The sequence below is a fragment of the Bifidobacterium sp. W8103 genome (genome assembly GCF_016100775.1).
GTDB lineage: Bacteria > Actinomycetota > Actinomycetes > Actinomycetales > Bifidobacteriaceae > Bombiscardovia > Bombiscardovia choladohabitans.
Map to the genome: position 1 here is coordinate 390,663 of NZ_JACFRV010000001.1, position 115,343 is coordinate 506,005.

Sequence of the window (115,343 nt, forward strand, 5' to 3'; positions counted from 1 at the left end):
TGGGGAAACAACAGCAATGGCCGGCTCGGCGACGGGACGACCACCGAACGGCATACGCCTGTCAGGGTGAACAAGCCTGACCGCAACACGTACCCGGACCTGCCAGAGGATTTCACCTACGTACAAATCAGCGCCGGAAACGATTATTCCCTGGCCGTGGGCAGCGACGGCAACGCCTACGCCTGGGGTGTCAACGGCTCCGGCCGGCTCGGCGACGGGACGACCACCGAACGGCATACGCCTGTCAGGGTGAACAAGCCTGACCGCAAGGCGTACCCGGACCTGCCAGAGGATTTCACCTACGTACAAATCAGCGCCGGATGGGAGCATTCGCTGGCCGTGGGCAGCGATGGCAACGCCTACGCCTGGGGAAACAACAGCAATGGCCGGCTCGGCGACGGGACGACCACCGAACGGCATACGCCTGTCAGGGTGAACAAGCCTGACCGCAAGGCGTACCCGGACCTACCCAAGGATTTCACCTACGTGCAGGCCAGCGCCGGAGGCGCTCATTCCCTGGCCCTGGGCAGCGACGGCAACGCCTACGCCTGGGGATGGAACGGCAGTGGCCAGATCGGCGACGGGACGACCACCGAACGGCATACGCCTGTCAGGGTGAACAAGCCTGACCGCAACACGTACCCGGACCTACCCAAGGATTTCACCTACGTACAAATCAGCGGCGGAGCCGATCATTCGCTGGCTGTGGGCAGCGACGACAAAGTCTGGGCATGGGGATGCAACTGGTAGTATGGCCAGCTCGGCAACAACACCATCAGCGGGTACAGTGACGTGAATCCTGTTCCTGTGCGCGTGCGCGACCCCGCCAACCCCACCGACAAGAGCAAAGGACTAAAAGCCACACAGGTCAGCGGCGGGTGGCATCTTTCGCTGGCCCTGGGCAGCGACGGAAACACCTGGGCATGGGGTGCTAACGACAGTGGCCAGCTCGGCGACGGCACAGGAAACACCAAGTCGGCTCCCGTGCCGGTGGTGTTCAACCTGCAGCTGGTGATCACCGGCGTCAGATTCGACCAGACTGCCGTATCAGGCTTGACGCGCGGCGATGGCAACAGTGTCAGCGTGCTCACGCCTGCACACCAGCCGGGCACGGTCACGGTCAGCGTCGACTACACGATGGGTGGCACAGGAATCACCCTGACCGACACTTCCCTCAGATACACGTACCTGCCCGCAGGCGTGCTCCCCAAGGCCGGAGGGGAAGGCATCCTGCTCGCCCTGGGCACCGGCATGACCGGCATGGGCGGAGTCCTCGCATCCCGCCGCCACCGGAGGGAAACGCACCGACTGCTTTACGCTTCGCACGAGTAAGAAAAGGCCTGGGGCGCGTATCAATCCCCCCGCCCCCGGCCCATATAGGGGGCAGAGAGGAAAAGTGTCACTTAAGGCCCAACCCCAAGAGAGCCGACACCCCCTCCCGCGCCCCCACCACACAATCGGTCGACCGCCCGAACGCAACAGAGGAATCGACTCCTCTTATCCAGCTCGGACGGTCGACTACAACTGTTCTACTGCTGGTCGGCAGTCGTGGCGTAGATGGTCTTCTTGCAGGCCAAGTACACGACCAGGCCCAGCAGGGACACGGCAGCTCCGATCAGCAGCAGGTTGCTGTAGTTGGCGGCCGGGCCGGTGGCGCCCATGATGCTGAAACCCTCCAGGCTGGGCTTGCCCATCAGACCGCCGATGATGGCGATGCCGATGGAGCCGGTCACGTTCATGACCAGATCGTTCATGCCCACGCCGCGGCCCGACTGGTCCTGGGGCAGGGTGTCAAGCACGGTGGAGACGATGGGCGAATACATCAGTCCGACCCCGGCATAGTAGACGCAGGCAGTCAGCGTCAGGGCCAGCAGGCCGGAATTGACCACCAGAGCCGTCCCGGCGAAGCCCAGAATCATCAGACAGGCGGCGATGATGATGGCGGTCTTTCGGCCGATCTTATCTACAATGGCGCCCGAGGTGGTGCCCAGCACGGCGGCCACCAGGAAGGCCCAGACCACATGCAGGGAGACCGTGGTAGTCGACACCTTGTAGACGTCACGTCCGATGGCGTTGAAGATGGGCGACATGCAGTAGTTCATGAAGTAGAAGATCAGAATCAGCCCGATGCCCATCAGCCAGCGCTTGTTGCGGAAGAAGTCCGGGGTGATGAAGGGGCTCCGGGCCCGGCTGATGTATACGGCAAAGATCAGGTAGCAGACAGCGGAGGCCGCCAGCAGCCACCAGGCCGTGTACGAGAAGAAGAGGGTCAGCAGGGCCGTGGCCAGTCCGAAGATGACGAAGCCCAGCCAGTCCACCTTCTCGCCGTTGCCGCCGCCGGTGGGCAGGCTCTTGAGCAGGATGGGCAGGAAGATGATGGTGACCGCGGGAATCAGGAAGAGGTACTGCCAGGCTATGGAGCTGAGCAGGCCGGCGGCGAAGATGCCGATGGCTGCAGACACCTGGTAGCCTGCCGTGAAGATGCCGAAGAAGATCACCTTCAGGGAGGGCTTGAGGTACTTGGTGGCCACGACCAGGTAGGCCGAGCCAGCCACCTGTTCGCCGGCGGTCTGCAGCAGCCGGGCCGCGATCACATTCCAGATGTTGGGGGGCATGATCGTGTTGGCCACGTATCCGTACACGGACCCGATGAACAGTATGCACAGGCCGAAGGTGACCAGCTTGCGCAGGGATACGAAGTCACCCAGGGACCCGTAGATGAAGCAGACGATGCCCAGGACGATGCTGGGTAGGGCCGTGATCAGCGAGGCCTGGTCGGGGGCGCCGGCATCCTTGCCGACCTGCTGGAAGACCAGGTTGAAGCCCTGCAGGCACAGGGTGCCCAGGACGAAGGTGATCAGCAGCAGGATCAGCGATCGTACGGCTGTCGAATCCTCGGTGGATTGCTTTTCGGACATAATGTCTTCAATTCTCTTTCTTTTGCGTGAACTTGCCGGGGATGGAGGACCTCAGTCGGCCTGGGAGGCCAGCCTGGTGATCCGGGTCATGAACTCGTCCAGGAAGCGGGGCACGTCCACGCCGACGGCCACGCGCATGGTCTTGTTCGGGTCGTTGAGCCGCTGCTCGTCCCCGATGGTACGCCCGCGAGTGGCGCCTTCGGTCTCCACCTTCATATTGATGGGCAGGGTGGTGACCAGGGTCGGATCCACGGCCACGCCCACGGCCAGCGGATCGTGCAGGCCGCAACCACCCAGATGGGGCGAGGTGGTCTCGTAGGCCTTGATGTAGAAGTCGGTCATGTCCGCCAGGAAGTTGCCTGCCGCAGTGCCCAGCTGCCGCCAGCGGGCGGTCTCCTTGTAGGTCAGCAGGGTCTGCAGGGTCACGTCCAGGCCGACCATGGTCACGGGAGCGCCGGAGCGGAAGAGCACATCGGCCGCGTCCGGGTCCTGGGAGATGTTGGCCTCCTGCCAGGCGTCCACATTGCCCGGCACGGTCAGGGCCCCGCCCATGAGCACAATGGAGCCTATTCGCTGGGCGATGTCAGGCTCCTTGGCCAGGGCGGCGGCGATGTTGGTCATGGGGCCAGTGGGCACGTAGACCAGATCCTTGCCGTAGGTGTTGACCGCATCGATGATGAAGTCCACGGCCGACTGTGTCTCAGCCTTGCGGTCCGAGTCGGGGATGGCCACGTCGCCGATGCCGTTCTCGCCGTGGATGAAGGCGGAGACGGGCAGCACCTCGAAGGAGTCCGCCTTACAGGCGTGGGACAGGCCCGGGTAGACCTTGACCTCAGGATGACCCAGCAGGTCGGTGATGGCCAGATCGTTGCGGATGCCCTGCTCCAGGAGCACGTTGCCATAGGTGCCGGTTATGCCGATCAGCTCAACTTCGGGGCTGCCCAAGGCATAGGAGATAGCCAGAGTGTCGTCGACACCAGTGTCCAGATCGAGAATCAGCTTACGCATACAATGTTTCCTTTCATCGCCATGGCTGTATGGAACCATGGCCGTATGCATCCACGATGTCCTTGTGGTGGATGCTTGTTTATCATATGCGAAATCGAGCGGTTTCGCTCCCCTATGACATGCGCAAGTCGTGGACAATATCCGCAAATGTTCATATAGCCCGCAACCAGGGTCCGGATAGCGAATCCAGATAGCGAATCCAGCAGCTGGTTCTCCGGCTGATTCCCCCTGTCCACAATGGCGAGCCTGGTCGACGGACCGCTCCCCCAGATGCCTATGATTACCCTGATTAAGCCCGGATGATCTGGCGAAAGGGGAGCCCATGGCTGCGATTCAAGGACGGCGGCGCAATCTGCAACTGATGACCGCCCTGGGTGTGCTGGCCGGCGGCCTCTATGGCTATACCCTGACCGTCATCTCCGGCGCGCTGATCGGCATGAATCTAGGCTCCGGCCCGGGCGGGCATCTGACTGCCGGCGAACAGGGCATAGTCACCTCAGCCCTGCTGATAGGAGCTGCATTGGGATCCTACCTGGCTGGCAAGTTCAACGACCGTTTCGGCCCCAAGCACATCATCCTGGCCGGCGCCCTGCTGGCCATCCCCGGAGCCCTGCTGAGCGCCCTGGCCCCCAGCCTGACCCTGCTTGGTCTGGGAAGATTGATCATCGGGGCTGGCATCGGCATGACCTCGACCATCGTGCCCATCTACCTGGCCGATATGGTCGGCACGGAGGAACGCGGACGGGTGGTTTCGGTCAACTCGGTCATGATCGTGGTCTGGCAGCTGCTGGCCGTCAGTGTCAACGCCATCCTGGACCGGATGGGTGCCGACTGGCGGACCATGCTCTGGGCCCTGGTGCCTCCGGCCATCCTGCTGGCCCTGCTGGCCTGCTTCCTGCATGACAGCCCGGCCCACCTGATCCGCCGTGGCCAATCGGACCAGGCAGCAGTCTTCCTGGAATCCACCCGCGACAAGGCAGAGGCCCGGGTGACCATGCGGGAGCTGTCACATCCGGCGAGCGCGAAGACCGCCGGCTTCAAGGCGCCCTGGCTCCGGCGGGTGCTGATCGTGGGCATCGGCGTGGCCATGATCAACCAGCTGACCGGGCTGAACATCGTCAACTATTACGCGCCGACCATCTTCACCGACACCCTGGGCTTCGACCCCTCCCTGTCCATGGTGGCCACCGTGCCCGTCATCCTGGTCTCCGCCATAGCAGCAACCATCGGAGGGCTGGGACTGATCGACCGCTTCGACCGCCGCGCCATTCTGGCTGTGGGACTTGCAGGCACCATCATCTTTCTGGCAGCCATCGGGGTCTGCTACCGGTTCGTCGGCGCCCCGGGCAGCGGGTCACGGACTGCCGCCTGGATCATGATCGGCATGATGATGATCTACGTGGTCTTCGTCCAAGGGCTGGTGGCCCCGGTCACCTGGCTTCTCCTGTCCGAGATCTTCCCCCAGCAGGTCAAGAGCCGTGGCATGGGCTACGCCAACGTGGCCATGAACCTGACCAACTTCGGGCTCTCCCTGGTCTTCCCCACCCTGCTGGCCCGGCTGGGCGGCACCGGCACCTACCTGCTCTTCGCCCTGATCAATGTGTGCGCCCTGGTGTTCGCCTGGGTCATGGTGCCCGAGACCCGTGGCAAGAGCCTGGCCCAGATCGAGCAGGAGGCCCGCACCCGGGCATGAAACCGGGCATAAGAAGAGGGCGAAACCGGATACAGGCCCGCCCTCATGGAATCCGATACCTCAGATTCTGATGCCTCAGATGTTGAAGACCTGCTTGGCCAGCTTGGCGATGGTGTCGCCGCCCAGCTGTGCGACATCATTCTTGCACTGGTTGATCCTGCCGAAAAGCTGGTCCGCGTCGTTGTATGACAGGGGCTGGCCGATCTCCTTGGACAGGTCAACCAGCTGGTCGATGGTCTCCAGGTTGCTCAGCTTCTCTACCAAGGTCTTCTCGTCCATGAATCACTCCTCTGTAAGCGGCGGTGCAGACACCGGGGGCCTTGCGCCATCGATGCCCACCTTTCCCTTCCCATCATAGCCAGCTAGCGGATGAACCAGGCGCGTAGAGAGGCTCAAATCAGGTCGTAGGAGAAATCGTGGATCTGGTCCAGGGCCTGCCGGCTCTCCTCCAGCCAGGTCATGGCCACCGGATAGACGTGTCCCAGAGTCTGCAGGCGGTTGGGCCTCAGGTCATGCAGCTCGAAGTCGCGGCCCTTCCCGCACAGAATCTCGGCCAGCTTGAGCGCGTCACCCTGCAGAAAGTCGTCGGCACTGGTGTTCAGGAATACCGGCGGCAGGTGGACCATGTCGACCATGGTCGTCAGGTCGGCCACCTGGTCGCCCCCAGCCTGCACGAAGCTTCTGAAGAAGGATGGGGCAACCATGGCCAGGGCATTGGTGGCGGATCCAGTTGAATCGGAGTCTTCCGGATCCACCGATAAGTAAGGAGTCAGATCGAACAGGCCTGAGACGAAGGCAGCGCCCCGGGGCCGCAGCCCGGCAGGCTTCAGCCCCAGCCTCTGCGCGAATTGGTCATCGGACTCCACAGCCAGCATATAGAGCGCCAGGGTGCCTCCGGCCGAGTCACCCGTCAGAAAGATCCTGTCGGGCGAGACCGGATACTCGTCCAGGTGGTTCTTGATCCAGGTCAGAGCGGTCAGCACGTCAGACAGCTGGCCCATGAAGTCCGTGCTGGGGATCAGCCGGTAGTTGACCGAGAAGACCGCAAAGCCACGCTGGGCCAGGTGGGTACAGAAGTTCCGGTTGAGCTCCTTGTAGCCGTACATGAACCCGCCGCCGTGGATGTCGATGTAGACCGGGGTAACCCTGCCGTTGCGCAGCAGTACATCATGAGGCAGGTAGAGATCCAGCTTGTGGGCTCGCAAACCATCGTCCACATAGGCGATGTCGTTGAAGCAGTCCACCCCCTCGGGCACCTGCCAGTGACGGGAACGGGGAGCGTCCATGCGCCCGAAGGTCAGCCGGGATCCCAGAACGGCCCGAACCATATCGGGTCTGCAACCATCCAGGTCCCCGTCGACCTCGGTCCATCCCTCTAACAGTTCACGTTCCTCGTCGGTTACGCTCATCTGTGCATCCTTGCTCATCATTCAGCCCTCATAACTCCAACCCGCACAGCTTTTCGCATCCGGTCTTGCGAGTTTACAGCCAATATACCTTGCCGGCAAACGGACACTCCTGGCCCTGGTCGCGCTCCTGCCGGTAGAATGACGGGAACAGCGACAGAAAGGCCAAGGATGACAATCGCAAGCTACGAAGGCGTATCCGCGCTTTCCCTGGGCCTGCCGCCCACCACCGCCATTCCAGCAGCCAAGGGCGAACTGCCCATACGAGCTTTCACCACACGACCGCCCGTCTCCTCACGGCTGCGCCAGCACTTCTCCACCAGCGTCGACAAGATCGTCATGCTGGCCCTGCTGCGGCCCGGTACCATCCCTATGACGGATGGCACGCACTGCCATGAGGTGCTGGTCATGGCCGTCGGGCTGAAGACCCCCGATGTGCCGGAGGACGTGCTGGAACATATCGCCGCCATGCGCTCCTCAGGCATGGTTTTCATCACCATTCACCAGGGCGAAGAGGGTCTGGCCTGCACCCCGGCCGTCCGCCGGGCCCTGCCCACCAAGGCCGGTCATGAGACCAGACATACGCTCCACCTGGGCAGGCCACGCCCTGCCGATAAGACCAAGTTGACCCTGGTCGGCGACGATATGGACCAGGTTTGGGACAGCCTGTGTGCCCAGGTGACCCTGGACCAGGCTGACGGCACGGATCTGGACAGCCGCCTCGCCGTCCGCGAGCGCATCGACCTGCTCAAGGCCCAGGAGGCCAAGCTGACCGGGGACCACGGCCGGGCCAAAACCACCCAGGACCGCAACACGGCCTTCGCCAAGCTCCAGAAGGTCCGTGCAGAGCTGAAGCAGCTTTCCGCCGATAATTAGACGGCAGAGAATCAGGACGCAGAGTCCGGCCAGGCCTGATTCGTCACTTTGGGCCGGTCAGCGGTCCCAGTATGCTCACCCAACTCGGCGCTCTCGTCGGGAATATCCCTGTAGGCCAGATATCTGCGCAGTTCGAAGGCCGTGGCCAGGATGGGATAATCGCTCAGGCGTCGGGGGTTGTACCCTGTCTCTCTGGCCAGGGCATCCAATCGGTTCTGCATAGTGTTCTTGTGGATGAACAGCTCCTGGGCGGCGTGGGTGATGCTGCCGTTGTGCCGGGTGTAGGCACTGAAAACCCTCTCGAACCGATCCACCCGATCCGGCTCCAGACCAGCAAAGACCTGATCCACAAAGGCCCGGCACTGCTCGATGGGCAGTGAGGTGATCAGCCGCCCCGCGCCCATCTGCTCGTACCGATACCGCTGGTCGTCGGCAGTGAACCCGGCCCAGCGCGCAGCAACGCAGGCCTGCCGGTAGCTGTGCCAATACTGGCCCGGGTCCGCCTGGATCATCCCCGCGCCCAGCACCACCTTGGAGCCGACCACCCTACCCAGGGCCTGGCGCAGAGCAGTCACGAACTCATCCAACTCGGCATCCTCCATCTGCGGAGCATAGATGCGAAAGTCTCTGGGGCTCACGGCAAAGAGGGGAACCCCGAAGGACAAGCACGTCTGGCAGAGCCTCTCGTAGAGCCGATCCTGGTTGAGTCTTTCCAGCCGGATACCTGGCGCCCGACCGACCAGAGCCCGCCGTGGACCCGGCAGATCCAGGTCCAGAGCCAGGGCCAGGGCGTTCATCAATTCGTCGTCCTTGTGCTCCAGGGTCAACAGGTTGACCAGGTTGCTGGTCATGATCCGCCGGTTGAATCGGGCGATCTGCTCCATGTTGGCGAAGAGCATGAGTTCGGTCATGCGCTCGATGATCCCTCCCAGAGCGCCAACCTTGTTCACCGGTCCCGTGATCCCGATGACCGCCACCACCGCATCGTTGAGTACCACCGGCACGTTGACCCCGTCACGGGCCCCCTGATAAGGATGCCGACGATCCACGGCAACGGTTCGACAGTCAACGGCCGCCTGACGGGCCGCGTCATGGAAGCTGCCGATGCGCGAAGGATCAGTGCTGGCCACCATGGTTCCCTCGGTGTCGAAAAAGTTGATGTTGTACTCGATTACATCCTTGAGATTGTCGACGATTGTCTGCGCCGTCGCGGGGTCTATGGTCATGGCTTGCCTCCCTACGAACATGGTACATGAACCATTTACGCCAGCGCCATCCATCGCTTTTCGGGTATGGGTGCCCTGGCAAAAAGTGCACAACAGAGCCACAATGAAAGTGAGAAAAATTATGGGATCGTTACTGGTCCGGCAGCTACGACGATGCCGACCCTGGTCCCTGGCACAAGTTACGGATCAAAGGAACTGACATGGACATTACCCTGTCATGGTGGGCCGCCCTGCTGGGTCTGGCCCTGGCCATCATCCTCATTCTCAAGAAGCTCAACACCACCTATGCGCTCATGCTGGGAGCCATCGTAGGCTGCCTAATCGGGGGCGCCTCCCTGGGCCAGACCGTCAACATCGTGGTGGCCGGCTCCCAGAGCGTCATGGGCACGGTCATCCGGGTCCTGGCTGCCGGCGTGCTGGCGGGGGTCATGATGGAGTCCGGCGCCGCCAACCGGATAGCCCGGGCCATTGTGGACGGCCTGGGCGAGCGCATGGCCATCCTCTCCCTGGCCCTGGCCACCATGATCATCTGCGCCGTCGGAGTCTTCATCCCCGTGGCCGTCCTGATCGTGGCACCCATCGCCATCGAGGTCGGCAGCCGGCTCAAGATCTCCAAGCTGGCCCTGCTGATCGCGCTGTCCGGCGGAGGCAAGGCCGGCAACATCATCTCCCCCAATCCCAACACCATCGCGGTGGCCTCGGGATTCCACATACAGCCCTCGGCGGTCATGATCGGCAGCTTCATACCGGCCTTATGCGGACTGGCTATGGCCGTCCTGCTGGCCACCATCATGCAGCATCGCGGACGGATCGTCACCATGGACGATCTGGGCGAGGACGCGGCTAAAGCCTCCAAGGACAAGGATCTGCCCTCCCTGGGACGCTCCCTGGTGGCCCCGATCACCGCTGTGGTCCTGCTCCTGCTCAACCCCGTGGGTTCCATTCTGCACATCGGCCTGCTGGAGCGGTTCCAGGTGGATGCCATGTACATCCTTCCTCTGGCATCCATCCTGGGTCTGCTGGCCATGGGACAGGGCGGCAAAATCCTCACGTACACCAGCGCCGGCCTGCAGCGCATGGTTGATGTGGTCCTCATCCTGATCGGAGCCGGAGCCCTGGGTGGACTGATCACCAGCTCCGACCTGCCCAAGCAGATCGTCAACCTCATCCACGCCATGGGCGTGCCCGGATCCATGCTGGCCCCCATCGCCGGCATCCTCATGGCCGCAGCCACAGCCTCCACCTCCACGGGCGTCATCCTGGGCAGCAGCTCCTTCGGCAAGTCCATCCTGGCCTTCGGCACCTCGGGGGTGGCTGCAGCCGTCACCATGCAGGCGGGCGCCACGGTCATCGACCAGCTGCCCCACGGCAACTACTTCCACGTCACCGCCAAGTCCATCAACATGACCCTGGGCGAGCGGATGAAGGTGGTCCCCTTTGAGTTCCTGGTGGGCCTGACCATGACCCTGGTGGCCATGCTGGTCTATCTGGTCTTCTGAAACGACGGATCAGGAAAGGTAACAACCATGAAAATCATCATTGCACCCGACTCCTTCAAGGGCAGCCTGACCGCCAAGGAGGCTGCAAATGCCATCGAACGCGGATTGCGTCGCAGCCCCCTCAAGGCCGAAATGGTCCTGGTGCCCATGGCAGACGGCGGCGAGGGCACGGTCCAGTCTCTGGTCGATGCCACCTCAGGCCATATGATCCAGGCCCAGGTCACCGGACCCCTGGGTCAGACCGTGAACGCCAGCTACGGCATCCTGGGTGACGGACGGACAGCCGCCATCGAGATGGCTGCAGCCAGCGGCATCCAGTTCGTCAACGAACAGACCCGCGACCCGCTGGTCACCACCACCTACGGCACGGGCGAGCTGATCAGCAAGGCCCTGGACCAGGGCGCGCAGGAGATCATCGTCGGCCTGGGCGGCTCGGCCACCAACGACGGCGGTGCCGGCATGGCCCAGGCACTGGGTGCCCGGTTCCTGGACGCCGACGGGCATGAACTGACCCAGGGTGGAGCGGCGCTGGCCCGGCTGGACCGAATCGACGTCTCCGGGCTGGATCCCCGATTGGCCCACACCCGCATTCGTCTGGCCTCGGACGTGACCAACCCCCTGACAGGTCCCAAGGGAGCCTCGGCCGTCTTCGGACCGCAAAAGGGGGCGGACCCATCCATGGTGGCCACCCTGGATGCGGCCCTGGCCCACTATGCAGCCGTCATTCGCGAGGACCTGCATCGGGAGGTGGAGACCAAGCCGGGCGCAGGGGCCGCCGGCGGTCTGGGCGCGGGATTCCTGGCCTTCACTCCGGCTGTCATGGCCTCGGGCGTCAGCATCGTGGTGGAGACCACCCGTCTTAAGGAGCTGGCCCACGGCGCCGACCTCTGCTTCACAGGCGAGGGCGGCATCGACTTCCAGACCGGTTTCGGCAAGACCCCCATGGGCACAGCCCAGGCCGTCAAGGAGTCCTCCCCCGGCTGCAAGGTCATCGCCCTGGCTGGCAACGTGGGCGCCGGGACCGAAGAGCTCTACAAGGTGGGCATCGACGCCATCTTCAGCATCAGTCCCGGGGCCGTCAGCCTTGAGGATGCCATGGCCAAGGCCGCCGACAACCTCTCCGCTGTGGCCGAGAACATCGGCAGGCTCCTGGCCTGATCCAGCTCGCGGATCAGCAGGAAAACGAGGGGGCTCCGGATGCCTTGCGCACCCGGAGTCCCCTGTAATCAGAACCCCTGTCATAACCCCTGCTCGGTATAACCTTCAACAGTCATGCCGAACAGTGGAAGCCATCAGTCGAATTCTGTGATGACCGAACGGATGACCTCGCCGTTGACCAGCTGCTTGTATGCCTCGTCGATCTGGCTCAGCTTGATGTGCTGGCTGACGATGTCATGCATGTTCAGCCTGCCGTCCACAGCGAAGTCGGCATACATGGGAATGTCGTGCTTGATGTTGGTGGAGCCCATCCACACGCCCTTGAAGCCGCGCTGGTGGACCAGCAGATCGGCCGGGTTGATCTCCAGGGAGACCGTGGCATCCGGCTTGGTCAGACCGATCGGGTAGGCGGTGCCGCCCACGCCCAGCATGTCCCAGGCCTGCTTCATGGTGACGGGCAGACCGATGGCCTCGAAGGCCTGGTCCACGCCGCCGTCAGTCAGCTCGCGCACCTTGGCCACAGGGTCCTCGTTCTTGGAGTTGATGACGTCGGTGGCGCCGAACTTGCGGGCGAACTCCAGCTTGTTGTCCAGCAGGTCGATGGCGATGATCCGCTTGGCGCCGCAGATCCGTGCTCCCGAGATGATGTTCAGGCCGATGCCGCCGGTGCCGATGACGGCCACGGTGTCGCCGGGACGCACATGGGCGGTGTTGATGGCCGCTCCGGCTCCGGTGATGGTGGCGCAGCCGATGCAGGCGGCCTCATCCCACTTGACCTGGTTGTTGACAACGGCCAGCTGGTTCTCGTGAATCAGGGCCTTATCGGCGAAACCGCCGGTGCCGAAGGCCTGGGTGATGGGCCGGCCGTCGGGGAAGGACAGACGGGGCTTCTCGCCCGCGCCGCGCACGCACTCCTGCTGCTGAGTGCAGGACTGCGGCTGGCCCTTGAGGCAGTTGGCGCAGTGTCCACAGACCTGCTCCAGGGAGGCCACCACATGGTCGCCCACCTTGATGCCGGACACCTCGGGACCCACAGCCTCGACGATGCCCGAGATCTCATGGCCGATCACAGCCGGGAAGGGGAAGAACTTGTCGTCATCCTCGACCAGATGCAGATCCGAATGACACAGACCCGAGGCCTGTACATCCACCAGGACCTCCGCGCCAATGGGGTCGTCAATGATGATCTCCTCGGGCTGGGCAAAGCCCTTGCCGATGCCGTAGGCAATCGACGCCTTGATCTTCTGAGGCATAAACCATCTCCTAATCGCAATGCCGCCACCGGCCTCATGCCAGGCAGGGCAAAAAACAACGTTGAATATTCCGCTGTGGCAACGGCCATCCTCAATGTATGCACCGCTGCCGCAGACCACCTTCATGCTAGCAGGAAAGAGGGGCCAATCAGCATTTAGACTGGCCCGGGAAGAGGCCTCCGGCGTTTCCTCGACGGGGACTCCAGGCATCCATAGAATGGGCTTCATGTGTGGACGATTCGCGGCCGACCTGGACTACTCCAACCTGGCCCAGCATTACGGTGCCCGGCAGGCTCCCGGACTGCCCGAGCCCTCCTGGAACATCAGCCCCGGGTCGGTCATCACCCTGGTGGCCCAGGACCGACATGGGCAGCGGCATCTGCATCCGGCCCGCTGGAACCTGGTCCCATCCTGGTCCGGAAGCGATCAGATGGCCTACCCCACCCACAACGCCCGGGTGGAGAGCGCCCTGACCAAGCGGACCTACGCGGACTCGGCCAGGAGTCAGAGGGCCATCATTCCGGCCAGCGGCTACTACGAGTGGACACCTGACCACCAGCCCTACTACTTCCAGGCCCCCGACGGCCACACCCTGAACATCGCCGGCCTCTACTCCTGGTGGCGTGCCAGGCCTGGTCAACCCTGGCTGCTGACGGCCACCATCCTGACGACGCAGGCCACGCCGGGGGCCGCCCGGGTGCACGACCGGATGCCCCTGCTGATCACTGATGAGAACGTGGACCCCTGGCTGGACCCAGGCATAGAGGGCAGTACGATCCTGCCCCAGGCTGTGGAGCCTGGCCGTCATGCTTCTGAAGAACTGACCATGCACCCGGTGGCGCCCCTGAAGGGGGACGGTCCGGAGCTGACAGAGGCCATGGCCCTGGACCAGAGGGTCAAGAGAATTTAGAGGGTTCGAAGGATTCAGATGGTGAAGCCCAGCTCCCGCGCAGCCTCGGTGGGGACCGGGTCGTAGGCCCAGTACTCGCTCAGGTTGTCGTCGGAGGACAGACTGCGAATCTCGGCCTTGTCGATGTAGACCTCGCCCGACAGATGGTCGGTCTCATGCTGGAAGATGCGGGCCGGCCAGCCGTGCATGCGCTGGCGGTGTTTGCGCCCGGAACGGTCCTCCCAGCTGGCCGTGATGTCCAGCCAGCGCCGCCGGACCGCCTGGAATCCGTCCAGGGAAAGACATCCCTCATAGAAGGCCGCGGTCTCCTGCCCGATAGGCTCGTAGGCGGGGTTGATAATGACCCTGAAGGGCAGTTCATCGATCTGGCGCGGATCGTCCTCGTCGTCGCGGACATGGTCCTCGATGACGGCGATGGCCAGGCCCAGGCCCACCTGGGGCGCTGCCAGTCCCACGCCCGGGGCCTCAAGCATGGTGGTGCGCATGGCCTTGAGCAGCCTGTTCAGAGTCTTGGCTGCCAGCTGACCCTTGTAGGGCTGGGCCTGTTGGCGCAGGACGGGCTCGCCCATCTGCACGATAGGCAGGAGCTCCTCTTTGCCGGCCTCGGCCAGCATGGATTCCACCCGGTGGTTGAGATCGGCGTCGAAGGCCGCCTTTCTGCCGAACATGGATGATTCCGCCTTTCCTGGGTCGTCGGTTCAGATGGCCAGCTCGTCGGCCACGACCGAGGCCAGCCGCTGGCAGACCTGGTCGGCCTGCTCCTGGGTGGCCGCCTCGACCATGACCCTGACCAGGGGCTCGGTGCCCGAAGGCCGCAGCAGGACCCGGCCGGTGTTGCCCAGCATCCGCTCCTCCGCCTCGACCGCATCCTGGACCTTGGCATTGGTGCGGGCCGCGTTCTTGTCCACACCGGGGACGTTGATCAACTGCTGGGGCAGCTGGGGGAAGTCGGCGGCCAGCTCCTTGAGGCTCTTGCCCGAGCGCACGACCTCCTTGGCCAGGGTCAGGGCCGTCAGGGTACCGTCTCCGGTGGTGGCGAACTCCCGGTTGATGACGTGCCCGGATTGTTCCCCGCCCAGGGTGTAGCCCCCGCGCAGCATCTCCTCAAGGACGTAGCGGTCGCCCACAGCCGTCTGTACGGTGACGATGCCCATCTGCTTCAGGGCCAGCTTGAGTCCCAGGTTGCTCATGACGGTGACCACCAGGGTATCGTTGGCCAGCTTGCCCTCGCGCTGCTTGGCTCGGGCCAGGATGCCCATGATCTGATCGCCGTTGACCATGTTTCCCTCTTCGTCCACGGCCAGGCAGCGGTCGGCATCCCCGTCGAAGGCCACGCCCATGACCGCATCCGAGGCCTTGACCATGGCCTGCAGCTGTTCAGGGTGGGTGGACCCGGCGTGCTTGTTGATGTTGTATCCGTCGGGCGAGGCGTTGATGACCACCACGTCCGCTCCTGCCCGGCGCAGGGCCTCGGGGGCCACCACCGAGGTGGCTCCGTTGGCGCAGTCGGCCACGATCCGCAGACCGTCCAGGGGCTTGGGCTGGGTCTTGTCGGGGGCGACAGGGGCCACGGCCTCAACCAGATGGTCGATGTACATGTTGGTGGCGGTCACCGTGTCATGGGAGACACGGCCCACGCCCTCGCCCACCGGGCGCTCCCAGTCCTGGCCCAGGACCGCTTCGATGTCGTCCTCCTTGGAATCCTGGAGCTTGAAACCACCCCGGGCGAAGAACTTGATGCCGTTGTCGGGCATGGGGTTGTGGGAAGCGGAGATGACCGCCCCCATCTCCACGTTGAGCACGCTGGTCAGGTAGGCGATGCCCGGAGTGGGAATGATGCCCACGTCAATCACGTCGAAGCCACCCGAAGACATGCCAGCGGCCAGGGCCGAGGCCAGGAAGTCCCCGGAGACCCTGGTGTCACGGCCGATCAGGGCCCGTCGGCGGCCCGCGGACCGATCCGCGCCACGGCCCAGGACACGGACTGCCGCATCGCCCAGATCCAGGGCCAGTTGTGCAGTCAGGTCCCTATTGGCTAAACCGCGTACACCATCGGTACCGAATAATCTGGGCATTTGCTCTCCTCCGAACGTACCATCCTGCATGCAGGCAACAGATTCATTATGGCCCCGACCCTGACCCGTCGCCACCCGGGCCAGGGTCGGGCGGAATACTCAGCGCAGACGCTCGTTGTATTCGCGGACCTTGAGGATGCGCCTGGAGGACTCCGTGTTCTGGATGATCATCCCGCGCAGGGCCTTGGGGGCCTCGGCGTGCTCGGCCAGCCAGGCATCGCCCGCCTTGACCAGGGCGGCCGGGTCGGCCTTGGTCGGGTAGAGCCCGCCTGCAGACAGGGGGTTGAGCAGGGTCTCCGCAATGTGGAAGGTCTTATGGGTCCAGACCTCGTCCACGGCCGCGAAGAAGCGATCCACATAGGGCGCGAAGAGCTCCTGGTCACCCGAGCCGGAGAAGCCGTCGGCCAGGGCCTCGATCTGCGAGTTGGTCAGATCCTCGTTGTGCAGGGCCTGATCCCAGGCCCAGGCCTTGGCTTCGGCCGTCGGACGTGCAGCCCGGGCTCCCATGGCGAACTCGCGGTTCTCCGTGGTGTCTTTCGCGGCCAGCTCCCGGTCGATCTCCCCGTCAGCCAGCAGGTCGTGGGCGGACAGGGCGTGGATGATCAGCCAGCGGGTGTTGTTGTCGATGGTCAGCCCCTCCAGCTTCAGGTCGCCGCTCAGCAGACCACGGGCGTGATCCTCGAAGTCGGCGTCGTCCCCGTAGCCCAGGTAGGCGCGGACCAGCTGGAACTGCTCGTCCGAACCGGGCTGGGCCTTCATGGCCAGATCCCAGAGCGTGCCGGCCACCAGCTGCAGCATGGGCTGGCGGCGACGGGAGGCGGTGAAGTGGTGGGCTGCCGTGGAGATCTGAGACAGGGCGTAGCGGAAGGTGGTGGACTGATGCTCGGTGGCCAGGTCTTTCAGACTCAGGCTGATGAAGCGCTCGGCAGGGAACTGCGCATCCCGTGTCATGTCCCAAAGGCTGAGCCAGACCACGGCCCGGGCCAGACGGTCCTCGATACGGTACAGGTTCTGCGTGGCATACTCCAGTGAATCCTGGTCCAGACGCAGCTTGGCGTAGGTCAGGTCGTCGTCGTTGATCAGGATCAGGGCCGGACGCTTCTTGCCGACGACCTGGGGCACTTTGGCTCCCTGGCCGTCCAGATCCAGCTCGAACCGGTCCGTGCGCACCACCTTGCCGGACTCGTCCTCGTCGTAGAAGCCCACAGCCAGGCGGTGCGGGCGCAGGACCGGATGCTCCTCGGGGGCGGTCTGGTCGATCCGCATGGCGGTGATGGTCCCCTGCTCGTCGGTCTGCACCTGGCTGGTCAGCGTGGTGATGCCGGCCTCCTCAAGCCAGAGCCGGGACCAGTTGCCCAGGTCGCGGCCGCTAGTCTTCTCAAGCTCGGTCAGCAGATCCTTCAGGGTGGCGTTGCCATGGGCATGGGCCGTCAGATAGTTGTGGATGCCCTGGAAGAAGCGCTCACGGCCCACGTAGGCGACCAACTGCTTCAAGACGGAGCCGCCCTTGGCGTAGGTGATGCCATCGAAGTTGACCTCGGTATCGTGCAGGTCACGGATGGGGGCCACCACCGGGTGGGTGGTAGGCAGCTGGTCCTCGGTCAGGGCCCAGCTCTTCTCGCCGGAGCAGAAGGTGGCCCAGTCGTCGGTCCACTCGGTGGCCTCGGCGGTGGCTAGGGTCGACATGAACTCGGCGAAGGATTCGTTCAGCCACAGGTCGTTCCACCACTTCATGGTCACCAGGTCGCCGAACCACATGTGGGCCAACTCATGCAGGACGGTCTCCACACGGCGGTTGATCTGGGCCCCGGTGGCCTTGGACTCGAAGACGTAGGAGTCGCGGAAGGTGACCAGGCCGATGTTCTCCATGGCACCAGCATTGTATTCGGGCACGAAGATCTGGTCGTACTTGGCCCAGGGGAAGGGCAGGTCCCAGGTCTTGGCATAGAAGGCGAAGCCCTTCTTGGTGACGTCGAAGAGGTATTCGGCGTCCCCGTCCAGGGAGTCCTTCAGCGCCTGGCGGCAGTACAGACCCATGGGGATGGTCCGTCCGTCCTCGTTCTGATACTCGCTGGTCCATTGGGCGTAGGGGCCGGCGGCGAAGGCGGTCAGGTAGGAGCTCATGACAGGGGTGGTCTGGAAGATCCAGCGGGTCACGCCCTCGGTGCGGCCGCCCTCCAGGGTTCCCTCGGCGGTACGGCTGTCCAGGTCATGATGGGAGGCGGGAGGCATGTTGGACAGGACCGTCCAGGATGCCGGGGCATCCACGGTGAAGTCGAAGACCGCCTTGATATCGGGCTGGTCGAAGACGGCATAGACCCGGCGGGCGTCGGGCACCTCGAATTGGGAGTAGAGGTAGACGTTGCCGTCCGAGGGGTCCACACTGCGATGCAGTCCCTCGCCTGTGCGCGAATAGCGGCAGAGGGCCTCCACCCGCAGCTGGTTGTGCTGGCGCAGGTCGTTGAGCTCAATCCGGTCCTCCCGGAAGGCCAGGGCCGGGTCCAGGCGCTGGCCGTTGAGCTCGATCAGGCTGACCTGGTCGGCGATCAGATCCACAAAGGTGGACTCCCCCGGCCGGGCATCAAAGTCGATCAGGGCCGTGGAGGGGAAGGTGGCAGGCCCCTTGGTCAGGTCCAGATGGACCTTGTAGCTGACATTGGATACGACGACGGCTCGCTCTTCGGCTTCCACACGAGTCAGATTGGCTCCGGGCATGAATTTCCTTTCGCGCATGGATGTCGGTGCCCCCACAGGCATCGGCATAGGTCCTGTATGGATATGGCATGTCAAGTCTAATGCGGGCACCAGCCGACGGGCCAGCAGGACGGTTTCCCTCTTTTCTGACGGCGCAGTCCGGACGGGAATAGTCGGGCCTTAAGGCGGTTGTTCATGGTCCATGCCTCACGAGTCTGGCAGAAAGGGAGCGTCATGCAGGTCCGGACCGGGTTCACCACTCAGCAGCTCAACATGCTCTGCCAGTACTCCTACGGGATCGGTCGAGGGGATGTCAAGACCAGGCCTGGCCTGCACCGGTTCGAGGATCCGGCCCTGGGCAGTTACTGGGTACTGCGTTCCCGCTACTGCCCCGAAAACGGCTTCGAGGGGATGATCGCTGCCCAGGACATGGGGAACGGCCCGGACCATGCCCATTTGGTCGTGGTCTATGCAGGCACCAACCTGCGCGACGACCCCCGCCACGACATCCACGCCGCGTTGACCTGTTTCCTGCCGCCGCTGAACGGGGAGCCGGGGCAGACACAGCAGGCAGGCATCCTGGCCGAGCAGGCACTTGACTTGGCCCGGCGCAGGGCGGGAACCGACCGTGGGGTGCTCTTTACCGGACATAGTCTGGGCGGAGGCCTGGCCCTGATCCAGGCGGCGGAGCAGGACCTGCCCGCCCGGGTCTTCTGCGCCGCCGACCCCTGGCGGGTGCTGGATCAAAAGCAGCGTCAGCGGGTGGCCCGTCACTACGGGGACGGAAAATTCCTGGACTATCGTCTGGGCAACGACCGGGTGACCGGGACCGCCAATCGACTGCTGAGCGGACAGCCCGACCGCAGCGCCTGTGTGGTCTGGTGCGGCAAGGGACCCAGCAGGTTCGGACACTGGCTGGGCGACTTCGACTTCGACCAGGGCGGCGAGGTCCTGGTCGAAACTCCCCTTACGGTGACCGCATATCCACGGTAGTATGGAAACCGGGCGGTCTCCAATGAGGGAGCGTCACCCGCCCGCAGGGATGTCATGTTGGGTTATTCAACTTCGTCCGTGCAGGGCATACACGCATATCAGAGAGGATATACGATATGAAAGCATTGATGTACTACGGCAAGGAAGATGTACGTCTGGAGGACGTACCCGAGCCTGAGCTCAAACCGGGGACCATCAAGATCCACCCCGCCTTCACCGGCATCTGCGGTTCCGACCTTCACCTCTACTTTGACGGCGAGCAAAACGGCGGCAACTCCAAAGACACCCCGCACCCTCTTTCCGGGGAGACCCTGCCGGTGGTCTTCGGCCATGAGATCTCCGGAACCATCGAGGCCATCGCCGATGACGTGCATACCGATATGAAGGTGGGCGACTCCGTGGTGGTCGAGGCCGAGATGGCCTGCGGAGAATGCCCCGCCTGCAAGGCCGGCAACTACAATGACTGCCCCAAGCTGGGCTTCATCGGCATCAACGGCTGGGGCGGTGGCATGAGCGAGCACATGGTGGTGGCCGCCGAGCGCGTCTTCCCCGTGGGCGACCTGCCCCTGGATCAGGCAGCCCTGATCGAACCCTTCTCAGTGGCCTACCACGCCGTGCGTCTGATCCATACCGAACCCGGGCAGACCGCCCTTGTCGGCGGAGCAGGACCTGTCGGCCTGCTGCTGGGAACCGTGCTCAAGGCCAAGGGGCTCAAGGTCATCATGTCCGAGCTCTCCCATGCCCGCAAGGACAAGGCCCTGCAGTCCGGTGCCGCTGACCTGGTCATCGACCCCAGCAAGGAGGATCTGCTGGAGCGGGTCAGGACCGAGACCGATGGCCGTGGCGCCGATGTGGCCTTCGACGCGGCCGGCGCGGAACCAGTGGTCCACCAGCTTCTGTCGGCACTCAAGGCACAGGGCAGCCTGGTCGTCGTGGCCATCCACGTCAAGCCCGTCAACTTGAACCTGACCATGGAGATGGGCTTCGGCGAGAAGCTGATGTCAGGATCCATGGGATACGCCAACGATCACGCCGACGCCATCAAGCTCATTCATGACCGGAACATCGACCTGTCCACCTTCATCACCGACCGGATCAAGGTCGAGGACATCGTGGACAAGGGCTTCCGTCCGCTGCGTGAGGACGCGGAAAACCACGTCAAGATCATCGTGAGCATGTAAACGCTCCCTTCTGCTGATAACACTGAAGGCTCCGGCCGTCCATCTGGGCGACCGGAGCCTTCGGTATTCAGTATGCAGGAAGTGGCGATCAGTCCTGCGGCTGCACGTCGGTGGCGATGTCGGCCACCACGGGCACGATCATGGGCCGGCGGTGCAGCTTGCGGGAGATCCAGCCGCCCAGGGTGCGTCGCATCATCTGCTGAAGCTGGTAGGTGCCGGTGGTCCCCTTGGACATGGCATCCTCAAGCTGATCGACTATCTGAGAGTTGATGGACTTGAACTCGCTCTCATCCTCGGCCACGGCGTTCAGATAGAGCTTGGGGCCGGAAACGACCTTGCTGGTCTCGGTGTCGACCACGGCGAAGGCGGAGACGAAGCCCTCGGTGCCCAGAATCCGGCGCTGCTCCAGCTCCTCGTCGGTCAGCTGACCCACCGAGTCGCCGTCCACATAGACGTATCCGCAGGGTACGGATCCGACCACGGCGGCCTGGCCATGGTAGAGGTCCACCACGTCACCGTCCTCGGCCAGCACCACGTTCTGCGGATCCACGCCGGTCTTGACCGCGATCAGACCATTGGCCACCAGGTGCCGGTTCTCGCCGTGGATGGGCATGGCGCACTTGGGCTGCACGATGTTATAGAAATGCAGCAGCTCACCCTCATCGGAGTGGCCGGAGACGTGGATGGCCGCGTTGTCTCGATTGACCACCTTGGCGCCCAGACGCACCAGCTTGTTGATGACCTTGTAGACCTCGTGCTCGTTGCCGGGGATCAGTGAGCTGGCCAGGATGACCGTGTCGAACTCGTTGATGGTGATGTCACGGTGGGTCCCGTCGGCGATGCGGCCCAGAGCCGCCATGGGCTCGCCCTGGGATCCGGTGCACATGTAGACGATCTTCTCGTCCGGGATGCTGTGGGCATCCTTGAGGTCGACCACGGTATCCTCGGGCAGGTGCAGGTAGCCCAGGTCGGAGGCGATGGACATGTTGCGGACCATGGACCGGCCGGCGAAGACCACCTTGCGACCGAACTTGTGGGCGGCGTCGACCACCTGCTGCACCCGGTGGACGTGGCTGGAGAAGGAGGCCACGATGATCTTGCGCTGAGCCTCGGCGAAGGCCTTGTCCAAGGCGGGGGCGATGGAGATCTCGGGCTTGACGAAGCCGGGAACCTCGGCGTTGGTGGAATCGACCATGAGCAGGTCCACACCGGACTCACCCAGCTTGGCGAACTCCCGCAGGTCAGTCAGACGATGGTCCAAAGGCAAGGGGTCGATCTTCATGTCGCCGGTGTCGATGATATGACCCGCCGGGGTGCGCACAGAGACAGCCAGGGCGTCAGGAATGGAGTGGGTGACCGCCACGAACTCCAGGCTGAAGGGGCCCACCTTGAGCTTGTCGCGGCCCTTGACCTCAACCTCGGTGGGCTTGAGATGATGCTCCTCACACTTGGCATCCACGAACCCCAGGGTCAGCTTGGAGCCAATCAGGGGGATATCAGGACGCAGCTTGAGCAGATAGGGCACGCCGCCGATATGATCCTCATGCCCATGGGTCAGCACCAGGGCATCCACCTGATCCAGCTTGTCCTTGATGTAACTGAAGTCGGGCAGAATCAGGTCCACGCCCGGCTGCTCCTCCTCCGGGAAGAGCACACCGCAGTCAATCAGCAGAATGTGGCCGTTGTACTCGATCACATTCATGTTCCGGCCGATCTCCCCCAAGCCACCAAGGGGGACAATACGCATGGAGCCCTTACGGTACTTGGGGGGCGCCACCAGACGCTGCTCGGTCTGAGTGCCCTTGCCGCGGGCAATGGCGCCATTGCGGCGGCTGCGGGATTCGCCCCGGGACCTGCCAGACCCCTGCTTGCCGTTCTTGGAGGAGGACCGACGATTTCTGCTCTTGCCGGTCGTGTTTGATTCTTCTTGTTTTCTTGCCATTCTCACTTGTGTTTCTATCATCTGTGCCCCTGCCTGATACAGGGACGACGCTTGGTTGCTTGTCAGGAACGCATCAGCCCTGCGGCCTTCATGCCTTTCTCGGCTTGGATCAGCTGGTCCTTGCCAGGCCCAAGATTAGGGAGCCTCATCGTCGTGCTGTCCAAGACGCCGGCCACTTTCAAAGCGGCCTTGGCCATGACCGCCTGCTGCCCTTGGCCGTTCAGAGCCTGGACCAGCGGGTCCAGACGCAAGGCCAGATCCCTTGCGCCGTCCAGGTCGCCAGCATCGAAGTCGTCGGCCAGGCGCTTCATGGGTCCGGATGCCACATGGGCGATCACCGAGATGACGCCGACCGCGCCCAGGGCCAGGAAGGGAAGATAGAGCCCGTCATCGCCTGAGTACCAGGTCAGGCCGGTCTCCTGGCGTTTGCGGGGCATGGAGGCCAGGTCGCCAGTGGCATCCTTGACTGCCTCGACATGCGGCAATTCGGCAAGACGACGGTAGGTATCCACAGTCACGTGCAATCCGGTGCGGCCAGGCACATCGTAGAGCACGATGGGACGATCCGCAGACTGGCAGACGGAACTGAAATGCGCTACAACCCCGTCCTGGGAGGGTCTGGAATAGTAAGGCATGACCACCAGGAGCGCATCCGCCCCGGCTTCCTGGATCATCTCGACCATACGTACCGTGTGTGCCGTGTCGTTAGAGCCCGCACCCGAGATGACCGGCACGTCCACCGAATCCTTTACGGCTCGTACCAAATCGACTTTCTCTTCCATGTGGGTGGCCGGAGATTCGCCGGTGGTGCCGTTGACCAGTATGCCGTCGGCCCCATCGGCCACCAGGGTCCGGGCCAGATTGGCGGCAGCCTCGTAATCCACGGATCCGTCATGGTTCATGGGGGTGACCATGGCCGGCACGACCCGCCCGAATGGGGCCTTGTCCAACAGATGGGTTTGGAGCTCAGACATACTTCAACGCTACTTGCAGACGGGGACTCATCACCTTCGCGACACCCTTTCCCCACTGTCAGTCTTAGACAAGCAACGTGTGCCGAACCTCCTCAATCCCTGCCCAATCAACAAGAGGGGAAAGAGACGGTCCCCAGTAGCATAAGCCAGATGGCAGAGCCAGCCCGGTCACCCTTCCGCATCCCACGATGTGCGTTCGATTCGTGCCTATAAGCAGAGAGTAGCATCCCGGGGCAAGCTCATTGTTGATCCTGTGCGGCGGTGCTGCCGCGTGCCAGGGCGGCCACCAGGGTCATCAGGTCGAAGATCAGCGCCCAGGCCGCCAGCCACTCGAAGGAGGCGTCACGGTCGTCGCCCGCGCAATAGTCGATCGCCCACAGGTCCTGCAGAAACCACAGGGCTCCCGTCGCGCCCACCGCCACGCACCAGGGCAGGCACGACAGGGGGGAACCCCCGAACAGCAGGCACAGCATCCACGACGGCACCACGCACGACACGGCCGCAGCCGCCCACGCCGCCACACGGCCACGCACCCGATCCGACACGAACCGCAGCCAGGTCACCCCGGCCACCACCAGCACGGCCACCGACACGAACACCCAACGCATCACCCCCGGATTCGCGCCGGTCATCGCGCCGAACATCACCCCCCAGCAGGGCATCGTCGGCATCGTCAGCGCCAGGCACCAGAACCCCGGACGCCCCCCACGGCCCTCGAACCGGCCCAAAAACCACCACATCGTAAAAGCCGAGAACATGCCTGCCAGGCCGAACTGTATAAAACGGTCGCGCACCCACTGCTCCTCCTGGTCGTACAGGAATGCCCAGCCCGGCACAAACCCCGCCAGGAAAGCCGCCCCGTACACCGCCAGCTTGCGCACCACGCCGGCACGGGAAAAGGCACGCTCACCCGCGGGCGCATGACGCGCACACCCTGCCACCCGCGACATGACCGAAGACGCACTCTCCAGCCAGGACCTCCCCACAGGAAGCCGCAAGGAACCGGAAACACCACCAGCCATCACACACCACCCTCCCGCTCAAAGCCTCGAATCCGCCATTCGACCCGCCAGAGCGTTGATTCCGTTCTTATATCAGTGTCGTTCATGCAGGTCTCTTCCCATCCCGCATCGCCGGAGTTCGTCCTACTCCTGCGCAAGCACGGACCCCCAAGACCCGGCCAACGACGAGAAGGGCTTCGAATAACCAAGGCCCTCAGACACCAGCGTCTTCCGCTGACACCGCCTTTATCCTGATTATAGACTCGCCGCTTCAAGGTACGACATCGTCTTTGACCACGGAGGGGACGGACGGATCCAGCCCTCCCCGCGCAGCCGACATCATCGGCTGGCATCGTCGTCATCTTTGGATGCTCCCAGGAGGGAGGCGATCAGCACGATCAGGTCGAACACCAGCGCCCAGGCCGCCAGCCACTCGAAGGCCGCGTCACGATGCGTGCTCGCGCACTTCCCGATCGCCCACATGTCCAGCACGAACCACAAGGCGCCCACGACACCCACCACGCAGCACCAGAACAAGGACGCACCAGCCGACCCCGTCACCTTGGCCAGCATCCAGGACGGCACCACGCACAACACCACCATCGCCGCCCACGACAAGAACCCGTTGCGCACCAGCCGCATCACCACCGGAAACAGCGACACCCCAACAGCCACCAGCACAGCCACCGACACCAGGACCCACCGGAACACGCCACCCGAATTGCGACCGACAGACCCGAATACGACACCGAACCCCGGAGCGCACGGAAGCGACAACACCACAAACCAAGGCCCAGGACACCCCTTCCCATCCTCATACCGCCCCAACAGGACAACCACAGCAAAAATAGAGAACAGTACGGGAAACGTAGCTTGGCCTATCCGCATGCGCACCCAATCCTGGTCCTGGTCAAACAGGAGGAACCAGCCGCAGGCGAACCCGGCCACATAGGTCAACGCGTACAGCACCGTCTTCCACAGGACCCCGCCCAGGGAGAACTCACGGGCACCGGGCCGCGCATGCGGGACACACCCGACCACACGCGACATGATCGACGACAGGACAAACGCATCAACCCGATCCCCAGCGCAATCCGACACCCCGCCGACACCAACACGCCCACCACTCGACTCAGACATCACCACCACTCGTCTTTCACTCTTTCCGCTACTGCAGGGGGTCACTGTCCGTTTGGGTCCACTGGGTACTGTGCTGTGCCGGGCTGACTCGCACTGAGGCTTCCGTTATCGACAACTGGATGACGGCGACGTGAGGGGACGCACATGATGACCAGCCGGACGACCACGGCCAGAAGGAGGATGATGATCCCCAGGGGCGAAGGAGCGGACGGATCCAGCCCTTCCAAGGTATCCGACACCATCGAACCGACAACCAGACCAAAGCCCACCACAATCAACACGTAGAGGACGAGCGCCAGCCACCCCGACAGGGCCAGGTCATGCAGACGCCGCACCGTCAGGGCATACATAGGCACCAGCATCGCCAAGGAGAACAGCGCCGGTATGACGACCAAGGGACCAGAAGAGAACACGCGGGTCACGCAGGTGTCCATGAACGAGACGAACAGGGAGAAAACCCACATCTCCTTGCGGCAGGAACGCCCCTTCCCCCTAGCATACAGGTAGAAGGGCCGTTGCAGGCACTCCTGCAAGGTCGCATCGTACATGGGCTCGTACCCCTTCATCACATCCACGCGACGCGGCCTCTTCGAGAACAAGGCACTGGCCATAATCCTCACCTTTCCTTTCTTCATAAACCCGTCCCGACGCTCCGCCGGGACGGGACAACCGATATCGACATCGACGCAGGCACACCCATGGCGCAGCCCGCCGCCCGGCGTCACCGGCCGGTATCATCGTCATCTTTGTAGACTCCCATATAAGAATTGGAGCTTCCAATAATGGAGGCGATCGTCAGGGTCAGATCGAACGCCAGCGCCCAGGCCGCCAGCCACTCGAAGGCCGCATCACGATGCATGCTCGCGCACTTCTCGATCCCCAACATGTCCAGCACGAACCACAGGGCGCCGACGACGCCCACCAAGCAGCACCAGAACAAGGACGCACCAGCCGACCCCGTCGGCTTGACCAGCATCCAGGACGGCACCACACACAACACCACCATCACCGCCCACGACGCAAACCTGTTGCGCACCAGCCGCATCACCACCGGAAACACCGACACCCCAACAACCACCAGCACAGCCACCGACACCAGAACCCACCGGAACACGCCACCCGGGGTAGCACTGGCAGCCCCGAATATGACACCGATCAACGGAACGAACAAGAAAGACAACACCACAAACCAAGGCCCCGGACGCTCCTTTCCATACTCATACCGCCCCAACAGGTTCCGAACAGCAAATCCGGCTAAGAAAGCAAGCAAAAGAAGGCAAACTATCCAGGTACGCACCCAATCCTGGTCCTGGTCAAACAGGTAGTACCAGCCTTAGGCGAACCCGGCCACATAGGCCAACCCGTACAGCACCGTCTTCCACAGGACCCCTCCCAGGGAGAACTCAACGGCGCCAAGCCGCGCATGCGGAACTCTCTCGAGCATGCTCGACAAGAACCACGACAGGGCAAACTTATCAACCTTATCAATCCAATCGATAACGTCATCCGACACCTCACCGGCATCAGCACCCCCGCCGCTCGGCTCTGACATCACCACCACTCACCCTTCGCCCTGCACCTTCGCTAGCACGGGACCCAAAGACCCGGCTATAGGCGAGAAAGGCTTCAAATAACCACGGCCCTCAGACACCGACGTCTTCCGCCCGACACCGCCTTTATTTTGATTATAGTCCCGACACTTCAAGGCATTTACAGCGTCTTTGGCCACGGAACGGATTCCGCGGGTAACGGTCCCGTACAGAGGATTTTCCCAGATCGAAAGAAACGAATTTCAACACCTCGTTGTCGAACTTCGCATATGTATACAGACCGGCAGCTTTTGCAGATGACCACACTCAGCGCCCGAATCCCTCCATCCACAGCAGGGGCATGCCCATACGCTTGGGTGAAGCCGCCGTCAAGGATTTGGCTCCCTCCGCCCACTTCGAAACCGGCAGGACGCCGTTCGGTTTACCCAGCATCATCGAAAAGCGGCAAACCAAATAAACACCTTGAAACACCTTGTTGCGTCGGGTCACCCAAAAGCCCTTGCAGATGGGATGCTCTTGCGGACATCAGAACAGGTAGTGGTCCAGGCCCACGGTCAGTCCGGGAATGCTTCCAGCACGGCGGACTGCCAGGAGAACTCCAGGCATGAAGGAGACACGCTCGAAGCTGTCTGCACGGATGGTCAGCTGCTCGCCGGGATTGCCCATGAGGATCTCCTCGTGCGCGTTGAGTCCCCGCAGCCGGACGGCATGGACGTGGACACCGTCAACCACCCGGCCCCTGGAGGGATCAGGTTGTTGGGTCGCGTCGGGCATGGGACCCATGCCAGCCTGGCGACGGGCTTCGGCGATGGCGGAAGCGGTTCCCAGAGCAGTGCCGGAGGGGGCGTCGACCTTGTCGGGATGGTGCAGCTCAACCACCTCGGCCGACTCGAAGTAGCGGGCTGCCATGGCTGCGAACCGGTCAGCCAGCACCGCTGAGATGGCAAAGTTGGGAGCGATGAAGACGCTGAGTCCGGGATGCTCGTCCAAGGCCTGCCTGACCTGGTCCAGGCGCTCCTTGGTCCACCCGGTGGTACCGATTACGGAGTGGACCCCTTGCCCTATCAGGGTCAGGGTGTTGCCCAGGACGGCATCAGGGCTGGTGAAGTCGACCGCCACATCCGTATTGCTCGGATTGATGGCAGCCGGATCGTCATCCGGACCCAGCAGCAGGGCCGTCTGCATATCCTGCGCGCCCTTCAGAGCACGCACCACCTCGGTTCCCATGCGTCCGCCTGCGCCCAGCACCGATACGCGGATCATCGGCTGCCTCCTTCTTGCCTAATTCATTTCACTGTGCATTTTCGGTCTTTTCCACGACCATACCCCTCCTGCGGCTCCTGGCCCAGCCCAGCAGAGCCAGAGGAACAGCGCAGCAGGTGACCACAGCCGGAATGCTCATGCCACCGTGGGGCCCGAACTGATCCAGGGCGACACCGGCCAGGGTGGATCCCAGTGAGGTGCCGATGGATCCGCCGGTGGAGAGCCAGGAGAGCCCCTCGGTCAGGGCCCGGGCATCCACGTTCTCGCGCACGATCAGGTTGCCGGTGGCGAAGATGGGCGAGACGCACAGGCCGGTCAGCACCTCGGCCAGCCCCAGCAGGACCAGGTTGTCCATGACCAGGCGGAAGACCACGTAGCCCAGTGTCAGCAGCACAAGGAATGTCGCCAGATAGCGCCAGCGGGATCCTTTGAGCCTGACCGAGCCGAAGATCAGAGCCCCGCAGAGGGAGCCCAGGGCGAACAGGGCCAGCTGCAGGCCTACAGCACCCTCGCGGCCCATGGACTTGGTCAGGGCGGTCACCGAGACGTCCACCGCCGAAAAGCTCATGTTGAAGACGACGAAAATCACGACCAACAGGAGGATGCCCGGGTAGACCAGAGCCGAGCGGGAGCCCTGGTGGCCGTCAGTATCACTCGGCAGGACGTCCCCGTGGGCATCCACCGGGGAATGATCCGCCGCAGACTGGCTGACGGCCTCCATGCGAACGACGGCCGGAGGCTCGGTCGAACGCATGGCGAAGAAGGTCAGTCCGCCGATCAGCAGGGCCAGGGCAGGCAGGTAGAGCTGGGAGACCGGGCTGACCGAGGTGGCCAGGTAGGCGGAGAGGATGGGCCCCAGGATGAAAACGCACTCGTCCAGCCCCGACTCCAGGGCATAGGCGGTGTTGAGCAGGTTGGTCTTGTCGTCGCGCAGCACCCAGGCCCAGCGGGTGCGCACCAGGGCTCCGAAGGCGAACTGGGTCAGGCCCATCAGAGCCGCCAGTACAAAGAGCACACCCAGGGGAACCCGGCGCATGGCGCCCACGGCGAATCCCAGGATGGCCAGAGCCTGCACGATCAGGGCGGTCACCCCGACCCGACGCTGGCCGAACCGGTCGAACAGGCGGGCGTAGAAGGGGGTGACCAGGGCCGCGCAGAGCGTGTAGACGGCACTCATCAGACCGGCCGAGGTCCAGTTGTCATAGATGTGGTTCAAGGCCAGTACGATGCCCAGACCCATCATGCCCAGGGGCAGGCGGGCCAGAACGGCCGACAGGCAGAAGCCGGCGGCGCCCGGATAGGTGAACAGGCGCAGGAAGGGGGATTTAGCGGACGCCATGATCACCGTCCTTGCCCAGCTGGTCGCTCACACGGCCGCCGTAGATGAAGATGTCGTCGATTCCCTCGAAGAACTGCGGGTCGCCGGAAGGGTCGCGCCCGGCGAAGGCTGCATGGTCCCGCCCCTTGAGCTCGGCCAGCCGCTCCATGCCCTTGTGATCGTAGAAGCCCACATCGCAAGAGGAGTCCGTATGCAGGTAGAAGCGCTCGATGCCCGCCTGGTCCAGATGCTCCAAGGTGTCACGCCACAGTGCACCGCCCACGCCGCGGCCCCGGGCACGGCTGGAGACCAGGAAGAGCCTCAGCTCAGCCTGGGGCGGGACGGCCAGACCGCACTTCTCCTCGAGCTTGACCTCGGTCAGCTGCCACTGGCGGGCCCGGTCCAGGGTCTGAGCGCCCAGCGTCGTGGCGGACAGCTGCTGGTCCACCTGCTCCAGCTCCGCTTGGGCCTGGGGGAAGCAGGGTTCGCCGCGCCCCTCGGCCAGCAGGGTCACCCCCAGGAAGTCCTGCCTATCGACGGCTATCCGTGCCCTGGTGGCACCCACCAGATAGTGCAGGATGAAATGTGCGGCGCTCAGCCGGGACACGGTCCCCTCGGGATCCTCCTGCACCTTCCAGGTGGCGTCGAAGGTCCCCACCAGGTCGGGCATATCCGCCCAGACCATGGGTCTTATTGCCACGCTCCCCTTCCGCCGGGAGGCCTGGTCGTGATTACTGGACGTAGTCATCTGTCTCATTGCTCCATTCGGGCGTGCCCGGCCCCACGACGGCCCTTGGCCGTCCGCCGATCGCCTGCTGTTCATGATTGCTGATGCGCGGCACCCATCGCCCTTGTCTGGCGGGGTCTGCCGCAGACTCAGTCCTCGTCCGACTGCTCGGGTATGCCCTCGGCCAGGGTTGCGAGAATTTCTTCTTCGGTCCTGGCACGGGCCCTGATGAGTCGATCCTGGGGCCGGTCTTCGCTTACATAATAAAGGCAGGCGTCGATGGTCGACAGGCCGATACCCTCCAAGCGTGACAGGAGCAGCCGGTAGAAGTCCAACTGGACCAGACGGCGGTTGGTCGACTCCTCTCCGTGCGGTCGTGCTCCGGTCTTCCAGTCCACGATGGTGTAGCGCAGATCCGGGCGATCAGGGTCCAGTCCGCCGGCAAAGACCGCATCCAGCTTGCCCTTGACGATGGAGCCGGCCAGCACCGCCACGATGGGCCGTTCCACCCAGACGGGGGTGCGCTCTGCCCAGTCGGACTCGGCCAACCGCTGCTCCCAGGTCAGCAGATGGGCCTTAACGGGATCGGCCTTGGAATCCAGGGACTCCCGCTCCTGGTCAAGCCCGGCCAGCATGCGGGCCCGCTCAGCCATGGCCCCAGGACCCAGTGGGCCATCGAGCAGGTTGGGTGCTTCCGCCTGATCAGGCAGGTCCACCAGTCCTTGGGGGGCGGAGATTTCGGGCAGGATGAAGCGCCTGGCCCAGTCGTGGAAGCGGGTGCCTGCCTCGGCCTGCGGGGAGGCCACCTGGGGTATGGGCCTGACCAGCCCCTGCCAGTAGTCCCTCTCCATCTTGGGATCGCCCCCTGCCGAACCGGCCTGGATGGCGGTGACGCTGCTAGCCCCATGCCCCAGAATCCGACGGCCGGTGCGCCGCAGCAGATCCAGGTCCGTAAGCAGCTGGTCGTCGGCGACCCCCAGACGGCCGGTGCTGACCTGCAGGACGCGGACCGCATTGGCGTAAAGCCCGTCATCGCCCTCCTCAGGCATTGCGGGGTTGCCCGGTTTTCCGGCGCGCACCCAGGCGGCCGAGCGATTCAAAGCTGCGCGTGTGCGCGCATTCAGGACCGGGGGCCATAGCGCCTGATCCCGCTGGCCGTCGCGGGCGGCGACCTGGTCCACCTCTTCCAGGGCACGGTTGACAATGGCCTGGCGGTAGGACTGGGCATGCTCACCGACAAAGAGCCCCAAGGGCGGCGTTGGCTGGCCCTCCTGGGCATCCTCTGTCTGCTCCAGCTTGACCGCATCGGGCTCTTCCTGGAAGAGCTCCACCAGCTCGGTCCAGAAGTTGGAGGCCTTATCCGGGTCCGGAGCCGACGTGTTCAGGGCGGCAGCCTCCGCCTGGGAATCCTGGCTGAAGGTCAGCAGCAGGTCATGCCGGGCCCTTGTCGCCGCCACGTAGATCAGCCGTCGCTCGTCGTCCAGCAGCCGACGGCCGTACTGTTCGCGCTGAGAGGGGGCGATGGCATCGGCCCGGACCTGGCGGGCCTGGTCGTCCAGTCCGCTCTCCCGGGACAGGCCCGTGGCCTCCTCCTCCAGGCCCGCCAGGTCCAGTCGACCCAGCAGGTCCTCAGGGTCGGCTCCCAGGGGGGCGTCGTGGGGGAAGCGGGGCAGGATCATGGCATCAGCCCGGACCGGCACCGGCACGGCCTGGGGATCGACCAGCCAGGTACGGGCCGTGCAGTTGTACTGGTAGACCGGGCCGTCCGGGGATTGGACCACCGGCTGGTCCAAGGCGGGCTTGACCGTGAGCCGGTCGCCCTGGCTGCTTGGGAAGGCTCCACGCTTGAGCCCGACCACCGCCACGGCATCCCATTCCAGACCCTTGGCCTGGTGAACGGTCATCAGGGCCACGTCGGCCTGTCGGTCGTCCCCGTCAGTGGGCATTTCGGGGCTCTGGTCCAGGGAGGACAGCCAGGAGACGAACCCGCGCAGGCTGGGCCCCAGGCCCTGGGGCAGCTCGGACAGGTAGACATCCACCTGGTCCAGCAGGGCCTGAATGCCCGCCTTGGCCTGACTGGGCTCCAGAGGACGTTCAGGATTGGCCAGGGAGCGGGCCAGCACCAGGTCCACGTCCAGGTCCAGGGCACGGATGGCGGCGATGACCACCTGACGCAGGGGGGCCGAGGACTCGGCCTGGACCTGGCAGATGACCCGGGCGGCCTCGGCGGCCAGGACCCGTCCCCTGGGGGAAAGCCCGGAGTTCTCCAAGAGGTCTGGCAGATCGTCACGCAGCAGCAGGTCCACCAGGAAGACGTCGTTGGGGACCTGGTCACGGTAACGGTGCAGATCCTCACGACGACGGCGCGGATCGGAATCGGACTCGACCAGGCCGGCACGGACCAGGGCCCGATACTGGCTGTCCTCGTTGACCTTGGCGGCCAGGGAGGCCAGGGCGCTCAGGTCGGCCGCGTCCATGCCGAACCGGGCCGAGGCCAGCAGACGCATCAGGGAATCGCTGTCGGTATGGTCACAGATCAGGGAGAGCAGGGCTCTAAGGTCCATGACCTCGGGCCTGTCGAAGAGGGAGGAGTACCCGACGACCTGGCAGCTCAGCCCTGCGGCCTCCAGGGCCTGACGGTACCTGGGCAGGGCGGCCTTGGAGCGGAAGAGAACAGCCACGTGCGGTGCGTCGCCCTGATTGCCATAGAGCTCGCGGGCCCTGAGGGCGAACCTGACCACGCCATCGATCTCCTGGCCGCCGGTGCTGTAGCCCAGGAGGCCCACGGTACCCGGGTCGGCATCCTCACGGGGACGGAGCCTGGCCACGTCCACCTCGCGCAGTTCCGTCTCCGATCGGCTCTCCTGGCCCCGATGGCGCAGAGGGACGGTCAGCTGGTTGGCGGCCTTGAGCACCCAGCTGGAGTTGCGGAAGGTGCGCGACAGGGTCAGCGGGTCCTGGTCTTGCGATCGCCCAAAGGCTGCCACCCCCGACAAGGGGCCGCTGCCGGAGTCGGGTCGGTCGGCCAGCATGCCGAACTGGGCCTGGAAGGTGCGGAAGGCCCCGGGACTGGCCCCGCGCCAGGCATAGATGGACTGGAAGGGGTCGCCCACGGCGGTCACGGCCGACCTGCCGGGAGCCTGGTCAGCACTCCCCTGATCCTCCTTGAGACGCTGCGGATGGAAGATGGCCGCCAGAAGCAGGGCCTGGGTGGTGGAGGTGTCCTGGTATTCATCCAGAAAGACGTGGCTGTAGCGGCGTCGCAGCTGGGCGCTGATGGAGGGGAAACGCTCGACCAGCTGGAAGGCGGCCAGGGTGAAGTCGCCGAACTCGGCCATGTTGGCCTGACGCTTGGCCCGCTGGTAGTCCTGGACCAGGGTCAGCAGCTTCTCGCGTGTCAGGACGGCCCGTCGCATGGCATCCACCCGGTGGAGGCGAATGCTCTGCCGCTTGTCTTGGAAGTCCTTGATTTTACCCTGATAGTGCTCGTCGGTCTCCTTCTTGCTTCGCTTGGGCGGTGAGGTGCTGACTGTGGGCTCGGTGGCCGGCACGGGCTGGTCGCCGATGAGCCGGTCCGAACGATCCACAAAGGCGCGGTCCCAGGCGCGGATCCGCTCCACAGCCTGGTCGAAATCCGGGCAGTCGCTGCTGATCATGGAGGTGGTCACCGCCCCGGTCAGCCCCAGAACCCGGTTGACGGTCGTCGAGAAGGTGGCGGAGCCCAGGTCGTCGGAGTCGCCATCCTGCGCCGAGGCGCCGGCAGGAAAGATCAGATCCAGATGGTCGGCGACCACCTGGGAGGCCAACTGGTAGGCTCCCGCCGAACTCAGGGGACGGGTGTCCTGATCCATGCCCACCAGCAGGCCGTACTGGCGCACGATGGACTGGAAGAAGGCGTCATAGGTTGACACGGTCGGCTTGAGGAAGTTGCGTTCGGGATCTACGGCCGAGGCGCCTCTGCCCTGATCGCGTCGAATGACCGCCGCACCCACCCTGGACTGGAGCTCGGAGGCGGCCTTACGGGTGAAGGTCAACCCCAGAATCTGCTCGGAGGGCACTCCCCGGCGGATCAGGGCGATGATCCGGCTAGTCATGGTCATGGTCTTGCCCGAGCCGGCACCGGCCACCACCAGAAGATCCTCGTTCACATCCGCATCGACAATGGCGGACTGTTCGGCAGTCTGCTTCATTCCTGATCCTCCAGTAGATTGGGCGCCACCAGTTGCCATGCCTGACATTCCTGACCATTGCCGGCCCGATGGCAGCGGGCAGGGTCGAAGACCGCGTCATCCCGGCCAGCCGTCAGCTTGACCCCGGCAGCGAAGAAGACCCTGGCTATCATGGTCAGGCCCCATACAGCCTGGGAGGAGACCCGGGCGGCCCGGACCATGGCCCACAGGTCCGCATCCACCCCAGGCGGAACCTGATCAGGCAGGTCCGCAGGCTCTGCCTTGGACTTGAGCGGGGAGGGCATGCCGGTTCTGGGCTGAGCGATGGTGACCAGCCTGTCGCGCTCGAACAGTGGCGGCTGGTAAGCCATCTCCTCCCGGCGCAGCCCTGTTTGTGCATCCTTGGGTGGCGTCTGCAGCTGCAGGAGCAGGGACTGGCTCAGCTTCATCCCCTCGGTCCTTTCCAGATCGGGGGTCTGGGGCAGACTCCAGGCCGCCCCCACCTCCGGGCTGCTGCCGGGCGTGGGCGGGAAGGCCAGGCCCAGTTGATAACAGACCAGCTGCAGATCGTTGAAGAGCTGTCCCTGGGTATAGGGGACTCTGCCGGTCTTGTAATCCACCAGCCGCAAACGGATGCCCTCGGGCAGGGACCTGACCTCAAGACGGTCGATACGGCCGGTCAGCCTGACCGTCGTCCTGGCATCCAGGGCTGTGGGGAAGCCGTCGACCAGGCCGGACATCAGTGCGAAGAGCCCATCGGCATCCAAGGGCCTATCGGGGAAGGTGGCCTTCCAAAGAGGGACCAGTTCCTCCACGGACAGGCTGACATCGAAGGAGCGCTCGCTCTGCACCCCCAGCAGGTCGCCGACCGGGACCGGGCTCTTGCCCTCCAGGCCGTATTCGGAATCCGAGGAGCGGACGAAATAAGAGGCCAGGTTGTCCAGTATGGACTCCACCCGGCTGCTGCGGCCGCGCTGGTCATAGAGCTCGTCCGGGTCCCGCAGCCGCTGTTCCTGGGGAGCCAGATCCTGGTAGATGCCCAGGAGTGCATTCCGCACCTGCTGCTGGCGGGCGTCCGGATCGCCCTGGCCTGGACGGTCCAGGCCCTGGGCTGTGCCCTCGCTGGCCACCTTGTGGATCAGGGAGCCGAACTCCGTAGGCACCCTGGATGGGGATGGGCCGGAGAACTGATCGCCCAGGGCCCACTCCAGCGGACAGTTCCAGATGGCATCGACCGCCGAGGGCGAGAGAAGGACCACCTGGCGGTCTGATCGGTGTTCATGGCGCTGCTCATGGCCCCGGTCACGGTCTTGTATTAGATCTGCCTGACCGGCTTGATTGATGGAAGCAGGCGCGGGCCGGGAGGCATGGTCTCTTTCAGTAACCGATGCGACGCCCGCGGCAGCGGCCACAGTCCTTGACCCGGCGGCCTGTTCAACCGAAACCTCTTTATCCGGGACTTGGCCAACTGCGGACTGTTTATCTGGGGCATGCCGATCCGAGGCCGGCCCAACCGTGGACTGCTCGTCTGGGACATGCTGATCCAATGTGGGCTCGGCGGCACCCTCCTCACCATTGTTGTAGAGGAAAGGCCAATGCCGTGGATCGGCCGAATCCTGACCCTGATAGGCCAGCAACCGCAAGGTTTGTACGGCATCGTCCACCCGGTCACGGTCAATCTGGTCATGCGGAAGCAACGCCTGGACAGCCAGGATGGATCGGGCGGCCGCCGTCAGACCCCTGGCAGACACCTCCAGCCCCCCGTAGCGCTCTCTGCCGCCTGAGCCAGCGCCGACCATGCTGAACTCGGCCTGACTCATATCGGCGGTGCGTGGATAGCGTTCGGGCAGGTAGCCGTAGAGGAAGTCCGAAGGAACCAGGTCATCGTTCCAGACCGCACTGATGCGCACCTGGGTTCGGGCCCGGGTCAGTGCCTCCAGAAAGCCCTTCTTCTCGGCGTAGAGGATGGAGCGCAGGGCCGGATCGTGGCTGAGCGTGTCCGCCAGGGGGTCGCCGATGCGATTGTGCAGGACCAGGTCGGCCAGCTCCTCGGCTCCGAACATGGTGTCGCGGGGAATCAGATTGGGCCAGACCCCGTCCTGGACGGCGGGTAGCCAGACCAGGGGCCAGTCGGTGGCCAGGGCGGCAGCGCCGGCGGGTGTGGTCAGGGTGACGGCGTGCTCGATGGGCCCGATCCGCGCCAGGGAGTCGGCCTCGATCTGCATGGTGCGCACCTGGTCCATGAAGGCCTCGACCGTGGGGAAACGACGGGAGCCGGCCGCGTACTGGAAGAGCCGCATGAGCGCGTCCAGACGGTCGTTGGCCTCCTCCCCCTCCTGGGTGGCCATCAGGGCTCTTCGCTGCCAGTCGTCGGCCAGGTTCAGACTTCGCCAGGCCTCCCAGAGCACGTATTGGGGCTGACGGTCCTCCAGGGCGCTGATGCGGGTGGCCGTCAGACGCAGAACCTGCAGGGCCTTGTCCAGGACCTGTACGTCGGGATCCTCCCGGCGACCTCCTGCGATGGCGGTCATGGCCTCCAGGATGATTCCCGAGGATCGGCCATCCGGGTCCAGAACCAGCAGGGTCTCCAGGGCCTGAACAGAAAGAATGGCCGGCCGTTGAGCATCCCGGTCGCCCAGGTCCACCGGCTGGTCGGGGGCCGAGGCAGTGGAGAAGGGACCAGACCCGACCCCTGGCTGGGAAGAATCGTGCTTGGTCAACAGGGAGTCGTCGACGCTGATGCCGGATGAACGGTCCCGCTGAGCCCGCCGCTCGGCCAGGTCCTCCACCCAGGTCTGCCAGGCCTGTCCAAGGAGCGGCAGGTCGTCCAAGGAGCCCGGCGATTCCGCTTTGCTCCCCTGCTGGCCGGACAAGGGGGCCAATGCGGCCATGGTCTCCAGGATGGACTCCAGGCGCTCCATTCTGACGGGACGCTCTGCACGAGCGGCGGTGGCGGGAACCCGGAAGAGGGGGCCGGCCATCAGGGTGCGAAGGCGCGAACGGATCCAGGCGGCCACCTGGGCAGGATCGTGAGGGTCGCTTCCGACGGTAGTGGGATCCAGTACCGACTGGGCTAGCTCGACCAGGGCAAAGAGACCCTGGATGGCAGGCTCCTGGCTGAGCGGACGGGTCACCGAGGAGAAGCGCACCGGCACACCCTGAACGCGCAGCTTGCGGCCCAGGGTGCGCAGGGTCATGTTGTCGTGGGCGACGACGGCCATGTCGTTCCAGTCACGCTTCTCGGCCAGAAACTCGTGCTTGATCTGCCAGACCAGGTCGTCGTCCTCCTGGTCGGGGGTGTGGAAGAGCCTGGTCTGCACGCTGCCGTCGCGGACAAGACTGTCGCCGTCGGTCAGAGGCGCCACCGGTCCGGCGCCGGGCCAGGCGGGCAGCTTGCCGGGTCTGGCAGGCAGGGGGGTATCGTCCTCCTCAACCCCGGCGATGCCCAGGCTGACCCTGGCAGCCACCAGGTCGGCGTAGGAACCCGGAGCCGCCGAATCTGAACCCTGGCGGCCTTCGGTATGTTCTTCGACTGCTTTCGGAACCACCATCCTCCGGGGTTTCAGGGTCAGGGTGGCGGCGCCCAGGCAGGCGAAGTCCTGGGCCAGAAGGGGGGCGGCGTCACCTGGCACAGGCTTGGCCAGGGTCGTCAGACGAGTGGCCAGAAATTCCGGATAGGAGCCACGGAAGGACTGGACCGACTGGTCGGGATTGCCCACCAGAAGAAGTCGGCAACCGGCCCGGTTCAACCCCTGCAGCAGGCCCATCCCGGCCAGGGTGACGTCCTGCCAATCGTCCACGACCAACAGGTCGGGCAGGTCGTCATCAGCCAGTCCATCCAGGCTGCGGGAGGCTTCGACCATGAGCATGGAGGGGTCCAGACGGAATTCATCCGGGTAGCTCTCGGTGATGCTCTGGCGGTATTCGTCATCCAGGGCGAAGGCCAGCCGCCACTGCAGGCCCAGCCGATCGCGGCGGTCGGGGTCCATGGGTTGGACGGCCAGGGCATCCAGAAGCTGATCCCGGTCCCCCCTGTCCAGGCCCAATTCCGTCATGCGGGCGAACATGTCCCGCAACTGGGCGATGAACCTGTCGGCGACCCCTACGACCCGGCCCTGTCCGTCGCCGACCAGGACGGAGGACCAGCCCGCCCCGTTGCGAAAGTAGCGTTCCAGGAGTCGGCAGACCGCGCAGTCGTCCCCGGCCTGGACATGCTCCAGGTGGACGGTCATGACCTGCCTGAGCAGGGCATCCTCCTCGGCGCCGTTGAGCAGCCTGGGCAGAAGCGGATCGCGCCCTCCCTGGGCCAGCCGGGACCGTGTCAGCAGACGGAAGGCCAGGGCCTGCAGGGTGCCCACAGGTCGGGTACGGTCGGACCTGCCCCGCTCAAGAATGACCTGGCGGCTGACCTGGTCGGCTGCGGTCCTACCTGATACGGCCATGCTGGCACCGTCGCCGAACCGTTCCATGCCGGCCAGCAGGGCCCGGGTGGCCAGCCTGGTCTTGCCGCTGCGGGGAGGACCAGCCACCACCAGGGCACGGGTGGGCCGACCCTCCCCATTCCGGAGCCGATCGCCGATAAGGGCGCGGACCGGTTCCATGGCCTCTTGCGGATCCACCGGTGGCTGCTTGCTCATAGCTACAAGAATAGGGTCCGGCATGGTCCATCCGCAGGCCCCGGAAGCCGCTGGTCCGGGACCATTCTTGGGAGGTTGAAAGGATGACCGATCGGGAGCGGCGTGCTGTTATCGTGGATAGCAGTTCCCAGGCATTCCTTAGGAGGTGATGTCCCTTGCAGCAGAATGGTTCCCAGGCCCGGCGCCCGGGTGCGGTCCCATCCATGGACCAGGCGCCAACGCTGCCCGGGCTGCGGCTTATGCGCCCCTTGGACCTGGGAGGCACCGCCGCCGTCTACTTGTACGAGCAGGAGGGGCTCAACCGACCCGTTGCGGTCAAGGTGGCCCTCCAAGGCAGCATGGACCAGCAGACCCATCAGCTCTTTCTGCGGGAGGCCAAGACCCTGGCCAAGCTCTCCACCCACCCCTGCATCCTGAGCATCCACCAGGCGCTGGTCAGCGATGACGGACGGGATTGCCTGGTGCTCGAATACGCTCCGGGCGGCAGCTGCAAGACCATCATGCTTCACGGGGGCATGGACCAGGAAGGCGTGCTGGACCTGGGGGTGCGCATGGCCTCGGCACTCTGCTGCGCCCATGAACGCGGAATCCTGCACCGGGACGTCAAACCCAGCAACTTCCTGATCACCGACCAGGGTCTGCCCGTCCTGGCCGACTTCGGCATTTCCGCAGGCATCTATGGAGACGAACGAGCCGGCGGGCTTTCCATACCCTGGGCGGCCCCGGAGGTCCTGGCGAACCGCTCGGGGGGATCAGAGGCCAGCGACATCTACTCCCTGGGGGCCTCGCTCTTCGGCATGCTGGCCGGCCGCTCCCCCTACGAATATGCCTACCGGGCCCGGGATGAGGATCACCTGGCCCAGCTGATCCTGACAGCGGAAACCCCGGTTCTGCACATGGGCGAGGCCTCCCCTATGCTGGCCGCCGTCCTGGAGAAGGCCATGGCCCATGACCGGGACGACCGCTACTACTCGGCGCTGGAGTTCGGGCGGGCCCTCCAGGAGGTCCAACAAGAGCTTTACGGCCATGCAACGCCCTTCATCGGCGAGGGAATCGGCCCCTACCCCACGGAGGATGTACGTTCACACTCCCGGACCGGAGACATTGCTGGCCGACCCATTGCAGGCCGAGGGGGAAAGCGACCAGAGAATAAGGAATCCGGCCACCCCTGGACTGGTGCACGGGCCAGCTCCCAACCGCGTCTGCGCCCAGACAGGGATGCGTTCGCCGACCATGAAGGCAGCCAGGCCAAGCGGTTTTTTGGCGGCCGCCGCCGTGTGGTCCTTTTGGGACTGATCCTCGCTGTCATCCTGGCCCTGGTACTGGTCTGGGCCCTGGTTGTCGGCCTGCCAAACAGATCCGAGCGTGGTTCACAGCCGACTACTACAGGTTCTTCCCAGGCCCAATCCCGACAGGCGCAGTCCCCGGACCCGACGGATTCGAGCGACCCCCAGGATCTGCAGGAGGGCCCGGTTCCCTCACCCACCCAGGGCCAAGGCCGCTACCAAGGCACCACGGCAGTTTTCACCTGGGCCAATCCCGACCCCAAACCGGGAGACACCTATGTCTGGCATCCCCTGGATCAGGGCGGCACCGGAGACCGTGGCCGCAGCGTGCAGACCCGACAGCCGGCCGCCCGTATCGACAGCCCACAGGGGGGTCAGACCTGCATCAGCGTCACCCTGGTGCGGGCCGACAGGAGCATGTCCCAGGAACCCACGATCATCTGCGCCGTCCAATGAGCCTTCGGTGGATGAATTTCCACATTCGACCACCCCGACTCTCACAGACCGCCAAGACCTGGCAAACCAGCTAAAATCAGTCGTCAGAGAGGGCATCGACGGCGGTCCGGGATCAATTAACCAACAAGGGCACAAGGTAAAGGTATAGGAAAGGTATAGGTCAGGCATCCTGGCCTGTGCGGCAGAACAGGAAAGGAACCCAGGGGATTATGGACTTGCAGGGACGCTTCCTGCGGATGCGCCGGGCCGGGCTGCGTCTGCGGCATGCCCTGGCCGTCCGCGCCAAGAACCCTGCCACCATCCTGGCCGTCACGCTGACGGCTCTGGTCCTGCTCATACTGGGCGCCTTGTTCATGCATGGAGTGGACCGCCGTGCCGTTCAGGTGGATGACGGCAGCATCTGGATCACCTCCGAAAACGAGCGCAAGGTCGCCCGGTTCAAGCCCGACATCGGCGAGGCGGACGTGGCCCTGTCGACAGGCACGGACCACTTCGACCTGGCCCAGAGCGGATACGCGGTCATCCTGGGCCGTGAAGGAGGCATGGCCCCAATAGCGGCCTCCACCGCCACACTGGGAGACACCACCCGATCGGATGCCAGGGTCCAGCGGATGGTCAACGGGCCCACTCTGGTCCTCTTCCAGGCGCGGACCGGCAAGGTCTGGGTTGGTCAGGCCACTTCTCCGGGAGATATGGACCAGCAGCGCCGCGACCCCGTGCTGACCCTGGGCTCCGGGGCCGCCGCTACCGTGGATGCCTCCGGAACCGTCTACGCCTACCGGCCCTCGGACGGGGTCGTGCTGAAAATCGACGGACCCGACTCCAGGGCCCATCGTGAGTTGGACTCCCTGACGGACCACACCCCCGTCCGGGCCAATGCATTCAGCGTCATTGGTGGAAGACCCGTCCTCCTGGCCGGCGATCGGCTTTACTGGCCCCAGGGATCCGTCCGGATACCGCACCGGGGAGACCTGCAGCTCCAGTCCACTCCTGTGGATATGGACCGCCAGGGACCCTGGGTGGGGCTGACCGATCAGGAAAGCGTCCACCTGGTTGATCTGGACCACCCCCGGAATCAGGTCGAGACCGTACGCACCGGGGGCAGCGGCCAACCCGCCCAGCCGGTCTCCTCGGGCGGATGCCTTTGGACGGCCTGGGCCTCCTCGGGAAGCAATTTCCTGCGCCTGTGCTCGACAGGGACAGCCGTGCCCCAGGTTCGGTCACCCCAGCCGCGCCCCACCACCCTGGAGGCCATCAGCCCAACCTCGGATCTGGTCTTTCGGGCCAACCACCGGAGGGTCATCCTCAACGACGTGCTGACCGGTGATGTTTGGAACCCGCAATCCTCCACCAAGGTGATCCGGCCACAGTGGCAGACCATGGAGGTCAAACACACAGACAAAACCGATCAGCGCCAGGACTCGGCCGACAATCGCCAGCGGTTCGCGGCCACCTGTCGATCAGGCTCCCAACCCATCCAGGCCGAGGACGACAGCCTGGGCATTCGTGCCGGTTCCAGAGCCCTGCTGGATCCCTTGCGCAACGATCGGCAGACCGACTGCTCGGTTCTGCGAATCGAGGATGCGCGCAGCTCGCAGGGCAATCTGCGCCTGACTCCGGTCATGAACGGCCGCTACCTGCAGGTGGATGCCAGCGACGCACCTGCCGGCCGGGCTCGAATCAACTACTCCATCACCGACGGCCGCGGCCAGGTCTCCTCGGCTGGCATCGACCTGAACATCGCCCCGGCCAAGATGGATCGAGGCGACCAAGCACCGGTCCAGAACGATACCCCACCCGAGTATGAGGTGGAGCAGGGCGCCACGACAACCGTCAACGCTCTGGCCGGCTTCGAGGATCCCGACGGAGACCCGCTGACACTGGTCGGTGCCGAATCCGTGAACTCCGATCGAATATCCCTTTCCACCAGGGCTGATGGGCAGCTGACCATGAGCGCTGGGTCGGCCACTTCCGCTCGGCTGGCTGTCAAAGTCACCGTTTCGGACGGACTCATGAGTGGCCAGGGACTCATCTATTTCACCGTCCGACCCGTCAACACCCTGGCCCCACTGGTCGATCCGGTCATCCGCCAGGCCACTCCCGGCCGAGAGGTAACCGTGGACCTGAGCAGGAGCGTGCATGCCAATGCCGCTCAGCCCCTCCGCCTGGTCCGGGTCGACAAGCCCGATGGGATCCAGGTGGAGGTCAACGCCGAGAGCCTTTCCTTCACCGCCACCGCCGCCAACCCGGGCACCTATTATGTGCCCTACCGGGTGGCCCAAGGCGACCAGGAGGCCCAGGGGCTGGTCAGGCTGGAGGTGGAACACGACCAGGGCGGATCCGCGCCGCCGGTTCCTGTCAACGACGTGGCCCTGCTTGGGGCCGACCAGACCGCCATCGTCGATCCGCTCGACAACGACCTGGATCCCATGGGTGGAGTGCTGGCCCTGACCGATGTGCGCGTGGACCCGGACTCCGGCATCAAGGTCGGCATCGTGGACCACCGTCGGGTCTATCTGTCAGCCAGAAAAATTCCCACACGCCCACTGAGCATCGCCTACACTGTCGCCAACGCAGAGGGCAGCGCTCAGGGGACCATCGTCCTGCAGCCCCCTTCCCTGAGCAGGGCAGCCTCGGCTCCCAAAGCCCCGAATCTGACGGTTGGGGTCCGATCATCGGGCCTGGTCACGGTTCCGGTCATGGACAAGGTCGCCCACGCTGACGGGACCAGCGTCACCCTGGACCAGCAGCTGACAACGGACCAACGGACCTTTGCAGGCCTGACCTTCGTGTCCGGGGATACGGTCAGGTATCAGGCCAGCGAGCGCACCGGGGACTTCCCGGTCACCTATACGGTCAGGGATGATCTGGGCAACGCAGCCTCTGGCACCATCACCTTCCGGGTGCATGCCTCCGACCCCGCCAGCAAGCCCGCACCCACCCCCAAGGACCTGCGGGCCCAGGTGGCTGCCGGGACCAAGGTACGCATCCCCGTCCCGCTGACCGGCATCGATCCGGATGGAGACTGTGACACCCTGTCCGGCTTGGGCAACCAGGCGCCCAGGCTGGGAAGGATTGTCAAAGCCGGGGCCGACTACCTGATCTATGAGGCCTATCCCGACTCGCACGGCACCGACGAGTTCACCTACGCCGTGGAGGACTGGGTGGGGCAGCGTGCCCAGGCGCGCGTCCGTATCGGTGTCTTCCCCGACTCGTCAGTGACCGGAGTCTTCGCCCGGGACGACAAGGTCAGGCTGCGGCCTGGGACCGTCGCCGACGTACCGGTCCTGCTCAACGACATCTCCGGGGACGACGACCCCCTGAGCCTGGACCCCCACCTGGAGCGCCAGGGGCTGGACCAGGCCAGTACAGAGGACGACATGATCCGGCTGACTGCTCCTTCGCAGCCAGGCACCTCCTATCTGGTCTACGGGGCACGAAACCGGGCAGGGCTGAGCGACCAGGCCACCCTGACCGTGGTCTCGGATCCCCAGGCCCCCATCCAGCCGCCCATAGCCCAGGATTACCAGGTGGCTCCCGAGGACACGGTGGATAAGCGCAGTGTGGAAGTCAATCTGGCCGACTCCATCAGTAACCCGTCCGGCACCCTCGATGACCTGCGCCTTGGGATTCATCCCAGCGCCCGTGCCCATGCCAGGATCGTGGGCGAAGCCGGCTCCACCAAGCTGGTCATCGACCTGACCGACCAGGCCAGGGCGGTGCCCTACACCGTGACCAACACCCGGTACAAGATCACTTCAATGGCCTTTGTGAAGGTCCCCGCCTACGGGGTATTCCCCCCGATGCTAAGACCCCGGGCTCCGGCTCTGAAAGTGCGGGCCGGGCAGAGCATCACCATCGACATCGCCGACCAAGTCAGGGTGGGCGCAGGCAAGACCGCACGGATCGCCTCCCGCCAGTCCGTCTCGGCCACCAAGTCCGACGGATCCGACCCCTACGTAGACGAGCACACCCTGAAGTTCACCGCCGCCAGGAACTATGCCGGCCCAGCCTCACTGACCTTTGCCGTCCGTGACGGGGATCCAGGGGGCCAGGCCATCGTCAACGAGTCGGTACTGACCCTGCCCATCACCGTGGTAGGCGGCAGAGCCTCCCCGCCGGTCCTTTCTGCACCGGTCATCGATCTGGAGGCCGGGGAGCCGGCACAGACCATCTCCCTGACCGCCATGATCCGCTGGCCCCAGGGAAGCGACCCGGCCGACAGCACCTTCTCCTCCGGGGACCCACAGGGGCCGATCCATGCCAAGCTGAGTCCTCGGGGCCAACTGAACGTAGCCGCCGACAAGACCGCGACGCCCGGCACCAAGGCCACACTGCCGGTGACCATCACCAGTTCCTCCGGCGATGTGCATACGGTCCTGGTCTTCCGCATCGTCGCCACCACCCGACCCCTGGCTTCGGTCCCCTCGCGTCAGCTAGGGCTCAAGGCCGGGCAGAGTCTGGAACTGGACCTGTTCGACGGCGCCCTCAACCCCTTCCCTGACACTCCGCTACGCTTGGTCGGCCTGGTCAGCGACGACACCTCACGACTGACAGCCACCAGCCTGGGCGACGGAAGAATCGCCATCAAAGCCGATCGCGACATCGGCGCCTCCACCAACACCATTCTGGCCACGATCGAGGATGGCAGCCGGGATCCGGGACGCCGGGTCAGCGCCACCATCACCGTGGGCATCATCGACCGCCCGCAGGCCCCCAGAATGCTGGCAGGCGCCGCCCAGGCAGGCGACGGAACGGTTCTCCTGTCCTGGGAGCCGGGCGCAGTCAACGGCAGTCCGGTGGACGAGTACCGGGTCACCTACACCTCATCGGCAGGCTCCGGACAACGCTCCTGCGGCAATGCAGTCACCTGTCGAATCGACGGACTGGCCAACGGCCATGACTACTCATTCACAGTCCAAGCCCACAACCAGGTCGGCTGGTCCCCCGCCTCCTCGCCGGCGGCAGCCAGACCTGATGCGCTTCCCGGAGGCGTGCAGGCACTGACCGTGGACGGCGGCAGCAAGGAAACCCTGACCGTCACCTGGCGTCCGCCGGAGAATCATGGCTCACCCATCCAGGGCTATACGGTCCACGGCGAGGGTTCCGGATGCGGTTCGCAGCGATGGCGGTCGGCCACCGCCACCAAGGCGGTCTTCGACGTGGACCATGACGAGGCAGGAGGCACCTGCACAGTGAGTGTGACCCCCGCCAATATGGCCGGATCAGGACCTGTGGCCTCAGCCTCTGGAGCCACCTGGTCGCATCCAGATCCGCCTGCATTCCAGACTTTGGAGTACCAGGGCAAGGACCAGGTCAAGCTGGTCCTGAACCCCGGTTCCGAACACGGCCGACCCTGCGCAGATATCCAGGTGAGCATCGATGGCCTCGACACCGACAAGGCTTCCTGGACCCTGCCCTGCAACCAGCCGGAGGTCAGTGAAGTCATCACCCTGCCCGCCGGGTCAACCAAAGCGGGCGCCACGCTGAACTTCCGGGCGGTCGCCCGCATCCGTGGGGTGGGATCCGAAGGCCATTCGCCCGCCGCCACCAAGGAGCTGACCCTGCCCAAGGATGCCGACAAGCCAAGCGACAAGACCCTTAACCCGTCAGTGGTCCCCTCAGCAGACAAGGATGAATGACCATGGATGAACGAAACGCACAGGAACCCATCCAGCAGGACGGCACCATCCCCGATGACGCGACCAGGAGGAGTACCCCCAAGGCCGCCCGCGAAGCAGGCAGCAAAGGCCGACGGATCCCTGCCGACCGACTGGATGTACTGAAGCGACAGCGCCAGGCCCTCATGGCCGGTCTGGGCCAGCAGGAATCCTCCCAGGCGATGAGCGACGACCGGACCCGCCCCGGCCGCATCCCTGTGGCTGCCAGGCAGGAAAGGACTCAGGAGTCCGAGGCGGAATCCGTCCCATCGGATCGCACCATGGTGGAAGACGGGACCATCCCCGTCCACCAGCCGGTCCGTGACCTGTTCACCCGGTCCTCATCAACCCCTGCCAGGCCCGACCTCGTCGATGTCACCGATCAGTCCCGACACCCCCAACTGGAGCGGATCTCGGCTCCCAGATACGAAGTCAGGACCGACGAACCCAGGGGAGCAGAAAAGACCGGTCAGAACCAACGGTCTTTCACCGAAGCAGGAGATCAGGCAGAAGAGGCCAGGCGGAAGAGACGATCAGACCAAGCAGGAGGCAGCAGCCAGGCAGTAGACCGCAGCCAAGCCGCCGTGGATGTGTCGACCTTCGCCAGCCTCTTCCGCTCCATAGTCGACAACGTCGGCCAGGCGGTGCTGGGCAAGGAGGAGACCATCGCCCTGTGCGTCACCGCCCTGATCGCAGGAGGCCATGTGCTCCTGGAGGACAATCCGGGCACCGGCAAGACCCAGCTGTCACGGGCACTGGCCGCCTCAATCGCCGTGGACTGCAAGCGGATCCAGTTCACCCCCGACCTGCTGCCCTCCGATCTGCTGGGCGTGACCTTCTACGACCAGTCTCAAGGACGATTCTCCTTCCGGCCCGGGCCGGTCTTCGCCTCCCTGGTTCTGGCTGACGAGATCAACCGAGCCTCCCCCAAGACCCAGTCGGCCCTGCTGGAGGTCATGGAGGAGGGCCAGGTGACCGTGGATGGCCGTACCTACCGCCTCCCCCGGCCATTCATGGTTATGGCCACCCAGAATCCTATCGAGCAGCTGGGCACCTATGCCCTGCCCGAAGCTCAGATGGACCGCTTTCTGATTCGCACCTCGCTTGGGGCACCGGGGCACGATGCCAGCATGCGCATTCTTCAAGAGGCCGACATCCGCGACCGGGCTGGCCTGGTCGAACCGGTGGTCGATGCCGGTCAGGTGGAGGCCATGGCCGCCTGCGCCTCCAAGGTCTTCTGCGATTCCTCCATCATGGAATACGTCATCCGCATCATCGAAGCCACACGACACAGCTCCGCCATCCGGGTCGGCTCCTCCATCAGAGGCGGACTGGCTCTGGTCCGTTGCGCCAGGATCCGGGCCTGCGCTCAGGGCCGCGACTACGTGATCCCCGACGATGTCAAGGACCTGGTCGATCCCGTTCTGGCCCACCGGCTGATTCTGACCGCCCAGAGCAGGCTGGCGGACATGGATGAACACCAGGCGCTGGCCGAAGCCCTGGCCAAGGTCCCCGTCCCCACAGGAGAGCAGTGAGCCATGACCGCCTTCGCCCGCCGACCTGCCCCGGAGGCAAGACCGGCATCCTCGACAGAATCCAGACAGGTCTTGCGAACCCTGGCCGCTGACCTGTGGCAGTCGATCACTGCCCTGGGCCGGGCCATGGCTCTGGCCGCACTCCTGTGCGCTTTGGCCTTCGTCCCTACAGGCTGGCGTGAACTGCTGGCGGGCACTTTGCTGGGCGCGGGCATGCTTTTGCTGGGATTGCTGATGAGCCTGGGCAACCTGTCCTGTAGCGCTGTGACGAGTCTGGACCAGGGCCGTCTGGAGGTGGGCGGCCAGGCCGAGCTGGTCCTGGTTCTGACCAATCCGGGCAGCCGTTCCACCCGCCGTGGCCGAATCGGTCTGGCTCTAGGCCAAGGAACCATCATGGCCTCGTTGCCGGCCCTGGCTCCCGGCCAGAGTCACCAGATCCGCTTGAAGCTGGAAGCCAGGTCCCGTGGGGTGATCGACCTGGGTCCGGTGACCATGGAGGCGGGGGATCCGCTGGGGCTCATCCGACGCCGTCGGATCCTGACCGGCGCCCGAAAACTCTACATCCATCCCCGCACGGTGGCCCTGCCGCCCCTTCAAGCCGGACTGGAACGCGATCTGGAGGGGGATCCTGGTCCCGGCATTGTCGATGACGACCTGGAATTCCATGCCCTCCGCCCCTATGCGCCGGGCGACGATGTGAAACGGGTCCACTGGCTGTCCACTGCCCGGGCCGGCACCCTGATGATCCGCCAGTACGAGCCCACCCTGCGCACCAGAACCGAACTGATCCTGGACGGCCAGGCTGCCTCCTACCGGAATGCGGATGAGTTCGAGCTGGCAGTTGAACTCTTCGCCTCCCTGGGCTGCCGATGCCTGCTTGATGGCCGTCGTCTGCAAGCGCTGGCCCCGGAACCTGACGATTCCGATGCCCATGGAACCATCCTGCCCACGGAGAATCCCCGGAGCTTTCTGGATGCCTGCAGTGCCATCCGCCCCAGCCAGAACAGTTATGGCAAGCCTGACCTGGCTGACGCTCCCGAGCGCAACAGCCTGACCATTCTGGTGACCGGTTCGCTGGGCGACCGTCAGCCCTCTACCTTGATGGGCGATTCGGCCCAGAGCACCTCCCATGCCATGTTGCTGGCTGCCGACCTGGATGCCCGTCCAAGTCTGCAGACGCAGCCGGGCCTGGTCAACGCCGTTCTGGGCAACATGAGGGACCTTCCCATCCTCTTGGAGACCCAGCCATGAGCACATCTGCATCATGGACGGAGCAAGCCCAGAGGGAGCCGATTCGCCTGATTGACAGGGCAGGTCTGCAATCCACTGTCGACCCGACCATGCGCCGCTCCCCAATCATTCTGGTCGCCGCATTGGCGCCCCTCGATCTGCTGGCCGGACTGCAGCTGCTGCCGGTCTACGGCAGTCTGCCTTTCTGGCTGACAGTGGGAGCCGCAGCCTGCCTGACCGGACTGCTGATCGCCCTGCTCCCCCGCCGCGGCATTGCCACAGCCCTCCTGCAACCTCTGCTGCTGATTGCGGCCCAATTCCTGCTGGGCCCCATCCTCGCTCTGAACGGAACCACCCTGGCCCATGTCCTGCCCACCTGGACGACCCTGACACAAGGGTGGTCAGCCACCTTCGGCGCTTTCAAGACCCTGGCAGCCATCGATCCACCACTTGGTCAGGAAGCCGGCGGGCTGATGGCCCTATGGACGTTGATGCTCTGGACCTGTTATCTGGCCGTGCTGCTGGCCCGTCAGGGCCTGGGCCGCAATCCGGGACGGCCGGAGCATCCCGTGGCCGTCCTGACAGCCACCCTACCCATCCTGGCCACCATGGCCGTCTCAGCCGCCCTAGGAACCAGCAGCGGTCTCCACCCGGCGTTGACGGGCGGCATCCTCTGGCTGCTCCTGCTGATCTGGTGCGCCAGCGGACTGGGTCTGCTGCGTCTGCAAGGACTCGCATCCACTCTTGTGACCCTGACATTGGCAGCCGGACTGATTTTCTCCGCTGGACTCCTGCCCGCCCCGCCGCGGCTGGTCATTCGTGACCATTATCAGCCCCCTATGGACCCCTACCAGTTCACCAGCCCCTTGAGCGATTACCGCGCCTATATCAAACGCCACCGGGACGAAACCCTGGTCACAGTTCGCAACCTGCCCGCCGGCACGACGGTCCGAATGGCCGTCATGGACCGTTATGACGGCAAGGTCTGGAACCTGTCCGATTCCTCAGGCGCAGGAGCCGCCGACTACCGGCGCATCGGCGCCCAGATCCGCACAGAAACCCAGCAGGGGAAGACCAAAGACGGCGAACAGACCGGACGCTCTTTTACCGCGACCTTTCTGATTCGGAAGGGATTCGACCACGCCTGGCTGCCCTCCGCCGGACAGGTCGACGGCATCGATACGGATCAGGGCCTGCAACGGAAGAACATCTACTTCAACAAGGCCACAGACACCGCACTGGCCGATCAGGCCCTGCAGGCCGGTGCCGAGTATGTAGTGCACGGCGTGGCCGAAGACCGACCCGCAACCCGCCGCATAGCCGACAGCGATCCGGGGGATGCACAGGTGCCTCCCCTGGCGGATGCCCCTGAGAGTCTGCCCAAGGCGGCGGCCTCCATGACCTCCATGCAGGCGCGCGGCGGTGCCAGAGCGCTGGCCATCGAGGAGCGGCTGCACCGGGAGGGATGGTTCTCCCATGGTCTGGCCGGCGACTATCCCTCGCCCTCCGGGCATGGCGACTATCGGATCAATCAGCTCCTGCAGGGCCAGGCAATGGTTGGTGACAGCGAACAATACGCCTCGGCCATGGCCCTCCTGGCCCGGCAGATGGGTCTGCCATCCCGGGTGGTCCTGGGATTCGTGCCCAAGAACCGCGATGGCTCCATCAGCCGGGCAAGGACCAGGACCCAGGCGGACGGGAGCACCCGAATCGACTTCACAGGACGCGATGCCCAGGCCTGGGTGGAGGTCAATCTGAAGGGACTCGGGTGGATCCCCTTCTACCCCACGCCACCGGAGACCAAGACCCCGGACAAGTCACTGGATTCCACCCCGCCCGATCCGCGCACCCTGGTCCGCCAGCCGCCTCCCCCGCTGGTCGATCCTCCCCGTGACGACCGGACCACCCAGGGTCGAACCACCGTTGGCGGGCAGGACGCATCCCGGCAGTCTTCGCCCTCCTTCTGGAAGCGGTACGGACCCCTGATAGCCAAAGTGACGCTCTGGACCATGCCGCTCTGGTTGCCTGCTCTGCTGGTTTTGCTCCTGCTGGCGGTCAAGTCCTGGCTGCGCCGACGGGCCCGGTCGACCGGCGACCCGAAGACACGTATCCGTGCCGGCTGGCGACAAATCAGCAACCTAGGCAGGCAGACCGGTCTTTCCCTGGACGGCACCCGTAGCGAGCAGGAGGCTCTGATCACCCGGAACCTGCTGACCGACCCCACAGGGTCTTCGTCGGCCGGACTGTGCGGCGATCTGGATCGACTGCGCAGCATGGCCGATCAGGCCTCCTTCGACCGGCACCCTTCGGATGAGCAGGAGGCCGAGGACTGCTGGCAGCTGGTGGACAAGCTTCGATCCGCCATCCTGACATCCCTGCCACGAACGCGACGCTGGCGCACCCTGCTTTCCCCCAGGCACCTGCGCTGACCTGCTGCCAATAACCTGGACCCCGAGAAAAACAAAACGAGGGCCCGTGCAATCGTTGAGATCACACGGGCCCTCATCTGGTATCACGTAACCTGCAGTAACCTGCAGCCGAATCCGCCAGGCCGGGTCATCCGGCCCAAGCGGATCTGCGGCTACTGGCCGTGCTCGCGCTCACTGGTTGGAGTGCTGGTCCTCCGAGGAGGAGAAGGTGGCTGAACCAGGCTGCTGGGACGGCTTCTGATCGGAGTCACTGCCATCGGCGGCATCCGGGAATCCCGTGCCTGTGGCAGCCGTCTGATCGCCGGCCTCAGCTGACGGATCCTGTACGTTGGGGGTGTCCAGATGGCTCTGGCCACCCTGGTCGTTGAGGAAGTCGTCCGGGTTGAAGTCGTCGCCCAGCTTCAGGTCCCCGAAGTCGATGTTGGAGAAGTCCACATCGTTCAGGTCGGCGTCGCTCAGATCCACGTCGCCGCCACCCAGGCCAAAGTTGGGATAGATGGTGTCGCGGATTGCCTTGTCGGGCTCCACGGTGGCGTTGCGGTACCTGGCTAGGCCGGTGCCGGCAGGGATCAGCTTGCCGATGATCACGTTCTCCTTGAGGCCCTTCAGGTCGTCGACCTTCTGGTTCAGAGCGGCCTCGGTGAGCACGCGGGTCGTCTCCTGGAAGGAGGCGGCCGACAGCCAGGAGTCGGTGGCCAGGGAGGCCTTGGTGATGCCCATGAGCTCGGGGCGTCCTGCGGCCGGCTTGCCTCCGGCCTTGACGGCCTTCATATTGGCGGCCTTGAACTTGGCCTGGTCGACCAGCTCGCCGGGCAGCAGGTCGGTGTCGCCCGAGTCGATGACCGTCACACGGCGGAGCATCTGGTGGACGATGACCTCGATGTGCTTGTCGTGGATGTCCACGCCCTGGGAGCGGTAGACCGTGTGCACCTCGTTGACGATGTTCACCTGGGCGGCGCGCGGGCCGAGGATGCGCAGGATCTTCTTGGGATCCACGGAGCCCTCGATCAGCTGGGTGCCTGCCTCGACGTGCTGTCCATCCTTGACCATCATGGGCGCACGGCGGGTGACCGGGTAGGTCAGCGCCTCCACGGAGGTGTCGTCGGGGGTCAGGGTCACCTGACGGCCGCGGTCGGTGTCCTCCACCTTGACGGTGCCGGGGAACTCCGCGATGGGAGCCTCGCCCTTGGGGGTACGGGCCTCGAAGAGCTCGGTGACACGGGGAAGACCCTGGGTGATGTCGGAGGCCGAAGCCACACCGCCGGAGTGGAAGGAACGCAGCGTCAGCTGGGTGCCGGGCTCGCCGATGGACTGGGCGGCCACAATACCCACGGCCTCGCCGACGTCCACCAGCTTGTTGGTGGCCAGGGACCAGCCGTAGCATTTGGCGCACACCCCGCGGGTGGACTCGCAGGTCAGGACCGAACGGGCCTTGACCTCCTCCACGCCGTGGGCGACCATGTCGCGCAGCACATCCATGGACAGGGCGTCGCCGCGCTTGTAGAGCACGGTCTTGCCATCCTTGGGGTCGATGACGTCGGCGGCCAGGAGCCTGGAGTAGGGTCCGCCGTCGGCGGCCTTGACCAGGACCAGGTTGCCCTGCTCGTCGCGCTCGGCCACCTTCATGGTCAGACCGCGCATGGTGCCGCAGTCCTCCTCGCGCACGATCACGTCCTGGGAGACGTCGACCAGACGACGGGTCAGGTAGCCCGACTCGGCGGTACGCAGTGCGGTGTCGGCCAGACCCTTGCGGGCACCGTGCTGGGAGATGAAGTACTCCAGCACCGACAGACCGTCGTGGTAGTTGGACTTGACCGGTCGAGGAATGATCTCGCCCTTGGGGTTGGCCACCAGGCCTCGCATACCGGCGATTTGGCGGATCTGCATCCAGTTGCCTCGTGCCCCGGACTGGACCATGATGTTCACGTTGTTGTCCGGAGTGAAGTGCTTCTGCATGGCGTCAGCCACCTTGTCGGTGCACTCGGTCCACAGGTTGATCAGCTCCTGACGGCGCTCATCGTCGGTCAGCAGACCCATGTCGTACTGGGAGTTGACCTTGGCGGCCTGCCCCTGGTACTCGTTGACGATCTCGCCGCGCTCGGGCGGCACCACGATGTCGGAGAAGGCCATGGTCACGCCGGACCACTGGGCCCTGGTGAAGCCCAGATCCTTCAGGGCATCCAGGGTGGCCGCCACCTGGGCGGTCGAGTACCGGGTGGCGATGTCGTCCACGATGCCTGACAGCTTGCCCTTGGGCACCTGCTCGTTGATGAAGGGGTAGTCCACAGGCAGCGTCCGGTTGAACAGGACCCGCCCATAGTTGGTGGCGAAGAGCCTGGAACCGTCCTTGAAGACCTCTTCCTTGACCACGTCAGGGCTGCCGGGCTCGGGGTCGACAACCTTGAGGTCGCCGGGCTCCCAGTTCTTGGGCATGACGAAGTCGGCAGGGACCCGCAGCAGGATCTTGGCCTGCATGTCGATCTCTCCCAGATCCAGGGCCATCCGGGCCTCGGCCAGGCTGGAGAAGATCCGGCCCTGGCCCTTGGCACCGTCAACCACGGTGGTCAGGTAGTACAGACCCAGAATCATGTCCTGGGAGGGCATGGTGACCGTGTGGCCGTCGGCGGGCTTGAGGATGTTGTCGGAGGCCAGCATGAGCGAACGGGCCTCAGCCTGGGCCTCTGCCGATAGGGGCAGGTGGACTGCCATCTGGTCGCCGTCGAAGTCGGCGTTGAAGGCCGCGCAAGCCAGCGGGGGCAGGTGGATGGCCTTGCCCTCGACCAGGATGGGCTCGAAGGCCTGGATGCCCAGACGGTGCAGCGTAGGCGCACGGTTGAGCAGGACGGGGTGCTCGGAGATGACCTCCTCCAGCACGCCCCAGACCTCGGGGTCGCCGCGGTCGACCAGACGCTTGGCGCTCTTCATGTTCTGCGCGTAGTTGAGGTCCACCAGCCGCTTGATGACGAAGGGCTTGAAGAGCTCCAGGGCCATGGGCTTGGGCAGGCCGCACTGGTGCATGCGCAGGGAGGGCCCGACCACGATCACGGAACGGCCGGAGTAGTCCACACGCTTGCCCAGCAGGTTCTGACGGAAGCGGCCCTGCTTGCCCTTGAGCATATCTGCCAGGGACTTGAGCGGACGGTTGGAGGCTCCGGTGACGGGGCGGCCACGACGGCCGTTGTCGAAGAGGGAGTCCACAGCCTCCTGGAGCATGCGCTTCTCGTTGTTGAGCATGATCTCGGGGGCGCCCAGCTCGATCAGACGCTTGAGCCTGTTGTTGCGGTTGATGACGCGCCGGTAGAGGTCGTTCAGGTCGGAGGTGGCGAAACGGCCGCCGTCCAGCTGCACCATGGGGCGCAGGTCGGGCGGAATGACCGGGACGACATCCAGGACCATGGCCTCGGGCTTGTTGCCGGTGTTCAGGAAGGCGGAGACCACCTTGAGCCGCTTCAGGGCACGGGCCTTGCGCTGGCCCGAGCCGGTGTCGATCTCGTGGCGGAGCTCCTTGGCGGCAGCCTCCAGGTCGAAGTCCTGCAGGCGCTTCTTGATGGCCTCGGCACCCATGCAGCCCTCGAAGTAGTCACCATAGCGGTCCTGCATCTCCCGCCACAGATCCACATCGCCTTCCATGTCGCCGGGCTTCAGGGTCTTGAAGCGGTCGAAGACGGCGGTGATCCGCTGGATCTGGTCGTCGTAGCGCTTGCGGATGGCGGTCATGTCCCGCTCGGCCCCGTTGCGCAGACGTGCCTTCATGGAGCCCTTGACCTCGTCGGTCTTCTCCAGCTCGGCCAGGTCCTCCTCCAGCTTCTTGGCGCGCTTGTCGATCTCCAGGTCGCGCTTCTTCTCCAGCTGGTTGATTTCGTTGTCGAACTCGTCCTGCAGGTCAGGCAGATCCTTGTGGCGCTGCTCCTCATCCACCTTGGTGACCATGTAGGCCGCGAAGTAGATGACCTTCTCCAGGTCCTTGGGCGCGATGTCCAGCAGGTATCCCAGCCGGGAGGGCACGCCCTTGAAGAACCAGATGTGGGTGACGGGGGCGGCCAGCTCGATGTGGCCCATACGTTCGCGGCGGACGCGGGAGCGGGTGACCTCAACGCCGCAGCGTTCGCAGACGATCCCCTTGAAGCGCACGCGCTTGTATTTGCCGCAGGCGCATTCCCAGTCGCGGGTGGGTCCGAAGATCTGCTCGCCGAACAGGCCGTCCTTCTCGGGCTTCAAGGTACGGTAGTTGATGGTTTCGGGTTTCTTGACCTCGCCATAGCTCCAGCCGCGGATGTCGTCGGCCGTGGCCAGTCCGATTCTCAGTTTGTCAAATGCATTGACGTCCAGCACTCTGTGTCCTGTCTCTGATCTTGTAACTGCTCTGAAGTTTGCCTCTTGGCGGGATGCCCTTCAGGCGGGCATCCCTGTGACTGGTGGTTCAGCGGTACTCCGGCTCGGGAGCGGACTGGTCGGCCTTGGCGGCGGCGTCCGGACGGGCACCGATGTTGAAGCCCAGGTCGTCGGAGGCGGCACTGGGGTCGTCGTCCTCGTCCTTCATCTCGATGACGTTGCCTTCCGCGTTGAGCACCTCCACGTTCAAGGAGAGCGACTGCATCTCCTTGAGCAGCACCTTGAAGGATTCGGGGATGCCGGCCGCCGGCAGGTTCTCCCCGCGCACGATGGCTCCATAGGCCCGGACGCGGCCGTCCACGTCGTCGGACTTGGTGGTCATCATCTCGTGCAGGGTGTAGGCGGCGCCGTAGGCCTCCAGGGCCCAGACCTCCATCTCGCCGAAGCGCTGGCCGCCGAACTGGGCCTTGCCGCCCAGGGGCTGCTGGGTGATCATGGAGTAGGGACCGGTGGACCGGGCGTGAATCTTGTCGTCGACCAGGTGGTGGAGCTTGAGCATGTACATGTAGCCCACGGAGATGGGCTTGGTGAAGGGCTCGCCGGTGCGGCCGTCGTAGAGTACGGCCTTGCCGTCGTCGCCCACCAGGCGCTCGCCGTCACGGTTGGGCAGGGTGGTCTTGAGCAGACCGTTCAGGGCGTCCTCACGCACGCCGTCGAAGACCGGGGTGGCCACGGCGGTGCCGGGCTCGGCCTTCTCGGCACCTGCCGGGATGTGCTTCTTCCACTCGGCCTCCAGGTCGGGATCCAGACTGATGTCCCAGCCGGAGTGGGCGATCCACCCCAGGTGGAGTTCCAGGACCTGTCCCAGGTTCATACGGGAGGGCACGCCCAGCGGGTTGAGCATGATGTCGATGGGGGTGCCATCGGCCATGAAGGGCATATCCTCCTCGGGCAGGATCCTCGAGATGACGCCCTTGTTGCCGTGGCGGCCCGAGAGCTTGTCGCCCTGGGTGATCTTGCGGTGCTGGGCTATGTAGACCCGGATCATCCGGTTGACGCCGTTGGGTAGCTCGTCGCCGTCCTCCTCGGCATCCTCGCGGGTGACCTCCTTGACCTCGATGACCGTACCGGTCTCACCGTGGGGCACCCGCAGGCTGGTGTCGCGCACCTCGCGGCTCTTCTCGCCAAAGATGGCCCGCAGGAGCCGCTCCTCGGGAGTCAGCTCGGTCTCGCCCTTGGGGGTGACCTTGCCGACCAGGATGTCCCCGGCCTCGACCTCGGCGCCGATGCGGATGATGCCACGTTCGTCCAGGTTGGCCACAGCGTCCTCGCCCACGTTGGGCAGGTCGCGGGTGATCTCCTCGGCGCCCAGCTTGGTCTCGCGGGCGTCGGTCTCGTACTCCTCGATGTGGATGGAGCTCAGGGTGTCGTCCTGGACCAGCCGCTGGGAGATGATGACGGCGTCCTCGTAGTTGTAGCCGTTCCAAGGCATGAAGGCCACCAGGACGTTCTTGCCCAGGGCCATCTCGCCCTTCTCGGTGGCGGGTCCGTCAGCCAGGACCGTGCCGGCCTCGACCCGCTCCCCGTCCTTGATCAGGGGGACCTGGTTGTAGCAGGTGGTCTGGTTGGACCGCTGGAACTTGGCCAGCTTGTAGGAGGACTGGGTGCCGTCGTCGTTCATGACGCGGATGATGTCGGCGGAGACGTAGGTGACCACGCCCGGCTTCTCGGCCAGGATGACATCGCCCGAGTCGATGGCGGAGCGCCACTCGGAACCGGTGCCCACCAGGGGACGCTCGGACTTGACCAGGGGGACGGCCTGACGCTGCATGTTGGTGCCCATCAGTGCTCGGTGGCCCTCGTCGTGCTCCAGGAAGGGGATCAGGGAGGCACCCACCGAAACCATCTGCCGGGGGGAGACATCCATCAGATCCACCTGGGAGACGGGCACATCCTTGGCCTCGGCCTCGGCATCACGCACCAGGGCCTCGTCCTCGACGAAGTGTCCGGTCTCGTCTATCTCCTGGTTGGCCTGGGCGATGGTGTGCTCGGACTCCTGGTCGGCGGTCATGTAGACCACGTCGTCGGTCACCTGGCCATCGATGACCTTGCGGTAGGGGGTCTCGATGAAGCCGAAGGGGTTGACCCGGGCGAAGGTGGCCAGGGAGCCGATCAGACCGATGTTGGGGCCTTCAGGGGACTCGATGGGGCACATGCGTCCGTAGTGGGAGGGGTGCACATCGCGCACCTCCATGGAGGCGCGGTCGCGGGACAGGCCGCCGGGGCCCAGGGCCGAGAGACGACGCTTGTTGGTCACACCGGCTAGCGGGTTGTTCTGATCCATGAACTGGCTCAGCTGGGAGGTTCCGAAGAACTCCTTGATGGTGGCATTGACCGGGCGGATGTTGATCAGGGACTGCGGGGTGATGGCCTCCGCGTCCTGGGTGGTCATCCTCTCGCGGACCACACGCTCCATACGGCTCAGGCCGGTGCGCAGCTGGTTCTGGATCAGCTCGCCCACCTGACGGATGCGGCGGTTGCCGAAGTGGTCGATGTCGTCCACGTCCACCCGCAGCTCGATGTCCTTGCCGTCGCGGCGGCCGGGGAAGGTCTGCCCGCCGGCATGCAGGGTCACCAGATACTTCAGGGTGGCGATGATGTCCTCGGGATGCAGGCTGCGGTCGTTGAAGTCGGCCTCAAGCCCAAGCTTGCGGTTGATCTTGTAACGGCCGACCCGGGCCAGGTCGTAGCGCTTGGTGTTGAAGTAGAAGGAGTCCAGCAGGTTGCGGCCGGCCTCGGGCGAGGCGGTGTCAGCAGGGCGGATCTTGCGGTAGAGGTCGGTCAGGGCCTCGTCCTGGGTCTCGATGGTCTCCTTCTCCAGGGCATCCAGAACCAGCGGGTAGCCCTTGAAGGCCTTGCGGATCTGCGGCTTGGTCATGCCGATGGCCATGAGGAAGACGATGGCGGACTGCTTGCGCTTGCGGTCCACGCGCACGCCCAGCACATCGCGCTTGTCGATCTCGAACTCCAGCCAGGCGCCCCGGCTGGGGATGATCTTGGCCCCGAAGATCTCCTTGTCGGAGTTGCGGTCCTGGGTACGGTCGAAGTAGACGCCCGGGGAGCGGACCAGCTGGGAGACGATGACGCGCTCCGAGCCGCCGATGATGAAGGTGCCGTGGGGGGTCTGCAGTGGGAAGTCGCCCATGAAGACGGTCTGCGACTTGATCTCGCCGGTGTCCCCGTTCTCGAACTCGGCGTTCACGTACAAGGGGGCGGAGTAGGTGTAGTCCTTCTCCTTGCACTCCTGGACCGTGTGCCGGGGCTCCTCGAAGTAAGGATCCGAGAAGGTCAGACTCATGGTCTGGGCGAAGTTCTCAATGGGAGAGATCTCCTGGAAGACCTCATCCAGGCCGGAGACGGGGGCCACGGTATGGGTCCCGTTGACCTGATCCTGTTCAACCCGCTTCTTCCAGCGGTCATTGCCGACCAGCCAGTCGAAGCTATCGGTCTGCACGCCCAGGAGGTAGGGCACCTCGATGGGTTCGCGGATGGATCCGAAATTGACACGATCGGTGGCCTTGTGCAGTTTGATGTCGTGTTCGTCAGCGCGTGCCTGCGTGGCGGTGGTACTACTTACAGCTTTATTGGCAGCCAAAATGGACGTTCCTTATCGCTCGCCGTACTCGATCATTCCTGTTACCCCAGGGAGATGCCGAATGGCCGCCATATGCCTATTCGCGGGCATCTCCTCGATGATGCATGCCCGCTATATGACACACCTCATACAAAGACAAAACTATAGCAGACAAGGACTCTGAACGCAATCGGCGTGTCGTTTTGAAAAAGCTGCTATTGGACCATTACCGGCACTGGCTGGGAGACCACGTGCGAATCGGCCTTGAGCACCAGCTTGGCCTGGTAGGAGCCGGCCTTGACCCGAGGCAGCTTCTGGTCGGGCTGACAGCTCTCCTGGCTCCTGTCGGCATGCCAGGTGATGGTCTGCACGTCCTTGTCGCCGGTGGCCATGAGCAGGGTGCGGGCCCCCACCGGGCAGGCATCGGAGCGCCAGACGGTATCCTGACCGCTGGTGATGACCAGCACCCGGCCGCCGTCGGAACCGTCCACCAAGCATGAACCCGTTCCCTTGTGCCGGATGGTCACCGTGAAGTCGATGGATCCACCGACCCCAGTGCTGGGATCGGGCGCAGCCAGCTCCAGAGCCAGATCCCCCTTGTCGCAGTCAGGAGCTCCGGAGGAACGCTTCTTGCCCGCGTCCTTCTTCTCATCCTTGCCCTGCTTGTCCTTGTCCTTGGATTTGGTCTTTGCTTCCTGCTGGGCGCTGGTCGAGGCTCCCTGCCCCCCATCGCCTCCCCGCAGGGCTCTGATGCCGGCCCCCACGCCCCAGACCAGACCAGCACAGACCAGTAGGAAGAGCACCGCCAGCAGGGCTGCCGCAATCCTCCGGCGACGGTACATCCGCCGCTTCTTCTCGCTCATGCGTCGCTTGGCCATACTTGTCCAGTCTAATCGCCGGGGCGGCCTTCACTGCGGCAGACTCAGGCGGCCGTCCTGGCCGATCTCCAGAAGGCCGTCCTCGTCCAGGGAGGCGATGCACCGATCAAGTCGGATTTCGTCCTCGCACAGGGATTTCAGGTCCTTTCTGGAGACGGGTGCGCCCGAAGCCCGCCGCAGGGCCTGAAGGATGGCACCGCGGACCTGCCGGTCGGTGCCTACGAAGCGCTGCCGGGGCCTGGTCCTGCCTGCGCCCAAACCAGGCAGTCCAGCCTTGAGAAAGCGGCAATGGCCGGCCAAAGGGCAGATGTCGCAGGCCGGCTTGCGGGCCATGCAGACCGTGGCGCCCAGCTCCATGACGGCCTGGTTCCATCGGGCAGAGGGCGACTCCCGCCAGGCTGCCGACCTGACCTTCGGATCAGCCAGCCCCAGACGACCACTATCCCCCTGGGCACCGCTGTCCTCGGCATCGACATCCTCCTGCCCTCCGTCGCCGGTACCAGCACTCTCCTGCCCTTCGTCCTCGGGCAGGACCTGCCAGGCCAGCCGGCGCTCCTCTCGGCTGGCAGCGCCCCCCGTGGATTCGCGCCCCAGAAAGACCCTGGAGAGCACCCTGCGGATATTGGTGTCGATGACGGCGATCCTCTCGCCGTAGGCAAAGCTCATGACAGCGCTGGCCGTGTAGTCGCCGATGCCGGGCAGGGCCACAAGCCGGTCGTAGTCACGGGGCAGCCGGTCTGCGTACCGGCCGGCCACCTGCTTCGCGCACTCCTGCAGGCGCAGGGCCCGGCGCGGGTAGCCCAGCCGACCCCAGGCCGTGATGACCTCGGCCTTGGGTGCGGCGGCCAGGGAGGCCGCATCCGGCCATACCTTCATCCAGGCCGTCCAGTAGGGCACCACCCGGCTCATCTGGGTCTGCTGGCTCATGACCTCGGAGACCAGAACCCCCCAGGGCGTGGTTCGTCCGAAGCGCCAGGGCAGATCGCGGGCGTATCGGCTCCACCAGTCGGACAGCCGCAGGCGGATGGGCTCCGTCTCCGCCAAGACCGTATCCGCGTTAACCATGGTCACACCACCCTTCGCCATCCGATTCTGCCTCATTCAACCGCCGTATTCTGCCCGACGGTGCCGACCGGCCCTGCCCGGTCTGTCGGTTGGCGACGGTAGGTTGGCCTCATGAACAGGCAGGAGCAGGTGCGGCCCGGCGACCCCTCGAAGGCCGTCGAAAGCATGTACGAGTACGGATACCGCAAATCGAACTATGGTCCCGACGAGCTGGTCACCGACGCCCACGGCAACCCCATTTCCGTGGTGGACGCCATGATGAAGGCCGATCAGGCCAGCCGGGTGAAGACCTCCACGCCCCACCTGTGCTACTACTCACCGCGAATCCCCGGCAACACCGGCTCAGCCATCCGCCTGTGCGCCGTGACCGGCACCATCCTGCACCTGATAGAGCCCCTGGGCTTCAACCTCAAAGACACCAAGCTGCGCCGGGCAGGCCTGGACTACCACGACATGGCCCACGTGGTCCTGCACCCGGACTTCGACGACCTGGTCCGCTCCATGCCCGACAGCCGGATCATCGCCTTCACCGCCCACGCCGACAAGCTCTACACCGAGGTCGACTACCGGCCGGACGACATCCTCCTGTTCGGCCCCGAGCCCGGCGACATCCCCGACCCAATGGACATCATGGCCGGCCCCCACGTGGCCGAACAGGTCAGGCTGCCCATGCGGCCCAGCCTGCGCAGCCTGAACCTGACCAACTGCGCCTCCATAGCCATCTACGAAGCCTGGAGGCAGCTGGGATTCCAAGGCGGCCGCTGAACCCCGCGAGCGCGCTCAGTTCTTGAAACTATGGATGGGCGCCGGGATGTGTCCACCCCGATTGACGAAGTCCGCGCAGGAGCGGGTATTGACGGGCACGACCGGGCCGCCGCCCATGAGCCCACCGAACTCGGCCCATTCGCCCACCTGCTTGCCGATGACAGGAATGACCCTGACTGCGGTGGTCTTCTGATTGATCATGCCGATGGCCGCCTCGTCGGCGATCAGGCCGGAGATGGACTCCGCGGAAGTGTCCCCGGGGATGGGAATCATGTCCAGCCCCACCGAGCAGACGCAGGTCATGGCCTCGAGCTTCTCCAGGGTCAGGCTCCCCTCTTGCGCAGCCTGGATCATGGCGGCGTCCTCGGACACGGGGATGAAGGCCCCGGACAGCCCGCCCACCGAGCTGGAAGCCATGATGCCGCCCTTCTTGACCTGATCGTTGAGGATGGCCAAGGCCGCAGTGGTCCCAGGTGCGCCCACCTGCTCCAGGCCCATGGTCTGCAGGACCTCCCCCACTGAGTCTCCGACAGCCGGGGTGGGCGCCAGGGACAGGTCGATGATCCCGAAGGGCACGTCCAAGCGGCGGCTGGCCTCCTGGGCCACCAGCTGCCCCACCCGGGTGATCTTGAAGGCCGTGCGCTTGATGGTCTCGCAGAGCTGCCCGAAGTCCGCTCCCTTGGCGGATTCCAGGGCGGTCTTGACCACGCCGGGCCCGGAGACCCCCACGTTGATGACGGCCGACCCCTGGCTGACCCCATGGAAACCGCCGGCCATGAAGGGGTTGTCATCCGGGGCGTTGCAGAAGACCACCAGCTTGGTGCAGCCGGAGCTGTCCGAGTCTGCGGTGCCCTCGGCAGTGGCCTTGACGACCCGGCCCATCAGGGCCACGGCGTCCATATCGATGCCCGTTCTGGTGGAGCCCACGTTGACACTGGCGCAGACACGTTCCGTCTGGCTCAGCGCCCTGGGCAGGGACTTGATCAACAGCCGCTCGGCCGGGGTCATGCCCTTGCCGACCAGCGCCGAGTAGCCGCCGATCAGGTTGACCCCGACCTCCTGGGCCGAGCGGTCCAGGGCCTTGGCCACAGCCACATAGTCCTCCACCGTGTGGCATGCTCCGGCGGCCACCAGGGAGATGGGGGTGACGGTGATGCGCTTGTTGACGATGGGAATGCCGTATTCGCGGGCGATGGAGTCCCCGGTGGACACCAGGTCGCCGGCCAGGGAGACGATTTTGCGATGAATGTTCCGGCAGAGCATGTCCACATCCTGGCTGGAGCAGTCCAACAGGCTGATGCCCATGGTGATGGTGCGCACGTCCAGGCGCTCCCGGTCGATCATGTCGTTGGTCTCCAGGACCTCGTCACGTGTGATCATGGCTGCCTCCTCAGACCCGGTGCATCCTGGTGAAGATCTCCTCGCGCTGGCAGCGGATGGAGACTCCGATATCCTCTCCCAGGGATTCCATCCGCTGGCTCAGTGCATCGAAATCATCCCGGCAGGCCGTGCAGTCCACGATCATCATCATGGTGAAGAAGCCGTCCAGAATGGTCTGCGAAATGTCCAGCACGTTGACACCCTGCTGGGAGAGGTCTGTGCAGACCTTGCCGATGATGCCAATGGCATCCTTGCCCACCACCGTGATGATCGCCTTGTCCATGACCGTCCTCCTCATCCACCTCACCCTTGACCGGACCCCCCTGAAAACCGGGACCCCGTTCCCCCAGCTTAGAGGAGCACAGGGAGAAGCGGGGTCGTAGAGGTCTGCAGCCTGATTCAGGATTCGCGCGCGGCCGCCGAGGAGGGCAGGGCGATCAGGGCTCTGGGGGCCTTGAATCCCCTGGAGGCGAATCGTTCGGCGATGTCGCAGGCAAGATCGGAGCCCTTGCCGGCTTCAGCCAGGGCGATGATGGATCCGCCGAACCCGCCGCCGGTCATGCGAGCCCCGTAGGCCCCGCCCTGGCGTGCCGCGTCCACGGCCTCATCCAATTCCGGGCAGGTGACCTCGTAGTCGTCCCGCAGGGAGTCATGGGAAGCGTTCATAAGGCGGCCCGCCAAGGCGTAATCGCCCTTGCCGAAGGCCTCGATGAAGCGGTCCACCCGTCCTATCTCGCTGACCACGTGACGGACCCGCCGACGCATGGTCTCATCGGGCAGCTGCTCCAGCAGGGCAGCCAGGGCGGATGGCGGATCAGCGGCGCCATTGACCTTGTCAGCCGCCTGGCGCAGGCTGGCCACCCCCAGCAGACGGGCGGCCTGCTCGCAGGTGGCCCGCCGCTGATCGTATTGACCATCGTTGAGCTGATGCTGGGCCCTGGTGTCGACGACCAGCAGCTCCAGGCCGGCAGCCTGCAGATCGAAGGGAACCTGCCGCACGTTGCTCATGGCATCCAGTTCCGGCCGGCAGTCCAGCCGCAGGGCGCAGCCGGATCGACAACGCATGGCGGCGCTCTGATCCATACCGCCGGTGGATGCGCCGGCCATATCGTTCTCAGCCGTGACGGCAGCCTGGATCAACCTGACCCGGCCAGCCTCGTCACCGCCCAGCCCCAGAGCGAACAGGTCATCCAGGGCCAGGGCCACGGCACAGGTCATGGCCGCCGAGGAGCTCAACCCGGACCCCACGGGCACACAGGAGGCCAGGGCCAGGTCGAACCCACGGACCTGGGGGAAGCCTTCCCGCTGCAGGGCCCAGGCCACTCCGACCGGATAGGCCGCCCAGCCGCTCACCCCCCGGGCCTGAAGCCCATCCAGGTCAGCCTGGACCGGATGCTCCGGATCCATGGTGGAGACCAGACGGACCCGACTGTCCGTCCTGGGGCTGGCGGCCACATAGGTACGGGTGGGCAGAGCGATGGGCAGGCAGAGCCCGGCGTTGTAATCCGTGTGCTCACCGATCAGATTGACCCGGCCGGGGGCGCTCCAGACGCCCTGGGGATCCTGGCCATAGACCTTTTGGAAGAGCTCGCGGGCCTTGGTCGCCCCTTGGCCGTCAGCGCCCTGGGTCCAGGCCTGTATGAATTGAACTGTCGTCGTCATTTATTCTCTCCATTCCCCAGATCCAGGGACCCCAGCTGGCGGAAACGATCGGCGATCCGCTCGGGGGTGGTATCCGACACCCAGGCAGCCATGCCTGACTCGGACCCGGCAAGATACTTGATTTTGTCCACGGCACGACGGAAGGAGAAGAACTGCAGGTTGAGTCGGTAGTCCTCACGCCGCGGATCGTGCAGCGGAGCCTGGTGCCAGGCGGCGATGTAGGGCAGATCCATACCCTTGCCGTCTCCCTTGTCGAAGAAGGCATTGCCCCGCTTGAGCAGGGTGGAATACATGACGGCCAGATCCCAGCGCTCCTGGTCGTTGAGCTGGTCCAGGCTCAGGATTCCGTCACGGACGGGGGCCATGTGGACCTCCAGGGGCCAGCGGGCAGCGGCGGGCACATAGGCGACCCATGTGGCGTTGCGGAAGACGACACGTCTACCGGAGTCCAGCTCGGCCTTGAGGATGTCCGCCAGCAGGTTGCCGCCGGTGCGTTCCTTGTAGGCGGTGCACTGCCTCAACTCCTGCTCCAGCCTGGGGGCTATGAAGGGGTAGCAGTAGATCTGTCCGTGGGGGTGGGCCAGGGAGACGCCGATCTCCTGGCCGTGGTTCTCGAAGGGGAAGATCTGTTCGATGCCATCCATGGTCGAAATCTCAGCAGTGCGGAAGGCCCAGGCCTCCACCACCGTCCGCAGACGGGAGACCGGCAGATCGGCAGGGAGGGCACGCTCGTCAGGGTCGAAGCAGACCACCTCGCAGCGTCCGTTGGCCTCGCGAACCGGCCAGAGGGGGTTGCCGTCCACCAGGGAGGGCTGGTCGGTCGCCTGCGCATCAGGCACCTGCATCATGGAGGGAAAGCGGTTCTCGAAGACCGCCACGTTGTAGTCCACATCGGGGATCTCCCCATCCTGGTAGGGGTCTCCGGGCTTTCTGGCGGCCAAGGGGTTGCCCTTGGCGGTGGCCTGTGGACCGGCGGTGATGGGCCGGTTCATACGGGCTGTGGCCATGGGGATCCAGTCTCCGGTCAGAGGGTCCCGGCGCATCTGCGGCGGCTGGAAGGGCACCGTCCTGCCCTCCTGATCCCGATGCGGGGAGAACCGGTCGGTCAACGGACGAGGGTCGTCCAGACGCCTGGTTCTGCGGCCGGAGACATACTCGGGATCATCGTCCAGGTAGAAGAACCGACGCCCGTCGGCCAGCCTGGTGGGGGTGATGCGGATGTGCTCCCTGGCATAGTCGCCGGGAACATACCGTTGGGGGACATACTGCTCTGACTTCATGCTGCTCCTTCATCGTCCGTGATGATTGACAATCCATGGCAACCCGCTATGACAACCTGCGCACCCCTGTGTGACCGGTCGTTCATTGAACCTGGGCCTCAGACCTGTCGGAAGACCCCTCTTGAGCCTGGCCTTCCTCGGGGTTGACCGGCACCAGAACCAGCCGCTTGACCAGGGACCGGGTTGCCTCGGCCGACTCCTGGTCCAGCTGGTCGTCGGTGATGACGGTGTCCACCTGGTCGAAGGAGGCGAACAGGGAAAGGGAGGTGCAGCTCCACTTGGTGTGGTCGGTCAGGATGATGGTCCGGTCGGCGATGTCCATCAGGGCCATATCCGTAGCCGCCTCCAAGGAATTCGGCATCAGGAAGCCCCGTGGAATGGAGACCGAGTGGGTCCCCAGGAAGACCGTGTTGACCCGCAGGGAGGCGATGACCTTGTCTGCAATGGGGCCTACCAGGGAGTTGGATCGGGTGATGACACCGCCGGTGACGATGACCTCCACATCCTTGCTCTCCATGGCCTGGACCAGTTCGGCCACGGGGATGGAATTGGTCAGCAGGGTCACGCCGGCGCACTGGCGGCTCTCCAGCAGGTGCTGGGCGAAAACATAGGCCGTGGTCCCTCCCCCGATGGCGATGACGTCGCCCGGGGAGACGTAGTCGATGGCGCGACGGGCGATGGTGTCCTTGAGACCCATGTCCATCTGCGACTTGACCGAGAAGAGCGGCTCAGCCAGAAGCGAGCTGGTGGTAACGGCCCCTCCGTGAACCCTCTTGAGCAGACCCTTGTCCGCCAGGTCGGCAATGTCACGGCGGATGGTCATGGCGGAGACGCCCAGCTCCTTGGAGAGAGCGGTGATACGGACTGCGCCACGAGTACGCAACCGGTTCAATATCAAGTGTTGGCGTTGTGACGATATCATTCGAACATTATCGCACACATTCGCCCAAATTGGCAAGCCGGCTATCGGACTGCGGTCGCCACCACAAAACATAGGCGAAAAATCGACATTTCTCAGTTACTGGGACCATTCTTCCATACGCCTGAGGCCTGCCGGAGCTTTTGCAGGAATCCATTCATCAAGGCGTAATTTATCCCCCTGGGACTCAAATAAGGCCTACCGGGTCGCTTATGAAAGCGAACACGAATGTGAGCCAATGTCAGTTTCTACGGGTCAACCGTTCAAGCCCCCACAGGGTCACCTGGACCATGGCCTCCAGAACGATCCCGGCATCCATCTTCGAGCTGCCGCGAACCCGCTCCACAAAGACTATCGGCACTTCGACCACGCTGACGCCCATGGCCTGGACCCGACGCAGCATATCCACCTGGAAGACGTAGCCGCTGGATCGGACCCTTCCCAGATCGATCCGCCTCAACACGTCCGCTCGATAGACCCGCAGGCCGGCGGTCATGTCCCTTACCGAGGATCCCAGGGCGGTGCGGGCATACCAGGATCCCGCACGCGAGATCAGATCCCGATACCAGGGCCAATCTTGAGTGCGTCCTCCGCGCACCCGGCGCGAGCCGATGACCAGCCCCGGATGTGTATGGCCTCGTGCCACAGCCAGCATTCCTGCTAAATCCTCGGGCCGATGGGAGCCGTCCATGTCCATCTCGCAGATTAGGTCATAGCCCTGTTCCAGCGACCAGCGGAACCCCTGCACGTAGGCTGGACCCAACCCACGGCGGGCATGCCGATGGAGGACATGCACACGAGGGTTGCGACCGGCCATATCCTCGGCCAGGGCGCCGGTGCCGTCCGGCGAGTCGTCGTCAATGACCAGGACATCGACCTCGGGGCAGCATGCCAAGAGCCGAGGAAGGGTCACCCCGATGTTGTCAGCCTCCTGATAGGTGGGCATGACCACAATGGTCCCTGCTCCGCCACGAACAACGTCCATGGCCGCTCTCAGCGTGCGATGCCGTAGGCCCCGCGCCGGTAAGGCTCAGGGTAGGGGGCCTGCTGAGCGGACAGCCCCAGTTTGTAGGCGGCCCTGAGAGGCCAGTAGGGGTCGCGCAGGCTGGCTCGACCGATCTCGACCGCATCGGCCAGACCCTTGCGCACAATCCGATCAGCCTGCCTGGGCTTGGTGATCAGCCCCACCGCCGTGGTGGGAATCAGCACCTGGCTGCGCACCTGGTAGGAGAAGGGCACCTGGTAGTTGGGAGCGGCCGGAATCTTCACGCCCGGCACCAGACCCCCGGTGGAAACGTCAATCAGGTCCACCCCATGCAGCTTGAGCACCTTGGCGGTGCGGATGGTCTCGTCCAGGCCCCAACCGCCAGTGGCCCAGTCGGTGGCGGACATGCGCACCAGCAGGGGCATGCCCGAGGGAATGACCTCACGCACGGCATCGGTCACCTGGATCAGCAGGCGCATCCTGCCGGACAGGTCGCCCCCATACTCGTCGTTGCGTCGGTTGATCAGGGGATCGAGGAATTGGGAGAGCAGGTAACCGTGGGCGGCATGCAGCTCCACTCCCAGGAAGCCGGCCTGGATGGCTCGCACGGCAGCGGAACGGAAGTCGGCCACGATGGAGGCTATCTGAGCCCGCGAGAGCTGGACCGGGACCGCCATCCTGCCAAAGGCGATGGGGCTGGGGCCCACAGGCTGCCAGCCGCCCTCGGCCACGGGCACGGTGGCGTTGATGTAGCCCATGGAGGAGCACCCGGAGGAGCCCTTGCGCCCAGAGTGGTTGAGCTGGACGATGGGCACTGCTCCAGCGGCCTTGACATCCCGGACGATGCCCTGCCAGGCTCTGGTCTGCTCGTCGTTCCACAGTCCCACATCGCAGGGTGAGATCCGCCCCTGGGGATTTACGGCCGTGGCCTCCCCAATGACGACTCCGAAGCCGCCCAGGGCCCGGGACACATAGTGCTGGTAGTGGAAGTTGGTAGGAACCCCGTCGTGCCGAAGGGCCGAATAGGTGTCCATGGGCGGCATCCAGATCCTGTTGCGGATATGCTGGTCGCGCAGTTCCATGGGCTTGAAGAGCGCAGGCAGGGCCATCTCCCGCCTTCTGCCTGATTTTGATTTCCCGACTTTTTTGACTCTTTTGTCCCTCTTGCCCTTCTTGGCCGATTTGACCCCCTTGGCAGCCTTGCCGGCCTTTTTCTTTCCGTCGGCGGCATCCGACTCAAAGGGCCAGATCGGTTTGGAGACATCCAGCCTGCCGGAGCCGCTCACCGGCCCCGGCATCGCCTGATCTTCCTTGACCCGGCCGTCGGCCCGAGGGGCCTTGTCATCCAGCTCTGAATATTCCTGGACCATCAGTTCCTGCCTCTCCCGGCGGGCGGCCGCACCCCTCGTGGTCCGCCCGTTGACGAATCCCTCATGGTCTCCATTGTAGGCACAGGCCCTAGTCCTCTGGCGAATCCACCGTCTGTGACTGGTCCTGACCGGTCCCCTGGTTGCCCTGCTGTCCCCCCTGGCTGTGACGGTAGCTCTGCCGCTGTCTTCCCGAGGACCGTTGCTGCGACTGCTGGGATGGCTGAGGCTGCTGGACCCCGCCGGTGAACCGGGGGTCGGGATTGCCGTAGGAGTTGTCCGGCTGGATATTGGCTGCGGCCAGGTAGGTGTTCATGAAGTCCTTCCAGGCCGGTGTGGCGATATACATGCCGTACCAGGTGTGCATGGACCTTCCGTTGATGGTCCTGTTGGTGAAGGAGACCTGACCCTCCGCATTGCCCACGGTGACGAAGGCAGCCACCTGGGGCACGAATCCGCCGGTCAGCATGTACTTGTCCTCGTGGGTGCCGGTCTTGGCGAAGGTCTTGCGTCCCCCATCCAGCTGGGTCGTGGACGCCTCGCCTCCGGGCTGGACGACGCCCTGGTTGAGTGCATAGGCGGCGGTCTCGGCGATGCCCGGATCGATGGCCTGATGGCAGTTGGCCTTGGGCACCTTGACGGACTTGCCGTTCTTGTCGACCACCTTGGTCATGGCTATGGGGCTGCAGGCCACCCCCTTGGCGGCGATGGTGGCGTAGACGTTGGCCATGGTCAGCGGGGAGGCCTGGACCGCACCGATGACCATGGGCGGCTGGAAGGTGTTGACCGAGTGGATGTCCATCTGATCCTTGGGGGAATTGTGGTAGCCCATCTCCTTGGCCGTATCGGCTATGGTGCACAGACCGATCTGCTGGGCCATGGAGGCCTGGGTGGTGTTGTGCGAGCGCACCAGACCCTGCAGGGGGGACTCCGGCGACGTGGTGCCGCCGCCGGAGTTCTCCACATGCCAACTGCCGGTGCCGAACCCGTAGGGGGTGCCGTCCGCCATCTTGCAGGCGAAGGAGGTCTGCGGGTAGCTGGTGGAGGTGCGCAGGGGCTGGTTGATGGATTTGCCGGCCTTCATCCAGGACACCAGGTTGATGGGCTTCCAGGTGGATCCCACAGGGAAGCCCCAGCCGCCGCCGTCGACCTGATCCACGGCATAGTTGATGGCCGTGCGTGTGCCGCCGCCCGAGTTCTGGGTGGCATCGTAGATGCGGTTGATGCCGAAGCCCAGGACCTCACCGGTGCCCGGGCGGATGGAGGCTATCGTGACCTCGAAGCCGCTTCGATCATCCACGGGGATGGTGTCCCGGGCCGCTTTCATGGCCGCTGCGTTGGCGTTGACGTCCATGGTGGTGTAAATATCCAGGCCGCCCTCCTTGAGGAGCTTGTTGCGCTCCTCCTGGCTCTTGCCGAACTCCTTGGAGTTGAGGATCTGCTTGGTCACGTAATCGCAGAAGAAGGCTGCGTCTCCAGCCGCCTGGCATCCGGCATCGACCGACTGCACGTGCAGCATCTGGTCCAGAGGCTTGGCCTTGTTCTCGTCATACTGGCGCTGGGTGATGTAATTCTCCTGGCGCATCAGATCCAGGACGATGTCCCGCTGCTCCTGGGAGGCCTTGATGTTGACGGTTGGGTCGAAGCGGGCGGGATTCTTGGTCACGGCGGCGATGGTGGCGGCCTCGCCCGGGTCTAGGTCCTTGGCCGACTTGCTGAAGTAGCGCCTGGCTGCCGACTCGACCCCGTAGACGTTGGTGCCGAACTGGGCTATATTCAAATACCCTTGAAGAATCTCGGCCTTGGAGTACTTCTTCTCCATCTGCACCGCGATCAGCATCTCGCGCATCTTGCGGGCTATGGTCTCCTCCTGGGCGTGGTACTCGGCGATGGGGTCGTTGTTTTCCTCAGCCTGGCTCATGAGCACGTTTTTGACATACTGCTGGGTCAGGGAGGAGCCGCCCTGGGTGTCACCCTGCTTGATGTAGGTCTGGATGAAAGCCCTGAGCACGCCCTGGGCGTCCACGCCGGCATGCTCGAAGAAACGACGGTCCTCGCGGGCCACCACGGCCTTCTGCATGTAGTCGGAGACGTCCTTGATGGGTACCACGATCCTGTTCTGCGCATAGAAGGTGGCGATGACCGTGTGCCCGTCGGAGGCGTAGAGCCGGGACTGCTGGGGCAGATCGTTGACGTTGAAGTCGATGTTGTCCGTCTTCAGGGCAGGCATCAGATTCCTGGAGGCGGCGTTGATGCCGAAGACAGCGGGAAACAGGAAACCAGAGACTACCACGCCACCTGCGACGCAGAAGATGAGGTAAGCCAGCAACAGCGTAAAGAAGCGCCTGACCGACATGGATTTCTTTTGTTCGGGCATGGTCTCCATCCTAGGCCGTCGGCTCTACCGAACAGTGGCGTTCACATGCGCGAGCGTCGAATCAGCGGTCCGGGCTGGAAAATGATGATGGTGCGGCCCTTGCGAGAGATCCATCCACGGTTGGAGAAGTCCATCAGGGCCTTGTTGACGGTCTCGCGTGAAGCGCCGACCAGCTGAGCCAGCTCCTCCTGAGTCAGATCGTAGGGGACCATCAGCCCCTGCTCGAAGGGTTCGCCGAAGCGTGTGGCCAGATCCAACAGGGTCTTGGCCAGTCGGGCCGGCACATCCAGGAAGACCAGGTCGGAGATGCGCTCGTTGTCGGTCCGCAGGCGGTGGGCCAGCACCTGAAGCATATCCACAGCCACCTTGGGATGCTGGTTGAGCCAGTCGAAGAGGGCATCATGGTCCAGGGCTGCCACCTTGGTCTTGTTGACCATGACCACGGCCGAGGCGGTACGCGGCCCGCCGGAGGGGTCAAAGACGGGAATCTCGCCCAGGATCTCCCCACGCCCGTGGATGCTGAGCAGCTGGATGCGGCGGTCGGGCGACTGGCGGACCAGCTTGACCCGGCCCTCCTCCAGCAGATACATGCGGTGGTCGGTGTCCCCCTGTCGAAAGACCGTGGACCCCTTGGCGTAAGTGGACTCGTGCATGCTGTCCAAAAGCTGGTCGGCGTCCTGCCTGGGCACTTGTTTGAATAGGGCGGTCTGCCGGAGGGCATTCCCGTCATCGGGAATCTCGTTGGGCTTGTGAACCGCCATACTCCGCACTCCTTTTCGCCATGTCTGGCGGGTCTGCACCGACTCACGCATGGTTGATGACCTCACGCCGGGTTCGACGCGACTGAGCACGATTATACCCACACGCATCAACCCACTTTTTTGGTCAGGCGATCTGGGCGGTCCACTCCTCACGGCCGTAGCGATGCCGGGCCAGAGTGCGGGCCCGCTGCTCGATCTCGGGCGCCGGACTGGATATGCGCAGATCCGTCACCAGGGAGGGAAGGGTGTCCAGAAGGGCATCGATCAGGGGTTGACGGGACAGACCGGTCTGCCTGTCGATGGGGTCCACCCGGCTTCTGACCGAGGTCACGGCCTTGTCATGGAATTTCTCCGGGTCCACGTTGAGCACCTGGGCCATCAGATCGGCATCCACAGAATAGGAAAGCGTGGTGTGGTGGAGCAGTCCGCCCGGTCCGCGGGAGCCTGCCGGCAGCCTGCGCTGGGCGGCGCCACCCATCTTGCCGCGTGGGGAGGCGATGTCATTCATGCCCTGCCAGCCGGCCTGAATCCCCTGCATGCGCAGACCACGAACCAGCCAATAATCGCAGATACGGTAGGAGTCGATCAGGTCGGCCCCTTTGACGAAGTCCAAGGGAAGATAGAGGGAATAGGTGATGGCCCGGTCGGGCTGAATGACCATGGTGCCACCGCCCGTGCAGCGGCGAACCAGGGTAAAGCCCAGACTGCGTGCCCGCTCGACGTGGACCTCCCGGCTCAGGGACTGGAAACGCCCCAGGATCACCGCCGGCGCCGCCCAGTTCCAGATGCGCAGGGTGGGCGGCAGCCGGCCCTGGGCCACGGCGTCATTGAGAGCCTGGTCCATGGCCATCTGCATGACCGGCTGACGTGGACGGTCCCTGATCAGGTCCAACTCCAGGCCGGACCAACGGCGGCGGCATTCGGCCTCATCCGGTTGGAACTGCCTGGAAGAGGGCTGGCCCGGCGCTGACGAGAGTTGGTCTGGATCGCCTTGTCTGCGAACGACCAGCCCATCCGGCAGGGCACGCTCCAGCGCGGTCACCAGGGTCCATGGGGACACACCGACCACCCGTTGACCGTCCCCTTCTGCCATGACCCTGTCCAGCCTTTCCAGAGCCAGACCAGGGTCCAAGGGCAACGGGAGGTCACAGATTGCGGATTCCAGCCGGGATACAGGCCCATGATCCCCCGCGGATTCCTGAGAGGCTGCCGGGGCTGGTTCCGTGAAGAAATCGCCGTCAATCCTGCATGAGGCGATGAACGGTCGGGAGTCGGACCCCCGGCCCAGGCTCAGGGTTACGGCCGCCAGTTTGCCGCCCATCTGCTTGCCGACGCCGCGCAGACGGGCTGGATTCAATCCGTCAGCTCCCATCCGCGTGCGTCACGATGCCAGAAGGAGCCGGTCGAGGATGTCAGAATCAGGATGCCTTCGATAAGCCCCCAGATTATGGCGATGGTCGGCCCGATGAAGAAGAAGAGGAAGCCGATCAGGGTGAGCATGAGCTGGGCCACGCCCCGCCCGGTCCTGCCCAGGTAGAAGTTGCCCACGCCGAAGCAGCCCAGAAAGATGCTGAGCAGACCGGCTGCAAGCTTGCTGTGCGGGGTAGGCGATATGGGATAGGGGCCACTGCCGTTGGGGACAGCCCCGGGGTAACCGCCCTGGGGCATGCCCGGGTTGGGCCAGGGCATGGAGGTCTGCGGCGGATACGGCCCGCCGGGATACTGATTGCCGGGATACGGGCCTGCCGGGTATTGATTTCCCGGGTACCCACTCGGCGGGTATTGGCCGGACGGATACTGGCCGGGATAGCCCGGTCCCGGCTGATATGGCCTTTGAGGATACTGACCGCCAGGATTCTGACCGCCAGGATACCGGCCACCGAAATACTGTCCAGCAGGATATTGCTGACCGGTTGGATATTGCTGACCGGTTGGATAACCGGCGGTCGGATACTGATTGGGCCGGTAGGGCCCTGTCTGATAGGCCCCTGGATATTGGCCGCCATTCTGAGGGGCGAACGGATATCCGGCATTGGACCTCTGACCGGTCGGATACCCACCATAAGGGTTCTGACCGGAGGAATACTGACCGGTCTGGTAGGGACTCTGATTCCCGACGCCAGCATCATGACCAGCTGGATAACCCTGAGCCTGCCGCTGACCGTCAGCTGCCCCGGCAGGAGCATCCCCACCGGCGGGCTCCCGCTGCTCGGGCGGTTTCTGCGGGGAGGGGGAGGAGCCGAAGCCAGGATTCCCTGTCGGCGTATCGCTGGGCTGCCGGTCGTCCGGCTGGGGGGCATCATCCATAGTCATGCCTTCCAGTCTAACCGCCAACCGGCCCGATCACAGACGGGCAAGAATATCCCTGCCGATCTGCTCGGTGCTCCTCTGGGTGGAACCGGAGCGCTCGATGTCATCCTCCACGGCCCGCTCAATGCTGGCTGCCTCGTCCTCGAAGCCCAGATGGTCCAGGAGCATACCCGCCGAGAGGATGGCCGCCGTGGGGTTGGCGATCCCCTTGCCGGCGATGTCGGGAGCGGACCCGTGGATGGGCTCGAACATGGATGGGTAGGTGCCCGAGGCGTTGATGCAGCCGGAGGCCGAGTAACCCACGCCTCCCACCACAGCTCCCGCCTCGTCCGTGAGGATGTCGCCGAAGAGGTTGTCGGTCACGATCACGTCGAAGCGACTGGGCTCGGTCACCATGAATATGGTGGAGGCGTCGATGTGCAGATACTCACGCTCCACATCGGGATACTCCTGGCCCACCTGATCGACCAGTCGCTGCCACATGTCTCCCGCATTGGTCAGCACGTTCTTCTTATGGACCAGTGTCAGGCGGCGGCGACGCTTCATGGCCAGCTGGAAGGCGTAGCGGATGACCCGTTCCGCCCCGTAAGCAGTGTTGATGGAGACCTCGGTAGCCACCTCCTGGGGAGTGCCCCGGCGAATGGAGCCGCCGGCCCCGGCATAGAGCCCCTCGGTGCCCTCCCGCACGACCACGAAGTCGATATCGCCCGGGTTGGCCAGGGGCGACACCACGCCCTTGTAGAGCTTGGAAGGCCTCAGATTGACATACTGATCCAACTCGAAACGCATTTTGAGCAGCAGTCCCCGCTCCAGGATGCCAGCCTTGATGCGGGGGTCGCCGATAGCCCCCAGGAGGATGGCATCCTGCTGCTTGAGCCGGTCCAGATCCTCGTCGGGCAGAACGGCTCCATCACGCAGATAACGCTCAGCGCCCAGATCGAAGTCTTCATAACGGATATCAGCCTTGCCCCGGGTCACCTTTTCCAGGACGGCCTGAGCCTGGGGAACGATCTCCTTGCCAATGCCGTCACCGGCAATGACCGCAATGTGATATGTCTTCTGCTTGCTATTTGTCATACCCCGAGCATAACGAGCCAGCCGAGCCGCTTTCATGACCCCGACCGAATCCCGGACAGACCATGATGGACAGGCACCATGCGTTCTCGAAGGCCAGTTCCTCCCACTGCCGGTAACGTCCGCTGATGCCCCCGTGGCCCGCCTGGACCTCGATCCTGATCAGCGCATCGGCCCCCACCTGTGGCTCCTGCAGCCTGGCCACCCACTTGAGCGGTTCCACGTAGAGCACGCGGGTGTCGTTCATGGATGTGGTCACCAGGATGGCGGGAAAGTGGTCGCTACCGAAGAGCCGGCGCCTGCTATCAGCGTCAGGAACGTTCTCGTAGGGCGAGTAGGAACGCATGTACCGGTAGACCTGCTGATCATGCAGGGGGTCTCCCCACTCGTCCCATTCGGTCACGGTCAGCGGCAGGTCCGGGTCCAGGATGCTGGTCAGCGCGTCCACGAAGGGCACATCCGCCTCGATGCCGGCATAGAGCTGGGGAGCCATATTGGCCACAGCCCCCATCAACAGCCCGCCGGCCGACCCGCCATTGGCCACGGTATGACGGGGATCCGCCCAGCCCTGAGCCTGCAGTGCGGCGGTCACGTCTATGAAGTCCAGGAAGGTGTTGATCTTGTGCAGCCGACGGCCCTGCTCGTACCAGGCACGGCCCATCTCCCCGCCGCCGCGCACATGGGGGACGGCGTAGAGCACGCCTCGGTCCAGCAGGCTGAGCCGACCTGTGGAGAAACCGGGGTCCTGGCTGATTTCGTAGGCTCCATACCCGGTGATGAACATGGGCGCGGACCCGTCCGGATCACTGTCCGGCCAGGGACGGCGCTCGGGATGGTCGGGGGCCTGGATGACCGTGTCATCCGGCCCGGTCCTCCCGCTGGCATCCAGCCCCGGATGCATGCCCCGCCGCCAGACCAGGGAGACCGGCACCAGGGCTCCATCCCTGACCCGGACCAGAATTCGACGCTCGGCGTAGCGCCCGGGCCGGAAGTCACCCAGCACCCGGGCCCGCTTGAGTAGTCGGTCCACGCCCCGGACCGGATCCAGCTCCCGCAGCTCAGCCGGGGTTCCATAACTGCCCCGGATGTAGCGCAGACCAGGGGCCTGGTAGGAAGGGTTGTCTGTGGGACCTATGCTGTAGAGACGGTCAATGCCCTCCCTCCCTTGGTCGGGCAGGACCTCGCGGAAGCGCCAGGGTCGGCCCGCCCGCAGATCCTCCAGGGCCTGGTCCTTGGCGATGACGGCCATGTGAGGCAGGCTGTCGGCCCGGTAGGTCAGGACCACGAAGCTGCGGTGGATGCCCAGCCCCTCGATGCCCAGTCCGCGAGCGCCCTGAAGAATGGCGGGATTGCCCGGGTCATGGTAAGGCTTTTCGGGCGGCAGGGAGGCCAGGTCTCCGGAGCGCTCGCAGCCATAGGGGCTGCCCTGGGCCAGCCGCACCCCTTCTCCCAGGCGGAAAGGCGGACGGTGGCTGCGCAGATCAATCAGGTCCACCTCGAAGTTGGGGTTGTTCACATTGTGGTAGACCACGGCCACCGGCAGGTCCTCCCCCGCCGGACCGGCATTTTCGAACCGGGCCAGGCTGATGTCGTACTCAATCCCCTCCTTGCGAGGGATCAAGGACACAAACTCGCCCTGTGGATCCTTCAGATCCAGCATGAGCACCTCGCTGGTGGTCTTAGACCCGGTGGCAATCAGCATGGCGGATTCGTCGTAGCTCAGGCCCAACCCCACCCAGAAGCGCTCGTCGTCCTCCTCATAAACCAAGACATCCTGGTCGGCCGAAGTGCCCACCTTATGCCGCCAGACCGTGTCCGGACGCCAGGCCTTGTCCAGGCCGGTGTAGAAGACCCATTGACCGTCAGGGGTCAGCACTGCCCCGGAGGAGACCTGGTCGATCCGGTCAGGCAGGTCTCGGCCGTCTGTCAGATTGCGGATACGCAGGTCGTAGCGCTCATTGCCCCTGGTGTCCAGTCCATAGAGCATCCACCGGCCGTCGGCGCTCAGGTCCAGGCAGCCCAAGGAGAAGAAGTCATGCCCCTTGGCCTCGGCGTTGGCGTCGAAGATGACCTCCTCGCCCGGCATGGATCCAGGCGCTGCATCGGACTGGACGGCAGGAGGGTCCCAGTCGTTCTGGTCGCGCACCGGCAGGCGGCACTGCACCCCATACTCCTGGCCCTTGAGCGTCCGGGAGAAGTACCAGTAGCCATGCATCCGGGTGGGCACCGACATGTCGGTCTGCTGTACCCGGTCGGTGAACTCCTTGAGCAGGGTGGTCCGCAAACCCTCCTGACCGGCAAGCCGTTCCCGGCAGTAACGGTTCTGGTCACGCACGTAGGCCTTGGTGGCGGGATCCTCCCGGTCACGCATCCACTCGTAGGGATCCTGGAAGTGATCCCCATGGAAGCAACGATCGGTGGGACGGCGCTGTGCACGAGGGGGCGCGGAATTGACGGCCGAAAAACTCATGGGGCGATTATATTCGGGCGCGACGACGCAGATAGGGCAGCAGGGTTCGCATCAGATTGGCACCCGTGGTTCCGTAGAAGACCGGCACCTCCGTCACCGGCACCGGCTGTGTGGCAGTGCGTTTGACCAAGGCTCCCAGCCCGGTCTCCTGGGGACTCAGCTGACGGATGCCGATGGCCAGAACCCGGCCCGGATACTGCCGTACCACCTGGGCGAAGGTGGAGGGGTCGCTCTGCCCGTCGTCGCCCATGAGCACGAAGCGCATCTTGGGAAAGTCGGCCATGAGCTGACGGATGAACTCCATCTTGTGCTGCACGATTGAGGGCACGAAGGTCTTGGGTCTGGGGTCCAGATCCCGCAGCAGCAGGGGGCCCGCCGGAAAGCCGTGGTCGCGGATGAAGCCGCGTATGGATCCCTCCACATTCCAGGGCGAGGCCGACAGATAGAAGAAAGGCATCCGGGGGTCCAGGTCGCGGATGCGGTTGTAGAGCACGGCCATGCCCGGCACCGAGGACCGGCGGTGCGGATTCGACAGGAGCAGGTTCCAGGCAGCCTTCCAATGATTGGGCACCTGGCTGATCATGATGGTGTCGTCCACGTCGGATATGAGGCCGACAGGAGCCTGACCGGGCACGATGTATAAAGGCGCGTCGACGGGCCGACGGCCCCGCACCTGGTAGGAGACCCGGTGCACGCCTGGGTTCAGCCGATGCTCGGCCACCAGATCCAGGTAGCCCGATCGGTCGGAGAAGACCGCATCCGCACTCAGGCTGCGGCTGGGGTCGACGGCATCGTAGACCGAGGAGTCACCCACCTGAACCCTCCCGATGGCCGTGCTGTCAATGGCCAGCCTAACCCTGGTCCTGGGTGCGGGTACGGTCAGCAGACCGCGGATGCCCCGCATGGCCGGATCCTCACGTCTGCGGCCGTCGGTCAGAATGGTACGGCATATCAGCCGGGAGTATGACTCGGTACCGTAACCCACATATGGCTGGACGTCGGCCGACCAGCCCAGGCGGCCGGTCATGTTGATGGACAGCCCCACCCAGAGGTCGAAGGCGCCGGTAATCAGTCGACGCAGCAGGCGCACCGGGGCCGGTCTGCTCTCGATGCCTTCACCGGGCGCGGCCGAATCGAAGGTGGTACTGACCGACCGGACCCGCAGGGGCCCTTCATCACGGCCGGATCGCCTGGTCATAACCCGACCGTCAGTTCAGGCTCTTCAGCAACTGACCGTACTCCTCCGCGCTCATAAGATCAGGCTCATCGTCCTCCAGGTCGATCTTGGCTATCCAGCCTTCTCCATAGGGGTCGGAGTTGATGACCTCCGGATCGTCCGAGGCTGCCCTGTTGACGTAGGCGATGGTGCCTGCCACCGGGCAGACCACCGGCTCAACAGCCTTGGAGGACTCCAGCTCAATGACCTCATCGCCGGCATCGACGTGGGTGCCGGTCTCGGGCAGGTCCAGAAAAACCAGGTCTCCCAGCTGGTCCGCCGCATACTCGGTCACGCCCATGGGCGCCGGGGATTGACTGGGGTCGATCCAGACATGATCCTGGGAATACCGCAGGTGTTCGGGCACATCCAGGCGGGAAGTTCCATCACTGTGTTCATCGCTCATGGTTCCAGCCTACTCGACCGTCTGCCGCGGCAGGCGCTCCTAGCGGGCCGGACCCGACGGAACCTGCCCCTCCACCTTGACCATGGTCCCGATTGGGGCGTTGTCAAAGATCCACTTGGCGTCCTGCTCATACATATTGATGCAGCCGTGGGATCCGTATTGGGCAGGGTCGCCCTTGGCAATGCCGGCAGAGTTCCAGCTGGCCGTGTGGAAGCCCTCGCTGCCGTTGTAGTAGGAGACCCATTTGACATTGGGCGTGACGTAGCCCTGCCCACGCATGGTCTGGACCGCGTAGCGCACATTGATGAAGAAGGTGCCGGTGTCGGACCATTTCCCGTTATCGGGCTTGCCTGAGCATATGGGGAAGGTCTTGACCTGGGTGGTGCCGTGGTAGGCGGTGGCGGTCTGGTCGCTGAGGTTGACCTGGATCCAGATGTCGCCGTCTGGCACGTCGTATCGGGCCACCCGAGTCTGCTCCTTGTGGGGTGTGATCTCGGCGCTCGCCTGGACGGGATTCGTGTCGCCCTCTTCCAGGGCCTTGACGACCAGGTCCGCCGTGGCGGACACATCCGTTACCCGGACACCGTCCACTCCCTTGGTGGTCTCGGCCACCACATCGCCCTTGGTGTTCTTGACGTTGACGGCGGTGACCATATCCCGGTCCAGCTGCCGGGCCAGCTCCTGGTCCAGATACTGCTTGATGGCCTGCCGATCGAAGCCCAGCTCCATGGTCCCCTTGTCCAGATCGGTGACCGGCTTGACCCAGGTGGCCACAGTGGCGGCCGGGACGGTCATGAGGTCATCATCGGCACCCTTGATGACCAGGTCCTTGGCCAGTCGTTGGTTGGCCTGGGAGGCCACCTGATTGGCGGTGTCCAGGCTGATGGGCATGGTCACGTCCTTATAGACCACCCCCACGGCCAGACGCCTGCCGGGCTTGTCTATCAAGGATGAGACGGCATCCTGCACGCGGCCCAGCTCAGGCGCCTTGCCTCCGCGACCCTCTTGTGGCCGGAAGGCGTGTGCGCCTTGATCAAAAACGATAGTGGAGGGAACGGAGCGGTCCTGACGGGGGATGAAACGTTCAGTCAGATACCTGTCCATGGCCAGCTGATCCCGCTCGGCAACCAGCGGCACCGCCTCGCCATGGAAGGGGTTCAGCCGGGAGAGGCCCGCAGACCCCTTGGCGTTCATGATCTTGGTGACCGTGGCATCCGAATCCACGCTTACGCCCAGGTCCTTCAGCCCTGCCCGGGCAGAGGTGCCTTCACCCTTGAGCTCCACCTGGGAGTCCCGAACCTGCCGATCGACGATCTGCCTGACCTGGTCCTTGGTCCGACCCATCATGACCTGCCCGCCCAGGGTGACGCCGGGGGCCACCCGATCGCGGAAGAAGGCACGGACGCCGAACCAGCAACCCACCAGGATCAGTACAGCCAGAAGCAGCAGGGCCAGGATGGTGCGTCCGCGGTGACCGCTCGAAGGAGCCTTGTGGGCGGCACCTGCGCCGAAAGCCCGCTCTGCTTCTTCATCGGCGAACAGGTCCACAGGGTCGGGCCCCTCCCCGGTCGTCGGCGGCATAGTCACGGTTTCGGCCTGGTCGACATCAGAGATACGAGGCTCTTCTTGCCCCTCCATGGCCATAACACACCTTTCGCTGCTGACAGTTCTTCGAAATATCTTACGACGAGACCAGGTCCGAGGGCGCAACACCACTCGGATGAATCAGAGCTCGCTGCCGTACCACTGCTCAATCATATGTCTGGCCACACTGGCCGTCTGAGGTATGCGCAACCGACCCGAGGACAGAGCAGCGCTGAATTCCTCCCGTGTGAACCAGTTGGCCTCATCGGTTTCCTGACCGTCCACCCGGATGTCCGTATTCAGGGATCTGGCTCTGAAGGCCACCATCAGGGAGGCTGGGAAGGGCCAGGGCTGGGAGCCCAGATACCGCATCTCCCCCAGGTTCAGGCCCACCTCTTCCAGGGTCTCCCGCCGGACTGCATGCTCCAGATTCTCGCCAGCCTCGACGAATCCGGCAGTGACCGAGCAAAAGCCGGGAGCCCACTTCCGATTGTGCTGGAGCAGAAGCCGGTCGCGGCCATCCACCACGGCCATGATCACTGCGGGTTCGATGCGGGGAAAGAGCGTGTGTTGGTCCCCTGATGCATCCCCCTGGCAGATCTGAGCCCATCCGGCTTGGCAGGGATGGACCGGTGCGCCGCAGTGGGGGCAGAAGGCCTGGCGTCCATGCCATACGGACAGGGCGACCGCACAGGTTGCCAGGCCCACCTGACGCGGACGCCCATGAGGGGCATACTCACGCAGGCCAAGCCAGTCGAAGCGCCGATCGGCAGCCTGAGCCAAATCACGAAGAGTGTCCTGGACGGCCCGACCGGCGCAGGCAAGATCCAGATCCAGGGCCAGCCAGGCCTGCCGGTCGGCCTTCCCAAGGTAGTAGCAGGGCGGCTCGAACTGGTCTGCCGAGCCTGTCAGAGGATCCCGCAAGTATGCAGCAGGCAGGGTGGCCAGACGGATGCCGGCTCCAGTGCGACCAGCCAGCGCCCCTTTGCCCTTGGGCACGGCCACCTTCTCGCCCCGCACCAGGATGACCCCCGTGTTGTCCCGCTCCAGCAGATGGTCAAGCAGACCGGGCTGCGGCCGCGATGCCGTGTCGTAGTCCACATCCCCCTGAGCCAGAGGCAGGAAGGGCAGGGGCTCGGTAAGGGCCAGCGGGGAGAAGACCGTTTCGCAATCGCTCATGAGAGCCTCCCTACGCGACGAACCAGGTCCAGCAGGGCAGCAGCCACCCGATCCGGATGCTCGACGGCACTGAAGTGACCGCAGTCGTCGATGGCGGTGAAAGTGACATCGGTGCCGGCCTGACGCATGGCCTGAGCCAGAGGCTCCATGGCGCGTGGAGGGCTGGAGGGGTCGCAGCGGCCGCTGACCAGGGCCACGGGCACCCTGATGCGGCCGACCAGATCACTTTGATCCGGGCGGCCCGCAGCCATCCGCTCCCGCCAGGCGATGCCCCGGGGATCCTGGGACTGTATCCATTCGGTCATGGTCTGCACGAAGGCGGGCGAACGCTTGAACGTGGAATCACCCTCCTGGGGCCGGGCGAAGTGCATGACCGGCTCAAGCGTCCCCTCCACCTCACAGGTTCGGGCGATATGCAGCCGCTTGGCCCGGGATGCCGGACGGTCAGCCATCATGGTGGTGTCGCACAGGGCCAGACCGGCCACCATCTGCGGGTAAAGCCTGGCTACCGCCTCGACCAGGTAGCCGCCCATGGAAAGCCCGACCCAGATGGCCTTCTGCACACCCGTGGCGGCGACCATGTCCGCAAAGGCTCGGGCCATGGCGTCCAAGGCACCGGGCAGGGCACCATCAGAGTCTGCCGGACCACAGGACGCCGGCCCAGGCAGGGGGCAATCCCCTGCTCCAGGCATATCAGGGGCGTAGACCGGGAAGGGGGTCATACCCGCACGATCCGCCTGGGCGATCAGCGAGGCCGCGCACCGATCCCACATGCGGTGATCCACAGGGAAGGCATGGACCAGCACCAAGGGCAGTCCCTCCCCGTGGCGATATACGGTATTGGCAATCCTCATGCCCGCCTCCAAGGATTCTCGGCTCATAGTGCTCATAGTGCACCAGCCCAGGTCAGGGCGCTCATCAGCACCTTGCCGTGTCCTCCGGGCATCTGGCTCATGAAGGACTCCAGCATATCCCCCTTGGGATCGATCCACTCCACATCCAGGGTCTCGTCCTGGGGCTTGCAGTCCCCGGCCACCGGCACCAGGTAGCACAGAGCGATGGCATGCTGACGCGGATCGTAGTACTCCGAGACCCCCGGCGTGGGGAAGAACTCAGCCACGGTGAAAGGCTGGGGGCTGGCAGGCAGCATAGGCAGGGCCAGCTGGCCCAGATCCTTGGCGATGTTTCTGGCCAGCGCCTCCCTGATGGTCTCGTGGTAGAGGATCCGTCCGGTGATCAGCGTGCGCTCGATGTTACCCTGATCATCCACGCGTAGAAGGGTGCCCACCTGGGTGACAGCGCTCATTTCATCCACGCGAACCGGAACCACCTCAACATAGGGCATGGGCAGGCATCGCCGCGCACGGTCGATGGCGTCACGGTCCAGCCATCCGGGGGGATTCGAGCCTGAAAAACCCCGGTTGAAGTCCTCTGGGGTGATGTGTGAGAAGGCGCCACGGTCGCGATCGGCATCGAAGTCGTCATCATCGGGAATCTCGTCGTTCAGCACTGGCATGTCTCCATTATCCGTACCAGGCTTGACCGGCCACGGGACCCCGGCGGACATCTCCACCCAGAGCATATTCGGGCGCTTTCTCCAGCCTTGATGGAATGCTGATGATTGAAAGCGGTTGCTAAGCACGGGAGCTTCCCGCGCGACAGTCAAACGACTTCAAGGAGCGTTATTATGGCCACCACGACTATTACCTCGGAAAACTTCGAGCAAACCATCAAGGACAACGACCTGGTGTTGATTGACTTCTGGGCCACCTGGTGCGGACCCTGCAAGGCCTTTGGCCCCATCTTCGAGAAGGCTTCGCAGGCCAACACCGACATCGTCTTCGGCAAGGTGGACATCGACCAGAACCAGGATCTGGCCGCGGCCGCCGACATCCAAGCGGTGCCCACGCTGATGATCACCAAGCAGGGGCAGATCATCTTCAAGCAGGCCGGCGCACTCAGGTCTTCGGATCTGAACGACCTGATCGACCAGGCTCGCAAGGCCGATTTGTCAACCCCGGCACAGGCCTGAGTCAGTCGAGTTGGTTCCAAGACCGATTTGCACTAAAGTAGTGATGTGTTTGTCCAGTGACCCTTTCGGCGCTACCGGAAGCATGCGGTCGATAGGAAGCGTTACGTCGACTGATCACTGAGGATCTGTCGGTCCCAACAGAGGAGAGTAATGGCGAACCACCGTAGAGGACGGATGAGTGCGGTCAAGGCTCTGACCAGGCGTCAGTGGCTGCGGTTGGCTGCCGGTGTCACTGTTCTCGGCATGGTCGTTGGCGCGGGCTTCGTCTCGCGCGACTTCTACACATCCACTGAGAGCTCTGCCAAGTCAGGCGTAACATCCTATTCAGCCACCCAGGATGTGGACACGGTGTCCCGCGGCAGCACCAGGCAGGCCATCCGCAATGGTGCGGGCGGCGCCAACGCGAACACATCCTATGTAAATGTGCAGATCAATGGGAAGAACAAGGTGGTCCTGGGTACAGGCTTCACCGATGTCAAATCCGTGCTGGAGGCCGGGGACATCACCCTGCAGCCTGGGGACCAGATCACCCCGTCTCTGACCACTCGCGTCACTGAGAAGACCGTCATCCGCATCGACCGGGCCGACGCCCAGGTCAAGACGGAGGAGTCGCCCATTCCCTTCAACACCATCGAAGAGAAGACCAACTCCCTCCCGGCAGGCACCACCAAGGTCAAGACGGAGGGACAGAACGGCGTCATGGAGACCACCAGCCTGGTCACGGCAGCCGGCAACAAGCACCTAACCAGCAACATTTTCGCCTCCTTCGTCAAGACGGTCCCCGTCGACAAGGTGGTTCTGGTGGGCACCGGCGGCGGTACTCCCGCAAAGTCAGGGTCGACCACCACCACGGTCCCCGTAGGTACGGCCCAAAGCATCGCCCACGGTCTGGTCACCTCCCGTGGCTGGGGCGAGGACCAGTTCACCTGCCTGGTGCAGCTGTGGAACAAGGAGTCCGGCTGGCGGACCAATGCCTCCAACCCATCTGGCGCCTACGGCATTCCTCAGGCATTGCCGGGTAGCAAGATGGCCTCGGCCGGTCCCAACTGGCAGACCGATGCCCACACCCAGATTGTTTGGGGCCTGGGCTACATCCAAGGCCGCTACGGAAACCCCTGCGGCGCATGGGCCCAATCCCAGGCGACCAACTGGTACTGATCCCTTTTCATACAACTTAATCAGGAACTTCCGGCAGGCTGGTTCGGCTTGCCGGAAGTTCTTTTTATATCCACGAAACAACCAATCCCAATTTCCTGCCGCGAATCCGACCACCAAGGCAAAAGACAGGCCTCAATGAGAACTTGGTATTCCAGAACCACATGATATAAACTGATTTTGATTGAACGTCATGCACGTCGGTCATGGGGATTGAGCTGGGAATGCAGGTGCCACGTTGCATGCGCCGTTGCTTTCAAAGGGGACCGTATGCAATCGTCATCCAGAAGTCGTGCATGCTGTATAGCTTCTCTTGCAGCCATTATCGCCTCAGGGCTCATATTAGGAAATCTCTCGGGAATTGACCTGGCACAGGCGGATGCCACCGCATCCCCGACAGCATCGCAAAGCATGGAAAATCAAGGCGAAGGGGTGACCCCTGGTATACCCAGCTCAACCCAAACTCCTTCTATTGCCTCCTCGCCAACAGAAACTCAGAAGCTGGATTCCCCTGTCCAAACAACACCATCTCCCGTCTTTCCATCCCCCACCTCACTAAGCTCAGCAAGCCCTACCCCTTCCACCCGGTCGGCAAGCCCCTGCCCAAATAATCAGTGTTCGGTGACCTTTGATACCGGCCAAGCCGACACAGCAGCCCCTGACTCTCAGACTGTCCTTTCGGGCGGTCTGGCGAAACGACCGACCGACCCCACCAGGCATGGATACCTCTTCGACGGTTGGTTCGTCGGCCAGGTAGCCTACGACTTCAACCAACCCGTCACCAACAACCTGAAGCTGACCGCAAAATGGACAGCCGGCGACGGCCATTGGTCTCTTACACCTGCACATGGAGCCATATCGGGGGGCACCACTGTGACGGTGGCTCCCCCAGCGACCCGGGGCATCAAATTCTCACAGATTACGTCAGGATCCACCCAGTCACTGGCCCTGGGCTCGGACGGCAACATCTATTCCTGGGGCAAAAACGCTTACGGTCAGCAAGGCGACGGCACAAACATCGATCGCCAAGCCCCAATAAAAGTATCTAAGCCAGCCAATGCACCAAAAGGATTCATTTTCACGAAAGTAGACGCTGGTGATCATTCAGCCCTGGCCATGGGTTCGGATGGCAACCTTTACACTTGGGGATTCAATGCTTCTGGACAGCTGGGCGATGGGACCACCGAAAACCGCAGCAGACCTGCTCCGGTGAAAAAGCCGGATGGGGCCGCGCCTGGATTTACCTGGAAGCAGGCAAACACCAGGTGGGACCACACTGTGGCCTTGGGATCAGACGGCAATCTCTACGCATGGGGACTCAACGCATATGGGCAACTCGGCAATACCAGCGTTCCCAGAGGTCCCAACAATCCAGCTGCATACAGCACTAAACCCGTCCCCGTAAGCAAGCCGGCGGGAATCACCTTTACCCAGCCGGCCACGGGACGGTACAGTTCCATGGCCATGGGATCCGACGGAAAACTCTATGCCTGGGGATGGAACAGTTATGGTCGCCTAGGAGACGGTACCACAACAGATCGTTTGACACCCACCCAAGTCCTTCAGCCCAATGGGGTCACCTTCTCGCAATTCAATGTAGGAGCCGACTACAGTTTCGCCATCACTACGAACGGGGATCTTTACGGCTGGGGGTGGAACGACAGCGGGCGTCTGGGAGACGGCACCACAACAGACAGGCATGTGCCGACTCTCATACCTCGTCCGAATGGGACACCTGCAGGATTCACCTGGAAACAGGTCATGGGCAGGGACTACCACGGCATGGGCATCGGTTCAGATGGCAATCTTTATACCTGGGGCGTCAACTGGTACGGCGATCTGGGCTTGCCAGACGTCCCTACCGGCCAGACCAGCTACATCACCAGACCCCGGCCTGTGCAAAAGCCTAAACCATCCGTGGCTGGACAAGAAACCAGCTGGGTTCGGCTCTATGCTGGCTGGGAGCAATCCTTAGCCTTGGGGTCAGATGGGAACCTATATACCTGGGGTTGGAACAGCGGGGGCCAACTGGGTGACCCGACCATCCCCACCGGTTACGACAACAGCAAAGCAATGAGGCTGACTCCGGGCCTGGCGGCATTCCCCCTTACACCGGATCTTACTGCGGTCAAATTCGACCAAACACTGGGCAGCAATCTGAAAAAAGCAGGTACGAACTGGCAGGTGGTGACGCCAGCCCATAGGAAGGGCCGAGTGGATGCGACCATCACCTGGAATCTCTATGGTCCGCAACCCGATGACATCCTGGATTACACCTATGACCCGCCCACCTATGTCGTCACTTTCGACAAGGCCGACGGCAGCCAGCCCACCAGTCAGTCGGTCGTCGAAGACCAGACAGCTTCCAGACCGGAACAGGACCCGACCCGTCCTGGTTTCCTCTTCGACGGCTGGTTCGGCGGCGATGCGGCCTATGACTTTGCTTCCCCCGTCAAGGGTTCCCTGAAACTGACGGCCCACTGGACGGCAGGCAGCGGGCAATGGACCACCTCTCCCAAGCAGGGTCCCGACAGTGGCCAGACCAAGGTGACCCTGGTTCCGCCTACAGCGCGAGGCATTAGGTTCAGTCAGGTCAGCGCCGGCGATGATCATTCATTGGCTCTCGGATCGGATGGAAACGTCTATTCCTGGGGTGCCAATAAATACGGACAGCTTGGCGATGGGACCACAACGGACCGCTTGACCCCGGTGCAGATTCCCAAACCCACAGGCGTGAAGCGATTCACACAGGTCAGTGCAGGAAAGGCCTTCTCATTGGCCTTGGATGGCCAGGGCCATGTCTGGGCATGGGGGCTTAACAGCTCTGGACAGTTGGGTAGCAATGCCGTTGTCACCAATGGTTCAGCCGCATACAGCTCCAACCCGATTCGCGTGCAGGCCCCTAGCGGTATGACCGCAACTAACTTCACTCTCACTGGTATCAGCGCAGGCATCACTCATGTCCTGGCCGTAGACAGGCAAGGCAGAGCCTGGGGCTGGGGGTCCAATGAGTTCGGCAAACTGGGCGTTCCTTCAAACACTGTAGCGACGACAGGGATCACAACCAGACCCGTCCAGGTAGCAACCCCGCAAGGCGAGACGACTGGATTCCGCTATGCACAGGTCAGCGCGGGCGGCTCACATTCCCTGGCGACTGACACCCAGGGTCGTACCTGGGGCTGGGGATCGAACCAGAACGGCGACCTGGGTAACACGAGCGATGTAGCACTCAACGGCTACACCTTTACACCCGTCCAGGCCAAACCGGGCATCAACCCGACAGGTGGATTCAAGCCGGTTCAAATTATCGCAGGCAGCGGCCACTCCTCCGCCCTCGATGATCTGGGACGCCTATGGTCCTGGGGCGGGAACAGCAATGGAGAGCTCGGCCTGGGCGACACCACCACGAGGACTGCTCCGTCCCTGGTAGCCATGCCTGCAAACGTCAGCACCTTCACACAGTTGACAGGCAGCAGGGCTAGCGGCAATTCACTGGCGCTGGACCAGAACGGAAACATCTGGGGCTGGGGCCAAAACTCATCAGGCATGTTGGGGACCGGGGGCACAGGCAGCCTGAACAAGCCAACCAGAATGGGCAATCCATCAGGCATCGATCACTTCGTCAAGGTCAGCGCCGGCACAGGACACACCCTGGCCATAGCTTCCACCGGCAGCACCATGGGATGGGGAGACAACGGCCAAGGAAGGCTGGGGAATAACTCGACCCAAACGGTCTACTCCCCTGTCAAAGCGCTCTTCCCCTTCAGGCTCGGAACCCCGTCCACAGTCCAATTCGGAGGCGTCAGTGGAACCAGCCTAAGCTCCACGGAACAGCAAGACGGCACCTGGACCGTGCTGACACCGAACCATCAGGCCGGCGACACGACTGTCAGCATCGCTTGGACGCTCAATGGGGCTCCACAGCCCAACGATGAGACCAATGCCTTCCGTTTCGTCCACTATGGCATCCTCCCCTTGACCGGAGAGGCAGGCATCCTCGTCATCATCATGGTCGGCTCGCTGGCTGCAGTCAGTGGCCTGGCTGCCAAACGGCAGCGCCTTGAAACGCAAAGCGGACAAGATGGAAAGGCTGCCGCTCGGCACAAGCACTGACGGGCACGAACGAGCAGGGCCCCGCCACCTATCTAGTGGCGGGGCCCTGCTGCGGTCTCTGTGCCTGATTTGCTCTATTCACACCCTCAAACAGTCAGATCAACCCGACAACAGCATGACGACTACCTGCATTGCTGAGCAATGGTTCTGACGAATGGCTGCTTGTGGATGCCTTGTGTTTGCGAAACCGTGCTCAGAGCACGGCCTGGAGCACGAAGTCCAGGATGAAGAGGGCCGAGACCGCCCAGATGATGGGGTGGACCTCCTTGCCCTTGCGCTTGCAGACCATGGTCAGGCAGTAGGTGATGAAACCTGCGGCCACACCGTAGGAGATGGAGTAGGCAAAGCCCATGAAGATGGCCGTGAAGAAGGCCGGAATGGCCTCAGACAGCTCGCCCCACTCAATCTCTGCGAAGGAGCTCATCATCATGCAGCCCACAATGACCAGGACGGGCGCAGTGGCCGCCGAAGGCACAGCCGAAATCAGCGGAGCGAAGATGGCGCTGAGCGCGAAGCAGGCGGCGATAACCACCGAGGTCAGTCCGGTCCGGCCACCGGCTGCGATGCCCGCAGCGGACTCCACATAGGTGGTGGTGTTGGAGGTGCCGAAGAGGGCGCCGATGGAGGTGGCCGTAGCATCGGCGAACAGGGCCCTATCCATCTTGGAGCTGAAGCCTCGACCGGTTTCCAGAGCCTGCTCATCCTCGGCTGAGAAGATGCCTGAGCGCCGACCGGTGCCCACAAAGGTGCCGATGGTGTCGAAGGTGTCCGACAGGGAGAAGGCGAAGATGGTCACCAGAACCACTGGCAGCTTGGCCGGGTCGGAGAAGAGGGCAGGGAAGCCCTCCGGACTGAAAATGGCCAGGAAAGTCTGCGGCAGCTGTGACCAGGCCTGTCCCAGATCGACCGACTTGGCCATGCTGGTGACCCCCATGGGAATGCCCAGGAGCGTGACCGCGATGATGGCGATGACAAAGGCGCCTTTGTTGATGAAGGCCAGATGACCCTTGAACTTGAAGATCAGGAGGAAGACGGTCAGCAACAAGCCGATGACGAAGAGGATGACACCGGGGGTGTTGAAAGTGGTCAGCCCTGGGTTGGCGCCGGCTGCCGAGGTCTTGTCAGGGGTGAACTTGATGATGCCCACATTGAGCAGACCCACATAGGCGATGAAGACGCCGATGCCACCGCCGATGGCGTGCTGGAGCAGGGGCGGAATGGCCTGGATGATCATCTTGCGCAGCTTGGTGGCCGTGACCAGGATGTTGATCAGGCCACACAGGAAGACCATGCACATGGTCTGTTGCCAGGTGAAGCCCAATCCCTTGACCACGGTGAAGGTGAAGAAGGCATCCAGTCCGACTCCTGGCGCCACGCCGTAGGGCACATTGGCCACCAGACCCATGATCAGGGTGCCGATGATGGCAGCGATCAGGGTGGCGAGAAAGACTGCACCCCAGGGCATGCCTGCCGTGGAGAGCACCGAGGGATTCACCACGATGATGTAGGCCATGGCGAAGAAGGTGGTGATGCCTGCTACCACTTCCGTAGAGACTGTGGTATTATTATCCGAAAGCCGAAATAGCTTATGCATATTCGATTCCTTATTGTCTTATTTGGCGATGAGACAAGGAAAGAATATCACGAGCACTCGGCTTTTTCTGTTACAGGTCCCCCCTGTTGAGCTCCAATACCGCCGCAGCACTGTCCGCTCACCTATAATCGGCATACCGGCAGGGCCCTGAAGCTTTCCCCACCTGGGAATGACTTATAGGGCGCGGCGCTTTCGAGGAGGGACATATGGCCAGGAACAATCATTGGGATCCGGACGATCAGAAGCAGTATCAGCACGTGCATGACAGCGAGGTTGATCGCGGACAGGATGAACGCGCCGCCGAGCGGATTGCAGCCGCCACGGTCAACAAGCAGCGCACCCGCGAGGGCCGCACCCTGCGCCAGGAGCAGGAGCGCCGCGGCCAGGGCACAGACGTCAAAAAGGACGAGAAGAAGGACGAGAAGAAGGACTGAATCCTCAGAGGGCGCCCATCAGCAGATGCGCCAAGACCATGAGCGCCGCACCGATCACCGCAGTCAGGGCCAGGGTGAATCCGGCCAGACGGGCGTTGCCAAGAACCTTGTCGGTGAACATGGTGGCGAAAACCGCCGTCGGAGCCAGGCAACACAGGGCCACCGCCTGACGGATCAGGGGTTCGAAGGGCAGCAGATACCATGCGGCCGTCGCGAACAGGATGCCGAAGGGCAGCCGCCAGGCCAGAATCTGCAATACGGACTTGACATCATCCCGTCCGCCAGGCAAGTCCATGAGCATGCCCACCATAAGCATGGAGCAGAAGGCGTTGGCTGCAGAGAGTGGACGGGTGACCTGGGCCGACCAGTCCGGCAATGAGATTCCGGCCAAGGTAAAGCACACCATGACCATGTAGGTGTCGAAGGAGGGGGAGCTCAGGAAGCCCTTGGCTATGGAGATGGCTGCGGCCTTGCGATGGAGTTTGCGGGCATCCGGGTCATCCAGCTTGACCGGCTCCCCCGCATCAGGATCCAGGGACTGGCCCGGTCGAATATGCAGAAGCCCCTGGGTCATGACGTTGGTCCCGGCAGAGACCATGACCGAGTTGCCGATGTCGAACATGGCGGCGGGAACCAGGGCCGCCGTGCCCAGCAGCGACTGGAGCATGGGGAAGCAGAAGCATCCGATGTTGAAACCCGATCCGTTGAGCATAAGAAAAGCCCGCTGAGCCGTGGGCCGATGCCTGCTGGTCAGGAAGATGGCCAGGGGCGGAATCAGCGAGGCCACGAAGGCGAAGGCCGAGACCAGAAGAAGGCTGGGATCGTGGGGGTTGGTGGCGAAGGAGTAGATGATGGCCCCCGGCAGGACCAAGTCGAACACTACGGTCTGCAACACCCGGTAGTCCAAGGGACGAAAGAGTCCAAAGCGCTTGAACAGGTAGCCCACCAGGATAATGCCCAAGAGGGTAGCCGGTTCCAGCAATACTCCCATGCCCTCGCTCCTTCCGTGGATGCCGGAACCATGATACCTGACGGGCGGGTGCGCAGACCGGTTCCGTCTCAGCCGAAGCGACCGGAGATGTAGCGCTCGGTGTCCGGCTCGTGCGGGTTGGAGAAGATCGTGGTGGTGTCGTCCATCTCCACCAAATGGCCGGGCTGACCGACCGCCTTGAGATTGAAGAAGGCCGTATAGTCCGAGACCCTGGCGGCCTGCTGCATGTTATGGGTGACGATGACGATGGTGTAGTCCCGTTTGAGCTCGTTGATCAGATCCTCCACAGCCAGGGTGGAAATGGGGTCCAGGGCCGAACAGGGTTCGTCCATGAGCAGGACCTGGGGGTGTACGGCCACGGCACGGGCGATGCAGAGCCGCTGCTGCTGACCGCCCGAGAGCCCGATGCCCGGCTTGTCCAGGCGATCCTTGACCTCATTCCAAAGGTTGGCTCCGCGCAGGGCCCACTCCACCAGATCGTCCGCGTCCGACTTGGCGATGTGCTTCTTGTTCAGCCGTATGCCGGCAAGGACGTTCTCCCGGATGGACATGGTCGGGAAGGGGTTGGCCCTCTGGAAGACCATGCCCACGTCCCGCCGCACCTCGACCGGGTCTACATCCGGTCCGTAAAGGTCACGACCCTCCAAGAGCACCTGCCCGCTCACATGCGCCCCCGGTGTTATCTCGTGCATGCGGTCCAGGGTGCGCAGGACCGTTGACTTGCCGCAACCGGAGGGGCCGATGAAGGCGGTGACCTTGTTGGCCTGGATTCGCATGTTCACGTCCTGGACGGCCAGGAAATCGCCGTAGTAGACGTTGAGGTGGTTGATGTCTATGCGTTGGCCCATGTTCCGGCCTCCGTTTCTCTCATGGCGGCGCTCAACGGGTCCGCCCAACAGCAAAGATGCGCGAGACCAGCCGCCCAAGCAGATTGAGCAGCAGGACGATAAGAATCAGCACCAGGGCCGCAGCCCAGGCCCGCTGCATGTGGATGTCGCTCAGGCATCCCGGATCGGCCCCCGGTCCGCAGACGGCCAGCCCCTGGGAATACTCGTTGTAGACGAAGACCGGCAGGGTGGTCATCCTTCCGGAGAAGAGATTGGGGTTGGTGGTGGCGATGAAGCCCGAGGCGATCAGCAGTGGCGCTGTCTCCCCGATGACCCTTGCCACAGCCAGAATGGTGCCCGAGACGATGCCGGGCAGGGCCGTGCGCAGAACAATGCTGGTGATGGTCCGCTGCTTGGTCACTCCTAAGGCGTAGGCCGCCTCGCGCAGGTCGTCGGGAACCACGGCCAGCATATCCTCGGAGGTCTTGACCACCGTGGGCAGCATGAGCAGGGAGAGGGCCACAGAACCGGCCAGGCCGTTGACGGTGCCCGGTCCGACCACCAGGGCGAACATGGAGAAGGCGAAGAGGCCGGCCACGATGGAGGGAATCCCGCTCATCACGTCCACCATGAGACTGATGGCCTTGGCCAGACGGCCTCCATGGGCGTACTCGACCAGATATACCGCGCACATGACCCCCACCGGAATGGAGATGACCATGGAGCCAAAGGTGATCTCCAGGGTGCCGATTACCGCATGCAGGATGCCGCCATAGCCTCCGGTCGGCGTAGGGTTGCCCCCTACCACCCCGCTCATATTGTGGGTTAGGAAGTCCGGTGTCAGCCGTCGCACCCCCTTGGACAGGCTGACCCAGAGCACCGAAACCAACGGAATCAGGGCCACCAGGAAGGAGAGCCCGATCAGTACGGTCATCAGCCGGTCCTTACGCTTGCGCGCCCGGATGGAGGACCTGGTGGGCCTGAAGCGGTCAAAATCGATGACCGGTCCATGATCAGTTCGGCTTGCCATCATGCACCCGCCTTTGCTGTGATCCTGCGCGCCAGATAGTTGACGATGAAGGTGATGATGAAGAGGACCAGGCCGGTGGCAACCAGGAGGGCCACGCCCTGGGAGTCCGCCTCGGGGAACTGGGCGGCGATATTGGCGGCGATGGTCTGGCTTTTTGAAGCCTGCAGCAGCCGCAGGGAGTAGCTGAAACCGGGCGAAAGGATCATCAGCACCGCCATGGTCTCGCCCAGGGCGCGCCCCAGCCCAAGCATGGAGGCCGAGATGATGCCCGAGCGGCCGAAGGGCAGGACCGCAAGCCGGATCATCTCCCACTTGGTGGCACCCAGGGCCAAGGCGGCCTCCTGCTGAAGTCGAGGGGCCTGGATCAGGATGTCTCGGGTGACCGAGGTGATGATGGGCAGGATCATGACCGCCAGTACCAGGGCCACCGTGGCCACGGACCGGGCCGGGGCTGCAACGGGTCCGGAAAAGAGCGGGATCCAGCCCAAATGGACAGACAGCCAACGCCAGAAGCCGGTGATATTGGGAACCAGGACCAGAGCCCCCCAGAGCCCGTAGATCACCGAGGGCACCGCGGCCAGCAGGTCGATCACCGTGCTGAGGAGCGTGGACAGACGGGCGGGGGCGTAGTAGCCGATGAAGAGGGCGATACCCAGGGAGACGGGGAAGGCCAGGAGCAGGGCCAGGCCGGCAATCAGAACGGTGCCGAAAACCAGCGGGCCCACATAACCCAGGAAACTGCTGGCCCGTCCCCCGCTCAGGGAAAGGATGGCCTGGGTTCGGGAATCCGGGTCTCCGGTGAAAGCCGGAAAGGCCCGCAGGATCAGAAAGAGGGTGACCGCAGCCAGGGCCAGCAGGATCAGGATGCCCGCCCCGGTGGCGCAGGCCTTGAAGATCCGGTCCACCCGTTTGGCCTTATTCAGGGTTGCAGCCTCGTCCGGTTTCTCGCTCATGACTTCCCCCCAATGGTCTCCACCGAGGCCATGGCCTGACTGCGGAGCCCCTGCCCCAGCTCGGCGCTGCCCGCATTGGCCGCAGCCATGCGCTGACCCTGCTCGCTCAGCAGATAGGTCAGCCAGGCCTTGGCGAACCGGGCCTTGGATCCGTCCTGATCGTCCCGATAGACGGTGCAGGCCACATCGTAGGAGACCAGGACGATGGGATAGGTGTGTTTCCGTGTGGTGCGATGGTCCACGGTCAGGACCACCCGGCCGGGCTGGCTGGCCTGGGGATCCCGTTGGGCCGAATCCAGCAGGTTGGCCACGGTCTTTGCTGTAGGCGGCTGCCAGGTCTTCCCCACCTGGACGGCCACGGTCCCCAACCCGGTGGTCTGTGCCGCGTCCGCATAGCCAAAGGTGCCCTCTGCCTGGTTCATGGTCATGACCACCCCGGCAGTGCCCTTGGCACCCTGCCCCAGGTCGTTGGGCCAATTCTCACCCGCTGGATAAGGCCAAGCGGACCCGGCGGTGTCGTGTAGATAAGAGAGGAAGCTTTTCGTGGTGCCCGACTTGTCCGAACGATGAATCACCGTGATGTCCAGGTCGGGCAGATTGGCCCCCGGGTTGAGGGCTGCGATGCGCGAATCCCGCCAGTTGGTGACCTTTCCGGAGAAAATCATGGCGATCAGAGCCGGGTCCATCCGCAGATGGCCGCCTGAGCCCTTCGGCCACAGATCCGGAAGATTGTAGGCCACGGCGATTGGGGTGGCGTAAACAGGCAGGTCAATGGCCGTACCGGAACCACAGACCTTACGCGAGTGCTCAAGCTGCTCTGTTGTCAGCGGCGCATCGGTGCCGGCCCAAATGGTCGAACCGGACAGAAAGGCATTGACTCCAGCACCGGAACCTGCCGGGTCATAGGAGATGCGCGCCCCCGGATGCTGCTTGCGGAAGCCGGCTATCCAGGCCTCGTCGGCGCTCTGCTGGGAGGATGCGCCAGATCCGGCGAACTCGCCCTGGAAGAGGGCTTGATCTGCCCCATCGCCCGTACCGCCTCCATCGACGGGGACGTTGTCGCCGCAGGCCGCCAGGGAAATCATCATTGCCAAGGACATGAGGAGGGCCGGGAATCTACCACGACCATGACCATGTGCGTGCATGCTACCTACCTTGACCGCCGTTGCATTTCAAACGTCCGTCCTCATCAGCCCGTGTCGGATCCTCCCGTATTCACATTACCGAAGCTCGCCTCACACAGCATACTGGAAACGCTGAACGCCGGACAAGGTCGCCACATCCGCGTCAGCCATGTGGAAAAACTCAATCACAATCCACAGACGGGTATATTATAAGGTCATTGTCAGACGCTTAGCTCTCTTGTTCTTTTCTTAGTGTCACCGGTATCGGTATGCCCTGATTTGCTTTCTAGGACGGCACCGCAGGGAGTGGTATGCGCAGTGAGGACTAACCCGAAGGAAGTGGTGGTGCATGAGGAAGCAGGAGCTCGCCAAGCAAGGGCGGACCCTCAGCAAGGATGGAGCCTTCGTCAACGGAAAGCTCACCCATGAGGCCTTCCTTTCGCTGGCCATCCTGACCGTCATCACCTTCCTGGGCAACTTCACCCAGCTGCAGCTGGCTTCGGCCCTGCCCACCATTGTGGACGAGTTCCACATCACCCTGACCACCGGCCAGTGGCTGACCTCGGTATTCCAGCTGGTCATGGGCGTCATGGTGCCGCTGACCGGCTTTCTGACCAAGCGCTTCTCCACCAGACAGATCGTCATCACCTCCATGGCCGTCTTCACCCTGGGGTCTCTGTTGAGCTGGCAGTCGCAGACCTTCGCCCTGGTCCTGCTGGGTCGCATCCTTGAGGCCATCGGCACGGGAACCATGTGGCCCGTCCTGCAGATCACCGTCTTCTCCATCTACCCTCTGGCCAAGCGCGGCATGGCCATGGGTACCGTGGGCCTGGCCATGAGCGTGGCTCCGGCCATCGGCCCCACCCTGGGCGGATGGCAGACAGATGCCAACGGCTGGCGTTCCATCTTCCTGACGCTGAGCATCTGCGGGGCCGTGGCGCTGCTCCTGTCCATCTTCGGCCTGCGCAACTTCGGCCAGCGCGACACCAGCGTCAAGGCGGACTTCTTCTCGGTGGCCCTTTCCATCTTCGGATTCGGTGGCCTCATGTTCGGCTTCACCAACATCGAGAACTTCCCCATCACCTCCTTCATGACCTGGCCCTTCATGCTGGTCGGCCTGATCGGGATCATCTGGTTCGTTCTTCGCCAGCTCCACCACGACAAGCCCCTGCTGGACCTGCATGTGCTGCGGATCAAGAACTTCACCGTAGGCACCATCATCGCATCCATGTCCTTCTTCGCCTTCAGCTCGGTCACCGTCATCCTGCCCATGTACATCCAGACTGATCGCGGCTTCTCTGCCACCATGAGCGGTCTGGTTATGCTGCCCGGAGCCATCGGCACCGCCATAGCCCAGTTCTTCGGCGGCCGCCTGCTGGACCGCTGGGGAGCACGGCCCGTGGCCATGACGGGCTGCTCGGTCCTGCTGCTGGGCACCATCGCCATGAGCCTGATCGGCGCCAATACCTGGATCGGTTTGGTCTCCATCTGCCAGTTCATCCGCCAGATCGGTATGGGCTTCACCCTGATGCCCTTGACCACCTGGTCCCTGAACAACCTGGCTCCCAAGGACGTTTCAGCCGGTTCGGCCGTCACCAACACGGCCCGGCAGATCGCCGGCGCCGTCGGCGCACCCATCCTGGTCATCCTCATGGAGACCATCACCACCCTGCGCCACAACGCCATGGGCGGCGGTCACTCCACCCAGATCGCAGCCAACATCTTCGGCGTGCAGTGGGCCCTGCGCATCTCGGCACTGATCTGCCTGGGCATGGTTCTGCTGGTCTACTTCGGCGTCCGTGGAAACGGCGCCGGCTCCGGCCGTCAGATGACCCGCATGCTCCTGCGCCACATGCACATCATCCACACCGATGCTCCTGCCGTCACAGCCTCCACCGCCGACACCAAAACCCAGGACTGATCACCGGGGTGTCTTTCTCCGGTACCCGCTAGATCTGACCAGATTCATCGCAAGGTGCAGGATCGACAGACTGGTAAACACAAGACGTCAACTGAAAGATGTCAGTTGTCAGCTTGTTCTTTCGGCGGAAGTATCGGTCTCCTGTAGGCCAGCAATCAGCGATCCTGCGGAAGAGGCTGGCCCGGGCACGTATGCAGAACGGCCAGCATGGCCTGCTTTTCCGAGCTTGTGACGCTCAGGGAGTACTTGTCCTTGACCGCTATCTGACGGGCCACATAGGAGCACTGATAGTCCTTGTTCTCGGGCAACCAGTAGTCGGCCGAGGCACTCCCCTTGGACTGGTTGGCGGGGCCGTCAACAGCAAGAAGATTGTAGGGGTCGTTGCCAAAACGGTAGCGGCGGGCCGTGTCCCACTTGCTGGCTCCTGACCGCCAGGCATTCTCCAGGGCGACCACATGGTCGATCTGCACAGCCGAGCTGGTCTTCGGCCCTCTGACGAATTCGATGGTCCGCCCGGTATAAGGGTCCTGCAGACGACCACTGGCCACCTTGCACCCGCCGGGAGTGGTGGTACGCAGGTCGGTCAGGTCGCGTGTCAGCACATCCTCGCGCACATTGCAGCCGTTGCCGTCCTCGTCGGTCTCCTTGAAGCCGAAGGCCTCGCGCCTGTACTGGCGGCCGGGACGGGCATGATCGTCCACTGTCAGACCCTGAAGGGTCTGGGCCGCATCGCCGGTTGCTGTATATCGTCCGGTCAGCCGTCCGACTCCACCGTTGACCCTTGGCAGTATCAGGCCGATGGTGATGCCCAGGACCACAGCCACTACCAGAAGGATCAGCACCCGTTCCGTGAGTGATTCGCGACGGAAGCGGGCCGGGGCGGGACTTCGCCAGACCGAACCGTACCGGCTGCGGCCTCGATACCGATATCTTCTACGTCTCGGACCGGTCATCTACCGCCGATACCTCCTATGTCGACTGCATGCATGAATCATCCATCATAGCGGTCAGGCGTATGCATAGGTCATCGGGTCGTGTCCTGCGCGCACCGGGGAGTCCATGGCATCGATGGCGGCATGCTCCTCAGGTGTCAGGTTGAAGCCGAACAGGTCCAGGTTCTCGGCCTGCCTTTCCCTGTGGACAGACTTGGGAATGATGATGGTCCCGTTCTCGATGTGCCAACGCAGCACCACCTGGGCCGGCGTAACCCCGTGGGCCTGGGCGATTTGCTCCAGCTTTCCCCCGCCGGCTGTCAGATCTGCACCGCGCGCCAATGGCGAGTATGCCTGGATGGCGATGCCGTGCTCCTTGCAAAAGGCGGTCACCGAGCGCTGCTGCCAGCTGGGGTGCAGCTCAATCTGATCCACGGCAGGGTACTCCCCCGTCTCCCGGTGCAGCCGTTCCAGGTGTTCTGGCAGGAAGTTGCAGACCCCCAGGGTCCGCACCCGCCCCTCATCGCGCAGCCGATGGAAAGCTCGCCAAACCTGGTCAGCCCGCCAATCGAACGGTGTCGGCCAGTGAATCATATACATGTCGACATAGTCGGTGCCCAGCAGGGCCAGCTGGCGGTCGAAGGCCTGCAGAGCGCTGTCATACCCCTGCTCGGAGTCGCGCAGCTTGGTGGTCAGCCACAGCTTGGTCCGTTCAGGACCGCTCTGGCAACCGAATGCCTTGAGGCCACGGCCCACGCCGCCTTCGTTGCGATAACCCGCTGCCGTATCGATGTGGCGATAACCCAGCTCCAGGGCGGATTGCACTACTCCAGCGGTTTGATCGTCGTCGATCCTGAGCACACCCAGGCCCACCTGCGGAATGCGATTGCCGTCAGACAATAAGATGTCAGGAACTGCTGTCATGGTCCACACCTTCCCAGGATGCAGCCCAGCAGTCTGCCGGGCCATGCTCGCTCCATTCTAGAGCCAGGCAAAAGTCTGGCTGCAACAGAACAGTCCTATGTGGTCAAACCTGCCCGCTCATGCACCGGCTTAGATTTTGCTGATGCTGAAGAAGTACAGCACGTGGGTATCGAACCAGTGGTAGCCAAGGTCGAATACGGGCAACAGGCTGATCTTCATCATCATGCCGACCGTACCCCAGGCGAAGAAGAGGCCGAGCACAGCCAACAGCCACATGAAGGCGCTGCAGATTCGCCGGGTTTTGATCAGCCGGCGACGACGGGTGGCTTCTGAACGGGTCTCCTGCTCATGGCTGACCATGATCGTGGCCAGCGGCTCCCCCATGGTCCCCGGTCCGGTCGCTCGAGATTCCAGATGCTCCATCTGCTCCAGCTCGTGACGGCAGTTGCGCCGGCGACGTGAAAGCAGGTACCAACCCACCAGGCAGGCCAGGAACAGGGCCAGAAGCACCCAGACCATGTAAATGGGCGCCCCTTCAGGTTGGGTGGGAGGCACGTCGTCGCCGATATAGTGACCACGCACGATCAGTCTGTGGGAGTTGACGCCATAGGGGTAGCAGGTCAGCAGGGTCACATAGTTGGAATTCTGGATTGGCTGCAAGGCGCTGACATCGGTAGGCAAGATAATCTTAATCTGATCCACCTTGTAGCTCATATGCCGCTTGAGCACTCGTATCTGGAAGACGTCCCCCTTGCGCAACTGCGTCAGGTTGTCGAAAAGCATGTAGCCGACTTCGCCGGTGTGTCCAGTGATAACGGAGTGGATAGTTCGGTTGTCTGTAGGGACGTGGGTTGTGGCGATGTGCCCGGTGCCGTCTTTGAGCACCTCATCGCTGGTACCGTGCCGCACGGGCAGCTTGACATTGATCTTGGGGATCTCCACATAGGCCATCATGCCTTTGCCGTCTACATTGAGGATTTTGTAGTAGCGGCCCAGTGGTTCCTTGACTTCCTTGTACTTGAAGGGGTCCCTCAGCGTAGGCTTGCCCAATTCCTCGTCATACTTCTTGGCATCACGCCACATCGCCCTGCGCTGTGCAGGCGAGAGTGCATCCACGATCTGATCGTAGTTGTCTACTGCGGAGGAATCCTTGGAATAGTTCACATAGGCTGCCAGCAGGGGATAGAGAAAGATTGCCAGACCAATCAGGAAGGCCAAGGTTTCCAGGAGGCCGAACCCCCGCCCTGACTTGCCAGCCCTGCCACCGTTCTTGGCCTGTTTGGATGCAGTCGCAGCTTCCTGATCTGCTTTACCTTGTTGGACTGTGTCCTGGGAATGATTTCCTGAAACGACAATTATCGGAGCAGACGTTGTAGCGTGGCCTGGAACTGTCACCGGAGCTGCTATTGCATCTGAATCATCCGATTCTGAAGCTCCGCGATCCTCAGGTGTTGCCGAAGGCGGATAGGAGGGCGGCACCTCGGAACTAGGAGCATAGGAAGGTGGCATGTACCCTTGCTCAACAGGCATATCTGACGATGCTGACTCAGCCGGCATGGACGCATAGGAAACTTCACCGTTTCCGGTCGTCTGGGATGGGCTCATAGTAGCCGAGTCAGTGTGCTGGTCCATCTATAGCCTTTCTCGTGCCCGCTTCAAATAGTCCGATTGTTAGTTCTTGACATACAAAGACCGGCGGCACCTGTATGATACCGCCGGTCTTTACACATCCTCACAGATGCCTACGATGCCGTTTGATGGCATCACACCGACATTGCCATGAGAATACCTAGTGCTCATCCCTGTTCCAGGATCGTGCGACTACCGCCAAGTACAGGCCCATCATGGCCAGGATCATAAGCAGAATCCCAGGCGCTACCATGGATACACCGGTAGCTGCCAGCTTGCCTGGTCCAGATCGGACGACTGGGACGACCTGAGGTATGTCCACAAGCTTGGGGCTTATAGTCACATCATAAAGCGGATGGACTTCACCCTGCTCGCGGTAGAGCGGCAACTGTACGACCACAGGATCGGCTTTTACCTTTGCATTCTTAGGTGTGGCTACCAGAGTGATCAACCAGTATGAAGCATGGAAGTAGTCGCCATCAAAAACAGCTGGACTTCCTCCGGTCAGACTGGGTGCGTCTAAATCAAGATTGGCTCCTGTAAGCCAGACACCTTGTGATTTGGCTTCTGATGCGTTTGTTATGGTGCCTTCTTCATCAGAGACACCGTAGTATTCAGCGGGTTGTGTCTTGTCCTTGAAAGCATCTGGATTGGCTGCCACCTCGTTGCTGATGGCCGCTTGTGCCTTATCGGCGCCAGGATTATGGTCAAGTGCCTCCACCCGGCTCTTCAGAGTACCGGCATCCAGCCTCAGGGCACGAAACACATACCCTGCTCCAGCCGATACAGGAGCACTCGGCAGGATGTCATTCTGACCTCCTTGACCTGAATGCCCTCTCTTGAGTTGCACCGTCAGGGTCGGGTTGACCGTCTCCGCCTCTGCCGCCGGCGTCATATCGAAAGCGGTAAGGCCTAAACAGGCCACGGCCGCAATCAGACAGGGCAGGACCCGGTGGGTGAGGCATTTCGGCAAGGCAATTCCCTTCATAAACCTTCCCTTCCAAGGCCGCCTTTCGACGACGTGGTTGCGTCAGATCCACTGGCTGAGTAAAACCCAGACCAGCGTCCCGACATGCGCGGACCGTAGAAGTTCAACGATCCGTATGAAAATGGCGGACGATTCACGGAGGAACCGTCCGCCATCGGGTCACCTCACATGATTCTTGATGTGACCGTGATCATCAGGCCCGGGCGGCGTTGTTGCGCCGATTGCGGGCATAGAGGGCACCACCCATGATCAGGGCACCAACAACCAGCAGCAGCAGGATGCCACGACCACCAGTCAGAGGCAAAGCCAATGGGGAATCACCATCAGTGGTCTTATAGTGGGCCAGATACTTGGAGACTGCCACATTGTTGAACATCATCTTCGTGTCGGCACCAATCTCACCTACTGGGGCGTTGAAGTTGCCAAAGTTCAGAGCATCGTAGTTCGGTTGCAAAGTAGCGTTACGACCGTACTTCTGTACGATGCCTTCCTCGGTCATACCTACATCCCCATAAGTTACTGTTCCGAAGGGGATGCCGGGGTTACGCCAGTCCTGTGGGGTCTTAGTCTCAACCAACATCCAGCTTGTATTTTGGACAGTCTTGTCAGCTGCCTTGTTTTCTCCTGTTCCGAAGATAGGCAGGGCGGCAAAGACGACCAGACCTTTCTTGTTGGCCGTTGCCTTGTAAACCTGAACATTGTCAGGAACGGTATCCTTCGAGCCGTAGAACTTACCATCTGAAGCCAGGTACTTGTCCGTGGAATCAGCGTCCTTAACCAAACGATATTCCGTCTCAGGCAACGCAGGGTAACCCAGCTTCTTGCTCCCCACAGAACCAAAAGCTAATGCTGCATTGGTAACGTTTGTATGAGAGGGCACAGGATCCAGGTTATTGCCGTCAGAATCCTTGTTATCGATAAAGTCAGATGCCGCATCGTTAACTACACCACCGGTACCTGTAGAATCACCATTGCCGGTGACCAAAGCGTCATAGGTGACCTCAAGTTCCATCACAGAGGTTTTAACTTCCTTCACTTTTGCAACACCACCGGTGGTGAAGAAGTTGAATACCCAGTAAGTCACATCATCCGAAGGCGCATCTGCAAACATCTTCTTAGTTGTATCGTTCAGCGCAGCGGGATTTGCATTAGCAGTTAAATCCTGAGTGTAGTCATCAGTTATTGCCAAATCTACTACTTTATTACCATCGCTATCCCGAATGTCTGCCTTGATGGTGGCTGGATCGCCCTTCAGCGAACTAGACATACGATCAGCAAGCCTTACATCTTTCCCTTGACCCTTCAATTCCTTGACATCGAGCTTTCCGTCGTTGCTAGCAGAACCATTACCTTCATTGTAAATCTTTTGAGACAGCTTATAGGTGACTGTATCACCAGCGGTCGCAGTGGTTTGATCCTTGACATTCCCGTCAGCACCCTTCACACTTTGCACTGTCTTGGCGAAAGATTGAGCGTTGACGTTCTTTGGATACAGGTGCAGGTGATAGATGAAACCGCGAGTCTGGTTTGCATCCGTTCCATTAGTTGCATAAGGCAGACCAAAGAATGAGTTGACGGCAGTCTTATACTTGGACATATCAATTCCGTGTGGATTCGAGGGATCGAAAGCAGGAGAACCAGCTGTATTCTCATTCATAACATAGTAATGATTGGGACCTGTGGGGAAAGTCAGCTTTGTGCTAGTTGGCTTTCCACTTGCGTCACCTTGGTACCAATCGCTGATGACACCTTGACCGTCCGTCACACCTGCATATACTGTAGTATTCTTAGGTGTAAACGAAGTTGGGTCATTAGCATTGATATCAGCCAGACTCTTGCCGTCTGCCGGCTGTACTTCCCTCACGTTAAACAGAATGTCTTTGGCAGGAGCCAGATCGTGATTTGAGTTCAGATGAACAGCATCATTGGCTGAGCCAGTAGGTGCATAGCCGTCATTCAGTGACAGATACTTGGTGACAGTTAACTGAGGCACCTTGGCAGTGTCCAAATCGCCTGCTACGAAGTCATCTTCAGCGGCAAATCCATAGGCGTCAGCGGCCGAAGCCTGGGTGGCTGGCAAAACGACCATGCCCGCCAGGAGCGTCGCTCCGGCAACCGCCAAGCCTAAAAGCTTAGGGAGCCTAATCCCTTCATTATCTCGTTGCATGTGCATGCACGCATTCCCTTCTTTGTTAATAGGCACAGGATGGCCAGGCACATCTTCGCCTCCCCAACCGATCACTTCCCCGACTCAGGGGGGTGGGCAATATGTCAACTTTGGGACATGCCACTGTTCCCATTGCCTAATCATCACTGTACCGACAAAGTAGGGACAACGCAAACCGACAAGCCGAATGTCAAAGGCCCCACCACATGTGTTGTGGCAGGGCCTTGCAATCTGTCCTAAGACAGGCAATCAGTGCCGGTTGTCCAGCCGGTGGTAGAGCTCTGCTGCACGCAGATCGGCCTCAAAACGGCGCGGTTCGGTGTTCTCGTCGATGACGGCGAGCTCCACGCCGGCCATCCGGGCGAAGTCCTCCCAGGCCTCGCGACCAACGGTGGTGGTCATGCAGGTATGGTGGGCCGCCCCGGCGCGCAGCCAGCACTCAGCCGAGACCTTGAGCGAGGGCCGGGGCTTCCAGAGGGCACGTGCCACAGGCAGCTTGGCCAGGGACCCGCCGGGCTCGACCACATCCACCACGTTCATGACCAGGCGGAAGCGTTCGCGTACATCCGCCAGGGAGACGACCACGGCATCGGTGCAGGGAGTGGCCGTGAAGACCAGACGCACCGGGTCTTCCCTGTCGCCGATGGACAGGGGGTGGATCTCGAGGCGGGGCCGTCCCTCGGTCAGCAGCGTGGGCGAGACCTCCAGCATGTGGGCGCCCATGATCTCCTCATGGCCGGGCACGAAGTTATAGGAATAGTCCTCCATAAGCGAGCAGCCGCCCTTGAGCCCGTAGCCCATGACGTTACCGATCCGGATCAGAACCGAGGTCTTCCAGTCGCCCTCTGCCGAGAATCCGTACCCGTCGGCCATCAACCGCTGGGCTCCCACGCCGGGCAGCTGACGCAGGGCTCCCAGATCCTGGAAGTTGTCCACGGCGGCGGTAGCACCCACCTCTTCCATCATGGCCCGCATGCCGAGCTCCTCGCGAGCGGCCACCACCAGGGAGTCGTACCGGGAGTCCAGAAGTTCGGGAGCCACCTCATAGCTGCGCTTGTAGTCCTCGATCAAATCCTTGACCTGATCGTCGGTGACGGCGTTCACATGGTCCACCAGCTCGTTGACCGGCCAGGTGTTGACGGAGACGCCGAAGACCCTCTCAGCCTCGGTCTTGTCGCCCTCGGTGACAGCGACGTCGCGCATGTTGTCGCCCCAGCGGCAGACCTTCATGTTGTTGGCGGCATCCCAGCCTGCGCATGCACGCGCCCAGACACCAATCTTGTCGGCAACCTCGGGGTCGGTGTAGTGGCCGACCACAATCTTGCGCGGGATTCCCAGCCTGGTCAGGATGTAGCCGAACTCACGATCGCCATGGGCCGACTGGTTCAGATTCATGAAGTCCATGTCGATGGTGTCCCAGGGGATCTCCACATGGTGCTGCGTGTTCAGCTGCAGGAGCGGTTTGCGCAGCTTCTCCAGACCCCTGATCCACATCTTGGCCGGGCTGAAGGTGTGCATCCAGGCCACCACGCCGATGCAGGCCGGGTTCGACGAGGCATCGACCATGAAGTTCAGGATGGAATCCGAATCCTTCAGCGTGGGCTTCAGGACCAGCTTGACCGGGATCCGACCCGAATCATTGAGGGACTTGGCGATGTCCGCAGCCTGGACACCCACCTGGCGCAGGGTCTCCTCGCCGTAGAGGTCCTGCGAACCAACGGCGAACCAGAGTTCCTTGCCCTCGAAGGGATTTTTCATGCTCATACTTCTTGCTCCTTTGCTTATGTTTCCAGCTCAGTGCTGGCCGTAGACGTGCTGGTACCGGTCGTTGAGCTTGGCTATGTCGGCCGGATCGATGGGCTTGGGCGTGCCGATCTGCTCAGCTGCCCAGACCGTATGGGCCACCTCCTCGGTCATGGCAGCCGCCTTGACCGCTGCCTCGGCATCGGCTCCCACGGTGAAGGGCCCATGGTTGCGCATGAGCACGGCCGGGCAGCCGGGGTGATCCTTGAGGGTGTCAACCACGCCCTTGCCGATGGCCTCGGAGCCGATCAGCTCGAAGGGACCCACCGGCACGGGGCCGCCGAACTCGTCGCCCATCATGGTCAGCACACAGGGAATGTCCCTGCCTGTGGCCGCCCAGGCGGTGGCATAGGTGGAATGGGTGTGGACCACGCCATAGACATCGGGCATGTGCCGGTAGATATAGGCGTGGGACAACGTGTCCGAAGAAGGAGCCTCGGTACCATCCACCACATTGCCGTCCAGATCGGTGACCACCATGGATCCCGGGGTCAGGTGCTCATAGCGCACCCCCGAGGGCTTGATGACCATCAGATCGGCAGAGCGCAAACGCTGCGAGACATTGCCCGCCGTCCAGACCACCAGATTCCACCTGGTCAGCTGCGCATGCAGGGTGGCCACCTGCTCGCGCACCAGTTTCACCTCGTCGCGCACCTCGGGCGAATAATCAGCCAAGGACACCATCAGCAACTCCTTTTCCCGGCCCGATCCCGCTAATCCGGCCGTTTGACGTTTTCAGCTCCGGCCTCATCCCTGCAGGGGAATGGTCTTCACGGCCGCCTGCTCGATGGGCAGGCCCTTGGTGAAGCGGTCGAAGAAGGTTCTGAAGCCCTTCACATCAGCCGGATCCGGCTGCTCGGTTGTGGACTGGACGCCCGCAAAGACATTGGCATCCAGGTAGTCGGCCAGGGTCTGGTCGGCATGGCCCAGATAGTCGGCCAGGACGGCCATGCCCCAGGCGCCCCCCTCCACAGCGGTGGACATGACCTTGATGGGTGCGTTGAAGGCGGCGGCCAGGATCCGCTGGGCCACCTTGGGGGTGGCGAAGATGCCGCCGTGACCGACCATGGTGTCCACCTGGACATGCTCCTGACGGGTCATCACGTCCATGCCGATGGTGACCGGCGAGAAGGCCGAGAAGAGCTGGGCGCGCATGAAGTTGGCCAGGGTCATCCGTCCCTCGGGGCCGCGCGCAAAGACAGGACGACCCTCCTCCAGACCAGCCAGGAACTCCCCGGAATAGAAGCAGTAGTTGATCAGTCCGCCGGCATCCTTGTCTCCCAGAAGGGCCTGGTTGAACAGGGTGGCGTAAAGCGCATTCCCTTTCAGGTCCAGACCGGCGGCCTTGGCGAAGTCCCCGAACAGCCCGACCCAGGCGTTCAGGTCCGAAGTGAAGTTGTTGGCATGGCTCATGCCGGCCGGATCCCCAGCCGGTGTGGTGACCGGATCCACCTCGGGGTGGAAGTCACGCAGGGGATGCTCCAGAACCACCATGGCGAAGATGGAAGTGCCCGCAGACACGTTGCCGGTTCGGGGTCGAACCGCGTTGGTCGCCACCATGCCGGTTCCCGCGTCGCCCTCGGGCGGGGCCATGGGCACGCTGGGCTGCAAATGACCACTGGGATCCAGCAGGGCGGCACCTTCTGCGGTCAGCGCCCCGGCATCGCTGCCGGCGGTCAACGGCTCAGGCAGCAGGTCGTGGATGTCCCAGGGCTGAGCCTGAACCTGCGGCAGTCGGGAGAAGATGTCCAGCAGGCCCTGGTCGAATTCCTTGCGGGTGGAGTCGATGGGGAACATGCCCGAGGCATCGCCGATGCCAATGACCTTGCGGCCGGAGAGCCTCCAGTGCATGTAGCCGGCCAGAGTGGTGATGTAGGCCACCCTGGGCACATGCTCTTCGCCGTTCAGAATGGCCTGGTAGAGGTGGGCGATGGACCAGCGCTCGGGAATATTGATCCTGAAGGCCTGAGACAGATCCTCGTGGGCCTGGCGGGTGTTGGTGTTGCGCCAGGTGCGGAAGGGCACCAGCAGCTGACCATCCTTGTCGAAGGCCAGGTAGCCGTGCATCATGGCCGAGATCCCCATGGCGCCGATTTTGGTCAGCGTTACCCCGTACCGGCGACGGACGTCCTCGGCCATGGCCGCATAGGCCGCCTGCAGACCCTGGTGGATCTGGTCCATGGAGTAGGTCCACAGGCCGTCCTCCAGCCGGTTCTCCCACTCGACGTCCCCGGTGGCCAGCGTCCGGTAGTCATGGTCGATCAGCACAGCCTTGATGCGGGTGGAGCCGAATTCGATGCCCAGACTGGTCGCACCCTCCTGTAGTTCGCTTACGATGACGCCTTGTTCGCCAACAGCCATGTCCGCTCCTTTGCCTGATATGTTAACGCTCACATAGTCTGATTACGATTGTATCCGAGACCAGAGCATCAGGCAAGCCCGCTGGACGCGAGCCGACGGTGGTCAGATGCGCTTGACGGCGTAGCCCAGGGACCGACGCTGAATCACATCCGCCTGGATCAGCCCCACACCATGATGGGTGACGGGGAAGTCCACCGGCTGCCCCTGATGCAGCAGGGCCAGGACCTGCCGCATGGTGGCCACACCCAGATCCTCAAAGCGGGGACGGACCGTGGCCAGCGGCGGAAACATGTTGTCTACAGTGGGTACGTCGTCGAAGCCCACCAGACTGATGTCACTGGGAATGCGGATGCCGTGCTCCTGCAGGGACCGGGCAACGCCCACGGCCTGGTTGTCGTTGGCGGTGACCACGGCTGAGGGCAAGGAGGTGCCGCTCATGCCCCGCTGATCGATCAGGTGGTTCATCAGCGTGTAGGACTCCCCCGCCTCCCAGCTGCGGGCGTGGACCACGGCCGTTCGTATGCGACAGCGAGCGCAGGCCACCTTCCAGGAAGCCAGTCGAGTGGAGGCGTCCCGCCACTGTGCAGGACCGGCCATATAGAGCACCCGCCTATGGCCCCGGGAGACCAGCAGCCGGGCCAGCCGCTGCACGGCGCCCCACTGGTCGATTCCGGTCAGGGCTATCCGTCCATCACCCCGTCGGCGGCTCAGGGCCTCTTCGACGCTGGTGATGCCATGCGTGGAGGTGACGATGACCCTGGGCTGGCTGACTTCGACCTGGCAGGCGGCCTGGAACATGGTGTCGGTTGGCGTCAGAAAAATGAAGGCATCCACATTCTGCTCCAGGAAGGTGCCGCAGAGCTCCTGGAATCCGGCAAGGGTACAAGCTGACTCGTCCACCATCATGACCGACATGAACAGACCATGGGAACGGGCCACGGTCTCGATGGCCGTAATCGATGAGACAGGCCCGAAGAGGCTGACGCCGCCAGCCACCAGTCCGATGGTCCGGCTGCGGCTGGATGCCAGGGCACGCGCGGAATTGCTGGGTCGGTAGCCCAGCTTCCTGATGGCCTGCTGGACCTTGATCCGGGTGGCCGGGGAAACGTCCTTGGAATTGTTGATGACCCTGGACACAGTCTGGTGGGAGACCCCGGCCAGCCGGGCAACCTCGAACATGGAGGGGCGCTTGGACCGTGACCTGCCCCCGTTGCCTGCGGGCATGTGACCTTCTTCCGATAGCCGTGTCGACCGTTCCGATATTAGCCCCTGCCGGGACCGGACGAGGGCAGATGCCAGCTGACCCGGTGCAGACGGCTGGGTCCCAGACGGCGAATGGCCTCCAGGTGCGCAGGTGACCCATAGCCCTTGTTGTGCTCCCACTGGTATGGGGCCAGGGCGGGATCGGAGGCGGCCAACCGGACCATGAGCCGGTCACGGGTGACCTTGGCGATGACCGCTGCGCAGGCCACACTGGCACAGTGGGCGTCGCCCTTGACCTGGGTGGACACCTTGGGCAGAACCGGAAGGTCGGGGGCGTCAAAACTGTCGGCGGCCGGGGTGATGTAGTCATGGGGGCCGTCAAGGATGGCGGCCAGGCGGCGGTCAGGCCCCAGGTCCATCCCATGCTCCAAATCAGCCAATGCACGCAGGGCGGCGATGCCCAGGGCATGGACGATGCCCCACTGGTCGATCTCATGGTTGGAGCAGGCCCCCACCGCCCAGCCGGCAGCCCAGTCCTCCAGGTCACGGTACATGGCCAGCCGGCGCGCAGGGGTCAGCATCTTGGAATCAGCCACCCCGTCGGGGACCTTCAAATGGGGCAGGTCAGCGGACCGGACCGCCACCACGCCGACCATGACCGGACCCGCCAGGGCTCCACGACCGACCTCATCCAGGCCCAGCACGTACTCAGCTCCGTGGTCAGCCAAGGCGGCCTCGTTGGCCAGGGTCGGCAGAATCCGCCTCACAGCCGGTTCAGTCCTGCGTCGGCTCGGGCACAGCGTCGAAAACCTTGTGCTGGTTGTTGAGCAGCTTCCAACTGCCTACCGGATAATAGGTCAGCAACGCGGTGCCCTTGATGTTGTCCATGGGGACCAGGCCGTTGTGGCCGTCGTCCTTGTGCAGGCGGGAATCGGCGGAATTGGAGCGGTTGTCGCCCATGACGAAGACGTACCCAGGGTCCACCTTGACCTTGAAGGCAAAGGCGCTGGGCTCCACTCCTGGGCGCAGGTAGGGGCTCTCATCCAGGGGGACGCCATTGACAGTGACCGGGGCGCCATGACCCTTGCAGGCCACCGTGTCGCCCGGCATGCCGATCAGGCGTTTGACCAGGTGACTGCCACGGAAGCTGGGTTTGGACTCCTCACCTAGCCAGTTGGCAGGGTCGGTGAAAACCACCACATCCCCTCGGCGGGGGGGCACCATGGATCTGGTCAGCCGGTGAGTGGTCAGGATTCTGTCCCCGATGCCAAGGGTGTTCTCCATGGAGCCGGAGGGGATGACGTAGATGCTGAACAAAAATATGCGCAGGACGGCAACGACGGCCAAGAGGGCGACCAGCTCGAACAGAAACTCGGGCAGGAAACCGCGCTCGCCCAGACGCGGGTGGCTGCTCTTGGTGGAGCCGCGTCCACCGGGACGGTCAAAGGCATGACGGGGCGGCACCGGGGCTGAGGTGGCCTGTCTGCCGTCCGGGTACCAGAGTCCCGACGAGGTCGCTTCCTCATCCCGAAAGGCCATATCCACTCCTTGTCATCCGCCGGAACCCTGACACAAACAGGTTCCGCATGCCTCATAGCGTACACACCCAAGCATGGAAAAACCCGGGAGAATTGCATCCCGGGTGTTAGCGGCCAGGCCTGGGCTGGGTCGCCCTTGTCGAAACCTACTTGTTGGACTCGGCCTTGTTGTCGCGACGCTCGACGATGCGGGCGGCCTTGCCGTGCAGACCACGCAGGTAGTAGAGCTTGGCGCGGCGGACACGACCGTGGCGCAGCACCTTGATGGAGTCAATCTGCGGGGAGTGCAGAGGGAAGCGGCGCTCGACACCCACGCCGAAGCTGACCTTACGCACCAGGATGGTCTCGCGCACGCCGGAGCCCTGACGGGCGATCACCACGCCCGTGAAAGCCTGGATACGGGAGTTGTTGCCCTCGGTGATGTTGACGTTGACCTCAACGGTATCGCCGGGGCGGAAGTCGGGGATCTGCTCCGCAGGCTTCATGTGGCTGGCGTCGAATTCCTGAATCGCGTTCATGCTGTTCCTCCATGGCCGCCGCACATCGACCCATGACATGGACCGCAACCATCAAAGGATGCAATCCTGGACGGAACCCGACGGTCTGCCGTCGGGGGTGCCGATCCGCCGGAGCATCCGGCTGGACCTGAAAGGAAGGGAGCCCATGCGGCAGCTACCCTTCCGGCAAACAACTGTCCAATAATATACCACGAGCCGGACCTGCAAGGGCCCGGCCGGACATCAGCGGCGGTGGGCCCTGTAGAAGGCGATCAGGGACTTGGTGGACTGGTCCTGCCCGGCCAGCGCCTGGTCATCCCGGGAGATGGCCGGGGTGATTTCGCGGGCCAGCTTCTTACCCAGCTCAACACCCCACTGGTCAAAGGAATCAATGCCCCAGACCGTGCCCTCGGTCAGCGTGATGTGCTCATAGAGGGCGATCAGCTCGCCCAGGGCGGCCGGGGTCAGCGCATCACCGAAGATGGAAGTGGTGGGCCGGTTGCCGGTGAAGACCCGGGCAGGGACGATGGCCTCCGGAGTGCCCTCGGCTCGGACCTCGTCGGCGGTCTTACCGAAGGCCAATGCCTTGGTCTGCGCCAGGAAGTTGGCCAGGAAGAGCTCGTGCACGTCCTGGTCGCCGTCCTTGGCCGGGTTGGGAGTGTTGGCGAAGGCGATGAAGTCGGCAGGGATCAGACGGGTGCCCTGGTGGATCAGCTGGTAGAAGGCGTGCTGGCCGTTGGTGCCGGGCTCCCCCCAGAAGATTTCGCCGGTCAGGCTGGTCACCGGGGTGCCGTCCCAGCGCACGGACTTGCCGTTGGACTCCATGGTCAGCTGCTGCAGGTAGGCCGGGAAGCGGTGCAGATACTGGTCATAGGGCAGCACGGCGTGCGAGTGGGCGCCGAAGAAGTTGACATACCAGACGTTGAGCAGACCCATCAGGGCCACCACGTTCCGATCCAGAGGGGTGGCGCGGAAGTAGCGGTCGACAGTGTTGAAGCCCTTGAGGAACTCTTCGAAGCGCTCGGGCCCGATGGTGATGGCCAGGGAGGTACCCACGGCGGAATCCACCGAGTACCGGCCGCCGACCCAGTTCCAGAAGCCGAAGACGTTGTCGGGATCGATGCCGAAGTCGCGCACCTTGTCCAGGGCGGTCGAGACGGCGATGAAGTGCCGGCGGATGGCCTCGGCCGACAGGTCCTCGCCGTCCTTGGACAGCAGTCCACGCTCCCCCAGGCTCTTCAGGAGCCAGGCGCGGGCCTGGCGGGCATTGGTCAGG

83 protein-coding genes (1 of these 83 only partly in view) are annotated in these 115,343 nt (G+C 63.5%); 20 read left to right on the forward strand and 63 right to left on the reverse strand.

The genetic code is table 11. The features are described 5' to 3' along the window. Together H3U90_RS08385 and H3U90_RS08390 are read left to right on the forward strand one after the other, a co-directional pair. Positions 1–750 (forward strand): RCC1 domain-containing protein (locus tag H3U90_RS08385; protein ID WP_415873739.1); only part of this gene is annotated, 750 nt, incomplete at its 5' end. 42 nt (positions 751–792) lie between these two features. Continuing rightward, a complete protein-coding gene (locus H3U90_RS08390; RefSeq protein WP_332460570.1) occupies positions 793–1,332 on the forward strand; it encodes a hypothetical protein in 540 nt (179 codons plus the stop codon). A gap of 197 nt (positions 1,333–1,529) precedes the next feature. On the opposite strand, the gene H3U90_RS01500 is transcribed toward H3U90_RS08390, so the two are convergent. Both H3U90_RS01500 and H3U90_RS01505 read right to left on the reverse strand, forming a co-directional pair. Further along, positions 1,530–2,918, reverse strand: coding sequence for an MFS transporter (locus H3U90_RS01500; RefSeq protein WP_198176768.1), 1,389 nt, complete (start codon positions 2,916–2,918; stop codon positions 1,530–1,532). A gap of 51 nt (positions 2,919–2,969) precedes the next feature. Then, complete coding sequence (locus H3U90_RS01505; protein ID WP_154313098.1) at positions 2,970–3,926, reverse strand: nucleoside hydrolase; 957 nt, start codon at positions 3,924–3,926, stop codon at positions 2,970–2,972. Positions 3,927–4,248: 322 nt separating this feature from the next. Here H3U90_RS01505 and H3U90_RS01510 point away from each other — a divergent pair, with 322 nt between their 5' ends. Further along, positions 4,249–5,619, forward strand: coding sequence for a sugar porter family MFS transporter (locus H3U90_RS01510; RefSeq protein ID WP_198176769.1), 1,371 nt, complete (start codon positions 4,249–4,251; stop codon positions 5,617–5,619). A gap of 75 nt (positions 5,620–5,694) precedes the next feature. On the opposite strand, the gene H3U90_RS01515 is transcribed toward H3U90_RS01510, so the two are convergent. Both H3U90_RS01515 and H3U90_RS01520 read right to left on the reverse strand, forming a co-directional pair. Further along, complete coding sequence (locus tag H3U90_RS01515) at positions 5,695–5,898, reverse strand: hypothetical protein (RefSeq protein WP_015021464.1); 204 nt, start codon at positions 5,896–5,898, stop codon at positions 5,695–5,697. Positions 5,899–6,011: 113 nt separating this feature from the next. Then, positions 6,012–7,028, reverse strand: coding sequence for an alpha/beta hydrolase (locus tag H3U90_RS01520; protein ID WP_232340529.1), 1,017 nt, complete (start codon positions 7,026–7,028; stop codon positions 6,012–6,014). A gap of 168 nt (positions 7,029–7,196) precedes the next feature. On the opposite strand from H3U90_RS01520, the gene H3U90_RS01525 reads away from it, so the two are divergent. After that, positions 7,197–7,901, forward strand: coding sequence for a DUF4391 domain-containing protein (locus H3U90_RS01525; RefSeq protein WP_198176771.1), 705 nt, complete (start codon positions 7,197–7,199; stop codon positions 7,899–7,901). A gap of 11 nt (positions 7,902–7,912) precedes the next feature. Here the strand turns inward: H3U90_RS01525 and H3U90_RS01530 are convergent, their stop codons facing one another. Further along, the gene (locus H3U90_RS01530) at positions 7,913–9,127 is read right to left on the reverse strand and encodes a CdaR family transcriptional regulator (protein ID WP_198176772.1); all 1,215 of its coding nucleotides are present in this window, start codon (positions 9,125–9,127) and stop codon (positions 7,913–7,915) included. Positions 9,128–9,327: 200 nt separating this feature from the next. Between H3U90_RS01530 and H3U90_RS01535 the strand changes: the two genes are divergently transcribed. Both H3U90_RS01535 and H3U90_RS01540 read left to right on the forward strand, forming a co-directional pair. Continuing rightward, a complete protein-coding gene (locus tag H3U90_RS01535) occupies positions 9,328–10,626 on the forward strand; it encodes a GntP family permease (protein ID WP_110424965.1) in 1,299 nt (432 codons plus the stop codon). Positions 10,627–10,653: 27 nt separating this feature from the next. Continuing rightward, positions 10,654–11,784 carry a glycerate kinase gene (locus H3U90_RS01540; protein WP_198176773.1) on the forward strand — a complete coding sequence of 377 codons (1,131 nt, stop codon included), beginning with the start codon at positions 10,654–10,656 and terminating at the stop codon, positions 11,782–11,784. Positions 11,785–11,918: 134 nt separating this feature from the next. Here the strand turns inward: H3U90_RS01540 and H3U90_RS01545 are convergent, their stop codons facing one another. Further along, a complete protein-coding gene (locus tag H3U90_RS01545) occupies positions 11,919–13,037 on the reverse strand; it encodes a zinc-binding dehydrogenase (protein ID WP_198176774.1) in 1,119 nt (372 codons plus the stop codon). Between the two features lie 226 nt (positions 13,038–13,263). Between H3U90_RS01545 and H3U90_RS01550 the strand changes: the two genes are divergently transcribed. Beyond that, a complete protein-coding gene (locus H3U90_RS01550) occupies positions 13,264–13,947 on the forward strand; it encodes an SOS response-associated peptidase (RefSeq protein WP_198176775.1) in 684 nt (227 codons plus the stop codon). 14 nt (positions 13,948–13,961) lie between these two features. On the opposite strand, the gene H3U90_RS01555 is transcribed toward H3U90_RS01550, so the two are convergent. From H3U90_RS01555 to pepN, 3 genes are all read right to left on the reverse strand, one after another. Then, positions 13,962–14,615, reverse strand: coding sequence for a peptide deformylase (locus tag H3U90_RS01555; protein WP_198176776.1), 654 nt, complete (start codon positions 14,613–14,615; stop codon positions 13,962–13,964). A 30-nt stretch (positions 14,616–14,645) separates the two neighbouring features. Continuing rightward, on the reverse strand, positions 14,646–16,022 hold the full coding sequence (gene glmM / locus H3U90_RS01560) for a phosphoglucosamine mutase (protein WP_198176777.1): 1,377 nt from the start codon (positions 16,020–16,022) through the stop codon (positions 14,646–14,648). Between the two features lie 99 nt (positions 16,023–16,121). Next, positions 16,122–18,737 carry an aminopeptidase N gene (pepN, locus tag H3U90_RS01565; protein ID WP_198176778.1) on the reverse strand — a complete coding sequence of 872 codons (2,616 nt, stop codon included), beginning with the start codon at positions 18,735–18,737 and terminating at the stop codon, positions 16,122–16,124. Positions 18,738–18,950: 213 nt separating this feature from the next. Between pepN and H3U90_RS01570 the strand changes: the two genes are divergently transcribed. Together H3U90_RS01570 and H3U90_RS01575 are read left to right on the forward strand one after the other, a co-directional pair. Then, positions 18,951–19,709, forward strand: a complete 759-nt coding sequence (locus tag H3U90_RS01570; protein WP_198176779.1) for a hypothetical protein — start codon at positions 18,951–18,953, stop codon at positions 19,707–19,709. A gap of 116 nt (positions 19,710–19,825) precedes the next feature. Beyond that, positions 19,826–20,890 carry a 2,3-butanediol dehydrogenase gene (locus tag H3U90_RS01575; protein WP_045935109.1) on the forward strand — a complete coding sequence of 355 codons (1,065 nt, stop codon included), beginning with the start codon at positions 19,826–19,828 and terminating at the stop codon, positions 20,888–20,890. Between the two features lie 88 nt (positions 20,891–20,978). Here the strand turns inward: H3U90_RS01575 and H3U90_RS01580 are convergent, their stop codons facing one another. The 12 genes from H3U90_RS01580 to H3U90_RS01635 all read right to left on the reverse strand — a co-directional run bounded on the left by H3U90_RS01580 (position 20,979) and on the right by H3U90_RS01635 (position 39,611). Further along, a complete protein-coding gene (locus tag H3U90_RS01580; RefSeq protein WP_198176780.1) occupies positions 20,979–22,832 on the reverse strand; it encodes a ribonuclease J in 1,854 nt (617 codons plus the stop codon). Between the two features lie 62 nt (positions 22,833–22,894). Beyond that, complete coding sequence (gene dapA / locus H3U90_RS01585; protein ID WP_198176781.1) at positions 22,895–23,806, reverse strand: 4-hydroxy-tetrahydrodipicolinate synthase; 912 nt, start codon at positions 23,804–23,806, stop codon at positions 22,895–22,897. A gap of 239 nt (positions 23,807–24,045) precedes the next feature. Then, entirely contained in the window at positions 24,046–24,690 is a 645-nt protein-coding gene (locus tag H3U90_RS01590; RefSeq protein ID WP_198176782.1) for a hypothetical protein, read from the reverse strand. Between the two features lie 456 nt (positions 24,691–25,146). Then, positions 25,147–25,947: a hypothetical protein gene (locus H3U90_RS01595; RefSeq protein WP_198176783.1), complete on the reverse strand. Its 801-nt coding sequence runs from the start codon at positions 25,945–25,947 to the stop codon at positions 25,147–25,149. A 41-nt stretch (positions 25,948–25,988) separates the two neighbouring features. Beyond that, positions 25,989–26,558, reverse strand: a complete 570-nt coding sequence (locus H3U90_RS01600; protein ID WP_198176784.1) for a DUF805 domain-containing protein — start codon at positions 26,556–26,558, stop codon at positions 25,989–25,991. Positions 26,559–26,668: 110 nt separating this feature from the next. Continuing rightward, the gene (locus H3U90_RS01605; RefSeq protein ID WP_198176785.1) at positions 26,669–27,133 is read right to left on the reverse strand and encodes a hypothetical protein; all 465 of its coding nucleotides are present in this window, start codon (positions 27,131–27,133) and stop codon (positions 26,669–26,671) included. Between the two features lie 147 nt (positions 27,134–27,280). Beyond that, the gene (locus tag H3U90_RS01610) at positions 27,281–27,499 is read right to left on the reverse strand and encodes a hypothetical protein (RefSeq protein WP_198176786.1); all 219 of its coding nucleotides are present in this window, start codon (positions 27,497–27,499) and stop codon (positions 27,281–27,283) included. Positions 27,500–28,022: 523 nt separating this feature from the next. Then, a complete protein-coding gene (gene dapB / locus H3U90_RS01615) occupies positions 28,023–28,760 on the reverse strand; it encodes a 4-hydroxy-tetrahydrodipicolinate reductase (protein WP_198176787.1) in 738 nt (245 codons plus the stop codon). A gap of 28 nt (positions 28,761–28,788) precedes the next feature. Continuing rightward, entirely contained in the window at positions 28,789–30,099 is a 1,311-nt protein-coding gene (locus H3U90_RS01620; RefSeq protein ID WP_198176788.1) for an MFS transporter, read from the reverse strand. Next, positions 30,086–30,826: a GNAT family N-acetyltransferase gene (locus H3U90_RS01625; protein WP_232340528.1), complete on the reverse strand. Its 741-nt coding sequence runs from the start codon at positions 30,824–30,826 to the stop codon at positions 30,086–30,088. Before H3U90_RS01625 ends, H3U90_RS01620 begins: the two co-directional genes overlap by 14 nt. Before the next feature lie 128 nt (positions 30,827–30,954). Further along, on the reverse strand, positions 30,955–34,995 hold the full coding sequence (locus tag H3U90_RS01630; RefSeq protein WP_232340527.1) for an ATP-dependent DNA helicase: 4,041 nt from the start codon (positions 34,993–34,995) through the stop codon (positions 30,955–30,957). Beyond that, positions 34,992–39,611, reverse strand: a complete 4,620-nt coding sequence (locus H3U90_RS01635) for a PD-(D/E)XK nuclease family protein (RefSeq protein ID WP_198176790.1) — start codon at positions 39,609–39,611, stop codon at positions 34,992–34,994. The genes H3U90_RS01630 and H3U90_RS01635 overlap by 4 nt, the downstream gene beginning before the upstream one ends. A 155-nt stretch (positions 39,612–39,766) precedes the next feature. Between H3U90_RS01635 and H3U90_RS01640 the strand changes: the two genes are divergently transcribed. The 5 genes from H3U90_RS01640 (at position 39,767) to H3U90_RS01660 (ending at position 52,207) form a co-directional block, all read left to right on the forward strand. Beyond that, positions 39,767–41,353, forward strand: a complete 1,587-nt coding sequence (locus H3U90_RS01640) for a serine/threonine-protein kinase (RefSeq protein WP_198176791.1) — start codon at positions 39,767–39,769, stop codon at positions 41,351–41,353. Positions 41,354–41,562: 209 nt separating this feature from the next. After that, on the forward strand, positions 41,563–46,995 hold the full coding sequence (locus H3U90_RS01645) for an Ig-like domain-containing protein (RefSeq protein ID WP_198176792.1): 5,433 nt from the start codon (positions 41,563–41,565) through the stop codon (positions 46,993–46,995). A 2-nt stretch (positions 46,996–46,997) separates the two neighbouring features. Then, positions 46,998–48,548: an AAA family ATPase gene (locus tag H3U90_RS01650; protein ID WP_232340526.1), complete on the forward strand. Its 1,551-nt coding sequence runs from the start codon at positions 46,998–47,000 to the stop codon at positions 48,546–48,548. 3 nt (positions 48,549–48,551) lie between these two features. Then, on the forward strand, positions 48,552–49,799 hold the full coding sequence (locus H3U90_RS01655; RefSeq protein ID WP_198176793.1) for a DUF58 domain-containing protein: 1,248 nt from the start codon (positions 48,552–48,554) through the stop codon (positions 49,797–49,799). Continuing rightward, entirely contained in the window at positions 49,796–52,207 is a 2,412-nt protein-coding gene (locus H3U90_RS01660; protein ID WP_198176794.1) for a transglutaminase-like domain-containing protein, read from the forward strand. The genes H3U90_RS01655 and H3U90_RS01660 overlap by 4 nt, the downstream gene beginning before the upstream one ends. 171 nt (positions 52,208–52,378) lie before the next feature. Here H3U90_RS01660 and H3U90_RS01665 read toward each other — a convergent pair whose 3' ends face one another. From H3U90_RS01665 to H3U90_RS01680, 4 genes are all read right to left on the reverse strand, one after another. Beyond that, positions 52,379–56,539, reverse strand: coding sequence for a DNA-directed RNA polymerase subunit beta' (locus H3U90_RS01665; protein ID WP_198176795.1), 4,161 nt, complete (start codon positions 56,537–56,539; stop codon positions 52,379–52,381). 88 nt (positions 56,540–56,627) lie between these two features. Then, positions 56,628–60,194, reverse strand: a complete 3,567-nt coding sequence (gene rpoB, locus H3U90_RS01670; RefSeq protein WP_198176796.1) for a DNA-directed RNA polymerase subunit beta — start codon at positions 60,192–60,194, stop codon at positions 56,628–56,630. A gap of 194 nt (positions 60,195–60,388) precedes the next feature. Continuing rightward, positions 60,389–61,051, reverse strand: coding sequence for a hypothetical protein (locus tag H3U90_RS01675; RefSeq protein WP_198176797.1), 663 nt, complete (start codon positions 61,049–61,051; stop codon positions 60,389–60,391). 30 nt (positions 61,052–61,081) lie between these two features. After that, a complete protein-coding gene (locus H3U90_RS01680) occupies positions 61,082–62,116 on the reverse strand; it encodes an A/G-specific adenine glycosylase (RefSeq protein WP_198177571.1) in 1,035 nt (344 codons plus the stop codon). A gap of 111 nt (positions 62,117–62,227) precedes the next feature. On the opposite strand from H3U90_RS01680, the gene H3U90_RS01685 reads away from it, so the two are divergent. Then, positions 62,228–62,881, forward strand: a complete 654-nt coding sequence (locus H3U90_RS01685; protein WP_198176798.1) for a tRNA (cytidine(34)-2'-O)-methyltransferase — start codon at positions 62,228–62,230, stop codon at positions 62,879–62,881. A 15-nt stretch (positions 62,882–62,896) separates the two neighbouring features. Here the strand turns inward: H3U90_RS01685 and H3U90_RS01690 are convergent, their stop codons facing one another. The 19 genes from H3U90_RS01690 to H3U90_RS01780 form a co-directional block, all read right to left on the reverse strand. After that, a complete protein-coding gene (locus tag H3U90_RS01690) occupies positions 62,897–64,261 on the reverse strand; it encodes a PFL family protein (protein ID WP_198176799.1) in 1,365 nt (454 codons plus the stop codon). Between the two features lie 10 nt (positions 64,262–64,271). After that, positions 64,272–64,544 (reverse strand): ACT domain-containing protein, encoded by a 273-nt coding sequence (locus tag H3U90_RS01695; RefSeq protein ID WP_015021435.1) that lies wholly within the window; start codon positions 64,542–64,544, stop codon positions 64,272–64,274. 116 nt (positions 64,545–64,660) lie between these two features. Beyond that, positions 64,661–65,923, reverse strand: a complete 1,263-nt coding sequence (gene galK, locus H3U90_RS01700; RefSeq protein WP_198176800.1) for a galactokinase — start codon at positions 65,921–65,923, stop codon at positions 64,661–64,663. Further along, positions 65,920–67,203, reverse strand: a complete 1,284-nt coding sequence (gene galT / locus H3U90_RS01705; RefSeq protein ID WP_198176801.1) for a galactose-1-phosphate uridylyltransferase — start codon at positions 67,201–67,203, stop codon at positions 65,920–65,922. Before galT ends, galK begins: the two co-directional genes overlap by 4 nt. 82 nt (positions 67,204–67,285) lie before the next feature. Then, positions 67,286–68,143: a DeoR/GlpR family DNA-binding transcription regulator gene (locus H3U90_RS01710; RefSeq protein ID WP_288805246.1), complete on the reverse strand. Its 858-nt coding sequence runs from the start codon at positions 68,141–68,143 to the stop codon at positions 67,286–67,288. 220 nt (positions 68,144–68,363) lie between these two features. Continuing rightward, entirely contained in the window at positions 68,364–69,107 is a 744-nt protein-coding gene (locus tag H3U90_RS01715; RefSeq protein ID WP_198176803.1) for a polyprenol monophosphomannose synthase, read from the reverse strand. A gap of 8 nt (positions 69,108–69,115) precedes the next feature. Further along, positions 69,116–70,477 carry an NADH:flavin oxidoreductase/NADH oxidase gene (locus H3U90_RS01720; RefSeq protein ID WP_198176804.1) on the reverse strand — a complete coding sequence of 454 codons (1,362 nt, stop codon included), beginning with the start codon at positions 70,475–70,477 and terminating at the stop codon, positions 69,116–69,118. A gap of 88 nt (positions 70,478–70,565) precedes the next feature. Beyond that, the gene (locus tag H3U90_RS01725; RefSeq protein WP_232340524.1) at positions 70,566–72,851 is read right to left on the reverse strand and encodes a transglycosylase domain-containing protein; all 2,286 of its coding nucleotides are present in this window, start codon (positions 72,849–72,851) and stop codon (positions 70,566–70,568) included. A 41-nt stretch (positions 72,852–72,892) separates the two neighbouring features. Then, positions 72,893–73,612 carry a Crp/Fnr family transcriptional regulator gene (locus H3U90_RS01730; protein ID WP_045935086.1) on the reverse strand — a complete coding sequence of 240 codons (720 nt, stop codon included), beginning with the start codon at positions 73,610–73,612 and terminating at the stop codon, positions 72,893–72,895. 124 nt (positions 73,613–73,736) lie between these two features. Further along, positions 73,737–74,984, reverse strand: coding sequence for a lipoate--protein ligase family protein (locus tag H3U90_RS01735; RefSeq protein ID WP_198176805.1), 1,248 nt, complete (start codon positions 74,982–74,984; stop codon positions 73,737–73,739). Further along, positions 74,966–75,925 (reverse strand): TM2 domain-containing protein, encoded by a 960-nt coding sequence (locus H3U90_RS08260; RefSeq protein ID WP_232340523.1) that lies wholly within the window; start codon positions 75,923–75,925, stop codon positions 74,966–74,968. The genes H3U90_RS01735 and H3U90_RS08260 overlap by 19 nt, the downstream gene beginning before the upstream one ends. Positions 75,926–75,955: 30 nt before the next feature. Next, on the reverse strand, positions 75,956–76,999 hold the full coding sequence (locus H3U90_RS01745) for a 3-isopropylmalate dehydrogenase (RefSeq protein ID WP_198176806.1): 1,044 nt from the start codon (positions 76,997–76,999) through the stop codon (positions 75,956–75,958). Beyond that, positions 76,989–79,466 (reverse strand): S9 family peptidase, encoded by a 2,478-nt coding sequence (locus H3U90_RS01750; RefSeq protein WP_232340522.1) that lies wholly within the window; start codon positions 79,464–79,466, stop codon positions 76,989–76,991. Before H3U90_RS01750 ends, H3U90_RS01745 begins: the two co-directional genes overlap by 11 nt. A 7-nt stretch (positions 79,467–79,473) precedes the next feature. Further along, complete coding sequence (locus tag H3U90_RS01755) at positions 79,474–80,664, reverse strand: App1 family protein (RefSeq protein ID WP_198176807.1); 1,191 nt, start codon at positions 80,662–80,664, stop codon at positions 79,474–79,476. A gap of 10 nt (positions 80,665–80,674) precedes the next feature. After that, positions 80,675–81,088 carry a glycine cleavage system protein GcvH gene (gene gcvH, locus H3U90_RS01760; RefSeq protein ID WP_045935082.1) on the reverse strand — a complete coding sequence of 138 codons (414 nt, stop codon included), beginning with the start codon at positions 81,086–81,088 and terminating at the stop codon, positions 80,675–80,677. Positions 81,089–81,127: 39 nt separating this feature from the next. Beyond that, positions 81,128–82,726: a L,D-transpeptidase family protein gene (locus H3U90_RS01765; protein WP_198176808.1), complete on the reverse strand. Its 1,599-nt coding sequence runs from the start codon at positions 82,724–82,726 to the stop codon at positions 81,128–81,130. Between the two features lie 87 nt (positions 82,727–82,813). Beyond that, complete coding sequence (gene nudC / locus H3U90_RS01770; RefSeq protein WP_198176809.1) at positions 82,814–83,851, reverse strand: NAD(+) diphosphatase; 1,038 nt, start codon at positions 83,849–83,851, stop codon at positions 82,814–82,816. Beyond that, entirely contained in the window at positions 83,848–84,705 is an 858-nt protein-coding gene (locus H3U90_RS01775; protein ID WP_198177573.1) for an alpha/beta fold hydrolase, read from the reverse strand. The genes nudC and H3U90_RS01775 overlap by 4 nt, the downstream gene beginning before the upstream one ends. 32 nt (positions 84,706–84,737) lie before the next feature. Next, the gene (locus H3U90_RS01780) at positions 84,738–85,367 is read right to left on the reverse strand and encodes an NUDIX hydrolase family protein (protein ID WP_029677767.1); all 630 of its coding nucleotides are present in this window, start codon (positions 85,365–85,367) and stop codon (positions 84,738–84,740) included. Between the two features lie 171 nt (positions 85,368–85,538). On the opposite strand from H3U90_RS01780, the gene trxA reads away from it, so the two are divergent. The 3 genes from trxA to H3U90_RS01795 all read left to right on the forward strand — a co-directional run bounded on the left by trxA (position 85,539) and on the right by H3U90_RS01795 (position 91,151). Next, entirely contained in the window at positions 85,539–85,883 is a 345-nt protein-coding gene (gene trxA / locus H3U90_RS01785; protein WP_045935079.1) for a thioredoxin, read from the forward strand. A 150-nt stretch (positions 85,884–86,033) separates the two neighbouring features. Then, positions 86,034–87,041 (forward strand): G5 domain-containing protein, encoded by a 1,008-nt coding sequence (locus H3U90_RS01790; protein ID WP_198176810.1) that lies wholly within the window; start codon positions 86,034–86,036, stop codon positions 87,039–87,041. Between the two features lie 618 nt (positions 87,042–87,659). Further along, positions 87,660–91,151: an RCC1 domain-containing protein gene (locus H3U90_RS01795; RefSeq protein ID WP_198176811.1), complete on the forward strand. Its 3,492-nt coding sequence runs from the start codon at positions 87,660–87,662 to the stop codon at positions 91,149–91,151. A 193-nt stretch (positions 91,152–91,344) separates the two neighbouring features. Here the strand turns inward: H3U90_RS01795 and H3U90_RS01800 are convergent, their stop codons facing one another. Further along, positions 91,345–92,745: an NCS2 family permease gene (locus H3U90_RS01800; RefSeq protein ID WP_198176812.1), complete on the reverse strand. Its 1,401-nt coding sequence runs from the start codon at positions 92,743–92,745 to the stop codon at positions 91,345–91,347. A 206-nt stretch (positions 92,746–92,951) separates the two neighbouring features. Between H3U90_RS01800 and H3U90_RS01805 the strand changes: the two genes are divergently transcribed. Next, on the forward strand, positions 92,952–93,179 hold the full coding sequence (locus H3U90_RS01805; RefSeq protein ID WP_198176813.1) for a hypothetical protein: 228 nt from the start codon (positions 92,952–92,954) through the stop codon (positions 93,177–93,179). A gap of 4 nt (positions 93,180–93,183) precedes the next feature. Here H3U90_RS01805 and H3U90_RS01810 read toward each other — a convergent pair whose 3' ends face one another. From H3U90_RS01810 to H3U90_RS01830, 5 genes are all read right to left on the reverse strand, one after another. Then, entirely contained in the window at positions 93,184–94,170 is a 987-nt protein-coding gene (locus H3U90_RS01810) for an AEC family transporter (protein ID WP_198176814.1), read from the reverse strand. A gap of 68 nt (positions 94,171–94,238) precedes the next feature. Continuing rightward, positions 94,239–95,018 carry a phosphate ABC transporter ATP-binding protein PstB gene (gene pstB / locus H3U90_RS01815; RefSeq protein ID WP_024627440.1) on the reverse strand — a complete coding sequence of 260 codons (780 nt, stop codon included), beginning with the start codon at positions 95,016–95,018 and terminating at the stop codon, positions 94,239–94,241. A 31-nt stretch (positions 95,019–95,049) separates the two neighbouring features. Next, entirely contained in the window at positions 95,050–96,030 is a 981-nt protein-coding gene (gene pstA, locus H3U90_RS01820; RefSeq protein ID WP_198176815.1) for a phosphate ABC transporter permease PstA, read from the reverse strand. Then, complete coding sequence (gene pstC / locus H3U90_RS01825) at positions 96,027–96,980, reverse strand: phosphate ABC transporter permease subunit PstC (RefSeq protein WP_198176816.1); 954 nt, start codon at positions 96,978–96,980, stop codon at positions 96,027–96,029. Before pstC ends, pstA begins: the two co-directional genes overlap by 4 nt. Continuing rightward, positions 96,977–98,125 (reverse strand): phosphate ABC transporter substrate-binding protein PstS, encoded by a 1,149-nt coding sequence (locus H3U90_RS01830; RefSeq protein WP_198176817.1) that lies wholly within the window; start codon positions 98,123–98,125, stop codon positions 96,977–96,979. The genes pstC and H3U90_RS01830 overlap by 4 nt, the downstream gene beginning before the upstream one ends. Positions 98,126–98,453: 328 nt before the next feature. On the opposite strand from H3U90_RS01830, the gene H3U90_RS01835 reads away from it, so the two are divergent. After that, positions 98,454–100,025 (forward strand): MDR family MFS transporter, encoded by a 1,572-nt coding sequence (locus H3U90_RS01835; protein ID WP_198176818.1) that lies wholly within the window; start codon positions 98,454–98,456, stop codon positions 100,023–100,025. 155 nt (positions 100,026–100,180) lie between these two features. Here the strand turns inward: H3U90_RS01835 and H3U90_RS01840 are convergent, their stop codons facing one another. The 13 genes from H3U90_RS01840 to pgi form a co-directional block, all read right to left on the reverse strand. Further along, a complete protein-coding gene (locus H3U90_RS01840) occupies positions 100,181–100,978 on the reverse strand; it encodes an HNH endonuclease family protein (RefSeq protein WP_232340520.1) in 798 nt (265 codons plus the stop codon). A gap of 54 nt (positions 100,979–101,032) precedes the next feature. Further along, positions 101,033–101,881: an aldo/keto reductase gene (locus H3U90_RS01845; RefSeq protein WP_198176819.1), complete on the reverse strand. Its 849-nt coding sequence runs from the start codon at positions 101,879–101,881 to the stop codon at positions 101,033–101,035. Positions 101,882–102,010: 129 nt separating this feature from the next. Beyond that, entirely contained in the window at positions 102,011–103,099 is a 1,089-nt protein-coding gene (locus tag H3U90_RS01850) for a class C sortase (RefSeq protein WP_195760163.1), read from the reverse strand. A gap of 571 nt (positions 103,100–103,670) precedes the next feature. Next, on the reverse strand, positions 103,671–104,498 hold the full coding sequence (locus H3U90_RS01855; RefSeq protein ID WP_198176820.1) for a hypothetical protein: 828 nt from the start codon (positions 104,496–104,498) through the stop codon (positions 103,671–103,673). A gap of 193 nt (positions 104,499–104,691) precedes the next feature. Then, positions 104,692–106,671, reverse strand: a complete 1,980-nt coding sequence (locus H3U90_RS01860) for an LPXTG cell wall anchor domain-containing protein (RefSeq protein ID WP_198176821.1) — start codon at positions 106,669–106,671, stop codon at positions 104,692–104,694. Positions 106,672–106,914: 243 nt separating this feature from the next. Next, positions 106,915–108,429, reverse strand: coding sequence for an L-arabinose isomerase (gene araA / locus H3U90_RS01865; protein WP_154313154.1), 1,515 nt, complete (start codon positions 108,427–108,429; stop codon positions 106,915–106,917). Between the two features lie 30 nt (positions 108,430–108,459). Continuing rightward, positions 108,460–109,152: an L-ribulose-5-phosphate 4-epimerase gene (locus H3U90_RS01870; RefSeq protein WP_154313155.1), complete on the reverse strand. Its 693-nt coding sequence runs from the start codon at positions 109,150–109,152 to the stop codon at positions 108,460–108,462. Between the two features lie 63 nt (positions 109,153–109,215). Further along, entirely contained in the window at positions 109,216–110,829 is a 1,614-nt protein-coding gene (locus tag H3U90_RS01875; RefSeq protein WP_198176822.1) for a xylulokinase, read from the reverse strand. Positions 110,830–110,931: 102 nt separating this feature from the next. Further along, a complete protein-coding gene (locus H3U90_RS01880; RefSeq protein ID WP_232340519.1) occupies positions 110,932–112,053 on the reverse strand; it encodes a LacI family DNA-binding transcriptional regulator in 1,122 nt (373 codons plus the stop codon). A gap of 38 nt (positions 112,054–112,091) precedes the next feature. After that, positions 112,092–112,799, reverse strand: a complete 708-nt coding sequence (locus H3U90_RS01885) for a ribonuclease HII (protein ID WP_198176823.1) — start codon at positions 112,797–112,799, stop codon at positions 112,092–112,094. Positions 112,800–112,806: 7 nt separating this feature from the next. Beyond that, positions 112,807–113,571: a signal peptidase I gene (gene lepB, locus H3U90_RS01890; RefSeq protein WP_198176824.1), complete on the reverse strand. Its 765-nt coding sequence runs from the start codon at positions 113,569–113,571 to the stop codon at positions 112,807–112,809. A 145-nt stretch (positions 113,572–113,716) separates the two neighbouring features. Continuing rightward, the gene (rplS, locus tag H3U90_RS01895; RefSeq protein ID WP_024627419.1) at positions 113,717–114,088 is read right to left on the reverse strand and encodes a 50S ribosomal protein L19; all 372 of its coding nucleotides are present in this window, start codon (positions 114,086–114,088) and stop codon (positions 113,717–113,719) included. Between the two features lie 222 nt (positions 114,089–114,310). Continuing rightward, a protein-coding gene (gene pgi, locus H3U90_RS01900) for a glucose-6-phosphate isomerase (protein ID WP_198176825.1) crosses the window boundary here: on the reverse strand, positions 114,311–115,343 show its 3' portion. Its footprint extends 665 nt past the window's final position; 1,033 of the gene's 1,698 nt are visible here — the last part of the coding sequence; its start codon lies off the right edge, out of view — the gene reads right to left on this strand; the stop codon is at positions 114,311–114,313.

Excerpts from the sequence above, each read along its gene's own strand:
- H3U90_RS01500 (WP_198176768.1), bottom strand. The coding sequence starts at position 2,918 with ATGTCCGAAAAGCAATCCACCGAGGATTCGACAGCCGTACGATCGCTG.
- H3U90_RS01505 (WP_154313098.1), bottom strand. The coding sequence starts at position 3,926 with ATGCGTAAGCTGATTCTCGATCTGGACACTGGTGTCGACGACACTCTG.
- H3U90_RS01510 (WP_198176769.1), top strand. The coding sequence starts at position 4,249 with ATGGCTGCGATTCAAGGACGGCGGCGCAATCTGCAACTGATGACCGCC.
- H3U90_RS01515 (WP_015021464.1), bottom strand. The coding sequence starts at position 5,898 with ATGGACGAGAAGACCTTGGTAGAGAAGCTGAGCAACCTGGAGACCATC.
- H3U90_RS01520 (WP_232340529.1), bottom strand. The coding sequence starts at position 7,028 with ATGAGCGTAACCGACGAGGAACGTGAACTGTTAGAGGGATGGACCGAG.
- H3U90_RS01525 (WP_198176771.1), top strand. The coding sequence starts at position 7,197 with ATGACAATCGCAAGCTACGAAGGCGTATCCGCGCTTTCCCTGGGCCTG.
- H3U90_RS01530 (WP_198176772.1), bottom strand. The coding sequence starts at position 9,127 with ATGACCATAGACCCCGCGACGGCGCAGACAATCGTCGACAATCTCAAG.
- H3U90_RS01535 (WP_110424965.1), top strand. The coding sequence starts at position 9,328 with ATGGACATTACCCTGTCATGGTGGGCCGCCCTGCTGGGTCTGGCCCTG.
- H3U90_RS01540 (WP_198176773.1), top strand. The coding sequence starts at position 10,654 with ATGAAAATCATCATTGCACCCGACTCCTTCAAGGGCAGCCTGACCGCC.
- H3U90_RS01545 (WP_198176774.1), bottom strand. The coding sequence starts at position 13,037 with ATGCCTCAGAAGATCAAGGCGTCGATTGCCTACGGCATCGGCAAGGGC.
- H3U90_RS01550 (WP_198176775.1), top strand. The coding sequence starts at position 13,264 with ATGTGTGGACGATTCGCGGCCGACCTGGACTACTCCAACCTGGCCCAG.
- H3U90_RS01555 (WP_198176776.1), bottom strand. The coding sequence starts at position 14,615 with ATGTTCGGCAGAAAGGCGGCCTTCGACGCCGATCTCAACCACCGGGTG.
- glmM (WP_198176777.1), bottom strand. The coding sequence starts at position 16,022 with ATGCCCAGATTATTCGGTACCGATGGTGTACGCGGTTTAGCCAATAGG.
- pepN (WP_198176778.1), bottom strand. The coding sequence starts at position 18,737 with ATGCCCGGAGCCAATCTGACTCGTGTGGAAGCCGAAGAGCGAGCCGTC.
- H3U90_RS01570 (WP_198176779.1), top strand. The coding sequence starts at position 18,951 with ATGCAGGTCCGGACCGGGTTCACCACTCAGCAGCTCAACATGCTCTGC.
- H3U90_RS01575 (WP_045935109.1), top strand. The coding sequence starts at position 19,826 with ATGAAAGCATTGATGTACTACGGCAAGGAAGATGTACGTCTGGAGGAC.
- H3U90_RS01580 (WP_198176780.1), bottom strand. The coding sequence starts at position 22,832 with ATGGCAAGAAAACAAGAAGAATCAAACACGACCGGCAAGAGCAGAAAT.
- dapA (WP_198176781.1), bottom strand. The coding sequence starts at position 23,806 with ATGTCTGAGCTCCAAACCCATCTGTTGGACAAGGCCCCATTCGGGCGG.
- H3U90_RS01595 (WP_198176783.1), bottom strand. The coding sequence starts at position 25,947 with ATGTCTGAGTCGAGTGGTGGGCGTGTTGGTGTCGGCGGGGTGTCGGAT.
- H3U90_RS01600 (WP_198176784.1), bottom strand. The coding sequence starts at position 26,558 with ATGGCCAGTGCCTTGTTCTCGAAGAGGCCGCGTCGCGTGGATGTGATG.
- H3U90_RS01610 (WP_198176786.1), bottom strand. The coding sequence starts at position 27,499 with ATGTCAGAGCCGAGCGGCGGGGGTGCTGATGCCGGTGAGGTGTCGGAT.
- dapB (WP_198176787.1), bottom strand. The coding sequence starts at position 28,760 with ATGATCCGCGTATCGGTGCTGGGCGCAGGCGGACGCATGGGAACCGAG.
- H3U90_RS01620 (WP_198176788.1), bottom strand. The coding sequence starts at position 30,099 with ATGGCGTCCGCTAAATCCCCCTTCCTGCGCCTGTTCACCTATCCGGGC.
- H3U90_RS01625 (WP_232340528.1), bottom strand. The coding sequence starts at position 30,826 with ATGACTACGTCCAGTAATCACGACCAGGCCTCCCGGCGGAAGGGGAGC.
- H3U90_RS01630 (WP_232340527.1), bottom strand. The coding sequence starts at position 34,995 with ATGAAGCAGACTGCCGAACAGTCCGCCATTGTCGATGCGGATGTGAAC.
- H3U90_RS01635 (WP_198176790.1), bottom strand. The coding sequence starts at position 39,611 with ATGAGCAAGCAGCCACCGGTGGATCCGCAAGAGGCCATGGAACCGGTC.
- H3U90_RS01645 (WP_198176792.1), top strand. The coding sequence starts at position 41,563 with ATGGACTTGCAGGGACGCTTCCTGCGGATGCGCCGGGCCGGGCTGCGT.
- H3U90_RS01650 (WP_232340526.1), top strand. The coding sequence starts at position 46,998 with ATGGATGAACGAAACGCACAGGAACCCATCCAGCAGGACGGCACCATC.
- H3U90_RS01655 (WP_198176793.1), top strand. The coding sequence starts at position 48,552 with ATGACCGCCTTCGCCCGCCGACCTGCCCCGGAGGCAAGACCGGCATCC.
- H3U90_RS01660 (WP_198176794.1), top strand. The coding sequence starts at position 49,796 with ATGAGCACATCTGCATCATGGACGGAGCAAGCCCAGAGGGAGCCGATT.
- H3U90_RS01675 (WP_198176797.1), bottom strand. The coding sequence starts at position 61,051 with ATGGCCAAGCGACGCATGAGCGAGAAGAAGCGGCGGATGTACCGTCGC.
- H3U90_RS01680 (WP_198177571.1), bottom strand. The coding sequence starts at position 62,116 with ATGGTTAACGCGGATACGGTCTTGGCGGAGACGGAGCCCATCCGCCTG.
- H3U90_RS01685 (WP_198176798.1), top strand. The coding sequence starts at position 62,228 with ATGAACAGGCAGGAGCAGGTGCGGCCCGGCGACCCCTCGAAGGCCGTC.
- H3U90_RS01690 (WP_198176799.1), bottom strand. The coding sequence starts at position 64,261 with ATGATCACACGTGACGAGGTCCTGGAGACCAACGACATGATCGACCGG.
- H3U90_RS01695 (WP_015021435.1), bottom strand. The coding sequence starts at position 64,544 with ATGGACAAGGCGATCATCACGGTGGTGGGCAAGGATGCCATTGGCATC.
- galK (WP_198176800.1), bottom strand. The coding sequence starts at position 65,923 with ATGACGACGACAGTTCAATTCATACAGGCCTGGACCCAGGGCGCTGAC.
- galT (WP_198176801.1), bottom strand. The coding sequence starts at position 67,203 with ATGAAGTCAGAGCAGTATGTCCCCCAACGGTATGTTCCCGGCGACTAT.
- H3U90_RS01715 (WP_198176803.1), bottom strand. The coding sequence starts at position 69,107 with ATGGACGTTGTTCGTGGCGGAGCAGGGACCATTGTGGTCATGCCCACC.
- H3U90_RS01720 (WP_198176804.1), bottom strand. The coding sequence starts at position 70,477 with ATGGTCCAGGAATATTCAGAGCTGGATGACAAGGCCCCTCGGGCCGAC.
- H3U90_RS01725 (WP_232340524.1), bottom strand. The coding sequence starts at position 72,851 with ATGCCCGAACAAAAGAAATCCATGTCGGTCAGGCGCTTCTTTACGCTG.
- H3U90_RS01730 (WP_045935086.1), bottom strand. The coding sequence starts at position 73,612 with ATGGCGGTTCACAAGCCCAACGAGATTCCCGATGACGGGAATGCCCTC.
- H3U90_RS01735 (WP_198176805.1), bottom strand. The coding sequence starts at position 74,984 with ATGGGAGCTGACGGATTGAATCCAGCCCGTCTGCGCGGCGTCGGCAAG.
- H3U90_RS08260 (WP_232340523.1), bottom strand. The coding sequence starts at position 75,925 with ATGACTATGGATGATGCCCCCCAGCCGGACGACCGGCAGCCCAGCGAT.
- H3U90_RS01745 (WP_198176806.1), bottom strand. The coding sequence starts at position 76,999 with ATGACAAATAGCAAGCAGAAGACATATCACATTGCGGTCATTGCCGGT.
- H3U90_RS01750 (WP_232340522.1), bottom strand. The coding sequence starts at position 79,466 with ATGAGTTTTTCGGCCGTCAATTCCGCGCCCCCTCGTGCACAGCGCCGT.
- H3U90_RS01755 (WP_198176807.1), bottom strand. The coding sequence starts at position 80,664 with ATGACCAGGCGATCCGGCCGTGATGAAGGGCCCCTGCGGGTCCGGTCG.
- gcvH (WP_045935082.1), bottom strand. The coding sequence starts at position 81,088 with ATGAGCGATGAACACAGTGATGGAACTTCCCGCCTGGATGTGCCCGAA.
- H3U90_RS01765 (WP_198176808.1), bottom strand. The coding sequence starts at position 82,726 with ATGGAGGGGCAAGAAGAGCCTCGTATCTCTGATGTCGACCAGGCCGAA.
- nudC (WP_198176809.1), bottom strand. The coding sequence starts at position 83,851 with ATGAGCGATTGCGAAACGGTCTTCTCCCCGCTGGCCCTTACCGAGCCC.
- H3U90_RS01775 (WP_198177573.1), bottom strand. The coding sequence starts at position 84,705 with ATGAGGATTGCCAATACCGTATATCGCCACGGGGAGGGACTGCCCTTG.
- H3U90_RS01780 (WP_029677767.1), bottom strand. The coding sequence starts at position 85,367 with ATGCCAGTGCTGAACGACGAGATTCCCGATGATGACGACTTCGATGCC.
- trxA (WP_045935079.1), top strand. The coding sequence starts at position 85,539 with ATGGCCACCACGACTATTACCTCGGAAAACTTCGAGCAAACCATCAAG.
- H3U90_RS01790 (WP_198176810.1), top strand. The coding sequence starts at position 86,034 with ATGGCGAACCACCGTAGAGGACGGATGAGTGCGGTCAAGGCTCTGACC.
- H3U90_RS01800 (WP_198176812.1), bottom strand. The coding sequence starts at position 92,745 with ATGCATAAGCTATTTCGGCTTTCGGATAATAATACCACAGTCTCTACG.
- H3U90_RS01805 (WP_198176813.1), top strand. The coding sequence starts at position 92,952 with ATGGCCAGGAACAATCATTGGGATCCGGACGATCAGAAGCAGTATCAG.
- H3U90_RS01810 (WP_198176814.1), bottom strand. The coding sequence starts at position 94,170 with ATGGGAGTATTGCTGGAACCGGCTACCCTCTTGGGCATTATCCTGGTG.
- pstB (WP_024627440.1), bottom strand. The coding sequence starts at position 95,018 with ATGGGCCAACGCATAGACATCAACCACCTCAACGTCTACTACGGCGAT.
- pstA (WP_198176815.1), bottom strand. The coding sequence starts at position 96,030 with ATGATGGCAAGCCGAACTGATCATGGACCGGTCATCGATTTTGACCGC.
- pstC (WP_198176816.1), bottom strand. The coding sequence starts at position 96,980 with ATGAGCGAGAAACCGGACGAGGCTGCAACCCTGAATAAGGCCAAACGG.
- H3U90_RS01830 (WP_198176817.1), bottom strand. The coding sequence starts at position 98,125 with ATGCACGCACATGGTCATGGTCGTGGTAGATTCCCGGCCCTCCTCATG.
- H3U90_RS01835 (WP_198176818.1), top strand. The coding sequence starts at position 98,454 with ATGAGGAAGCAGGAGCTCGCCAAGCAAGGGCGGACCCTCAGCAAGGAT.
- H3U90_RS01840 (WP_232340520.1), bottom strand. The coding sequence starts at position 100,978 with ATGACCGGTCCGAGACGTAGAAGATATCGGTATCGAGGCCGCAGCCGG.
- H3U90_RS01845 (WP_198176819.1), bottom strand. The coding sequence starts at position 101,881 with ATGACAGCAGTTCCTGACATCTTATTGTCTGACGGCAATCGCATTCCG.
- H3U90_RS01855 (WP_198176820.1), bottom strand. The coding sequence starts at position 104,498 with ATGAAGGGAATTGCCTTGCCGAAATGCCTCACCCACCGGGTCCTGCCC.
- H3U90_RS01860 (WP_198176821.1), bottom strand. The coding sequence starts at position 106,671 with ATGCACATGCAACGAGATAATGAAGGGATTAGGCTCCCTAAGCTTTTA.
- araA (WP_154313154.1), bottom strand. The coding sequence starts at position 108,429 with ATGAGCATGAAAAATCCCTTCGAGGGCAAGGAACTCTGGTTCGCCGTT.
- H3U90_RS01870 (WP_154313155.1), bottom strand. The coding sequence starts at position 109,152 with ATGGTGTCCTTGGCTGATTATTCGCCCGAGGTGCGCGACGAGGTGAAA.
- H3U90_RS01875 (WP_198176822.1), bottom strand. The coding sequence starts at position 110,829 with ATGGCTGTTGGCGAACAAGGCGTCATCGTAAGCGAACTACAGGAGGGT.
- H3U90_RS01880 (WP_232340519.1), bottom strand. The coding sequence starts at position 112,053 with ATGCCCGCAGGCAACGGGGGCAGGTCACGGTCCAAGCGCCCCTCCATG.
- lepB (WP_198176824.1), bottom strand. The coding sequence starts at position 113,571 with ATGGCCTTTCGGGATGAGGAAGCGACCTCGTCGGGACTCTGGTACCCG.
- rplS (WP_024627419.1), bottom strand. The coding sequence starts at position 114,088 with ATGAACGCGATTCAGGAATTCGACGCCAGCCACATGAAGCCTGCGGAG.